The following is a 115,343-nucleotide window of genomic DNA, read 5'->3' on the forward strand; positions in this document are numbered from 1 at the left end:
CAAAGAAACTTAGCGCAGACTTGTCTATCGTGAAAGACACTGTTTTTTGCTCGCCTGGTTTGAGAGATACTTTTTCGAATCCTTTTAGTTCTTTTACCGGACGGGCAACACTTGCTTTAACATCGTTGATATAAAGCTGAACTATTTCTTCGCCTGCTCTTGATCCGGTATTTTTTACATCAACCGTGAATGTGATTTTATCAGAAGGAGAGATAACGCTCTTGTCGGCTTTTACCTTGCCATACTGGAACGTTGTATAGCTCAAACCATGTCCGAATGCAAATAATGGCTTTATCTTTTTCGCTTCAGCCCAGCGGTACCCAACGAAAATGCCCTCTTTATAAGTAATTTCCTTGTTGCCAGGGAACTCACCTGCATTATGGGCTCCGTTGTCGGTTAGCTTCACAGGAAATGTAAATGGCAGTTTTCCGGAAGGGTTTACATCGCCGGTCAGCACCGACGCTATCGCATTCCCGGTTTCAGATCCGAGGAACCAGCCCTGAAGGATAGCAGGAACTTTGTCAACCCATGGCATGGCCACAGCGTTCCCCGATATGTTGATTACTACCAGGTTCTTGTTCGCCTTTGCCAGTTCACTGATCACGCCATCCTGATTGTAAGGTAATTCCAACTGCTTGCGGTCATTTCCTTCAGAATCCTGGTGATCGCTTTTGTTGAGGCCACCGAAGAACAACACAAGATCAGCGTTTTTAGCTGCTGCAATCGCTTCAGCTAGAATTTCAGAGGCCGGACGTTTATCTGCCAGATTTTGTCCGGTAGCTACCCCGTTATAGTTGCCGGTTGTATCCCCAACATAGCCCCTGGCGTAGGTGACTTCAGCATGGCTACCTATTCTGTTCTTTAACCCTTCCAGCGGTGAAATCTCGTACCTGGCTTTCAACGAAGAACTTCCTCCTCCTACAGTCATCATCTTAATGGCGTTTTCACCAATAACCGCAATCTTTTTCACCTTACTGAAGTTGATGGGGAGCAGATTTCCTTTGTTCTTCAGCAGAACGATCCCTTCGCTAGCGATGCGGCGTGCGGCAAGCGCATGCTCTTCAGTCGCAAAAGATCCGTGAGGGCGGTTTTTATTCATCGTTGTCAGAAATGACAAACGAAGAACACGGCGCACCTTGTCGTCCAGTTCTTTTGTGCCTACCTGGCCCGACTGGATCAGCTTCAGGTAAGGGTCGGCCATGTAATAATTGTCATAAGCACTGCTTTTTCCTTGAGACAGCCCGTTTGTCCATGAACCGAATTCCAGGTCGAGCCCGTTGGTTATCGCCTGCCTTGTATCATGAACGCCACCCCAGTCGGATACTACCACGCCTTTAAATCCCCATTCTTTCTTCAGAATGTCGTTCAGCAGGTACTGATTGGTACAGCAATGCTGCCCTTTATACAAATTGTAAGATCCCATAATTGCCCAGGCGTCGCCTTCCTGCACAGCAGCCTTAAACGCGGGCAGATAAATTTCATAAAGGGTGCGGTCATCTACGTTTACATTATATCCATGCCGGTTTGTTTCCTGGTTGTTCAGCGCATAATGCTTCACACAGGCTGCCACTCCGTTTTGCTGTACTCCTTTAACATAAGGCACTACCATTTTTGCTGCCAGGAAAGGATCTTCTCCCATATATTCAAAATTACGGCCATTAAGAGGCGTGCGGTAAATGTTGACACCGGGGCCCAGCAGAATATTCTTGTTGCGGTATCTGGCTTCGGCACCTATGGATGTTCCATACAGGGCCGCCATGTCCTTACTCCAGGTTGCTGCCAGGCAGGTAAGTGCCGGAAACGCTGTACATGAGTCGTTGGTCCAGCCCGCCTGCGACCATTCATCCCACAGTACTTCCGGACGGATTCCGTGGGGGCCATCCGTTGTCCAGTTTTCTGGTATTCCTAATCGGGGTACTCCGGGGGAGCTGAATTTCGATTGAGCGTGGATGATAGCGATCTTTTCCTTGAGTGTCATTTTACTCAATGCATCTTCAACACGGGCCTCGATCGGTTTGGCGTCATCAAGATAAACAGGCAGCTCATTCTGTGCTTCGGCCTGCTTGAAACTTAGTGTTAGTGTTACGACAAGGATGCTGCAGATGGTGCAGACCCTGGCGTACATTCTTTTCATAATTGAACAGTACATGATTATAGATTTACAGATTTGGTCGGCTAAAAAACTGGCCGGTTAAACTTCAGCATGTAAAGTTAACAGCAGATGAATACTATGAAAGATGAGGTTCAAAAAAAGTAGTGTCTTTTTGTTTTATATTGTTGTCTTACAGTTGTTTATTGCTCTGGTTTTCCTCAAAAAAAGTAGTGGTTGTAGTGCCGGAATTTGCCGGAGGTAAGGTGCCGCCGATGGTCATAACCAGTTTTTCAAAGTCTTCCCGGGCTACCCGCGCTTTATTACGGGCTTTCGTTCTGTAATTGTAAATGGTGCTCAGGGAATAACGAAGAAACGCCGCTATTTTAACGCTGTCGGTAATGCCGAGCCTGACAAGGGCGAAAACGCGAAGCTCGGTATTAAGCAATTCGCCATGTTTCAGCGTTACCTGCTCATTGGGAAGCAGCAGCTCATTGAATTCATGGATAAATTGAGGGTAGAGGTTTAAGAATATGTTGTCAAATACTTTGTAGAGCTCCTCAATTTCATTCTCCACTACAGCATTTGATCGCAGCATTTTAAAAAGAGCGTCGATCCGTTTTTCAGTTGCTACCTTATTCAGGTTTTTCCGGTAGTCTTCAAGCTTATTGATGTAGGTAGAGCAAAGGTCGAAAAACTGCGCAATATATACTTCTTTCACGTGGTTCGATTCGAATAGTTGGGCGTTTACCTCGCTCAGATGAAAATTAGTTTTGCTCAGCTGCTGGTTGAGTCCGGCCAGTTGCTGACCGGTGATGTGTAACTCTTCTTTTATTCTTGATACCTTCTTCATCTGAAGATAGACGTATATAATTGCAGCAGTGAGGATAACCGAGAGTATGCTGATTAGCAGAAGGTAGAGCTGAAGCTGGTTCTTTTGTTTTGCCTCCTTTTCGAGATATGCCGTATTAATGATAGAATACAGTTCTGACATTCGTAATGTGCGGAACTTCACATCACAAAATATAGCATCGTCAATGGCCGACCGTGTATAGGTGTAGGCCCGGTCAATTTCACCATCGTAATAAAACACAATAGCAAGATTTTGCAGGGAAGCGTGGTCTTTAATAGCGTTTTTGATATCGGTGATGGCAGACAGCGCATAATAGTGAATAGCCTGGTCCATTCTTCCCTGTGAATGATATACGGTTGCCAGAAGATAGGTCCCCATGGCATAATCTGCATAGTTTCTTTTCGCTTCTCCCAGCAGTTTTAAGAGATGGCTCTGAGCCTCTTTTAGCTTACCGTCATAGATATATTTTTGTGCTCTGTTTAGCTTGAACTTTACAGAACTTGGGTTCAGTTCGTTTAATAGGGAATCACGGTATTTACTTATCTGAGCAACATAGGCCTTATTATAAGTATTGGTGGTGTAGTGCTCCAGGAAGAGGATCTGTGATTCGTAATACCTTATCCAAAGCGGCTTTGAAAGAGATTCCCTTTTAACACTTTTCAGGATGTTCTGCGATTCGAGGAACTTGCCAGTGGAAGAATATAAATTTGACAACTGGAGGAGGCTGGCCGTGATCAGGTCGTCTCTTTTCAGGGAACGTGCAATCTGAAGACACCGGTCGGCATACGAAATTGCAATAGTGATTTTATACTTCTGATATTCCCCGCATAAGCGCTTGTTGATATTGTATTGCCCCAGGGGCGACCGGTTGCCTGACAGAACTTCTTTGAGCCTGGCGATCCTCTTCTCTTTTTTTTGAGAATATGTTTCTTTATTCCGGATAGCCGCGTTCAGCTCTGTGATAACTGCCTGCGTATCTTCAGCAAAAGTTATTTTGCCCGAAAAAAGTAAGAGAATAAGCAGGAATCTGACGGTCTTCACTATTCATCATTCAGGTGGAAGGCAAAGATAGTAATTTACAGATAAGCCGGCAGTACAGCACGATGATTGCTGTAAGCTGCCGGCTTAATGGAACATAGTTCTGGTTAATCTACTCTTCTGAAGTCAATATCCGATATTGTGATGCCACCGGTTCCCAGGTTCCCACCACCGCCTCTGATCACGATATAGACTTTGCCGCTTGTGTTAAACTTCACAATGTTACCGCTTCCGGAGCATTTAATGGTCGACAGCAGCCCGTTAAAAGGTGTATTGCCGCAGCCCGACCATGTGTTTAGTCCCATCCGGTTTCCTCCGTCGCCGTAGTCAGAACCCTGTGAAGGAACTGCCGTACCTACATATACTTCAAGCCAGGTATCGGAGGCGCCGTTGCCCGCTACTTTCATATCGATTTTATAGTTCTTGTTCGCTTTTACCTGTATGGGCTGGAAGACGCCTTCATGTCCCCAGTTTCCTCCTTCGGCAAGGATACTGCCGTTGGGGTTGACCGTGAAGGTGACTCCGGCTGATATCCGCAAAACCTGCCAGGCCGAATGAACCAGCAGATTAGTGGGAGGAACAACCTCATCCAGTAAAGAATCTACATCGAAATAAACCACTGCTTTCTCCTTTGTTGGGTCAACAGAAAATTGGGAAGGATTGGCCAGCTTTAGTCCTATTGCAGCTTTTTTTCCTGAATATTGATTTAGTCGTGCAATCTTTATTTTGGGGAAGGCATTACCCGTTATTACGTTTCCGGTTTTGGATAAGGAAACCTTTGTTTCAAGGCTGTAATCGTCTGGTGTCAGCGTTACTGTGCCGGCAGGGAGTTTACCTGCCTGTATCAGGTTGGCTACTGCATTGTTATCGGCAAGTACATCTACTGTAAAAGCGCCTAGATCGGCAGTGCCTTCGCGCTCAACCGCCACGGGTAACTCAACCGTATTAGTCGTTCTGTTTAATGTATATCCTGCCGAAACCAGATTGATCTTACCATTGTTGGAAGCGGCCGATGGGAAGCCAATCAGGCCAGCTACCGAATTAACATTAAAATAAAGGACCACCCTGTTCATGTCATCACTCACCGAGTATCGCGAAGTTCCGGTTATTTTTAGCCCCACAGCTACGTTTTTGCCGGCATATTGTCCCAGGCTTCGGATCTTAACCTTCGGAACCGCATTCCCTTTCATCATATCATGCTCCACCTGCAGTGTGTCTGTTGCGACTAATGTAAAGCTGGCAGGGTCGAGGACAACTGTATTTGCAGGTAAGTCGCCCGATAGTATAAGAGCGGGAATGGCGCTGTTATCAACGGCTATATCCACCGTAAACGGCTCCGACCCGGCCTGCCCTCCGCGGAATATAGGGATAGGAAAATTTGCTGTTTGGGTTTTAACATCTATTTCCATTTTTGTGTCCTGAATCCCGTTAATAATTCCTTTATCTTTCCCATTAAGGAAATACACTTTAAAGGGCTCATTTCCTGTTGCATTGATTCCTTCAATCGTTTCCTGTTTACAAGCTGAGCTGAACATCAGCAGGCAGGCGAACAGTGTTGATATAGATTTATGAAATTTCATATCTGTAATCATTTTATGGTCTGAATTATATTACCAACCGGTATTTTGTGCCCATCCGGTCTTGTTGACCTCTGCCTGGGGAATTGGATACCAGTTCATTTTCCCGTCAAAAGCTCTGTCCTCCAGTTTCTTCACAGAGTAGGTGAATGTCGCCGTACTTCCCGAGCCATTTTTTGTAATGTCAACGCGGTTCAGTGGAGCTTTAAAGTAATCAGTCGCCTTATTCCAGCGGCGGACATCCCAAAAGCGGTGGTTTTCAAAACTCAGTTCAACGTTTCTTTCCCTTTCGATTGCAGCCTGATTTAGTTGAGCTGCAGTTAGCGGCGGCATGCCAGACCTGTTTCTCACCTGATTGATGGCCTGAAGGGCTGTCATTCCGAAACTTCCCGGATCAGATTCTGCTCCATAAGCATTGAACATCGCTTCAGCATAATTTAACAATACCTCAGCATAACGGAAGTAAATCCAGTTATGATCGGAAGTGGTGTTGGTGACAAGGTTGAGCGCAGGATTACTCCATTTAGAAAGATAATAACCTGTTTTGGTAGCGTTCAGTTTAGGAAGACCGCTGTTTCCGCCATAGAATGTCTCTATTGTTGTGGAATTGAACATCGAATTATTGGTGATCACTGTTGCCGCCAGTCTGGGATCCCTGTTCTGATACGGATTGCCCGTATGGGCAGGATTACTCCAGTTGAAGGGAACCGAACCAGTTACCGTGCCTGCGCCATCCTTTTCCAGCACTTCGAATGCATCCACAAAATTCTGTGAAGGTGTTACACTCTGGCCATTGCTATTTTCAAATACAATGGGGAAGTTGTTTTTTTCAATCCAGTTCATCGCACCATATCGCCTGTAGAAGATCAGTTCGGCTGTGCCGGCATTGTCTTTACTGAATATCTTCGCATACGAGGCGTCGAGGCTATACTTCGCAAGCTGGATCACTTCGTTGGCTGCGCTTGCTGCCTGTGCCCAGGTTATGGTCGATCCGTTTGCTTTATACAAGGGACTCGCTCCATACAGTAATACTCTCGCTTTAAGTGCTCTGACAGCCCCATGTCTCACTCGCCCGTCGTCGTACCACGACGCAGTAAGATTTGCGGGGATAATTGCAGCGGATTTATCACACAGTGAAACAATATATTTCAGGGACTCGTCCAGTGTACTCCTTTGGACATTTTTCCATGTTGATGCATCTGCAGGGTCGAGCGGTTCGTCTAAAAGCGGAACCCCGCCGTATCTTTTTACCAGCTCGAAGTAAAAGAATGCCTTCAGAAACAGGGCTTCGCCTTCCATGTACTTTACATTGTCACGGGCGTTGAAGTAGTTGGAAGAGTCGACACCCACTACGCCGTTCTTAATATAGGCGATGTCAATTGTTCCTTTGTTTTTGAGGAATAGATTCGCATTCCTGATCCCTTCAAAGTTATTGTTCCATGACGCATCAGGGTTGGTGTACTGATTCCATATCCCCAGGTTAAATGTCTGCGAGGTGGCATCAACACTTGTGCTTTCTGCATTATCCGTCGCTGCTTCCATATTTAAGTTTGCGAAGCCATCGGGAAGGTAACTGTAAATATTCCAAAGCGCCGACTGGGCGTAGGGGTAATTGCTGTATAACTGTTCTACAGATATGTTGGCGTCAATCTTTCTGACATCTAAATAGTCATCCTTACAAGCGCACAAAGCCGAGGCTAATGTCAACAAGGAGATTATATAATGATTTCTTTTCATTGTCTATGCTTTACAGATTATTATTAAAACCGCGCTTTCATTCCGAAGGTCACCGCCTTCATCAGCGGATAGCCCATCGACAACCGCTCTGCTTCAAGGTCTTCCAGTTTATCCAATGTAAACAGGTTCGTACCGTTCAGGAATACCCGGATGTTTTCGATCCTTTTAACCGACTTGATCTTAGGGATTGTATACCCCAGCTCAACACTTCTCAGCTTAAAGAAATTTCCATTGCGCAGCCAGAAGTCTGATTGCTGGTCGTTGTTTTTATTGCTGAGCGTAGACAACCTCGGGTAGTCGGCTGTCGCCGCATTCTCGGGAGTCCAGTTATTCAGCGAGAAAGCGGTCATATTGTTATTGTTTACAAACGGGTGTGTATAGATGTAGGTATCGTTCAGCAGGCTTACTGTGCGGTTTAGTACTCCTTGCATGTATGCATCGAAATCAAACCCTTTAAACCTGAATCCCAGGTTAAAACCTAATGTTACTTCCGGCAATTTTGCATAGTCGAAAGGAACCATGTCATAGTTGTTGATCACTCCGTTATTGTCCTGGTCTTTGAATTTCAGATCACCGGGCTTAACGGTTGCATATGAAGACGTTACAACACCTTGCTTTGGAAGGCCGTTCGCATCAAAGTCCCCTTCCTGGTAGAATCCTTCGAAAGCCAGACCTTTAAACTGATCAAGTCGGTATCCTCTGGCGTAGAGGTAATCGAAAGGCTGGGCCTCTTCAGATTTTTTTGTGATCTCGTTCCTTGCAAATGCAGCGGAGCCTCTCAGGTAGTATTTAAAGTTATGATCGTTGTTGTCAAATGAAAGAGATGCTTCAAATCCGTGATTTTTTACCTCTCCTGTGTTCATATACTGAAGAGAAAACCCTGTAAAGGCAGGAATGTCGGCATTGGGTATTTCCAGAATGCCCGACCTCTTTTCGCTGAATACATCAATGTTGGCCGTCAGCTTTTTAAATAACTGGAGGTCAACGCCAATGTTCAGTGTGGTTTTTTCTTCCCATGTTGCATCCGGATTGGCGATCGATCCTTCCTTTCTGCCGTCTTTCGTCGAGTTGCCGGTACCCAGTTTCCAGCTGCCAGCCCCTGTTGCCCACTGCTGATAAAGGAAGCGGCGGTCTTCGTTCGTGTTTCCTACTTTTCCATAGGTGGCACGAAGTTTTAGGTAGCTAATCGCGGTGCTGTTGTTTAGAAAATCTTCGTTAGATAGTACCCATCCCAGCCCAGCTGCAGGGAAGAATCCATACCGTTTCCCGGGAGCAAAATCGGTAGATCCGATGTATGATGCGACGAAATCAAATAGATAGGTCTTATTATAGTCGTAAGATACGTTTCCGGATAGACCCTGATTCCTCAGTTCGTACACAAGCCCGTTTTTAGAGTAGTTTTGCCTTTTTGCCAAAACGCTTCCTGACCAGGTATTTTTACCGAAGGTCCTGCTGTATTCTAGTCCGATCTGCCCGGTAGTTCTGTTCCAGTGACTGGTTTCGCCTTCATTGATGTTTTCGCTTACACTACCCCTCTGGATGTAAATCACCTCGCCGTTCGCGTTTAAAAGTGGCTCATCATTTGCCCCCTTGCTGATTTCGTAGGCTGGCTGGCCAAATTGCTTTTGATAGAAGCCCACATATTGGTTGCTGAATGAAAGGCCTCCTTTTAATGCCAGTCCTTTTGTTATAGCATCGAGCTTTTCGGTAAAGGAGACATTGGTTTGAAGGTTACGTGTATGAGAGTTCCAGATACCGAAGCGCTGCAGTCTTTGCACGGGATTAAAATTATAGGCCGAACTCGTACCCCAGGTACCGTTAGGATTATGAACAGGGAAGGCTGCAGCAGGAATCCTTAACAGATTGTCGAATAATTCAGTTGCGGTAAATCCCGCCGGAGTATTTTTGTCTTCCGTGATTGCCGAGATATTGGCGGTAACAGAAAGACTTTTGCTTAACTGCAGATCGACGTTACCTCTTAAGTTGATCTTGTTATAACGCGCATTCGTGCCGAAGTCCTTGTCGATAGCGTCAGCATTTTTATAGAGACCTGTGAAGTCGGTATAATTCATCAGTACGAAATACCGCGTCTTGGGACTTCCTCCTCTGAAAGAAACGTTATAGTCCTGGATCTTTGATGTGTTCTTCAGAGCCTCCTTATACCAGTCCACATTTGGATGAAAAGGGTCGTCTGTCGCCTTATAAAGTTCCGGATTATTATACTTCAGTGGTAGTCCGTCATTGGCCAGCGCTTTGTTATAGTTGCTTGTGAAATCAAAGGCATTCACCACGGAGGGCAACTCTATCGCACTCTGAATGCCATAGCGGGCGTTCGCCGAAATCTTCACTTTGTCATTGCTGCCAGACAATGTCTTAATCCAGAGGACACCTGCGCCTCCCTGAAGTCCGAATGGAGCCAGGGCGAGGGCATCTTTAAGCAGTGTGACAGATTCAATCTCGTAGGCCGACAGAGAACTGATTGCATTCATGTCAACCTCGTATCCGTCAAGGTAAATAAGTACTTTATTTCCGCCGATATTCCAGCTGCTTTGTCCTCTTAAATAAAGGGTGGGATTGTCGTATCCCGGTTCACCAGAGCCTGTCTCTACGGTCAGTCCGGGGATCCTTCCCTGAAGGGTATTCAGGAGGTTCCCCACCATCATTCTTTGGATCTCTTCTCCGCTTAATGTGAAGGTTGATCCTGTCCTGTGCTTAACTACAGACACCGAAGAGGTGTCTGAGCTGGTTTGAGCCCGGGCAGTCAGAAAGCAGAAGAATGAAAAAATACAGGCAAAAAGTTTAATATATTCTTTTCTTATTTGTTTCATTTGAATAAATATTGGTCAGTGTGCCTTTAGTCAAAGGCGTCAGCGAGCACACTTTGTTTATAAATGATTACCAGCCCGGGTTTTGCCCATTCCATGATACACCGTCTCCCAGGTATTTCTTGCTCACCTCAGAAGAAATGAAAGGGAGGTAGTAATACTTAACCGGGAACACCTGGGTCATAAAAGGAACGATTCCCCACGATCTCTTCAGACTGCCGTCTGCACCTTTTCTTGCAGTTGTTGCGATTCCCCGCAGCTCGGTGTTCAGTACGATATGAGCCTTCATCCATCTTAGGAGGTCGTTGTAACGATGTCCTTCGTAAGCCAGTTCAATGGTTCTTTCGTTTTGTACTGCGGCCTGAAAGCCCTGGTAATCCAACCCTGATTTATCGGGCATGCCGGCTCTTTTTCTTATTTCATTCAGATACTTGTAAGCATCGGCGTTAGGCCCGTTGTTGTATTCATTCAATGCTTCAGCATAGCTTAAATAGAATTCTGCCAGCCGGAATACCGGCCACGCAAAATGGTCCCAGCTCCCGTTGTCAACCCTCGCTACAAACTTGTAAACGTCCAGCGCATATCCATCCGGCCCTACGTCGCTTTTAGAAAGCGCTCCTTCAGTAAAGCCATCGCCTGCCTTATAAAACGGAATGGTGCCGTATTTACCGCCGCTGGCTGATCTATAGAACATTCCGTCATAAGCTACTGTCTGGTAAAAACGGGGATCAAGATTGAAGTTTCGGATATCGACCGGCAGGTCGTTGCCTGAAGCGGGGAGAGTGAACTTAGTTCCGTCCCTTTTCTCATAGAGTTGCATGAACTCTATAGGCATGTTGTTTTTTGCTCCCCACTCCCAGGCGCCCACTTTCGAAGAAAGATATTTTCCCCAGGCAGTTAGATTTGCGCCCCAGTCCCAACCGTCCTGGTTACGTGTGCTCACTAATATTAGTTCATTGTTTGCATATACATTCCAGACAGCCTCATAGTCTCCAAGCCCGGCATAGTTGTCGGTGCCGATATCAGTGTCTGGTTTGTTGGTGTTATAGATGGCAACTCCCGCAGCATTTGAATTCTGAATAACGTCCCAGGCTGCTTCATACGCCTTTTTCCATCTTTCCTTGTCGTATGTTGGGTAGCACAAAACGGTATCTCTCTGATCGCCATATCTGGCAGCCGATATTACCGATTTCATATTATCGGGGGTGTTATAAAGCGGACTGGCCGCATATAATAACATCCTTGATTTAAGAGCAAGAGCTGCAAGCCTGGTAATCATTCCATACTCAGAGCTCGGGCGGGTAGCTGGCAACAAACCGGCAGCCTGATCACACCATTTAACCACACTGTCTACTACGGACTCAACAGACCTTCTTGGAATGTTGATATTGCCGTCGCCGGCTAATGCTGTCAATAAAATAGGAATGCCGCCGTAATGACGAAACAGCTCATAATGCTGTAGTGCCCTGCAGAATATGGCCTGGCCCTTTACGTCGTCTTTCCATCCCTGATCAGCATCTACTACCATGTCGATGTTTTTAAACACCAGGTTAGCTTGTCTAATCCCTTTATAATGCCAGCCAAAGGCTCCGCCGGTCACTTCACCATCGCGTCCGGCACCCCATCCATAATCCACATTGCTGTTGGCTCCCATGTTTCCCTTCTTAAAACTCGGAGCATTAATGCCGGCGTTGGTCCAGTCATATCCAGGAGTGATTATATAAAGGGCATCAGTAAGGATTTCTGGTCTTGGCACGTCGGTTGATCCCTGCGGAAGATAACTTCTTACACACCAGGAATACATCCTGGCTACAGCGAACCGCGCCTGGTCTTTTGTGTGAAATATGGTGTCGACAGTAACGGCGCCTCCTTTAGGCTTTTGCAAAAAATCCTTTGTACAGCCAGTTGCCATTACCAAAAACAGCAAGCCTGCCAAGAGCGAAATATTTAAGTTTGATCTCTTCATCTCCATAACAATATCAGGTTAGAAATTAATATTGAGGCCGAGGTTATAGGTCCTTGTCAGAGGATATCCTATGTAGGCCAGGTTCTCAGGGTCTCCCCATATTTCATTAGGCGACCACGTAGTCAGATTATTTCCGTTCGCATACACCCGTGCTGATCGTATGCCTACTCGTTTGAGGAACTCTGGTTTCACCGTATAGCCAATCTCCAGGTTCTTTAACCGCATATAGGAGGTGTTTTTTAAGAAATAAGTATTATTAGCACCTGTGTGATCATATGCCGCGAGGGGGAAATCTATTTTTTCGCCGTTATTGTAACGTTCGAGCGTGAAGCGGTTAAGATCCACTTCAAATAACGACTCCTGTTTGTTAAAATGCCGTTGACTCATGGCAAATTTAGCGACGCCGCCAACACCCTGCAGCAACGTTGAGAAGTCAAATCCCTTCCAGTTAAACCCAAAGGAAATACCGTAGGTGATTTTAGGTATTGTAGTATTTCCGGTCCTCACCAGGTCCTTTTCGTTTACAACCCCATCTTCATTGACATCCTTCAGTCGTACTTCGCCAGGTTGTAATGCAACGCCACCATAGCCCAGGTCCTTTTGGTAAACAGGCGCACCCTGTGCATTTGTATATGGTTGTCCGTCCTGGTTGAGTGCCCTTACTGGTTCTGTGAGGACGGGGTCACCATTGGTATCTATATTATAAAGATCGGCCCATGAGGTGTATAATCCATCCGCTTGCAGGTATAATCCTTGTCCGATCGGTCTGCCTGTTGTGGCCTGGTATTCCAGTCCGTCGGATATTGCTTCATCCCGGAAAATGATCTTATTCCGGTTATTGGCAATATTCGCCTTTACCCAGTAATCAAATTTTCCTGCTCTGGTCCGGAAGTTTATCTCCAGTTCGTTCCCCCAGTTCTTTACTTCTCCCAGATTATAAGGAGGAAGGCTTGCTTGCACGATGGCAGGCACAGTCCCCCTGTAAGATAATATGTCGATACGTTTTTCACTGAAATGATCGTAGGTGATAGACAGCTTATCTCTAAAGAAATGCGCTTCAAAACCAATGTTTGCCTTGGTCGCCGTTTCCCAGGTTACGTTTGGATTTCCCAGTGTTCCTTCCTGCGAACCCTGAACATTATTCCGGTCGCCTATTGTACCGAAGGCGTAGTCCATATAAGGATAGCCACTACCTCCGTAGGTCCAAACATCAGGAAGGTATAGGTAGCGGGCCCCTCCGATATTGTCATTTCCCACTTTCCCGAGCGAACCTCTTACTTTCAGATAGGTAACGAGGTCATTCTTGGGGAAGAAGCTTTCGTTCGAAGTTACCCAGCCGAGAGAGTAAGCAGGTAAGAGTCCGAATCGCTTGCCTTCAGGGAAGTTTTCCGAGCCATTATAGCCCATGTTGAATTCAGCAAGGTAACGGCTCCGGTATCCGTAAGTCAAGCGTGTAGCCAATCCGGTGTACGACTTCGGTAAATGATAAGCCAGATTGGGGTCGTAGAACCTTTCAAGGTTATAAAGAAATAAGCCCGAGACGGCGTGGTCTCCAAAAGACCGGTTATAGTTTAACGAGAATTCACCATATATCTTCCTCCACTTTCCATTGTGCCATGGCGACCATCTTTCGGGAGGGGTTTCCTCTTTCAGCTGCGAAAATATCGGATCGAGAACATCTCCGTTTGGATTGGGACTAATACCATAATATACAGGCGAGAACTTACCGCCGGATCTGCTCGAGAAGTAACTGTCGTAAGCTCCTTTTGCGTTAACCGATAGTCCGTTAGTGATAAAATCCAGCTTGTGCGAAAGTTTTACAGTAGAATTTAAGGTACTGTTGTCAGTAAGATTATAATTATTGCTGTTTGCAATTTCATATAAAGGATTGAGAGACGCCTGCGGGTTGGAGTAAGGAACTACAAATTTTCCGTCTATTATTCCTGGAGACGACATGGGGTTAGACCATAAAATTCTCTTCTCCCAAATGAAATTATCATTGTCCATTCCGCTGATATTCACGAACTGAGTTCCTACATCGACGGAGATCCGGAAGTTCTTATTGACGTCAAAGTCGAAGTTGCCTCTCACGTTATAGCGCTTCTTCCTGAAGTCCATTTCGTCAGAAAACTTCATATAGTCGGTTTTGAATAAACCTCCCTGTGTCAGATATCCTAGTGAAACGAAGTATTTTAACGCTTCTGTTCCGCCAGAGATATTTGCATTTACCTGGCTTTGAGGGGCGAAATTTTCAAACATCTGGTCAGTCCAGTTCACGTCAGGATAAAAATATGGACTGTAGTAAGGATTACGTTCGCCGTTTTCGAGAGTGGGTGTATGTGCGTTTTTATAGTACAGCAGCTGCTCGGGGGTATAGTATAAAGTAGCTTCTTTAGTCCAGTTTGACTCTCTTTTTTTGAGGAAGTCGTTCCATGTTTTTACATCGGCGTCTTTAGCATGGTTTATCCAGTAAAGCTGGAAGCTCTTTTCATTTTGCAGGGTTGCGTACTCGTATGAATTCACAAACTTCGGCTCCCTTGTAAATTCGGAAACCGCAGTCTGCGATGATACGGCGATCTTAGGTGCCCCTTCCTGACCCCGCTTCGTTGTAATCAGTATTACCCCGTTTGCACCTCGCACGCCATATACGGCAGTTGCCGATGCATCTTTGAGCATACTGATAGATTCAATTTCGTTAGGGTCGATTTCGTTATAAGTTGTTCTGGCGACTCCGTCAATCATTATGAGAGGGGAGGTCTGATCTGTATAGGTTCCGATCCCCCGGATATATAATGTCGACTTATCGTCGCCCGGCTTGCCGCTCGTTTGAATAGCTGTTAGTCCCGAAAGCCGTCCGGCGAGGGCGTTGCTGATGTTGGCGACGGGAGACTGAACTAAATCTTTTGTTCCGATAGTTGATATAGCACCGGTAACTGATTCTTTTTTCTGCTGCCCATAACCCACGATCACCACTTCTTCTACGCTAAAAGACTGGTTTTTTAAAACTACTTTGATCTCAGTACGTCCATTTACCGGGATCTCCTGCTTTTGCATTCCAATAAACGAAACGACGAGCACCGCATCAGAGCTGACATTGGTGAGTATGAAATTTCCGTTTAGGTCTGTCGACGTTCCCCTGGCACCGCCTTTGATGGTAACAGAAGCTCCCGGAAGGGGTTCGCCCTGCTCGTCTGTTACTTTTCCGCGGATGCGTACCTGCATTAGAGCTGCTGTCCCGGTTTTGCTTTTAATGACAACCGATTCATTTTCATTAAACAGGAATTCAAATTTCTCGCTGTCAAAGCATCTTTCCAGAACGCTCCTGAGTGGCTCATTCTTTACCCTGAGAGTTACAGGCTTTAGCTTTTCCAGCAGTGCTGCATCAGCTATAAAGCTATAACCCGTTTTTTTCGTCAGCTCGTACAGCACATCTTTAACCTGTGCATTGTTTACGTTGATGCTAACCTTTTGCGCAAAGCTGGCAGCTGTTGTCTGCACAATGCTAACTACCAGTAAGATAGCAGTAAATTTCATGATTATTAAATATTTTTTTAGACAGTATGTGCCTGTCCCGCAAAGTCTTGCAGAATATTTTTTATACATTTGGATGGGTTAATAAATTTTTGCGTTTAATTAGTTTGTTTTCCCTGCAATCGTAATAAATTGCTTTTTCAGGAGTGCTGCCAACACTCCTGAATATTTAAACCTTTCAAATAGACTTAGTAGTTAGCTGTAACGATAATCCTCCTTTCTTTTCCATTAGAGCCTTTTTCTGTTCGGAAACGAACTTTGTCTGTGCTCTCTATGTTTTCTAATAAGTTGTTTAAACCTTTGCTTCTTAAATGGGTTCCGACGAAGCGAACATTGCCAGCATTGCCTTCGAAGACCACTTCTATGTTATACCAATGAGCCAGGCGGCCCATGATGCTTTTCAGTGACTCGTTGTTGAAAAGGAATAAGCCCTCCTTCCAATCTGTTATTTCCTCAATGTTGACCGAGTTAACGCGAACCTGGCTGTTCCCAGGAACCGAGCTGGCTTGCTGTCCGGGGCTCAAAATAACTGCTTCTTCTTTTTCACGGTCAGAAGTGCTGCTTACCCTCACACGCCCTTCTATAAGCGTTGTTTTTACGGCACTGCCATCCCTGTATGCATTTACATTAAAATGAGTGCCCAGAACTTCTATTTCCTGACCTTCTGAGGTAACGGTGAATGGCCTGCGTGAATCTTTGGCGACTTCAAAATACCCTTCTCCCTCTAACTCCACGGTTCTTTGTTCCTGACTGAATTCTACCGGGTAGTGTAATTTGCTTTCCGCATTTAACCACACTTTCGTGCCGTCCGAAAGGGTGATCTGATACTGACCACCTACCGGAGTCGCCAATGTAGCCATCCGGGCTGCTTTTATTGTGGTCGTCTGTTTTCCCGGGCCATTGTCGTCGCTAACCATACTGCCATCAGTGTAAACCAGCTTGTTATCGGCAGCAATTATCCCCCCTTTTTCTTTTTTTAAGGCTATTGTGTTTCCATTATCGAGTGTTAGTGTGGCTTTATTGGCACCTGGGAGAATATCTGAGGTTATCTTGTTATCTGCGGTCATTTTTTGCTCCTCAGATGAATCGATTCGGGTCAGCAAAAAAGTGCTTACAGCAAGCAGGAATATAGCCGCAGCCGCTAAAGGAATCCAAAACGTAAGGGTAGCTGTTTTCTTTGCGGGATGAGACACGATCTTTTTGAAAAGCATTTCCGATTTTTCCGGAACCATATCCCTTAGCTCGTCGTCAGCTAATAGGTTCCAGTTCTCATCAAGTAAATCAGCAAATAACGCTTCATTGGCCGGATCCTGAAGGGAAGCTTTAAGCTCTTTAAATTCTTCTTCAGAACATGCGTCTTTAAGATACTGGTTATATAAATATTGAATCCGGTCTTTAGTCATTAGTTAAATTTCATAGCAGTTTCAAACCTTCTGCTTGCCCTTTCTTATAGAGATGCATAGGAAAGGAAATAGGAGTAGTCATATTAAATTTTTTTTGTTGCTTTCTATTTTGACTTAGAGCTTGCAAATGATAACTGAATAATTAAGTTTGTATTTTATTTTACTTGCATCGGGAAATCCGGTACTGAATTACCTGAATTATAAGGCCTCATAGAACTTAGGGTGTGACATTGCCGCCATTCTTAATTAGCAGATGAGAAGTCTTGAGATATACAAATGATTGGGTTATGTACTCAGCAGACATAGGGTGGAGTGACGAAAAATTGTTGTTAGCAAAGATCGCAGCAAAAGATGAGAAGGCTTTCCGCTGGCTATATGACATGTACCGGAAAAAGATCTATAGCTATGCGTTAAAGGTGCTGAAGTTTGAGGACAGGGCCGAAGATGTGGTTCATGAAGTTTTTCTCAGTATATGGCAGCATGAGCATCCGGAGAGTATCGATAACATCGAATCTTATATTCACGTGATGGCAAGAAACAGTAGCCTGCGCTTATTGAGGAGACAGCAGCTTGAGATAAGGGCGAACCGTGAGCTGGCTCTTGAATGGAAGGAAACACACGAAGAAACAGAGCAGTTGATAATTACGAATGAAACCGGGCGGCTGCTCCAAAAAGCGATCGAATATTTGCCTCCCCAGCAAAGGACTGTATTTCGCCTTTGCCGCGAAGAGGGCTTGAAATATAAGGAAGTAGCCGAGCGGCTGTCTATATCACAACTTACCGTTAAGACACATATGCAGCAGGCTTTGCGGTCTTTAAGGATGAGCCTTCAGAAGCATAATGATCTGGCAGTCGTTTTTGTCCTGTTGAACGTTTTCTTTAAAAGGTAAAGAGGCTTTCGTTCACACTTCACAACCTGCAAAATACACATCACCACCTTCAACCCACCTCACGCAACTCACAACCTGCAACTCGCATCCTACAACCTGCAACTCGCATCCTACAACCTGCAACTCGCAACACGCAACACGCATCCTACTACTTCGTACTGAAGTTCAGTTTGAGGTTTAATCCTGCCGATCCGAAGCGGATATCCTGAGCTCCCAGCCCCCCAAGTGGATATTTAATGAAAGGCTCCAGCGAAAGTTTACTTTGTTTTCCTACCGGATAACCGAATCCAACAGAAAAGTTCAGCATCCTCGCGAAGTCGAAGCTGCTCGTCTTTGTGGTTGTTTTTTCTTCAGTATCACCATCAATCCTTGCTCCCATATTTACATAGTTGTAGGTATAAGCCTCATCAATAAAGTAATTTGAGCTAAGTCCGGCCACCAAATACAGTTCTTTTTTATTTTCGATAAACATGTATTTGATATTTACCGGGATGTCAAGACCTAACAGAGAAGCATCATATCCATTTACTGTATAACTTAATGACGACGTCTTTGCTATAAAGCTATTTGTTAGTTGTGGCTCATCCGACACAGGTACAGAAAGATAAATATCGGCAGACTCCTGCGGCGAAAGCTTATCATATTTTAAAGTGTTTTGGGCCAAAGCGATACCAGTTGCAATTTTTAACTTTTTAGTGATCTTGAATTCAGACGATAGACCAACGCCCGTGTTCATACTGGTTTTACTTCCGTCAGAATAGTTCACGAAGCTTCCTGCGTATATGCCAAAGGAAAGTTTATTGTCTTTCTTTACCTCGGCTTTCTTAACTGTTGGGACCTCCTTGATGCTGGCCAGCCTTTCAGCTTGCTGCTTTATATAGTCATCACCGGTTGCAGCGGTAACAGCTTCTTTTTTTCGGATATCAGCCTGTGCATACACCGGATCTTTTAAAACTGCTGTTGAGTCGCTGCTTTCAGCAGCAGTTAATATTACAGGAGCGCTGCTCGTGGTTGCCACAGGAAGTGTTTCGTTTTCTACATCAGTAGTATTATTGCGTTCTCTATCCGGGAGACTGGCGCGTACTACATGCGAAACAGGGTCTGCTGATTTTTCGGCGGTAATTATCTCTTCATGTTTAACTACCTCGCTGCTTATCTCATCCTGATGATCCTTCAGTTGTTTGGATGGAACTGGAGAAGTTACTTTAGCAACAACCTGCTCCTGCATATCCTGGTTAAAGTATAGCCAGCTTCCTATAGCTAACAGAGCAACTGCGGCGGCAGCACTCATCCAATAAAGCAGTGGACGGCGCTTGCCCTCTGTTCCCGGAAAGCTTTTTCGTAACTCTTTCCAGCCTGCATCTGAGGAGTCATCTTCATATGTGTCGAACACATATTTTATCCTGTCAGAAATCTTTTTATCAAACTGGTCGTACATAATTATCCTCCTGTTGATTCCAGAACTTTCTTAGTTTTTCTTTTGCACGGCTCAGGTAAACCCTTGAAGAACTCACTGGTATACTGAGTATATTTCCTATCTCATCGTGACTGTATCCGTCTATTTCATAAAGGTTAAATACCATTCTATGTAATTCCGGAAGATGGTTCATTAATTCCAGAATATCTTTTACAGACAGGTTCTCTACCGCTTCGGCAGCCTGTCCTACATATCCCGCTTCATCTATATCTACCTGGTTCATGTATTTTAAGTTCTTTCTCCTATGGTCGATGGCTGTATTTACAACTATACGCCTGAGCCATGCTTTGAAAGGTTGTGTCTCATTGAAAAACTGAATCGCTTTAAAAACCTTAATAAATGAGTCGTTTACTACTTCCAGCACATCGTCTCTGTCTGCCAGGTATCTTAAACCTACGCCCATAGCGTAGCCGTAGAAATGCTTATAAAGCTTCTCCTGGAACTTCAATTCACCCGACTTACACCGTTGAATCAGTTCGTCTTCAGAAATACCCAACTTTTTCTGCATTTATTAAGGAATTCTTTTTAGCCTGTACTCGTATGTGTTACCGTCATTTGTTCGCCTGGTTAAAAATAAGCTATCTGCCCGAGTTTTGTAAGCATATTTGCCGCTTAATATTAATGCCCAGTTGAAATCAGCTGTCCAGGCATTTGTATCAGCAAATTCAATTTGTCTTCCGTTTATTTTAAATGTTCCAGATCCTCCTGCCGGAATTCTATTCTGGCCTGCAGTTGATGTAAAAGTTTCGTTTTCGAAACGTATTGAGGCCGGGGCGATTGTGGGCCCGCTCGAACTTATAGCGATTGTATAGATAAAACGTCCTTTATACGTTCCTTCAGGATTGAAAACGCCATCGCGTTTGCAGCTGTTGATTAAAAAGCTAAAAAAAATCAATAGGCAGGCTTTTCTTCTCATATCTGCTATACGCAAATATGAATATAAACGCTACAGCTATTTTTCGCCCTTTTTGGCTTCATTCCAAAAGACATCCATCTCATTTAATGTCATGTCTTTCAGGTTTTTCCCTATTTCAGCTGCTCGCTTTTCGAGAAATTGAAACCGACGAATAAACTTTTTGTTGGTTTTTTCTAAAGCATTCTCCGGATTAATGTTGATGAACCGCGCATAATTGATGAGTGAAAAGAGAAGGTCGCCAAATTCGCCTTCAGCTTTTTCAGCATCAACGGGTGCATCTGTTTTGTTGAACTCCTCTCTGAATTCATTCATTTCCTCTTCCACCTTTTCCCAAACCTGGTGACGATTTTCCCAGTCGAATCCAACTCCCCGCACTTTTTCCTGGATACGCGAGGCCTTCACAAGAGACGGAAGCGAAACGGGCACACCTTCGAGAACCGATTTATTGCCTTCCTTTAATTTGATTTGTTCCCAGTTTCTTTTAACCGTTTCCTCATCCTCTGCCGTTACCTCGCCATAAATATGGGGATGCCTGATAATAAGCTTATCGCATAAACTGTTAAGCACGTCCGTGATGTCAAAATCCCCCGTTTCTGAAGCGATGCGCGCGTAAAAAGCGAGATGAAGCATGATATCTCCAATCTCTTTCTTTATTTCCTGTTTATCACCTTCCAGAATTGCATCGGATAATTCATAGGTTTCCTCTATAGTAAGATGACGCAAACTTTCCATTGTTTGCTTCTTATCCCAGGGACATTGTTCTCTCAGCGTATTTAAAACGGTAAGCATCCGCTCAAAAGCAGAAGCTGGAGTGGTGGCGGTAGAAGGAGCTATATTTTGAGGCATGAGCTATCAAATTGACGGGCAAAGGTAAAAAAAGATGGGGATAATAACCAGATGCTTCCGTTATTACCCCCATCGTCTCTTGTCAGTTAGCATTGTTCCTTGTCAGCTGTCCATTGTCAACTGTCCATTGTCCATTGTCAATTGTCCATTGTCCATTGTCAATTGCCAATTGTCCATTGTCAAACGCCTATCTTTTTCCTTAATTCTGAAGGAATAGCCTTCTTATGAAGTAGTAAAGAAGTAGTTTTATATTTCACAAAGTTCCTGGTGACATACAGATAACCTTTATAATCGTTCGTTGTTCCCCACGAGTTCTTAACGATGTAATATTCCTTGCCATTCTGGTCTTTAGAAATACCTACAATGTGCATACCGTGGTCATCTGTGGTATTATAGTTATCAAATGCTTGTTGCCTGATTTCGGGAGTCACCGCTAATTCCGGTTTAGGCCCATTGAACATTTCTGCTTTCTGCTGATCGGTCATGTCCTCGTAGCTTGTTTCAGGAACATAAGCAACTCCATTTTTCCAGCTAAAGCTTTTTTCACTCACGTCAGTAGCCCATGCTACAGTATATCCATTCTTTAAAGCGTTGTCGATAATGTCGGTCATCTCATCCATGTGTACATTATAAACCTGATCAAACGACCAGTTGTCGGGAATCAACAGGGTGAACTTTTTATAATATGGGTAATCAGTAAGGGATGAAAGCTCGATATAATCATCAGGATTAATGCCAACCAGTTCTTTTGCAAAGCTCTGAGGTGTATAGTTTTTTCCCTTGTAACTGAAACTCTGAGGTACATTTCCCAGATATGCATCTAGAACGGCTGTGTAAGCGCTAAGCCAGTTAGGAGTAAGCTGTCCGTTAGGGTTTTTAACTATCGCTTCCAGCATCGCCTGTGTAACTGCGGCCATTTCGCCAAATTTATTTTTGCTGGTTCCGTAGTTTAGTCCGGTATAAACGCTTAGCGGCAATGCTCCGTATTTTCGGTACATGTTGATCACGTCGTGTGTCTCTCCTCCGTCGCCTAAAGTCACAGCGCCATGCATGCGAACGTAGTTTTTCGCCTTTTCGATATAGGCGCAACGGGCGCTGTAAATTGGCGAAAGTTCTATTGGATCTTTACCCAGCCTGATCATTTCAGACTCAAGGAACGAATTAGTAGAATAGCTCCAGCAGGTTCCCGAGGATCCCTGGTTCTTAATAGTTGTATTTGCAAGATTGATGACGTCGGTAAATTTAAAACCCTCTTTGCTGTCAGCGCTCTGATTGGATTTTAATGAATTAACAAGATTGTCCTGCGAAAAAGAAACATTAGCCGCTATAATCAGGGCAGCAGAAAAAACGAATGGTTTAAACTTCATTATGAGGAATAAATTATAAAAGCATGCTATTAAACCGGTCTTCCGAAAAAGGATTTCCTAATGATAGCACGTGTGTGTTTAAGGTGTAAATTTATGAGGATGTGAGTAATAAAAAAAGAAATTTGCTTTTTTATAACAGAATGCCGTCAATTATTAGCAATCGGCGACAGGCGATCAGTAATCCGCAATCCGCAATCCGCCGTCAGCTTTAGCCTTTTGCTTTCTGCTTTCACCTTTCAGCAAGCAGCCTTATGCTTTCGCCTTTCAGCTTTTATCTTTAAACCCTCAACCCTCAACCCTCAACTCACAACCCGCAACCCGCAACCCACCATCAATCACACTCCGGCGTTGTGAAAGTAAAGGTTTCAGCATTACCGTTTATTACCACGCCTTCACCGCGGGTTGTTTGCCACCAGAACTTAGCCCTCTGTTTTGGTCGGTTGCCTTCTTCATTCATTGTCTCGGCATTAAACAAGCGTCCGTTAGCCATCACATACTTAATACTTTCAGTGTTCCTGATGTCGTCGAGAGGATTTGCATCCAATACAAGGAGGTCAGCAAGCTTTCCGGCCTCGAGTGAACCCAACTCTTTACCCATTCCAAGGTATTCAGCACCATTAATAGTAGCACAGCGGATTGCCTGCAATGCACTCATGCCTCCCTGCGCCAGCATCCACAGTTCCCAGTGAGCACCCAGTCCCTGTAATTGGCCATGCGAACCGAGATTAACTTTTGTGCCGCCATCAGCAAGTTGCTTCACCGCCTTTGCTACTTCAATATGACCATAATCGCCAAATTCTGAAGTTGTTCTCCTCCGCGAACGGCTGTCGATAATCGCACGGGGCACGAAATTAAGCAACCGCTCTTTTTCCCATACATTGGTACGGTCATACCAGAAGTTCTCGCCCGACTGTGATCCATAGCTAACAATCAGGGTAGGAGTGTAGCCCGTTTTACTCGCATTCCAGAATGCCTTTACATCTTTATATACAGGCACTACCGGGATATTGTGTTCAATGCCGGTATGCCCGTCGATGATCATCGACAGGTTATGGAAATAGGTCGATCCGCCTTCTGGAACTACCTCCATTTTTAATTCGCGTGCGGCTTGTATGATTTGCTGCCGTTGTTCCCTCCTTGGCTGATTGTACGACTTTACCGAAAAAGCACCAACCGCCTTCATTCGTCTTAAATGTGATCTGGCGTCGTCCAGACTGTTTATGACGGCTTTAAAATCTCCATCGGCACCATATAAAATAGACCCCGTTGAGAAAATACGCGGCCCGATCATTCGTCCTGATCTGACCATTTCAGATTGACTGAAAACCATTTCAGTGTTACTAGAAGGATCGTGTGATGTTGTTACACCATAGGCAAGGTTTGCAAAATAGCTCCAGTCCTGTTGAGGTGAAATGCCATCGGGGCTGGTTGGAAGGTGCGCATGGACATCCACAATGCCTGGCATGATCGTTTGGTTATCGGCACTGATAACCAGTGCATCATCCGGTACTTTAACCTGGGCAGCCGGACCAACTGCAACAATACGGTTCTTCTCAATTACAATTGTTCCGTTTTCGATAACTTCGTTCCCTTTCATCGTAATGATGCGGGCGTTAGTAAAAGCAATTTTGCCTGAGGGGGCGTCGGATGCCAGTTTAAGACCTATTTCCAAACCAGTACTGTCAATAGCCGGCAGTGTTTGCGGAGCGCCCTCAACGAAACTAAAGGAATTTTTAATTTCCCTGCTGAAGTATTGTGATCCAAGTGTCCAGTTTAGCTTTTTACTGTCGCGGCTCCAGTGCAGGTACGTTCCCGCGTCTCTGGTAACCTTGGTTAATGGCAGAGATTTGTTTTCTGCCGAAAGTTCAAGTCCGTTTGCTGAGGCAACAAGGGGCGTAATGTAAGCATTGAAAAGCTCAGTAAAAGCAAGCCATTTTCCATCTGGACTCGGGACGAACTGGTTGGCATAGGTAGACAGATAATGAGTCCTGACGTTGCCGCCGTTCAGATCCATGCTTTTAAATGCTTTCTTATCTCCTTCGTGGCTCTGGAAAAATATCCTGGAATCATTTGAACTGAACAGGGGTCTTATCCCGTTTTCAGAGATTTTTACGGGCTCACCTCCGTTAACGGAGATAACATAGATTCCCGGGTTCTTTCCGAAAGTGAAGCCCAGTGAGTAATTTCCTGTGCCCTTTCGGTATACAACCCTATCACTTTTGTTCGAGAATTTAGGCGAATAATAAAAGCCCTTTTCGGTAGTTAGTGGCGTAACACGCCCGCTTCTGAGGTCAAGCTTATTCAACGTTCCTTTGGTTTCGTCATTCCAGCTTACAAAGACCAGCCACTTGCCATCGGGACTAAAATCCGGCTCAAACTCAAAGTCCGTTCCCTCAGTGATACGTTTGGGTTCACCGTCGGGTAAGGTTTTCGTATAAATATATCCCGCCGCGTTGAATGCGATCATCTTCCCGTCAGGTGAAGTGCTTGTTTGCCTGATCATTTTAGCATCGAACTCATCCTTGAAAACCGTCTGCTCAAAATGCAATGCTTCAGTAACGGTTTGATTCGACGTCACATCAAAAGGAATTTCTTTCACAACCTGTGAGGCGATATCCAGATTTCTAATCTTGCCTTTCGCATAGAAGATGATGTTTTTACTGTCCGGAGTCCAGGCAAAGCCAGGGTAAACGCCAAAGATTGCCCAGGCTTCCTGCTGGTCGCGCGAGAGATCATCATACACAGGCCATTCCTCGCCTGTCGAAAGGTCTTGTAGATATAATACTGATTTTAATCTTACACGTTTTACAAAAGCAAGCATTCTTCCGTCAGGAGAGGGCTGCGGCCGAACCGCTCCGCCGGGACCACCTGCAACTTCATCGGTTTCACCAGTTTCCCGGTTCAGGCGCTTGATGGCGTAGATCTCACCATTCGGGTCCTTGTTGTATTGGAAATAGGGTCCCGGACTCACATCCTCACTGTAATACAGATATTTACCGTCAGGCGAAACCGCTGGTTCTCCTGCATCCTGCTGATCATTCTTTCTTTTTGTAAGCTGAACGCCATCGCCTCCCGAGATGTGGTACATCCACATCTCGCCTGCTCCCAGAGAACGGCTGGCAGTAAAATGCTTTCTCGCTATCAGGTATTGGTTGTCGGGCGTCCACACGGCATTATTCAAAAGCCTGAATGTTTCCTTTGAAACCGCACGTTTACCGGTTCCGTCGGCATTCATGACCCATATATTGTCGGCACCCCCCTTATCACTAGTGTAAGAGATGTATTTCCCATTGGGACTAAAACGCGGCTGCACATCAAAAGCCATACCTCCCGAAAGTAATACAGCAGCACCACCCGTAGCCGGGATTTTATAAATGTCGCCTAACAGGTCAAAAACAATTTCTTTTCCGTCCGGACTAACGTCCAGGTTCATCCAGGTTCCTTCGTCGGTATAAATAGAGACTGTTTTTACAGGGCCTGTTGGTTTGTCTATGTTCCAGGTAGCAGATTTTTGCTGACTGTAGGCATATGAAGAGATAAATACAGATAGAATAATATAAACTTTCTTCATTTTTATATCTAAAGTGTAAGGCAAATATACTTCTTCTCATCCATGGACAGAAGTAGCAATAGTTGATATCCGGTAAAAAACACATCTTTGTAATTGGGAAATAGTATGACAATCTATCAGGTACTCAAGAAATACTGGAATTACGATTCATTTAGACCTTTGCAGGAAGATATCATTCAATCTGTCCTGGATGGGAAAGATACGCTGGCTTTATTGCCGACCGGCGGAGGGAAATCGATATGTTTCCAGGTACCTGCAATAGTAAATCCCGGGATCTGCATTGTCGTGTCTCCTCTTATCGCCCTGATGAAAGACCAGGTCGAAAATCTGAAGTCACGGGGGATTGAGGCTGTAGCGATTGTTTCGGGGATGGGAAAGCGCGAAGTCGATATCATGCTCGATAACTGTGTTTACGGGAAGATAAAGTTTCTTTATCTGTCTCCGGAGAGGCTCATGTCTGATTTGGTAAGAGCCCGTATTTCGTACATGAATGTCAACCTGATCGCAGTAGACGAAGCCCATTGTATCTCTCAATGGGGCTATGATTTCCGCCCGCCCTATCTTCATATTGCCGATATCCGTGAGATTCATCCCCAGGTACCGGTGCTGGCACTCACGGCCACTGCTACAGAACGCGTAGTGGAGGATATACAGCAAAAGCTCCTGTTTAAAAAGCCGAACGTTCTCCGCAAAAGCTTTGCCCGTAAGAACCTGAGCTACGTGGTGGCTCATGAAGAGAATAAATACAGGAAACTGTTTTCTATTGCTGCCAATATAGAAGGTACGGGTATTGTGTATGTAAGAAACCGGCGTGAAACTCAGGAAGTATCACGCTTGCTCAACAATGAGGGCTATAATGCCGATTTCTACCACGCCGGTATCGACACACCTGGCCGAAGTCTGAAGCAGGAGGCCTGGAAAAAGAACGAAACAAGGATTATTGTAGCAACAAATGCTTTCGGAATGGGAATTGATAAGCCAGATGTGCGGTTTGTTGTGCATCTCGACCTTCCGGGTAGCCTGGAGGCTTATTACCAGGAAGCGGGCCGTGGAGGTCGTGACGAAAAGAAAGCCTATGCCGTTTTACTGTATAATCAGGCAGACCGCATACAACTTGAGAAAAAGCTCGAGCTAAGCTTTCCGTCAATTGAGGAGATCAGGCAGGTTTACCATGCGCTGGGCAACTATTATCAGATCGCCTATGGAGCAGGAGAGGGACTTGTTTTTGAATTCGACATAGGTGATTTCTGTTCCCGCTTCAAACTGGATGCTCTCAAAACCTTAAGCGCATTGAAGTTTCTGGAGCACGACGAATATATTTCGCTCACCGAAAGTGTATACCTTCCGTCCAGACTAAAAATTGTAGTAGCTGCCGAAGATCTTTACCGGTTTCAAATAGAGTATGCCGGATACGATGCGTTTATAAAATTGCTGCTACGTTCATATGGCGGGCTTTTTGAACAGTATACTCCGGTAAGAGAGAGTGAAATTGCCCGGCGAAGCGGTAAAACTACCCGTGAAGTAATGCAAATACTCGAGAAGCTGGAGGAACTTGGTTTGCTGAGCTATCTGAAACAAACAGACATGCCGCAGCTTCAGTTTGTAAAAGCAAGAGCTGATGGCGCACACCTCAATATCGATACGAAGTATATCGCCTTGCGGAAGCAGATTATGCAGTCCCAGGTGAAAGCCGTTGTTCATTACGCAGAGGCGAAGGCGTGCAGAAGTCGTCTGCTCCTTGAGTACTTTAATGAACCAGAGTCAGAAAAATGCGGGATCTGTGATGTCTGTCTTGAAGAAAAGAGACTTGCAAACAGTAAAGGCCTTTTCGAACAGATCACTTTTGAAATTATCCAGCTCCTGAGCGCCGAACATCTCAGCCTTGAAGAAATCATCACATCCCTTCACTCCGGAAACGAAAAAGAACGCATTGACGCCCTTCGCAACCTTCTCGACGCCGGAAAGGTCAAATCGGACGGGATCGGCTATTATTTATAAAAAAACCCGGTATATGTACCGGGCTGAAATTGTTACTTAGTGGAAGTGGCCTGTACCGGCGCTTGTTTTGTTAAATTTAACTCGTATGCCTTTGGATCATATTGCATCATAGCTCCAGTGGCTGCGTCGATGATGAATCCTGGAAAGAAAAAAACATTGACAATACTGACTGCATCAAACGTAGTCTCAGGTTCGAAAGACCTTCTTTCATATCCGTCTTTTTTGAGTACTACGGTCTGGCCTTTAAATCCTTTTTTTATTCTAAGATCCAGAGGTGTTACTCCTCTCTCAATGCCATCGACTTCCACAGTCGCACCGGGAGGATTAGTTACTACTTTAATTGATTGTTTGGATCCTTTAAATACGGTGCAACAGCTTGACAACAGCAGAATCACCACTGATGACATGACAAGGTTAAGAACTTTTTTCATTTTATTATTTGTGAATTTTAGGCAAGTGTAAAACTTTATTCTTAAAAACACAATTTTTAATGGCATTAAGACGGCAATTGCATCAGTCTTCGTTATTGACCATTTTTCAGACTTTGAATAAATCCAGGGATTTTATCCATATAATCTTCTGAATCAAGTAGTCTTACAAAAGCGCTTCCCACAATTGCACCGTTAGCATATTCGCTTGCTTTGCTGAAGCTCTTATTGTCTGAAATTCCGAAACCGATCATCGTTGGGTTTCTAAGTTTCATATTTTTAATCCGGCCAAAATAATCTTCAGTCCCCGCCGATACAGCAAGGTTCTTCCCGGTGGTCGATGAAGATGAAAGCAAATAGATAAAACCATTACTCAATTCATCGATCTTGCGGATGCGCTCGTCGGACGTATGAGGGGTGATAAGAAAGATATTGCTGAGGCCTTTACTTTCAAAACACGAACGGTACATCTCTTCATATTCATACATCGGAAGGTCTGGTACGATCAGTCCGTCAACGCCCACCTCTACACACGATGAGCAGAACCTCTCTACGCCGTATTGCAGCACCGGGTTTACATATCCCATCAGCAGTACCGGGATAGAAACTCTTTTCCGAAGGTCCTTCAATTGTTCAAAAAGTACTTTTACAGTCATCCCGTTTTCGATAGCTTTTTGCGAGCTGTTCTGAATAACTGGTCCATCGGCCAGAGGATCAGAATACGGTATCCCGATCTCAAGAAAATCCGCCCCTGCCTTTTCCAGCGCCTCTGCAATATCAACAGTGCTGTTCAGATCAGGATATCCGGCGGTAAAAAATATAGATAATACAGAAGATTTTTTCTGTTCAAATACGTTTTTAATTCTGTTCACTTTCTTTAATGTTTAGAGTTGATTGTTTAGAGTTTAAAGTGAAGTTCTGTCGTTATCAGACCTTCTACTTTCAACTTTTAACTTTCTACTCATAGTCCAAAATATTTCATATAAGTATCGAGGTCTTTATCTCCCCGGCCCGAAAGGCAAACGACTACAGTCTCATTACCTTCAAACTTCATCTTGTCGAGATAGGCAAAGGCATGAGCACTTTCGATTGCAGGGATAATGCCTTCAAGTTTCGCCAGCTGCAGTCCTGCCTGCATCGCTTCATCATCAGTAATACTTACATATTCAGCTCGCTTTGAAGCATAAAGATGGGCGTGTTGCGGGCCGATACCAGGGTAATCGAGGCCTGCTGATATAGAGTAGGGTTCTACAACCTGGCCATCTTCAGTTTGCATTACTATTGAGCGGCTGCCGTGAAGCACCCCTTCTTTGCCGAGCAGGGTTGTAGCCGCAGATTCTCCTGTTTCTACTCCTTTACCTGCAGCTTCTACCGCAATCAGTTTAACATCATCGTCGTCGAGGAAATGGTAAAACATTCCCATCGCATTACTTCCGCCTCCAACACAAGCAAGAACATAGTCAGGGTTCGATTTACCTGTTTTCTCCTTTAGCTGCCATTTAGTTTCCTCTGAAATAATTGACTGGAACCGCGCTACCATATCCGGATAAGGATGTGGACCCACTACCGATCCGATGATGTAATGCGTGTCGGCAGGGTTGTTGATCCAGTCGCGTAAAGCCTCGTTTGTTGCGTCCTTTAGTGTTCTGCTTCCCGAAAGGGCCGGAATTACCGTAGCACCCATCATTTTCATCCGGGCAACATTAGGAGCCTGACGTTCAATATCCACTTCTCCCATGTATACGATGCATTCCAGGCCTTTTAAAGCGCACACGGTAGCAGTTGCTACTCCATGCTGCCCGGCTCCGGTTTCGGCAATAATGCGTTTCTTACCGAGGCGCTCTGCCAGCAGGATCTGGCCCACTGTATTGTTGATCTTGTGCGCACCCGTATGATTCAGGTCCTCACGTTTTAAATAGATGGTGGTTCCGTACTTTTCCGACAGGCGCTCTGCCAGATAAAGCGGCGAAGGGCGGCCAACGTAGTCTTTCAGCAGTCCCATATACTCTTCTTTGAACTTGGGATCTGCAATCATTTCGAGGTAGACCTCATTTAGCTCTTTTATGTTAGGATACAGCATTTCGGGAATATAGGCCCCCCCGAAATTTCCATAATATCCTTTTTCGTTTACATGATAGCTCATAATTTCTCCTTTTCTGCTTGCGCAGACAACTTTTTTATATGTTCAAAAATGATATTTAATTTGTTAATGTCTTTTAGTCCAGGTTCTGTTTCGAACCTGCTGTTCAGGTCGAGTGCATACAGGTTGGCGGCATCAAAGTCACTGAGTGTTCCAATGTTTTCTATGCCCAATCCCCCGCTTAAGAAATATCCTTTCTTACTTTGGCTTTTTTTCAGGAGGTCCCAGTTAAACACTTTTCCTGAGCCGCCATGTGCCGGAGTTTTTGTATCGAACAGGAAGTAGTCGGTGGTTTCTTCATAAGCGTTGAGCATTCCATAATCAAACGATTCATCAATCCCGAATGCCTTGATCACTTCAATTCCTTCTAACCGGATTTGTCCGCATAATTCCGAAGGCTCATTTCCATGCAGTTGAACGGCATCAAGCTGGTATTTCTTTACCTTCTCTATGATCTCATTAAACGGGGCATTTACAAATACACCGGTCTTTTTAATTGTTTGCGGCAGGTTTCTCAGAATGTCTTCATTCAGGCTGTTTGCAAACCGTTTAGAAGCAGGGTAGAAGATGAAACCCATGTAGTCAGGATTTAATGCTGCTACCTGCATAATGTTTTCCGGCTCGCGCATGCCACAAACTTTGAGTTTGGGCCTGCTGACGTTCTTACTTATGCCTTGACCATTCATCAGCTTATAGATAAGAGAGTTTTAAAGCTTACAAGCGCACGTTTGCTCAGGAGCGATTCCTCTGCTTCATAATAACAATCGGCAAAAGATTTGCCGCTGTGGATGGTTTTAATAGCCAGCGCTGCATTGCTCAGAACCACATTATTCTGTTCTGAAGTGCCTTTCCCTTCAAGCACATTCATAAAGATGGCTGCCGATTCCTCAACAGAACTTCCACCCCCTATTTGTTCCGGTTTTATCTTGTCAAAGCCCAACTGGTCAAGCGTGTAAATATATTCTCCATCATTAGAGAACGTTTTAAAGCTGCCTGTAAGCGAAATCTCGTCGTACCCGTCGAGGGCATGTAAGATCGTATACTGTTTGTCCGACTTCTGGTACAGGTAAGCGTATATCCGGGCAAGCTCGAGACTGAATACCCCGACCACCTGGTATTTTGGCTTTGCAGGATTCACCATTGGGCCCAGCATATTGAAAAACGTTTTTACGCCAAGTTCCTTTCGGATCGGTCCTACGTTCTTCATCGCAGGATGAAAAAGTGGCGCATGTAAAAAACAGATACCTGCCTCTTCCACGCTCTTTTTAAGATGCGACGTATCGTTACTAAACTTGTACCCCAGAAACTCCATTACGTTGGATGACCCGCATCCCGAAGAAACACCATAGTTGCCATGCTTTGCTACACCATACCCGGCGCCGGCAACCACAAACGAGGCAAGTGTTGAGATATTGAATGTGTCTTTTCCATCACCGCCCGTACCGCACAGGTCGATCAGGTCGTACTGCTCTAATCCGGGGCTAAGGCAAAGGTCGAGCATGGCATCCCTGAATCCTTCCAGTTCGTCTACAGTAATGCTCCGCATACAATAGGCCGTCATGAAAGCAGCCATTTGAGATGTGTTGTATTTACCTCCGGTGATATTGGTTAAAATGGCTTTTGCCTCCTGCGTGTTGAAGCTTTTGTGCTCAAATAAATGATTTAATATTTGTTTCATTATCTGTTTGTTTTTGCCCGCAAAGACAAAAAAAAAGGTTGCCTTGCGGGCAACCCTGTTTATCTTATAATAATTACTTACATATACAGTTTGCCACTACGATAAATCGAAGTGCCACCACCAGATATGTATGTTGTTTATTTTCATTCGTGTCTGACAAATATGAATATATCTTTTGGTTTGACAAAATTTATTTTAAGGTATCAAGTATATAGTATCAAGTATCAAGACACAAGTATCAAGACACAAGTATCAAGTTTGGTAAAATAGCAAAACATGTATTAACAGACTTGAGCAGTCGCTCATGAATTTTTCCATATTTTACCTATATTGTGACGTCTAAAACAGGCAAGAACATCGCTTCAAGCTTATCGTAGAATTTATTAAAGCACATCCTGGTACGTACGTCTTGATACTTGATACTATATACCTGATACTTGGATAATACGTACATCGTGATACTTGATATTAAATGCTTGATACTTGGATAATTCAGCGTCTTGATACCTGATACTAAATACTATACTAAAATATGATTAACAGAAGAAAGAGGTACAATTTATCACTAAAACAACGATTACTAAAGATTCTTTTTGTTATTTTGGGAGTATTACTGGCGGCTTTTGGATTAAAGGGATTCCTGCTTCCGAATGAATTCATCGATGGGGGAGTCACCGGGATATCCTTGTTAGCGAATCACATTACCGGCGTACCTGTTTCCGTATGGCTGCTTGTGTTTAACGCTCCTTTTATTCTTCTTGGTTTACGGCAGATCGGAAAACCCTTTGCTCTTTATACCCTGTTTGCGGTTGTAGGCCTGTCATTAGTGATTTTCTTTTTCGACTTTCCCGTAATAACGCATGATAAGCTGCTGATATCTATATTCGGCGGATTCTTCCTTGGAGCGGGTATCGGCTTTGCAATGAGGGGAGGATGCGTACTCGACGGTACTGAAATTATTGCAGTGTACATTAACCGCAAGAGTGTTTTCTCTATCGGTGATATCATCATGATCATCAATGTTGCGATCTTCATCTGTGCGGCTTTTATTTTAGGAATAGAGTCTGCATTATACTCGATACTAACCTATCTTTCTGCCTCGAAAACAGTGGATTTTATTATTCAGGGGATCGAGGAGTACACCGGAGTAACGATCATATCTGCCAAGAGCCACGAGATAAAGGAAGCAATCACAACAAATCTCAAGCGTGGCGTGACGGTGTATAAAGGAGAGCGCGGTTACGGTGGCAATCAGTACAGCGACAAAGAAATAGATATCATCTTTACGGTAGTAACCCGTCTCGAAGTATCCAAAATAAAGGATGTAGTTCGCTTGATCGACAGGAAAGCCTTTATGGTGATGAATGTAATTTCCGAAACAAACGGGGGACTGATAAAAAGGAGACCGTTGCATTAAAGAGCTGGAAACAGCTTTTTAAAAGACAGTATTAGTAATTAGCATTAAATAGCAACAGCTAATCGCCCGCCGGAAAATAGCTATTAACAATGGCAATCAGCTTACAAGCAACTGCCAACAGCTATCCGCCTACTTAATCAACGGGTCTTTTTCTTTTGTGAACAGCTGATAAACTTTTTTATCGACCCAGGCGGGTAGCAGTTTGTTCATCAATACGGCCAGTTTTCCCTGCCCCGTCATAATCAGCGTGCGCTTCCTTTTAATGATGCCGTCGGCTATGATTGCGGCAACCTCTTCCGCGGTCATCATCTTGCCTTCATCCATGCTGCTCTCGCCTTGCTGAGAACCATCTTTAGCGAGCGCTGTATTGCGGATATTCGATGCGGTGAAGCCCGGAGCTGCCACCATCACGTGAAGTCCTGTTTTTAAATTCTCTACTCTTAAAGCTTCCATAAATCCATTCATTGCGAATTTCGAAGCTGAGTAGCCCGTCCGGCCCGGCAGGCCACGGTAACCAGCGATAGAAGATATGCCCACCACAGAGCCTTTGCTTTTCAGAAGCTCGGGAAGTGCATGCTTCGTGCAGTATACTGTTCCCCAGAAATTTACATCCATCAGATTGCGTATCACTACCAGGTCGAGGTCCTTAAAAAGCGCTCTCATGCTGATTCCCGCATTATTTACGAGAATGTCAATCCCTCTGAATGTCAGTACGGCTTGTTTAATAAGATGCTTACAATCCTCTTCATTTGATACATCACATTGAACTGCAACCGCTTTTATATTGTATTCCTTTTCCAGTTCATCTGTTAGCTCGCAAAGCGAAACGTACTGCCGGGCTCCAAGAACAAGATTCGCCCCACGGCGCGCAAATTCCTCTGCGCAAGCCCTGCCTATTCCCGAAGAGGCCCCTGTGATGATGATGGTTTTATTTTTAAGATCCATACTTTTTAAAGAGTTCAAAGGTAAAAGTTCAAAGTAAAGAGTTCAACACAATTAATAATATTAAGTGCCTTGTCGCTGTCAACCTTCAACTCTTAACTCTCAACTTTCAACTCCATACGGTACCCTCGTTGCTATAGAGCGTGCAAGAGTTATTTCATCGGCATATTCGATTTCTCCCCCGAAGGCGATTCCGCGGGCGATAGTGCTGATTTTCACTGGCAGGTCCTTCAGTTTTTTGAATATATAAAAGATAGTGGTGTCACCCTCCATTGTTGCACTGAGCGCGAGTATAACTTCCTCTATCTCTCCGGTTTTTACCCGCTCTACGAGGCGTTCTATGTTGAGATCCGAGGGGCCAATACCGTCCATAGGTGAAATCAGGCCTCCAAGTACATGATAGACGCCGTTATATTGATTCGTGTTCTCGATAGCCATAATGTCGCGCGTATCCTCTACAATACAAACTAAGGACTTGTCGCGTTTATTTGCCGAGCATACCCCGCATACTTCAGAGTCGGAAATGTTACCGCAAACCTTACAATAGCGTATTTCCCGCTTCAGGCGGGTCAGTGCATCGCTTAAGTTCTCCACCTCCTGCGAGGATTGATTCAAAAGATGAAGCACCAGGCGAAGGGCGGTTTTCTGGCCCACTCCCGGGAGCTTTGAGAATTCATTTACAGCATTTTCCAGTAAACGCGAGGAAAAGTTCATCCTGCAAAGGTACATAGGAGATTCTGTGATTGAAAACAGGAATTGGATTTATACGATACCGACCGCTTCGCACCCGCTTCAGAACCGCTTCAGAGCGGATAGCACTCACTTAGGGACCATGCTTTGTCTTCCTCCCGTGCTTCTTCGAGAAATATCGAAGAAGCACGGGAGCGAGCGGCAGTCTGCATCGAAGATAGAGTCGCGCCTTTCAAAAGAAGTTCCGTATCCGTTCAGACAGATGTCTTGAATAACCAACAAGCGAAATGAATTGTAAACTTATTTTTCTTACATTTAGCGCCCTGTTTCAGAATTTTATCTTAGTTTATAAATTGCAGGAGCAAACAACATTGTACTAAATACTATTAATTGAAAATATGACAAGTGACGAGAAAATAAGAAACGCGTTCGACAATAAGGATTGGCAGGAGATTAAAGTAACTGACTCCTGGCAGATTTTTAAAATAATGGCCGAATTTGTTGAAGGCTTTGAAAAACTGGCCAAGATAGGTCCCTGTGTGTCTATATTCGGTTCCGCGAGGACCCCGCAGGATAGTAAATATTACAAGATGGCAGAGGAGATAGCCGCCCTGCTAACCGAGCACGGTTATGGTGTGATATCGGGGGGAGGCCCGGGGATTATGGAAGCCGCCAATAAAGGCGCTTATGAAGCAGGCGGTAAGTCTGTAGGATTAAATATTGAACTGCCTTTTGAACAGTTCCATAATAAATACATCGATCGCGATAAACTGATGGAGTTCAATTACTTCTTCGTCAGAAAGGTAATGTTTATGAAATACTCTCAGGGTTTTATTGTACTGCCAGGTGGATTTGGAACAATGGATGAGATGTTTGAGGCCATTACTCTTATTCAAACAGGAAAAATTGCACGCTTCCCGATTGTCCTTGTCGGTAAAGAATACTGGAGCGGACTACTCGACTGGGTAGAAAACCATATGCTTGACGCAAAGAATATCAGTGAAGATGATTTGAACCTTTACCGTGTAGTAGACACCGCTGAAGAAGCTGCAGAACACATCTTCAGGTTCTATAATAAATATGTGCTGAAACCTAACTTCTGATAGTATATACTCTGCATTTAAAAATACACATTTGCGTGCATTTTTAAATGCAAGTACATACTATGTATCCTTACCTCCAGTCTATAGACACAGAGCCTGCAGAGGTACGCACATATACATCGGTTCCTCCTCCGTTAAGACTGCCTTTTATTTTATCTTTTTCTACAATACCGTTAAAGTTATTCAACGTTCCTGCATTGATCCTTCCGCCATTCAGGTCGAGGTTGAACCCTTTGTTTTTCGGCAGCGCTAATGTTGCACTTCCGGCACTGACGTTTATTTTTACAAATTTCCCGGGCGTGGTGAAGGAAGCCGTCACTCCTCCTGCACTCGTAGAGGCATCCAAACTACATGCCAGTTGTTCTAAACGAATGCTGCCTCCGGAAGTATGCGAGAAAAGCTCTCCGGAAATGCTATTTCCACTGATACTGCCTCCGCTGGTCCTGGCTTTTATATTGCCTTGCAGTTGCTCCAGTTTTAATGAACCTCCTGAAGTGGACAGATCAATTGTTCCATTGCATTTAACCGCTTCGATGCTGCCTCCACTGGTCTTAAGATCTACTGTTCCTTTGCTGTTGGCAACATAGATACTGCCCCCCGATGTCTTTCCTGACAGCATCCCGCTTAGGCCCTCAATATGCAGACTACCGCCACTGGTGCTGAAGTCATGATTGCCTGATAAATCTGACAGCCTGATGCTTCCGACACTCGTATGAAGTTTAGAAGAGATTTTAGAAGGGACGAAGATCCTGAACGAAATACTTAACGACTTCTTCCAGTTGATGTTTCCTTTTGATGAAGCAATAGCCCTTAGTTCGTCGCCGCTTACAGCGATGTCAATGTCATAGTTTTCAGAGAGCAGTTTCTTTATTTCCTCGTCGGAGATGTTACGGTTATTGCCATTGGTCCTGACATACACCTCTACTTTTGCCTCCTTTTCACTGCTACCCGTTACCGTAAGGCTGCCGCCAGAGGTTTCAGCTTTAACGTTCATAATACTTGTTCCATTAAAGGACTTTGTTAAATAAGGCAGGCCAGAATCCTTCTGACGTGCCGTTGCCGGAATTAATTGTGATAAAATCAGCGTTAATAAAATCAGTCTTTTCATTTTTTGTAATTTAAAAGGTTATATAATTGAGCTGTCAGCTTTCAGCTATCAGCTTGTTACCCTTCAACTTTCAACCTTCAACCTTCAACTTTCAACCCAATAGCGGTCATTCTGATCGCAGGCTCTTCACCGGGTTTGCCAGTGCCGCTTTCACCGAATGAAAGCTGACGGTAAGCAAGGCCACAGAAAATACGATCAGCCCGCCTGCCAGTATAATCCAGCCCGAAACATTGATATGGTAGACAAAGTCTTCCAGCCATTTATGCATAATAAACCAGGTCAGGGGAGCTGCGATAACAAAAGCTATCAACACTAACCTTGCAAAATCTTTTGATAACATAACTATTATGTTGGCCACACTGGCGCCCAGAACCTTACGGATTCCAATTTCTTTGACTCTCTGGTTCATTGCCAGCAGGGCAGAGGCAAACAAACCCATGCAGGATATGAATATAGCCAGGCCGGCTCCTGCGGAGAATATTTTCGACATTCCCTCTTCTTTTTTATACTCCCGGTCAGTGTTCTCATCCAGGAAGGATGCACCTGTCTGACTCCGGGGGTTCACTTCTTTCCAGGCTTTCTCAATAAGCTGCATTGATTTAACAAGGTTGTCACCCTTGACCCTTACGAAAATGTACGAAACAGGCCATTCACCCGGCTGGATCACCATTGTAAGTGGCTTGATCTCCTGATGCAGGTTCTTGAAATGAAAGTCTTTTACAACTCCAATTACCTTCACATTGTGCCCGTCGCCCAGGGGGAGTATTGTTCCAACTGGCTCTTTCTCGCCCAGCAGAGCAGCCATTTTTTCATTTATAAGAACCGATGCAGTATCGGTGCCGAAAGCTCTTGAGAAATCCCGTCCCTTAATAAGCGGTATATCCAGTGTTTTTAGGTAGTCGTAATCTATGCGGAGCCAGTTAGTTTTTACTTCCCTGTTTTTATAATCAAAACCCATTACCGAGTTAGTCACAGAGCCATCCAGGCCCCGTCCCAGATTGATGTCCGTTCCCGTTACACTCACGGCAGCAGGTATAGCAGCCATTTTGTTTCTCATCTGCTGTAAAGCGCTTTCCGGATCAATATCATTTCCTATCGGGATACTGATAACTTCCGCCTTGTTGAATCCCAGAGGCATGTTCCTTATGAAGCTGAGCTGCTTACTGATGGTAAGTGTGGAAATAATGAGGATGATAGCGATGATGAATTGTACGATAGTTAAGGTATTTCGTAATCCGTTTTTCGAGCCTACGTTTAATTTACCCTGTAAAGTCCTTAGCGTATTAAAGCGGGCCATCACCAGCGACGGGTAACCACCGGCGAGGGCTGTGGTTAGTAGAAAAACAAGGCAGAACCACAAAAGCGCCTGGCCTGAGAAAAGAATCTCAGCCGACATGTTAGAGCCTGTGGCCGCGAGATACGACTTTAAACCAGCAAGCAGCAAGCCTGTCCCTGCCAGCAGTGCTAAGAAACATAAAATGAAAGCCTCGCACCAGAACTGGGTAATAATCTGCTTTTTTTGAGCGCCGAATGTTTTTCTTACTCCTATCTCTCTGGCACGTGTAAAAGACGCTGCCAACGAGAGGTTAACGAAATTGCTTCCTCCTATAAACAGGATAACAGCGCTTAACAGAATAAGGACGAACGGGAAAAAAGGCTTTATGGCCTGGCCTACCGAACTGATACTGCTGAAATGGATTTCGCTGAGAGGAAGCAGCTTCAGGTTCACGAATTGACCCCGTGTATCCGGTTTCGCGCCGTCGCGTTTCAGGTTCTTAATATCCGTCTGAAAGTATTTATTTATAAATGGTCTCGCAGATTGTTCGAAAGATTCAGCTGTGATATTATCTGCAAGCTGTAAAAAAACAGGATGGTTTTGATTGGCCCACTTATCTTCATTCCCTTTATACCCTGGGAAGTTTTCGAAACGCGACAAAATATCAAATTTTAAAGTCGAGTTTTTGGGAGGATCTTCTGCAACACCAGAAATAATATAGCTCTTCCAATCCTTATCCGTCTTGATTTTAATTGTTTTACCCGTCACATCCTTCGTTCCCATAATCTTTTCAGCATACGAACTTGTAATGATCACTTCGTCGGCGTTCCGGAGTGCCGAGCTGGCGTTTCCGCTCACAAGAGGAAAGGAGAACATTTGAAGGAATGAAGGATCGGCATATTTAACAGAAAGATCAAAGAATTTGTCGTTATACATCAGGAGCCCGCCTGAATTACCGAAGCGGCTTATATATTTTATTCCACTTAGCTCTGCTTTTGCCGACGGAGCAAAAGGAACCGGCATGGGCGAATCATTTTCTATGCCGCGCGGACTGTATTGCTGCCTGTAAACCTGGTATATTTTATCTTTGTTTTTGTGAAAATCGTCAAAAGAAAATTCAAACATCGCTGTGAGGAACAAAATAAGCGCCGCCCCGAAGGATATGCTTAAACCAAGCATCTGGATCAGGGTGAAAACTTTACGCTTCCACATGTTGCGCATCGCGATCAGAATATAGCTTTTTATCATTTTTATTGCTTTAGTTGAAGGCCTCAGAATCTTCGTCCTAATTACCATCATAAGCAATGCCTTGATTTTAACTTATTGATATTTAATTTGTTGCTTGTTTGTTTTATGCATTTGATGTCCATTGCTGAACACCATATGTACGAAACCGTACAGCGTAAACGGTACTTTGGTCAAAATGAAGAATTTCAGGCGATTTATACTTTAAACCCCAAAACCTACAACCTACAACTTACAACCTACAACTTACTACTTACAACTTATTACTTACAACTTAAAGCAAGTCAAATATTATAAGCATGGGTATGTTTAATTTCTTTCAAAACGAAGGCGCTGTTAAGGACGCCGATATTGCTGATTTTCGATAGCTTATACCGAATAAAATTATGGTATTCGTCAATACTTCTCACATTGATCTTTAAAAGAAAGTCAATCTGACCTGCAATATGATAGCATTCCTGAACCTCTTCAAGGTTTTGTATTTCCTGTTCGAATTTATCGATAAAAGCTTCATTATGATATCGCATTGATACCTGGCAGTAGGTTGTAAAAGGCTGACTTAAGAGGTTTTTGTTCAAGACTGCAACATACTGTTTGACATATCCAAGGTTCTCGAGTCGCTTAATTCTCTCATAAACCGGAGAAATTGAAAGGTTAAGCAGCGCTGCTAATTCCTTAGTGGTGATCTTCGCATTCTGCTGTAATTCCTTCAGAATAATCCTGTCAATATCGTCGATGGCATTCATAGTGGTAAAATTTTCTGATTCCGATACGTTCCGATGGCTAATTTAGATTTATTTTTTGCTTGGAGAAGCTCGTACAGTAAAATTTATGGAGAACTGGTATTTATTAAATAAAATTCCTTTATTACATCGCTTTGAAGTAGAACATATAGGTCCGTGATTGATACAATATATGGATATTTGATGTGTTAAAACTCTTTGTGAATATTACGCTTATTAATGAATATCCTTTAAATGAGGTAGTCATTTCCAATGGAAGAAGAAAGAATTTCGGTTTTTGATGTGTTTAAAATAGGTGTAGGCCCATCAAGTTCACATACGCTGGGTCCCTGGAAAGCAGCACAGCAATTTGTTAAGTCGTTGCAGGGTAGCGACTTGCTTTCGAAGGTGGAATCCCTTAAAGTTATTCTATATGGATCGCTCGCTAAAACCGGCAGGGGGCATGGAACTGATATTGCGATCATGCTGGGTCTCATGGACTGCGACCCCGTTACAATTGATACGTCTACTATCCTCCCGATCATCGATGGAGTGCGCCAAACTTCCGAAATTACCTTAAGTAGAAATACGCGGATTTCGTTCGTTCCCGAAAGCGATATCTTTTTCGAATATAACGAATCGCTTCCTTTTCACCCCAATGCGATGACCTTTATCGCGGAGGTGGGCGAAATGGGTCAATTCATAGAAACATGGTACTCCATCGGCGGCGGTTTTATAAAGAAAGAAGGCGAATGTGATAATGTTGACAAGCCGGTAAGTTTACCGTACCCCATTAACTACGCAGCCGATTTGCTTAAGTGGTGCGAGACCTCGAACAAGCGCATATGGGAGGTGGTGATGGAGAATGAGAAAGCCTGGAGGTCCGAACAAGAGGTAAACGATGGTTTACTCGAAATTTATAAGACGATGCGCGATTGCATTTACCGGGGGTGTAATACCGACGGTATTTTGCCCGGCGGACTGGATGTAAAGCGGCGTGCTGCAAATATGAGCAGAAGTTTGCTAAATGGCGGGGCATATTCCGACTACGAGAGCTGGAGAGCGAGAGTACGTCCCTCAGGTAATAGTTTTAACAGTATTCTCGATTGGGTAAGCTGTTTTGCGCTGGCCGTGAATGAAGAGAATGCTTCGTTTGGAAGAGTGGTTACAGCTCCTACAAATGGGGCAGCAGGGGTAATTCCTGCTGTTCTGAAGTATTATGTCTTTTTCTGCGACGGCGACGACCCGCAGAAAATCGTTCAGTTCCTTTTAACAGCAGGGGAGATAGGCAGCATTTTTAAAAAGGGATCCACTATATCGGCGGCCATGGGAGGCTGCCAGGCTGAAATCGGAGTTTCTTCGGCAATGGCTGCAGCTGGACTTACGGAGGTGATGGGAGGGTCGGTAAAGCAATGTCTTATGGCTGCTGAAATTGCTATGGAGCACCATCTTGGCATGACCTGCGATCCGGTGGGCGGACTGGTTCAAATCCCTTGTATCGAAAGGAACGCTTTTGGGGCGATAAAGGCAATTACCGCTTCGCAGCTCGCCTTAAGAAGCGATCCGGCACTTGCCAAAGTTTCTCTTGACAACGTGGTGAAAACCATGTGGCAAACAGCCCAGGACATGCATTCCAGGTACAAGGAAACTTCTGAAGGGGGACTTGCTGTTAACATTCCTATCAGTCTTAGTGAATGCTAATGAATTTAATAAATTATCTGTTATTGAGCTTAATATAAAAAGTCATGTACGAAACATTAAAACCAGAGCTGCAGAAGCTTATTGAAGAAATCAAAGAAGCAGGATTATTTAAGGAAGAAAGAATCATTACTACCCCTCAGGGTGCACAGATCGATACCACCGCAAATCACGGGGTACTCAACTTCTGTGCTAATAATTACCTCGGACTATCTTCTCATCCGAAGGTAGTAGAAGCCGCAAAGAAAGCGATTGATGCGCGTGGATATGGAATGTCTTCTGTTCGTTTTATTTGTGGTACACAGGATATACATAAGGAGCTTGAGAAGAAGCTCTCAGACTTCCTTGGAATGGAAGATACCATTCTTTATGCGGCAGCTTTTGATGCGAATGGTGGCGTCTTCGAACCTCTTTTAGGGGAAGATTCTGCTATCATCTCCGATGCGCTCAATCATGCCTCTATTATCGATGGAGTGCGCTTGTGTAAAGCAAAACGATATCGTTATAATCATAACGATATGGACGACCTTGAAAGTAAGTTAAAGGAATCATCTGCTTTAAAACACCGGATTATCGTTACCGACGGGTCTTTTTCCATGGACGGCACCATTGCGCAACTTGATAAGATTTGCGATCTCGCAGATCAATATAAGGCGCTTGTAATGGTCGACGAAAGCCATTCTTCTGGCTTTATCGGGAAAACGGGGCGCGGTACTCATGAGCATCACGGTGTGATGGGCCGCATTGATATTATAACCGGAACATTAGGCAAAGCTCTGGGAGGAGCAATGGGAGGTTTTACTTCAGCGAAAAAAGAGATTATCGAAGTTCTGCGCCAGCGTTCGCGGCCTTATCTTTTCTCTAATTCTCTTGCTCCCTCTATCGTCGGCGCTTCTATCGCTGTGCTTGACATGCTCTCGGAAACAACCGAATTAAGAGATCGCCTCGAATGGAACACTTCTTATTTCAGGGAAAAGATGACTGCTGCCGGTTTTGATATCAAACCCGGAGTACATCCTATCGTTCCGATCATGCTATATGATTCGAAGCTGTCGCAGCTGTTTGCTTCCAAACTTCTTGAGAAGGGCATTTATGTGATCGGGTTTTATTATCCCGTAGTTCCCGAAGGGAAGGCAAGGATACGCGTTCAGATGTCGGCAGCACATACCAAAGAGCATCTGGATAAAGCCATTAACGCATTTACAGAAGTAGGCAAGGAGCTGGGCGTTTTGAAATAAACTATTGGTTTCAGTTGCACACTGAAGCCTGCAGATGAGAGAAGTTTGTAACTTCTCTCATCCTTTGACCCCATTTTACTATTTCAGGTATTCGTCAAAGTAATCAGTGATTTTCTGCATCAGATGCACCCGGTCGCGGCCTCTTACGTTATGCTCATAACCAGGGTATACAAAATAATCTACCTGCACATTATTGTCTACGCACTGCTTCACGAAGTTAACCGAATGCTGCCAGACAACAGTGCTGTCAATTGTACCATGGATCAATAATAATTTCCCCTTCAGGTTCTTTACCTTGGTAAGAAGGTTCGCTTCTTCGTAGCCTTCCGGATTCTCCTGGGGGGTATCCATATAGCGCTCGGTATACATCACCTCATACATCTTCCAGTCCATCACCGGACCGCCGGCAACACCGCATTTAAATACTTCCGGGTGACGCAGCATCAGCGATGTGGTCATGAAGCCACCATAGCTCCAGCCGTGAACACCTAACCTCGATGCATCCACAAAGGGAAGCGACTTCAGGTATGCCACACCCTTTAGCTGATCCTCCATTTCTACCGTTCCCAGTTTTCTAAACGTAGCCTGTTCAAATTTCATTCCCCTGTTAGCGCTGCCCCGGCCCTCCATGGTGAAAATGACATAGCCGTGCTGCGCCATATATTCGTACCAAAGATTGCCGCTGGCAGGGAAGCCATTAGAGATGATCTGAACGTTCGGACCGTTATACAGATAAACAATTACAGGGTATTTCTTTGTCGCATCAAAGTTTACGGGATAGATCAGCTTTCCATATAAAGGAGTGCCATCATCAGCTTTAATCGTTACGTTTTCAATCTTTGGCCGCTGATACGCGGCGAGAGGATCTTTTGCGGTCAGAAGATTTTGCTTCCATTTCCCGGTGGTCGACACCATGTCGATAACCCTTGGTGCATTCCCGTTCGACCAGCGGTCGATCACATAATCACCGGTGGTACTTACTCCGGCCGAGTGAGTGCCCGGATCGCTGCCCAGCCTTCTCAGCTTTCCGCTTTCCCAGTTCACCGAATAAATATGCCGGTCTAAAGGCGACTCCTTCGTGCTAATAATATAAAGCTCTTTCCTTTTTTCTGACTCTCCCGCTATCTCAGTAACCACCCAGTCGCCTTTCGTGATCTGATTAAGTAGTTTTCCCCTGGTATTGTATCGGTAGAGATGCATAAACCCGTCGCGCTGACTCCACCAGATGAACTCGTCGTTTTTTCCGGGAATAAAAGTGAGCGAGTGCTGCGGATGTACATATTTTGGGTCAGTTTCCTCAAACAGTGTTTTTATGAAGGCGCCTGTGCGGGCGTTGTACTGGTTCAGCCAAAGGTGATTCTGTTCGCGGTTGAGTATAGCCAGATAAATAAACTGCTCGTCGGGGCTCCAGGTAACAGAAGTCAGATAGTGGTCCTTCGGAGTACCAGTGTCCAGGAATATCGTTTTCCCGCTTGAAGGATTGTAAACGCCGAGGGTCACTTCATGGGAAGTGCGACCTGCAAAAGGATACTTTGTCAGATGAACAGCCGCAGGAGTCACATTCCAGTTTACAATAGGATAATCTTCAACCATGCGTTCATCCATCCTGTAAAAAGCAAGATAGTTCCCTTTAGGGGATAAGAATATTCCACCGTCGATGCCGAATTCGTTTCTGTGGACAGAACGCCCGTTAACTATCCCGGCCTCCTTGTCGCTGGTCACCGTATGCGTTTTTCCTGCAGCATCAATAAGATATAGGTTGTTCCCAATAGTATAAGCAAACCGCTTTGTGCTTTTTTGTAAAACGACGTTCTCTGCTTCCCCGGGAAGGTCCCTCCATTCTTTGATATTCCAGCCATTAGCTGCAGCTGAACAGATGAAATAGTTGTTTCCCAGTGCAAAGAAGGCCTCTTTGTTGTCGATCCATTCTATCGGTGGCAAGGCACGTAAAGTATATTTACTACCAAGTTGCTTCTGAAGTTCGCTTAAACGAAGCAATGTGTCGGTACTTATCTGCGGAAGCTTCCGGCGGACCAGTGCACCTCCGTATGGAGTTTTCACTACCTCGGAAATCGAATTTTCACCCGGAATCCAGTTTAACTGTTTAAGGTCTTCACGTGCCAGACTGGTATTCATACCAAGAACGGCTTCTTCCATCGTAAACTGTTTTTGCTGGGCAAAAGCAGGCGCACAAAAGCTAAAGCTGACAAAGAGCAGAAAAAATCGGATCATATATGACAGGAAATAAATTACAATTGCGCGGCTCAGGCTGCACAACTGCAACAAAGATAATGATCTGAACGAATAGATCGCTTACTGATAATGTGAGTAGCAAGAAATAATAACCACAGAGTTGTTAGTTATTTTATAGACAAGACGATGTTCATTATTTATTCTCCGGCTCCAATATCCCTGAAACTGGTGTTTCAGAGCTTCAGGCTTTCCAATGCCCTCAAAAGGACTTCTCAGAATATCCTTAATAAGGTCTCCAATCCTTAATGCAACTTTTCTGTCTGTTTGTATCCAATTTTGGTATTCTTTAAAAGCTTTTGGAATGAACTCAATAGTTCTATCATAAGAGCTCATTGGCTTTTAGTGTTATTGTTTCCTGTTTTTTGTCATACTCTGCTATTCTCTCCTGAAGCTCCTGGGCATATGCAGGATTACTTAAAATATAATCAGTAGCATCAGCAGATTGAATAGTTATTTCAACCGTTTTATGAGGAAACATTTCTTTGATACCATTCAGAAAATCAGTACCTAACATATCTGTATTAATTCTTATTGTAGCTTCCATAAGAGAAGAAATTTAAATATACAAATATACAATTATTCTCCTTGACAAAGCTTGGTTTTTCCCGGGCAAACGAGTTCTGAAAACAAAAAGTCTTCCCGAAGACCTTAACACTAAGCGTTTCCATTGGATTGAAGTCAGGTCAATGTTGCCTAAAGATATTTTTCTGTATGTTACCTTGATTGCCTGGTACCTGATTGCTTGTTTTTGCACGATTTTTGTACTTTTATTTATTCACAATACTATCGTGGAGCATCTGAAATTAATTGAAAAGATAAAAAAAATTCCACCTGGACACCATAAGGAGGTTGAAGACTTTATAGATTTTATTTTGGAGAAGAAAAATATCACTTCAAAGAAAAGCAAGGGACGGAAACTGGGATTGCTAAGGGGTAAAATGCAAATGAGTCCCGGTTTTGATGATCCTCTGGACGATTTCAAGGAATACATGTAAATGAGTCGAATACATGTAAATGAGTCAGTACCTTCTCGATGCACATGCATTGTTGTGGATGAAGGATGATAGCGACCAACTCTCGGAAAGGGTAAGAGAAATATTAAGAGATGATCGATCCGACTTATATGTTAGTATTGTCTCTTTCTGGGAGATAGTTAGCACTCTTTAATACATCAGCCCAAAGAGCCATAGCGGTATCTTGTTACCGAACCCCGTTATTATTTCATCGGCTGCTATATAAGAATCCTTAATACCCTCGATTTGCTTTGCTGACTTACCCGGTCCGCCGATTTCGATTGTATATTTTCTGTCTACCAGAAAATCGCCTTTGGTTGCGTATTCAACTTCATGGCCTGCGTTCTTTAACTGATTAAGCAGAAAAGTTTCCCTGATAGTTCCGATATCGGGATTCGGCTTAAGCGCATAGCTCAGATTTGTATTCTCCAAATATATTTTATCTGGCTTTTGCAATGCAGCAACTCCATTAGTTGGCCGGTTGATGAGATTTAACAGATGCGCACTCTGCAGGTGTTGCAAAAAGCTGTTAACGGTATCCCTCCCGAGATTAAGTTTTTGGGCTAATGATGTAATATTAGGTTCAAACGGAGCCGATTCAGCTATTACTCCCAGTAGTTTCTTTATTTTAGCTGCGTGAGTAGATGAGTAATCCTTTATAAAAGCAAGGTCAAAAGATATGGAGGTATCAATTACCTGAAATAATCTTGTCAAATAATCTGCCTCTTTATTTTCAAGAGTGAAAGGCAGATAACCACTAATAAGATATTGCTTAAACAGCCTCAACGGTGTCTCTAATTGCTTGTTTATGTCAAAAGCAATTCCCGAATGGTTCGCAAGAATATCTTCCAGTGTTATCCGTGGTAATTTGATGCTATGAACCAGCTCTATGTACTCCCGTACCGACATTCCCGGAAGATTGTAGCTAAGCACTCTTCTGCTCAAGTCTGATTCTCCCCTGTAGATATCGAGCGCTGAAGACGCTGTAAATACAATTTTCATTTTTGGGTAGCCATCGTATATGTTTTTTAGCTCCCGCGACCAGTTTTTATATTTGTGTACTTCATCGATGTATAAGATTCTTCCTCCGTGTTTATACCATTGGTCGGCAAGATCTAATAAAGTATTTGTGTAAAACCAGGGATGATCGGCTGTTACATATAAACTTATCGCGGGGTCTTCCGTTCCAAACTTAAGGTGCTGTAAAATAAGCGTCGTCTTACCCGAACCCCTCAATCCTTTTATAGCTATCATGCGCTGGTTCCATGGGATTACCTGGTACAGAAAGCGAAAGAAGTTCCCTTTTATATTCTCAAGTAAGTTATTCTGATATTCTATAAGTGTTTCCATTGACTTGACCTCAAGTCAAATTTACAATAATATTGACTTGAAGTCAAGTCAATATTATTCATTCCTCAATACTTCCACAGGATTAGTAAGTGCAGCTTTTATTACCCTGGCACTTATGGTTAGTAAAGTAACGAGCAGCACCACAGCGCCAGCCAATCCAAACATCCACCATTGCAGCTCCATCCGGTAGGCAAAATCCTGAAGCCATTTGTTCACCAGATAAGCGCTCAAAGGAATAGCTATCAGTGAAGCCAGTGCAATTAAAGCGAAGAACCCCGAGGAAGTAAGCCGCACAATATCTGCAACCGAAGCGCCCAGAACCTTACGGACGCCAATTTCCTTAATCCGTTTCTGAATGCTAAGGCTCACCAGTCCAAATACCCCTGATAAAGAAAGCACGATAGAAAGCACTGAAAAGCCTATCAGCAGCCTCGTGAACTGTTGCTCACTTTTGTACATCGAATCAAATTCTGCATCCAGGAACCAGTAGTCAAAGGGAAGATCGCTGTTTGATTCCCAGATCGACTTTATCTGTTTGATAAGCAGAGATGGATTTGAAGTGTACCTGACAGCGAGGTATTGATACCCGCCCCACGGTTTGTTGGTGATGATCAGGGGTTCGATCCGGTCGTGCAGGGAAGTGAAGTTAAAGTCTTTCACTACTCCGATCACCCGGTGAGGACCATCCCGTTCAATTATTTTTCCAACAGCGTTCTGCCATCCCAATTGTTTAGCAAGTGTTTCGTTGATAACATAGCCGTCCTCCTTTGTTCTCAATGCCTTCGAAAACCAGTCGCCAGAGTTGAGTTTTAAGCCAAAAGTCTTCAGCAGATCTTCATCGGCATCCAGCTGGTGGATCATCATAGACTGAGACTGGCCTTCAGCTAAAAAGCCATTCATGGTGATGCCGGAAGCCGGTATTTCTGAAACAGCCGAAGCCGTTTTTACAAAGCTAAGGTTCAAAACATCCTGCTTTATACGGGATGTCAGGTCGTCCTGCTTGTTATTGCCGGCAAGCGGGACTAAAACCACGTTTTCGCGGTCAATGCCCGTAGGGTGCGACTTTATAAAGCTCACCTGCTCATAAATAATGAATGTACAGGTTATTAAAGCAATGGATATGATAAACTGAAGGACAATTAGAGTTTTTCCGGTAGACCCTTTTTTTCCGCTGATTGCGGTCGCAGTTAAAGTATTCCTGATGGTTACCTTACGAAGATAGAAGCTGAGGTAGGCCCCGGCTCCGGCACTTATCACAATAAATACAATGCCCGCGATTAAAAGAAGCTTGCCGTTGAATAGTTCACCTGCAATAGACAGTTCTTTTCCTGTCAGCCTTGTAAATACAGGGGCCAGAGATAGAATTAAAATCAGAGCAATGGCGAAAGCCATGCACGTTGTTATTGCCGATTCAGTAAGCCACCTGAACGAAAGATGATTTTTGTCGGCTCCAAGAACTCTTCGTATTCCTATTTCCTTTATTCTTGTGAACGACTGGGCTGTGCTGAAGTTTATATAATTGACACATGCAATAATGAGGATCAGAATGGCAACTGAACTAAAGATCGTTAGATTTCTGCTCAATGTTTCCGAGTTGTAATTAAATTTCAGATGTATATCTTTCAGCGGCTGCAGACTAGCCTCTGTTTTACTTCCATCTGATGCGTCGCTTTTATTAATATGTCGCCACATGAAGGCGGGAAGTTCTTTTTCAAGAGCCGCCGCATTCTCCGGTTTATTAAGCAGAAGGTAGGTGGTATACCGGTATCCTCCCCGCCAGCTCATAAAGGCATCAGGATCAGAACTTAATGTTGAAAAAGAAAGAAGGGCTGTATACCGGATATCGGTATTGGAAGGAGCATCTTCAATTACCCCGGTTACCAAAAAGTCCTTTTTGCCGTTAAGGAGTACCGTCTTTCCGACTGCCTTTTGAATATCGCCAAAAAGTTTAACAGCCGTTGTTTTGTCGAGGACAATGGTGTTCGGCGCTTTTAATGCAGAAGACGGATGTCCCTCCAGAAGCCTGAATGAAAAAAGATTAAAGAAAGAAGAATCGGCGTAGTGCATTCCTTCTGTCTTAAAACTGCGGTCACCGTAGCCGATGTACCTTTCACCGCTCCCCGCCATCCGGCAAAAGTCTTCAATACCCGAAAGCTCCGCTTTTGCATCCGGACCGAAGAGGGGCGAAAAGTCAGGGATCTCCCTGTCATACACCTTTCCCTGTTCCCAAAATGTAAAACCAGCCCTGAAGATCCGGTCGCCCTTTTTATGGAAGGTGTCGTACTGGTTCTCGCTCTGGATATATAATGCTATTAATAAAACAGCAGCTATCCCTGCAGATAAACTAAGCAGGTTAATGCCTGATATCAGTTTATTGCGGAATAAGATCCGTGCTGCAACCTTTATATAGTGAATGAAGAACATAATCAGTTTCTAGCGATTGGCAATTGGCGATTGGCTATCAATAATCAGCTTTCAGAAATCAGCTTTCAATCTCTTTCTGCCTCGTCATTTCTTGATACTTGATACTTGTGTCTTGCTACTTGACCCACAGCTACAACCCACAATTCATTCCGACCTCAGGCTTTTCACCGGATTCGCCAATGCGGCTTTAACCGCCTGAAAACTCACTGTAAGAAGTGCTACAATGATAGTGATCAGCCCGGCGAAAACAAACAAAGTCCAGTCGAGACTTATGCGATATTCGTAGTTCTCAAGCCACTTACCCAGGCTCCACCATGACAAGGGCACAGCGATAATTATAGAGATGACCACCAATTGAAGGAAATCCCTTGAGAGCAGCGTTGTTATACCTTGTACGCTGGCGCCTAATACTTTTCTTATTCCTATCTCTTTGGTTCTGAGTTCTGCAGCGTAAGTTGCAAGCCCAAATAAGCCAAGGCAGGAGATGATAATAGCCAGTCCGCCGAAGAGGTTTGCCAGCAATCCGAGTGTCTTTTCATTCTCAAACTTCTTTTCAAAATCCTCATCCGTAAAATGAAGAACCGGTGGATAAGCAGGATTAATCGATTTAAGGATTTCCTCCATCTTCCTGACAGACGAGCTGATATTCTTTGCAGGATTTAGCCTTACTGCAAGTACAGAGCTGCTTGATCCGCTGTAACTTAATACCATCGGTGCGACCTTCTGATAAGGCGATCCCCATATAAAATCCTTAATAACTCCAATGACGGTAACCGGCGAGCCACCCGACTTAATAATACTTCCAACCGGACTCTTCAGTTTCATGATTTTAGCCGCCGTTTCATTTATTATTATAGTGGAAGAGCTTGTATCTGCAGCGTTTGCTCCTGAAAACTGACGGCCCTCTATAAGCTTAATTCCCGTGGTAGCGGTGAAATCGTTGCCCACGCGCAATACATCTATTAAGACCTGTTCGTCAGGACGCTTTCCGGGCCATTCAAACCCCCATGTATTGTTGCCCGACTGGGTTATACTTTGAGAAAGGCCCGTACCCGAAACAATTGCTCCCGCATTTTTTGCTTCCCGGATAAACAGGTCAGTGCTTTTCCCCAAATTTCCCTCAACCGGAATTTCCACCAGCCCTACTTTGTCGAATCCCGTAGGTTTATTCCGGATAAAGCTGATTTGCCTGTACACACACAGGGTGGCGGTAATAAGAAAGACAGCAAAGCCGAATTGAATAACAACAAGTACTTTTCGGAGCGAAAGTGTCCCTTTACTTGTTTTCAGTGCCCCTTTCAGAACTTTTACCGGTCGGAACGACGAAAGATAAAAAGCCGGGTAACTCCCCGAAACAACGCCCGTTAGTACTGTAATTCCCACCAGGAATGCCCAGAAATACCATTGCGACCACGGCGCCGATAGCTGAATGCCGAGCAGGCGGTTGAAGTATGGCAGACAAATAAAAAGTAGAATAACAGAGGTTATCATTGCGAATAGCGACAGGATAAGCGACTCACTCATAAATTGTGCTATCAGCGATTTTCTTGATGATCCGATTGCCTTACGTATCCCTACTTCTTTTGCCCTCTCTTCCGATCTGGCAGTCGAAAGGTTCATGAAATTGATACACGCAATCAGCAGAATGCAGATGGCCAGGATCGAAAACTGACGTATCTGATCTATCATTCCTCCAACGGATTTTCCGTTTTCGAACTTCGACCATAAGTGGAGTTTTGCGAATGGAAACATAAAAGCTTCACCTTTATATCCGTTCTGGTTTTTATTGATCATCTTTTTGATGATCCCGTTAGCGGAGGAATAGTATTTTTCGTCTTTCAGCTGGACAAAAGTCTGGCAAAAATTGCTGCCCCAGCCGGCATTTTTAATCCAGGACTGCTCATTTTCAACAATGCTCCAGGGAAGAAAATAATCGAACCGGAACGTTGTATTCGTTGGAATGTTCTCTACAACGCCGGTTACCATGAGTTGCGTGGTGTCGTTTCTTCTGACCGTCTTTCCCATCGGATTGTCGTCTCCAAAGAGGTTGGCGGCCAGATCCCGTGTAAGTACAATGGAATTGGGTTGTGCCAGGGCTTTTGCAGGCGAGCCACTTATAAATTTATAGTCGAACATTTCAAAGAAAGCAGGATCGGCAAAAAGTCCGTCCTTTTTTATTCCGCTTTCCTTATAACTGATTAAACCGCCGGCAGTATAACTCAGTACCCTTGCTGTTCTTTTTACACCCGGCACCTCGGTTGCTATAGTACCGGCGATAACCTTAGGCGTTGCCAGAAAAGTAAATATCTTGCCGTCGCCCTGTTGGTTGTTTTGCAGAACATAGATGTTTTCTATGCCGGTAAACTGTTTATCGTAGTTCCAATGGTGCCATACATATAGTAATAGCAACAAACAGCTTGTCATACCTAAAGCAAGCCCTCCTGCATTGATCACAGAGAATGCCTTCCGCTTTTTAATATTTCTCCAGGACGTTTTAAAATAGTTCATGTTTTAGTATCAAGTATCAAGTATCTAGTATCAAGTATCAAGTATCAGGATGTGTTAACCTTCTGCTGTCAGTTGTCAACAATCAGCTTCCTGTTAATCTCATAATTCATATCCCACAACTCATAATTCATAACTCCTGCAACCGCAACATAGAACCCGCAACCCACATTACTCCGTTCTCAGGCTCTTGACAGGATTTGCGAGCGCAGCTTTAACCGCCTTAAAACTGATTGTTAGCATAGCAATCAACAGAGTAAGAACTCCGGCTATTGCAAAAATTTCCCAGCTTAGGGCGGTGCGGTAAGCGTATTGTTGCAGAAGCTTATTCAATGCCCACCATGCAGCCGGAAAGGAAATGGCACATGATATCAGTACAAGGATCAGGAAGTCTTTAGACAGCATTCCCACTATATGACTGATGCCCGCGCCCAGGGTTTTCCTGATGCCAATCTCCTTAACCCTGCTTTCGGCAGTGAAGGTGATCAGGCCAAATAATCCAAGGCATGATATTAAAATAGTGATAATGGCAAAACTATTGAACAACATTCCGATACGGATATCCGCCCGGTACATCTCGTTAAAAGTGTCGTCGAGGAACTTATACTTAAAGGGGAGGTCGCCATTGTATTGCGTCCAAACCTTTTTCAGAGCCGATATGGCTTTGGATGTATTCATGGCCGATGTTTTTACATACATGATATTCTTCCAGGTCGGGTTGTAGTAAAGTATTACCGGTTTTATGGTGTTGTGGAGATTCTGAAAGTGGAAATCTTTTACAACTCCGGCGATCGTTCCGTTCTGATCATGAAACTTAAACCGTTTTCCAACCGGATCACTTATTCCCATTGCTTTTACAGCTGTCTCATTCAATATAAAATTAGAGCTGTCAGCGCGTGTCCCTGTAAAGCCAGATCCGGCTACCAGCCTTAGATTCATTACCTTCAGGAAGTTTCTCTCAACAGGGTTTTGATTGATCATGAAGGTTTCATGGGCAGCCGTCTTACCATCCCATTCAGCATCGCCTGTCGAACTGTAACTATTCATAATATCCTCACCCGAAGATGTAATGTCTAGGATTTCCGGCCGGCTAAGAAGCTCGGACTTCGCCGCATCATAATGGTTGCCGATTTCATGCAGGTTCACCATCAGGATGTTTTCTTTGTCGAAACCAAGATTTTTCTCCCGTATGTACTTTAGCTGCTTGCCGATAACAAACGTACTTATAATCAATATAACCGAAAGCGTGAACTGCAAAACGACGAGTATCTTGCGGATCGTCACATTTTTTCCGAAACCCGAAAGTTTGCCCCGTAGCGCTTCGATAGGTTTGAATGCGGTAAGGGTGATCGCAGGATAGATGCCGGCGAGCATCAGCGTGGCAACCAGGGTAAACAGATAAGTCAGCCAAACTTCAGCGCTGAACAACACAAAAGTCATGTGCTTACCGGCTATGCTATTGTATAAGGGCATGATCAGAAAGATCAGTATGGTGGCGGTAACCATAGAGATTAGAAAGAGGAGAAGCGATTCGCTCATGAACTGAAGGAACAACTGCACCTTCCCAGCACCCACTATTTTACGTAAACTAATCTCTTTCGCTCTTCTTATTGCTCTTGCGGTAATAAGATTGACATAAGTAATACAGGCTATGAGGAGTATTACCATTGCAATAATGAAAAAGATCCTCACAGTAGCCATATCCTGGTCTTTCCCGTCGGCACTGTACAAATGGACTCTTTCTAACGGCTGCAGGACATAATTCAGGTTCCTCGTAAAGTTTCCCGGCTGAGCTTTCTGATGGATGCCGGTTAATTTCTTTGCTGCTGCCGCCGCGTTCGTATTTTCTTTCAGCAAAAAGTAGGTGTCGTAATTGTAATTGCCCCAGTTTTCATCAAGACTTTTCCAGTATCCTTTGCCATCATATTCACGTTCGAGAATGGTGAAAGGTACGATAAGATCGAACCTGATAGAGGAGTTTGCCGGAATATCTTTCATTATGCCGGTTACCTGAAATCGTTCTCTGTCGTTGCCCTGAATTATCTTGCCTATTGGGCTTTCTTCGCCAAAAAACTTCTTTGCCGTGCTCTCCGATATTACCACAGACTGATTGTCGGGAAAAGGGTTTTTAGCATTGCCCTCAAGCAGGGTAAAGCTGAACATCGTAAAGAAAGACCGGTCTGCCAATCCGCATCGAAGGTCAAAATACTTCTTGTCCTTATACTGCAATTTATTAATCTCCCATAAGCCCGTCACGCGGCAGGCGTCGGCAATTTCCGGAACCTCTTGTTTCCCTTTGGTGGCGAGGGGAGCGGGGGTAGTCCAAATGTCAGTTTTTCCTTCCTTACTGAACATCGCCGATGCCTTATAGATCCGGTCAGCTTTTTTATGAAACCCATCGAAACTCAGCTCATCCTGAACCCATAAAAGCAGTAAAATGCAGGCGGCCAGGCTTACAGACAACCCTGTTATATTAATCAGGGAATATGTTTTGTTCGCAAGAAGATTGCGCCAGGCGGTTCTGAAATAATTCATGTTTTTTGTATCAAGTATCAAGATGTGTTAGCCTTCAGCTGTCAGTTTTCGGCTTCCTGTTAACCCTGCAATTCATAATTCATAACCCATAATTCATAACTCTCACAACCCGCAACACAGAACCCGCAACCCGCATTACTCAGTCCTCAAACTCTTCACTGGATTCGCAACCGCCGCTTTCAACGCCTGAAAACTAATGGTCGCCAGTGCGATTAAAACGGCGCTGCTGCCTGCTACGGCAAATACTACCCAGGAGATATCTATTTTATATGCAAAATCTTTTAGCCACTGGTGCATCAGCAGCCAGGCCAGCGGAGAGGATATCACAAATGCCGTGACCACCAGACGTAAAAAGTCGATGCTCAATAACCTTACTATAGCTGAAACGTTGGCGCCTAAAACTTTTCTGATCCCAATCTCCCTCGTCCGTTGAATCGTGCTGTACGACGCAAGACCAAGTAAGCCAAGGCAGGAAATGAATATGGCGAGAATGGCGAAGTTCAGGAATAACTTTCCGAACTGTTCTTCGCTGCGGTACTGCCGGTCGAAGAACTCATCCAGGAAATAGTAACTGAACGGCCGCCCTGGGATCATCGCGTTCCATTTCTTTTCAATAGCTGCAATTGTTGACGGAAGATTAGCTGGCGAAACTTTTACGGAGATAAGCTCGCAGCCGTTAGGTTCTATCCTCATAGACAGCGGCTTTATTTCCCGTTGCAGCGAACGGTAATGAAAATCTTTCATCACCCCGACGATGGTTCCTTCACGGCCCCATTGCCTGAAGCGCTTTCCGATGGCCTGCTGCGGAGAGCTGTAGCCAAACATTCTCACCGCCGCTTCATTCAGGACCATCGCTTTCGTGGTGTCCGTTCCGAACTCCTTTGAAAAGGGCCTGCCTGCTACCATCTTTATTTTGAACTGGGGGATATAATCAAAATCGACAAAGTAGAGATCCAAATTAGCAACCTGCATTTCGCCCTTGGTGTTCTCAATTTCAGAGTATGCACCCGGATTTCCTCCTCCCGGTACGCTGGATGAAAGTGCAGTCGACTTAATGCCGGCCAGCCCGGAAATCGACTCCTTAAAAGCTGTTCTGGCAGGGTCGCTGTTGGTGTTGATGACCATGATCTGATCCTTGCTAAACCCGAGGTCGCGGTTTCGCATAAAGTCCATCTGGTTATACACCACCAGAGTAGCAATAATCAGTGTTATGGATATGGTAAACTGCGCTACAACAAGCCCCTTCCTTAACAGGATACCTTTAGTGCCGGAGGCAAATCGTCCCTTCAATACCGACACCGGCCTGAAGGAGGCTAATACCAGTGCCGGGTAAATTCCCGCCAGCAAACCCATAACGATGGAACACAAGAACAGTATCAGCAGCTGAGAACCGCTTCCAAAGATCCCTTCGCTGACGGTTTTTCCTGCAAGCTGATTGAACAGCGGCCGCAAGGTTGCAGATAGTAACACAGAAATAACAAAAGCAATAAGGCACACAATGAGAGATTCACCGATAAATTGTCTTGAAAGCTGTGTTTTTGCCGCTCCAACCACTTTCCGGATACCCACCTCCTTTGCTCTTTCAACAGAACGGGCAGTACTGAGATTGATAAAGTTAATGCAGGCAATAAGCAGTATAAAAATCCCGATAATAGAGAAGATATAAACGTTCGTTATGTTACCCGTCTTGCTGCCGTTGCGTGTTGAGCGAAGGTAAACATCTGGTAATGGTTCAAGGAATAGTGTTGCCGACATCTTGTTTTCCCTGGCTTCTTTTCCGTTGCGTCTCTCCATAAATGCCGGAAACTTCCTTTCAAGAGCCTTTGCATCTGTGCCCGGCTTCAACAGAATGTATGCCGATGCTCCGTAATTTCCCCATTGATCATCAAGCCCCCGGTTAAAATTCTCTGTCAGTGTACTCATCGACACCAGCATGTCAGCCTTTATTTGCGAATTTTCAGGAATGTCTTTCATTACTCCTGTTACTTTCGCCGGATGAGCGTCTCCAGTGAGCAGTAACGTTTGCCCAAGCGGATCACTATTGCCAAAATATTTCCGCGCAGTAGTTTCGGTTAATACAATGCTTAGCTGATTGGATAAAGCAGTCCTGCCGTCTCCCTTTATCAGTTTGAAGTCAAAGACCTGAAAGAACGCCGAGTCGGCAAATAGCGAATTGTCTTCCTGAAACTTGATATTATCCTTCCTTACCAGAAGACTGGCATTCGATATTCTGACGAATGACTCGATTTCCGGAAAGTCAAGCTTTAGATGCGGGGGGACAGCCCACGAAGGTCCGCTTGCTTTCAAGATCTCTGTCGGAGTTTTAATATCGGATATAATCCTGTAAATTCTGTCGGCTTTTTTATGGAAATTGTCATAGCTCAGTTCCATACTAACATACAAAAAGATCAGAAAGAAGGCTGTCATTCCTACTGCCAGACCAAGGATGTTAATGAATGAGAACCCCTTGTGCCGCCAAAGGTTTCTGAATGCGATTTTTAAGTAATTTCTGATCATGAGAGGGCTATTGGTGCTTGGCTGTTAGCAATTGGCCTGTTGGTTTTTATGTAGCTTTTAATTATGGAGTTGGGTGTTTCCTTACACCATAATATTCTCTGTTACTACCTGCCCGTCCAGCATACGGATGATGCGATGGCTATATCGGGAATCGTGCTCAGAATGTGTCACCATCACAATAGTGGTTCCCTGTTCATTCAGATCGGTGAGCAGCTGCATTACCTCGTTCCCGTTTGATGAGTCGAGGTTTCCAGTAGGCTCATCCGCAAGAATGAGTTTCGGGTTGTTCACTACAGCCCTGGCTACGGCCACACGCTGCTGCTGACCGCCCGACAACTGCTGGGGGAAGTGGTTTCGCCGGTGCATGATCTGCACTTTGTCAAGCACGGCTTCTACCTTACGTTTCCGCTCGGCGGCAGGCGTTTTGGTATAGATCAAAGGAAGCTCTACGTTTTCATAAACCGTAAGTTCATCGATCAGGTTGAAACTCTGAAATACAAACCCGATATTATGTTTCCGCAGGTCAGATCGCTTACGTTCATTGAATTTGGCAACCTCAATATCATTAAACAGATAGCTGCCTCCGTCAGGGTCATCCAGCAACCCAAGGATATTCAGAAGCGTGGACTTTCCACAGCCGGAAGGTCCCATAATTGATACGAATTCTCCCTTTGCAACGTCAATAGACACTCCGTTAAGGGCTATCGTTTCTACCTCTTCTGTGCGGTAGAATTTTTCAAGGTTCGTTATTTTAATCATGCTATATGTGGCTAACAGCTTTCTGTTTTTATTTTTTTTATTTATAGGATTCTTTGCGAAGTGCTCATTTCTTTAGCACCAGCTCCTGCACATCTCCGAAATTCTCATAACTCGACGTAATCACCTTATCACCCGGCTCCAGTCCGCTTAAGATCTCGTAATAGTCGGGGTTTTGCCTCCCCAATTGTATATCTGTCTTATATGCAGTTTTGCCATCTTTACTCATCTTAAAGACCCAGTTTCCGCCGGTTTGCTGGTAAAAGCCTCCGCGGGCCAGTAATAAGGCCTGGGTTTCGTCGCCCAGCGCAAGCCGCACCTGCAAGGTCTGGCCTCTGCGGATGTTGGACGCAGCTTTGCCGATGAATTCCATATCCACCTGAAAACGGCCATTGGTTACCTGGGTGAAAACTTTCTTGATTCGAAGCTTATAAACCTTGTCGCCAAGGGTAAAGTCGCCCATTAATCCCGGAAATATCCTAGCGATATAATGTTCGTCGATATCGGCACGGACTTTAAATCCGCTCAATACATCGATCTGCCCAAGCCGCTCTCCCTTGTTTTTGTTCTGCCCGATCTCAGCATCCATGGACGTCAGCTGACCGTCCACCGGTGCACGTACAACGAGATCGCCAACCTTCTTTTTCATTAGCTGAAGAGCATTGGTCATTCGCTCATATGATTCATTCATCTGGCTCAATTGCTGCTTTACAGAAACAGAATCTTGTTTGAGCACGCGGTCGGCCAGCCTTCTTTTACGCAGCTGATAGTTATATTCATTTTCGGTCGCCTGAAACTCCTGCAATCCAATGATCCTGTCGGCATAGAGCTTCTTGTTCATCTTGTACTTTCTTTCAGCCTCCTTCAAGCCGTTATCCACATCTGCCAATTGATTCAATTTCGAGATGGTGTTCTCCTGCGAATTATTCCGGGTGTTCTGCATCTGCGTAAGAACATCAAAAACGGCCGTTTCCTGGTTCGCTAGAGTGAGTTCGAGATCTGTATTGGAGAGGCGCATAATCGGATCGCCTTTCTTCATCATGGCGCCGTCTTCGACATATTTTTCTTCCACTCGCCCGCCCTCTGCAGCATCAAGGTAAATGGTAGTAAGAGGCATGACAATTCCGTTCACAGGAATAAACTCCTGGAATTTCCCTTTATGTATTTCACTCACGGTGATCCGCTCGGCATCAACGTTGAGCTTGCTTTTTCCGGAGGTGAAGTAAATGCTTCCGGATATCAGCAATACTAAAGCAGTGATTCCCGCTACGGTAGTAATTCGTTTATTATTCCACTTCTTTTTTGGTAAAACTCTGTCCACAGTAATTTGTACTAATCAGATTTACCTGAGTACAAACTGTGCCATAGTCTCAAGTGGTTGATACATAGTTTTTTATTGACTGGGAGGCCTGGAGGGATGTCCGGTTCCGAACACTATGTGTCCGAAATTACGAGATGTTTCAAAACTTTACCCTTTTCCCCATGAGCTTACTGGTATCAATGGCTTCTCTTGCTGCAATGGCCGACTGTTCCCTCATCTGCCTGAGTTTCTCCCTTACTATCTGCTCCTGCAGCTGCTGCTGTCGTTCCTGATCCGAGCGTCCCGGGCTCTCTTCTGCTTCGATGGATTTTCGCTCACCGGCCGGTACCGCCCGCTGCTTTCGCATACTGCTCAGGAAGCCGTTCCCCCGGTAACCGGCCATGATCTGGATACGCGGAGCGATGCCCAATGCTGCTGCCTCTTCATGGTGCAGGATGGCCCTGCTTTCCCCGTATCCTGCCTCTGCTTCATCTTCCGACTGGAATGCCCCGATCAGGCTTACCGGGTTAAAGTCTTTACTGTTGAGGGGCTCCTGCTCGTATGTGTAGATGTTTGCTGCCGTACATTCCAGCATGCCCAGCACCAGCAGCAGGCAACCTTTGGGTACTTCCTGTTCGAATACCAGCTCTTGAGCGGCATTCAGGCCGCTGCTTTCCATGACGATCTTCTTCTCCCCGATATACTCATAGTACTCTTCCCTGAAGTTAAAACCTGCCAGTACAAAGCTGAGCCGGTAACCTGTAACCCGGTAATGTCCCTTAAAGGGGGTGACAAAGTCCCTGCGGGGATCGATCTCCGGCAGGCTGATGCTTACCTGTCCCTTCTCATTACGCCTTACCTGTGGTTTGATCTGCAGGGCCTGCGAGAACTTGCTGTCTTCATTGAACTCCAGTCCCTCCAGGAAGGAGAGCTCCCCGTCGTGCAGGTCGCGGTCGCCACGCTCCCGGCTGCGGCTGCCCCGGATGCTGCGCGAGACCGCTGCCGTCATGCGGTTCACCATCCCTCCGTCATGAAAGTGGTGGTAAAAGGGCCGGAATGCTTCCCTGATCACCTTGGATGCCTGACTGATTAGTCCGAATTCTCCGGCAGCCTCCTGGCTGGCCTGGGTTTGTTTGAAGCGCCGGGGACGGCTCTGAACGATGTTCATCCCCCGGTAGCTGCGGTATACCACGGAGCCTGCTGTGCCGTGGATGCCGCCTTTACTATCGATTACTGCCATATATTTTCCTCCTTTTTTAAATTGCTTCAGCCATCAGCAGCTGGCACAGGGCAGGGTTAGGACGGTAACACGATGCGGAGGTCGGCGGCTTCAGCTGATGTAAAGTAAAGTTGATAAGAACTGCAAAAACATGAAACAGGTATTTGCAATTTATAATCAGTTTAAACTAAGCGCTTGATTCCCTTTGGTTTGAGCTGTTCTGGCAATCCAAGCAAGGGCATAGGCAGGAGTCTCCCCGCTCCGGGAACGCTCTGCTACTGCCTATCCCCTGGCTATCTGTATTTCTTCACACCAGGGAGGCTCAGCGTATAGTGAGTCTACCTTTTTACCCAAAAGGTAGACTCACAGTAGGGAATCATTAGCAGAAGTAGGGCAATATTGATACTCAGGGCATAGCCTGGGGATAACAGGGTGCGAACCGCTGCTGTATTCTGATGAGCTTTCATTTTTGAGTAATGTGCGGGAATTTATCTGCTATCAGATTAAGTTGTACGTTGTGTTCAAGATACGCTTTTAGTCCGTCGAGCACTGTGGTGAAACCACCTGTATTATCTATAAGCGCTTTTATTAAATCATCCCCGCTTAGGTTAAAGCCATAATTTTTGATCACTACATACGTGGTGTCATCTGTCAATGGAGTAAATTCATAGTCGACAATGGTTGCTGGTTCGCCCCATTCTGTTGATATCAATTTATCTTGTACGATCTTGTTCGTCAGCACGTTTGTTGACACACCGTACATCTCCCATTCCCATTTCACGGTTTTACCCAGTTCCAGCGGTCCGCTCGATTTGGTGAACCAGAATTTACTGGTGACTGCAGGGTCAATAAATGCCCGGAAAACTTCTTTAACGGGCTTTCTGATGAGCATTTGCGCCTCTACTATCGGTGTATCTGCCATAGTTTTAATCTTTAACTTGTGTAAGTATGTTCAATATATGATTTATGTATCCAGGGTTATTTAAACATAGTAATTAACCGGAGGCTTACGAAAATGTTATTGACAAAAATAATGTACAAGGAACCATTGTAAGAAGTGAAAGCCAGGGAAGGTGGTTTTAAAAAAATGGTATATTCGCTTTCCGGAACTATGGGGAGTTATAACACATTGGCCGATGCTGAACTTGCAGTATTACTAAAAAGCCGGGATCATAAGGCATTTGAAGAGGTATATAGCCGTTACGGGCAAGTCCTGTATACCCATGCCCTGAGGCTCACAAGGGATCCTGACGACGCTCAGGATATCCTTCACGACCTTTTTACTGTTCTATGGGATAAAGCTACTGAACTCAATACCAATATTCCACTGAGGGCCTATTTGTTTAAATCTGTGAAAAATAGAGTTTTTGATCTCTTTTCCCGACAGAAAGTACGCTCTGAACACCTTAAATCGCTGCAAACTTTTATTGATCAAGGCGAGTGGGTAACCGATGATTCAATTAGAGAGAAGGAACTAAAGAAAGTGATAGAGAAGGAGATCTCTTTATTGCCTGAAAAAATGCGGTTGGTTTTCGAGATGAGCAGGAAGGAAAATATGTCGCATAAGCAAATAGCTGAAGAGCTTCAACTTTCCGACAAAACGGTAAAGAAACAAGTCAACAATGCGATCAGGATCCTGCGCCTGAAAATCCATAGTCTTTTAGTGACCGTATTTTTTTTCTGATTACTTCGTTCGGATGAACTTTTTCAGAAAAAATTAATAATCATCTACTACCACAGAGTTTTTCACCCGTAGTGTATACATAGGGCGGATACATCCCCTGTTTACTGCATGAATACACAAAAGGCCAGAGAGCTTTTAGATAAATATAAACAAGGTACTCTTTCTGAAGAAGAGAAGTCTATCCTCGATAGCTGGTACATGAAACTCAGCCAAAATGAGCTTTCGGATATGGGCGAAGAGGAGATTAAGAACAGGTTAGACTCTCTATGGCGGGGACTTCCGGTTAACAGGAAGATTAAGAGGTGGACTATTGGTTTGCGAATCATCAGCATTTCGTCGGCTGCCATTGTTTTGATAGCCCTTGGGATCAGCCTTTATTATTCTCCTGAAGCCAGAAAGCCCCAGGAACATCGAATTGTACACGACATTGCACCTGGTGGAAATAAAGCCATACTTGTGTTGTCGGATGGTCATGAGATCAGTCTGAATGATGCTCAAGATGGTGATCTTGCGCAGCAATCTGGTGTAATAGTTACGAAAGTAGCCGATGGGAAGTTAAGCTATGCCGGCAATAAAACGACAACAGGGACAGAAGGGAGGGCTAACCTCTATAATACCATCTATACTCCCCCCGGAGGGCAGTTTGAAGTGACGCTTCCCGATGGGACTGTCGTATGGCTGAACGCAGCTTCTTCTATAAAATATCCAGTGCAGTTCTCCGGAAAAGAACGGCGTGTGGAACTGAACGGAGAAGGTTATTTTGAAGTAAGCCGAAAGAAAAATGCGCCGTTCATAGTCGAATCATCACGCCAGAGAATCGAGGTATTAGGAACCCATTTTAATGTAAATAGCTATCCCAATGAACCCTTTGTGAAAACGACCCTTCTTGAGGGGGCGGTTAAGGTTGTGCCTGTTGTTAGTAATCCATCGGGCGCGGGAACGATTATAAAGCCGGGTGAGCAGACTTTGCTCACGGGCAATCGCCTTGTAGTTGAAAAGGCCGACATTGAGAAGGAAACAGCATGGAAAAACGGTGACTTTATATTCGATAATGAAGATTTTAATACTATTCTCAGGCAAATATGCCGATGGTATGATGTCGAACTAACCAATCCCGGAAATTACCGGGACCTTCATTTGAGCGGAAGAGTCTCCCGCTCACGGAAAATTTCTGCAGTGCTCGAGGCTCTTGAAGTAACAGCTAAGGTTAAATTTAAATTAGAAGGAAGGAGGATTACAATTATAGATTAACTGGATATACTCATAAGAAAAGTCGGCCCCGACGTCAATCGGGCCCGACAGGTCGATTAAGTTTAAAACATTTCACCCAAATATTTTAATCATTGCACAGCGCTGCCGTTCCTCGCAAGAAGTCAGCCCTGCGCCTTAACCAATATGTAAATGTATAAAATTTATACTAATGGGCGGTGCCAAGCCTGCGGCTCCGCCGAAAAAAAACTTGTTGATACTGAAGTCTGCAGATATGGCTTCAGTACCGATATAACAAGAAAAATTATCATGAGGATTAATATATCAGTTCTTGTTTTAATTGTATCTCTTCTTCAGGTTAGTGCAAAATCGTCCGCACAGAAGATCACAATCACTGACCGGAGTACCTCGCTTCAGGAGCTTTTCAAAGAGATCCGCAAGCAGGGGGGGTATGATTTTCTTTATAACGAAGATGATTTGAGGAAGATAAAAAAGATAAGTGTTAATGTGAAGAATATGGATGTAAGTCAGGTTCTTCAATCAGCCTTATCAGGATTGCCGCTAAAGTACTCTATAAAAGACAAGATAGTGATGATCAGCCGCGAGGAAGAGACGGCGCTCGAAAAGATCATTGACGTCTTTTCGAAGGTGAACGTCAGAGGTAAGGTTACGGATGAAAAGAATCAGCCGCTGATAGGAGCTACAGTAAAAGTAAAAGGGACGAGTAAGGGGAGTGCTACAAATGAAGAGGGGAATTTTTATCTGCCCAATCTGGATGAAAAAGCAGTATTGGTAGTATCATATACTGGTTTTGTATCGCAAGAGATCGCCGTCAACGGGCGTACTGAGCTTACAATTGTATTAAAGGAAGATCAGGCTCAGTTAAGTGAGGTGGTGGTGGTGGGATATGGCACCCAAAAGAAGGTAAACCTTACTGGCGCTGTCAGCCAGATAAATGCTGATAACATTGCTCAGCGTCCATCGGTAGACATTACCGGAGCCTTACAAGGATTGCTGCCAGGATTGAATATCCAGATAAACAATGGGGATCCGTCTGCAAAGCCCGACGTTAATATCCGTGGTTTCAACTCAATAAACGGAGGAAGTCCGCTGGTGCTGGTTGATGGTATAGAAGGCAATATTGCGCGTGTTAATCCAAATGATATTGCCAGTGTCAGCGTGTTGAAAGATGCGGCTTCGGCAGCTATCTATGGCGCCAGAGGCGCCTTTGGGGTGATCCTGATCACCACAAAGGCAGGTAAATCCGGCGAGGTGAGGGTCAATTACTCGAATAACTTTGCATTGACCACTCCTACAACCCGGACTGATTTTATTTCTGATCCCTATGTTTACGGTAAGACAGTAGATGCTGCGCTCTTCGGTTATAACGGAACCAACTACACCGGCTATAACGATATGGATTGGGAGATCATAAAAATGGTTGCCGAGGGAGAAATCGAGCCGTTCCACGAAAAGCAGGCTAATGGCGCGTATAAGTTCTATTACAAAACGAACTGGTATGATTACTTATTTAAGAAATATCAACCGTCGCAATACCATAATATCTCCGTTTCTGGAGGAACAGATAAAATTAAGGCTTATCTGTCCGGCAGGATATACGATAGGGCAACGATACAGAACATACAGGATGCCGATGTAAAAAGGTATAATTTAAATTCGAACCTGAGCTTTAAACCCGTAAAGTGGCTTGAGCTCTCAGATAACATCAAGTATGTAAACGAATATAACGACGAGTACGGGGGTTACCGGAGTGGTTACGGTGGTTTGTGGAGCACGACTACGTGGTATAACCTGTTCCCGTTCTATCCTAATATGGTAGATGGCATCCCTGCTGATATCGGCATAAGCGGTAGCGGCGGATATGGGGGCGGTCCGGCAATGGAAGATGGTAATAACTGGAAGAAATTCGTTACCGATGAACTTACCAATACCTTCCGTGTAAAGATCACACCTTTTAAGGGGCTGGATCTGAATATGGACTATAGTAACCGCATTGAAAATACATCGCGGACGGAACGTTATAATCAATTCGACCTTATAACAACTGACCGCCTGGTTTTACAAACGGTGGGAATTAACCGCCTCGGCGAGTGGCGTTGGAAGGATAAATACAATGCGCTGAATATTTTTGGTACATACGGATTTAATATTAAAAACGACCATAATTTCAAGTTACTGTTGGGATACAACCAGGAGAATTTTGACCGCGACAGGGTCGCAGCTCAGTCTAACAATCTGCTGGTCAGAGATCTGGCAAACTTGTCGCTGGGTACAGAGATGTACAATATCGATGGTTCTGCACTTGTATGGGCTGTTGAGGGTTATTTCGGCCGGTTCAACTACGATTATAAAGGTAAATACCTGCTTGAAATAAATGCACGTTACGATGGTTCATCCCGTTTTCCGGATGAAAGTCGCTGGGGCTTCTTTCCTTCGGTGTCGGGAGGCTGGCAATTGAACAGGGAAAGCTTCTGGGAGCCTATCGAGAATGCAGTGTCTTCGATGAAACTGCGGGCTTCGTACGGAAAACTGGGTAATCAAACAGTGGATGTTAATACCTTCCAGCAGTTAATGGGTCTGGGACAGTCGGGGTGGCTCGACAACGGGCAACGTATTAATTATGCCAGTGCGCCAAATCCCCTGCCAAGGGTTGTTACCTGGGAAACAACCAGGAGCATCGATTTTGGTGTTGATCTGGGTGTGCTGAAGAATCGATTAATGGCGACATTCGACTGGTATCAGAAAGAGACAGATGGGATGTACCTGGCGGGTCAGCCCTTGCCATCGGTTTTTGGAGCCGGAGAACCAAAGGAAAATTATGCTGCGTTGCGTAACAGGGGGTTTGAGCTGAGCCTCAGCTACCATGATAAATTTACAGTAGGCGGTTCGCCGCTGAGCTTCAGTGCCACCGCCAGTGTGTCGAACTTTAAAGGCATCATCACTAAATACAATAATCCGCAAGGGCTGATGGGCAGCTACTGGGAAGGCCAGGAGCTAGGGCAAATCTGGGGATATCACATCGACGGACAGTTCCAGTCTGATGAGGAAGCTGCTGCCTACCAAAACAGCTTTGCCAATCCGGCCATCAATCTCGGTAATGTATACAAGTATATTCTTGGCACAGTTCAAAATAGCCAATGGAGTAAGCTGAGAGCAGGAGACGTGAAATATGTTGACAGCAATGGCGACGGCAGGATTGACAAGGGCGATTATACACTTGAAAACCATGGCGACCTGATGCCTATTGGCAATGCGATGCCGAAGTTCCCGTTCGGGTTTAATGTGAGTGCTTCGTGGAAAAACTTCGACGTATCTGCTGCAGGAGCAGGCGTTGCTAAACAAAACTGGTACCCCACAGGCAATATCTTTTGGGGCCCTTACCAGCGTCCTTACCTGTCTTTTATCAGGAAAGATCTGGTAGAAAACGCATGGACTCCTGAGAACCCTGGAAATACTTATCCTCAAATCTACAGGGGGTATGCTGCGTTACAAACCGGGCGCTCGTTATATGAAATGAATGACTATTATCTTGAAAATGTAGGGTATATGAGAGTGAAGAACCTGACCGTAGGATATACGCTTCCCGAACGCCTTACCAAAAAGATCAATGCTCAGAAGATCAGGGTGTTCTTCAGTGGAGAGAACCTGTTTACCGTTCGGTTCGGAGGCCTTACAAAGTATATTGATCCGGAGCAGGCTGGTTCGGCTATAAACTATTCAGATCCTGGCGATGCTGTGGGAAGGGCAGATGTCACCGATTACCCCATGGGGAAGACGTATTCAATGGGTATTAATCTAACCTTATAACTGGTTAATCTTAAAACAAAAGCGATGAACAAACTATATTATACACTGGTCGCTATCGGGATGATATTGTCATTCTCTGCCTGTAAAGATGATTTTCTCGATCGTGCGCCCAAGGATCAGGTCGATGCAAAGTTTTTCTTTAATACGGCGAAAGACCTTGAAGTAGCAACGAACGACTTTTATAAAATGCTGCCTACTACGGCTGTTTATACAGATGATGCATCTTCGGATAATATCGTCCCGCTGATCGTATCCGACAAGGTAAGAGGCAGCCGGATTGTACCTACCAAAAGAGGCACTGCTCCATGGAACTGGAGTTCTCTTCGCGATATCAATTTTTTTCTGGCGAATTATCATAAATGCAGCGACGCTGCTGCACGGGCGAAATACAGCGGAATTGCCCGGTTTTTCAGAGCGTGGTTTTATTTTGATAAGGTAAAAAACTTCGGAGACGTGCCATGGTACAATAAGGTGCTTGAAGCTGACGATCCGGATTTATACAAAGGCCGTGATTCGCGAGTGCTGGTGATGGACTCGGTGATGGCTGATATTAATTATGCTGTGGCGAATATTCCGGCAGAGAAAAAGCTGAATGCTATTACAAAATATACGGCGCTGTTACTAAAAGCGCGGATAGCCCTTCATGAAGGGACCTTCAGGAAATATCATGGTCTTGGCAACTACGAACAATTCCTGAATGATGCCGTTTCGGCTTCTCTGGAACTAATACAGTCAGGCGCTTACACGGTCTTTACCGCCGGAGGTAAAGATAAAGCTTACCGCGACCTGTTTGCGCGCAACAACCAGGATGCTGTAGAAACGATCCTTGCTGCTGATTTTGAAATGGCTATAGAGTCGCACAATCTTGGTTTCCTAATGACGGCTCAGACGTCGGGGGCCTGGGGTATAACCAAAGATCTCATCAATAGCTATTTAATGGCGGATGGCAGCCGGTTTACTGATAAATCGGGCTACCAAACGATGGGATTTTACAATGAAATGCAAAACCGCGATCCCCGCCTTACGCAAACTACTGCTGGTCCTAATTTTGCGGTGAACGGGCAGGCAAGTCCGGAACCCGTTACCCTTAGCAGTTCAACCACCGGCTACCGTGTGATCAAGGCTCTGCCGCCTAAGGACCAGTGGACCACCTCTTATTTTGATATTATTATATTCAGGTATGCGGAAGCGCTTCTGGTATATGCCGAGGCAAAAGCTGAATTGGGGACGATTACCCAGGCCGACCTTGAACTTTCCATAAATAAGTTGCGCGACAGGGTGCAGATGCCGCATCTTCAGCTCGCTGCAGCAAATGCTGCTCCCGATCCCTACCTTGAGCAGATGTATCCGAACGTGGATAAGGGCGCCAATAAGGGAGTGATCCTGGAGATTCGTCGTGAGCGCCGCCTTGAAATGTTCAATGAAGGGTTAAGATGGGACGATCTGATGCGCTGGAAGGAAGGGAAGAAGCTTGAAAAACCGATGGTCGGAATTTATTTTTCAGGCATTGGCTCGCATGACTTTAACAACGATGGAGTTGCTGATGTCTACCTCCATACAGGTGATGCATCGGGCGCGCCTAAGTCGGTTACTTCTCTCATTAATATCACACAGAGACCTTTAAGAAACCCGGCTACCGGTGCTACAGGCACAAATTCGGGAAATCTGGATCCGTTCCCGGCCAGGGGAATATTTGATGAAAGTAAGGACTATTACTACCCGATTCCATTGGAAGACCTTAGTCTGAATCCTAATTTATCTCAAAACCCGAACTGGAAATAAGGTATGTTAAAAAAATGAATAAGTCATGAAAATACTTAAAAATATAACCGGACCGGTTGTCATGGTACTCTTTTTACTTGCTATACTAAACGCCTGTAAAAAAGACGATGAACTGGTTCCAAAGATGTTCCTCGGGGTTGGAGAATCTATTTCCGTTTCGAATAAGCCAAATGAGCAGACGATAGATATTGTAGCCAATCTGCCATGGACTGTTGAAACCGATGCAAACTGGATAACCATTGCAGACAAGCAGGGTGAAAAAGGGAAACGGGTGGTGAAGTTTGCGGTTGCGAAAAATGAAGATGATCAAAGAACGGCGACAATTATGATTAAAGCCACCGGGGGAGAACTTGTTAAGGAGATAAAGATCATCCAGGAATCAGGACTTACAAAGAATTTCTATGTAAAAGCAGGAGCAACTGGAGAAGGTACTTCCTGGGAAGATGCTACGACGCTGGCGAAGGCGCTGAATGACTGTGTTAGTGGCAGTACGATCTTTATTGCGGCAGGTACTTATACGCCGGAGAAAACCATTACCGGAGGTGACCCGGCAGATGATGGGGATCTTACATTCGAAGTGAGTAAGTATATTACGTTAAAAGGGGGGTACCCTCAGAATGCTACAGGTAATTCTGTTGCGGATCCCTCGGTTAATAAAACTATCCTTTCAGGAAAACTCGCAAATGGCAGCGAAACATACCATGTGGTAACCGTCACCGCTCCTAAAGATCCTGAACAGAACGTGATACTAAACGGACTGGTGATCAGTAACGGAAATGCAGGAAGCTCGACAACGCCGATAAAGATAAGCGGTACTGATTTCAGGAGGGACTACGGTGGTGGTATCATCGCAGGCAATGCAGGTCTCGACATCCTGAATTGTGAAGTCACCGGCAACAAGTCGCAGAAATTTGTCTCTGGCGTGTACATCTTCGGAGGTGCGAAAGTGACAATTAAGGGTTCGAAAATTTCGAAGAATGTATCAAAGAATAACGGGGGTGGAATGTGGGTGAATGATGCGGTAGCCTATATTTATAATTCAGAAATTTCTGAAAATGAGAGTACGGGTACCGCCGGTGGCCTTCACGCCTATCCTAACGCCAGTGTTTGGGTTTACAATACGACGGTTGCCAATAATAAATGTACTTCCTACGGTGCTGGAATTTACCTGAGGGAGAAGTCTAAAGGTGTTTTCGTGAACTGTTTGATCTATGGTAACTCCACAACGTCGAAAAATGGCGGCGGTGGTGTGATGATGTATGATAATTGTTCTGCAGATCTTATTAGTTCAACTGTCACTCTCAATAGTTCAGCCGGTCCCGGCGGAGGCATATACCGCAGATTAAATGTCAATACGCTTCGTATTTATAATTCCATCATTTCAGGAAATGTGCAGCCAGCTTTGGGTAAGGACGTCGACGCGTTTGAAGCAGATGCTGTTACACCTGTTGTACAGTCGTCTGTGATAGCTGCGAAAGCATATGATGCAACAGGGAATGAAATAGCCGGGGCGTCGTTTAACTCAGCAACTATGTTGAATGCTGTATTTGTGCCCGTCGGTAGTGACAATCCTGCTATCGGTTCTGGTATGTCGTCGAACGCATTGCTTGCTCTCGGCGCAACCTTTAATCCGGCCCTGGAGAATTTCATCTCCACAGATCTTAAGGGACAAAGCCGCAGTACATCAATTATGGGAGCTTTAGTAAAATAAATGATTAAAAGGGGGTGTCCAAAAAGGCACCCTCTTTCCTTTTACAAGAGAGTAGGAGTTTTTCAGATTCTTATGAAATAGCTTTTCACTTTATGTTTAATGCAGTTAATTGCTGCATTAGATCGTATAGACATTGTGTTATCATGATGAATCGCGTCAATTTAGGCTTTTTAAGCAGCTTTTGCTGCCATTTTCCTTAAGTTATGTGCTATGGCGGCCAGTCCGAACTCGATATTTACTTTAGGGAGTGTACGTAGTCTGAATCGATTGAACCTGTTATTGCTTTTTAGTTGACCAAATACAGCTTCTGGTTCTATCGCTCTGTTCTTTCTGAGCCTAACACCTTCTTCACTTAACAGCTTTTGCTTCACTTTCTCCTTAAAGGCCCTTAAGGCATGGTTGACCTCAATTTTACGGTCTTCATCGCCTTTATAACACATTTTCCTGAGCGGACAGCCCTGGCAGCTCTCTGTTTTGTAACAGCTCACCTTAGATTTATACCCCAGCTCTGAGATGCGCTCAGATTCCTCCATTTTGATCATACGTTTGCCTGCCGGACATATAAAGTAATCCCCTTGCACATCGTAGGGCAGGTTTGAGGCATGATATATATTCTTTTTAAAGCTGCGTTTTTGTTCTTTATGAAAGTAATTGTACTTGATAAAAGCCTCAATATCATTATCCTCCATCCACTGGTAGTTCTGCTCGCTTCCATACCCTGAGTCTGCCACTACTTTCTTTGATTGTTTATTGTAATGTGCTTTGAACTGCTCCAGGTGGAGGGTCAAAGTGGCAGTATCTCCGGCACGCTGGTGAATGGAAAAGTTGGTAATAAACTGATTCTCGGTACTAATCTGGGTATTATAAGCCGGTTTAAGCTGGCCGTTTTTCATATGGTCTTCCTTCATCCGCATGAAAGTAGCATCCTGATCGGTCTTGCTGTAGCTGTTGCGTGTGCCTAAAGTTTCCAGTTGCGCTTCATATTTCTCAAGTCGGGGAAGTGCATCTTTTTCAAGCTTCTTAACCTCTTTTTTTTGTTGCTTGTTCAGCTCTGCCAAACGACCGTTCAGTTCATCTATCCTGTTCTTAAGTTCCGTTGAACTTACAGGAACGCCTGGCTTTTCCGGTGAGGCCAGTTCCGCTTTATCATGCTTTATAGACCTATCTATATCCCCAAGTACTCCGGTTATTTTTTCTTCCAGCTTTGCTTTATTCTTCTCTGTAGAGCCTTTCCATACAAAGGTATACCGGTTCGAAGCCGATTCCAGCTTGGTGCCGTCCACATACTGGATATCAAGACTGACATAGCCAAGATCAGCCATCAAACGGACCAGTTCTGCAAACAGATGCTGGATCTTATCCTTTAACCGCTTACCACGAAAATCGTTAATAGTGCGGAAATCAGGGGTACTGTTGCCTGATAGCCACATGAAGTGGATATTTTCCTGCAGGGCCTGAGCCATCTTTCGACAAGAATAAATATTACAGAAGTAACTGTAGAAAAGTACTTTAATTAGCATTCTGGGATGAAAGCTGCTGGTACCGCCGCCTTTATATCCTGAAAGAATATCATCGATATTAAGTGATTCAACAACTTGGTTAACAATACGGACAGGATGATCTGATGGAATCCGATCCCCTATGTTCGAGGGAAAAAGCACAACCTGCTGCGAGGTTAACGCCTTAAAATGTACATTTGATCTTGTTTTCATTAGCACCATTAATTTACGAATTAATGGGAAAACAAAAAAGGGTGTCCTTACTTTTTGGACACCCTCTTTTTCTAAATAAAGAGGAGAATAAATGAAGCGTAAATTGTTTTTATACATTGCCTTATTGACAGCTATCCTGTACACAGGGTGCGGTAAGGACAATAATGGGCAGGGACCCGAGAAGCCTCAGGTAGAGAACCCGGGGTCGTCGAAGACAGATAAAGAAAAGATCACCGGCGCTGCCTGGGAGACGCAGAAACTTTCCGAAGCGATATCCTGGAGATATTGTCCTTTTACCGATCTTTTTTCTTCCAGACAAAGTGTTACGGTGTTTGACGTCGATTTGAGCCATTCAAAACTGATGGTAGACATCCCTTTTGTGAGAACCGGTGCATTTATTAAGACGAGTGAAGCAGCTGTGAATGTTAAAGCAACGGCTGCGATCAACGGAAGTTATTTTAATACGACAGCAGGTGGCTCTACGGTTTTTTTTAAGAAGAACGGACAGATCATTACACGTACTGTGAGTGGATTTACTCCTTACCGTGAAAATGCCGGCTTTGCAATTGACAATACCGGAAAGGTGTCGATCGTAAAGCGACCTACATCTGGGTGGGAAGCGATCGATCCTTACACATTGCTGGTATCAGGCCCTCTTCTGATGTTCGACGGTAAAGCGATTGAACAAGTGAACGAAACATTTACAAAGGAAAGGAACCCCCGGACGGCGGTTGGAATAACGAAAGATAATCATCTGATCGCGGTGGTGGTTGATGGCAGAGCTACTGAGGCCGCCGGGATGACAACGCCCGAGTTAGCACTATTGATGGAGGCCTTAGGCTGCCAGTCGGCCATGAACCTTGATGGCGGCGGGTCTTCCACCGCCTGGGTGAAAGGTCGTGGTGTGGTGAGTTATCCTTCGGACAATAATAAATTTGACCACGATGGTGAACGGGCTGTAGCGACGGTTATTTCCTTTATCATGAAGGACTGACAAAGTTGTTTTTGTATTTTAATTTATACTTTATTTTATAAACCATGAGATCGACTTTTTTTGCTTTTCTATTTTTGGCAATAAGCAGCGTTATGACGGCTTTTTCTGCAGTGCCGGCAGATAAAGGCACTCCAAAACCTTTAAGGGTTGGATATTCAGTTACTCTTACCGGTGTCACTCCCGAGAAAATGAAATATGCCAAATCAGTGGGGGTGGATTGTATTGAAACCAGTTTCGCTGCTTTTATTGATAAACAGACACTCAGCTTTAAATTCAGTGCCGCAGAGATGACGGAAAAGGTGAAACAGGCAAAAAAAGCGGCAGATGATGCCGGGATAGAAATCTGGTCGGTACATATGCCGTTCGGTGAGGAAATTGATATATCCCTGGCGGATGAGAGCCAACGCCGCAAGGTCGTTGAGCTGCACTCACGGATACTTGAGTTTTGCCGTATCCTGCAACCTAAAGTCATCCTGTTTCACCCAAGCTGGTACCTGCGTTTGAATGAACGCGAACTACGTAAGTCGCGCATGATTGAATCAGCCCTTGAACTAAATAAAAAAGTAAAGGATATTCACGCGATCATGGTTATCGAGAACATGCTTGGGCCGAAGCTGCAGAAGGATTCGGTATATGAACGTCCTCTATGCCGTTCGGTAGAAGAAACAAAAGAAATTATGGGCCGCCTTCCGGATGACATCTATTCTGCAATAGATATGAATCATATCAAGAATCCGCAGGACCTTATCCGTGCCATGGGACGACGCTTGAAATCGGTACATATCGCTGATGGAAACGGAGAAAAGGAATCTCATTTTTTTCCATGTTCCGGCCAGGGGGAGAATAACTGGACCGATATCCTGTCGGCCCTGGAAGAAGCACATTATACCGGTCCTTTTATGTACGAAAGTCACTTTAAGGATGTAAAGGATATGAAGGAGTGTTACGATTCTTTGTATCAAAAATTTATTACTGCAAAGAATCGTTGAAAGACAGGTAAAAATTATTTGAAATGTATAGGTTTATAAGAAAAAGCTTCCTTGCTTCAGTTGCAGTAGGAGTAGTGCTGCTGGTGCCGAATCAGCCGGCCCGCGCTCAGAACGAAGGTGTAAAGACCGCATCGGCTGAATCGCGTATTGCGGCAAAGACTTTTCCCTTGCTCGATGCCATCCGTGAAGACGGCAAAGTGAAGCATATAGTGAGTAAGGATATTGGTTTTCAGGGCGCTATAGCAAAACGCGGCGGACGGCTGGACAGTGCACTAAATAGCTGCAAAGATGTAGCATGCTATGCCGAAGCTGTACAATGGACCCCATCTGAAATGCATGATGCTGCGTCGGCACTTATTAAGCTTTACCAGGAAGAGAAGGCGTTGAGGGAGCTTATAGCGGAGTTAAAGAGAAAACATGCCTATCCACTGTATAAAGAACTGGCTGACACAGCTTTCCTCCGGAGCGCCTGGAACAACTCAGCAAGAGGGATAAATTATATTCTTGATACATACATTAAGGGTAAAGCGCCCCGGTATGCGAAAATTGATGCGATAGATTTTGCCCAGGGTGACCCGGAGTTTAAGAAGCAAGTATTCGATTCGTTTACCAGGCTTAAGGATGCCAGTAAAGGTGGATTGTTCTTTGACCTGCCGCTGAAAGCTGCCTTGTTTGCTTTAATGACTAACGGAAGGGATGAGGCTGCGCGGTATGAACCACTCCGTGCAGGAATGAATAAGGCTCCGTTTGAAAAGATAAAGCGTGTTAAATGGGGGGCATATAAATATAGCATGATCCTCGTTCCTGGATTAGGCCCGGAAACGCCTGGGGTAGTGCTGGATCCGGGCGGGATTAAACGCTGCCAGGAAGCGGTAAAGCGGTTTCGCCAAGGTCTTGCACCTTTTATTGTGGTTTCAGGTGGTCATGTTCATCCCAACAAAACGCCTTATTGCGAGGCTGTTGAGATGAAAAAGTATCTGACCAAAGAACTGGGGATACCAGATAATGTAGTATTTATTGAGCCCCATGCAAGACATACCACTACTAACCTCCGCAACCTGAACAGGATGGTCTACCGCTTTGGCGTACCTGCTACAAAACCGGTGTTAATAGTGACGGATACCAGTCAAAGCAGCTATATCGTGAATCGCATGGCGAAAACCGCATTGCGGGATCTGGGATATCTTCCATATCGTGATCTGAAGAAACTTAGTCCGGAAGATACCCAATATTACCCCGTCCTGAACTCGCTTCAGCCGGATCCTATGGATCCTATGGATCCGTAAAGGGGAATTTATTGGTACGATGTTTTGGAGGGCTAAAGGGTGGTTGTATTTGTAATCTTTTGATTTTTGCTGAAACAACGATTTAACTTGTAATTTTTTCTATAAGTTTGAGTCTATGTAATAATTTACATACAGCACCGAGACTTATGCAATTAAAACACGCTTCAGTTCTGGTTATCGATGATGATCCGGATGTTCTTACGGCCGTTCGGCTGTTGCTTAAACCCAAGGTAAGGGAGATTGTAACGGACAAAAATCCGGAGAATATACCTTCGCTGTTAGGGGCGAAGAAGTATGATCTTATTCTGCTGGACATGAACTTTAAGAGCTCGATCAATACCGGCAATGAGGGGCTGTTCTGGTTAGGTAAGGTAAAGCAATTGCATCCTCAGGCTTCTGTAATTATGATTACCGCTTACGGGGGGATTGATCTTGCCGTGCGTTCATTGAAGGAAGGAGCGTCTGACTTTGTGGTGAAGCCCTGGCAGAATGAAAAGCTGCTTGTGACCATTGAAGAGTCTTTGGAACAACACGGAAAGGCTCCGGGCCGCCGGAAGGCATCTCAGCCGGAAGAAGATTCCATTCCTGTTATCGGCGAATCGGAGGTTATGGACGATATCTTTTATAAGATAAAGAAGATTGCCCCAACTGATGCCAATATCCTGATCCTGGGTGAGAATGGTACCGGAAAGGACCTGATAGCGCAGGCTATTCATCGCCAGTCGCTTCGAAAGGACAAGCCATTTATAAAGGTGGATGTAGGTGCTTTGACAGAAAGCTTGTTTGAAAGCGAGCTGTTTGGCCATAAGAAAGGGGCATTTACCGACGCCCGTGAGGACCGAACTGGTCGGTTTGAAGCAGCGAACGGAGGGACCCTTTTTCTTGATGAAATTGGTAATATTAGTTTACAGCAACAGGCCAAGCTCTTAAGCGTTTTACAGAACAGGCAGATACAGAAGTTAGGCAGTAACGATCCTATCCCCGTTGATATCCGGCTTATTTGCGCTACGAATGTTCCGCTGCAGGAGCTTGCAAGTGACAGCCGTTTCCGCAAGGATTTGATCTACCGTATCAATACTGTAGAAATAATGGTCCCGCCTTTACGGAAAAGAGGGAATGATATTGTTCTGATCGCGAAGCATTTTATCAAAGTATACAGCAGTAAGTATATGAAAGCGCTGCCCGAACTGGATAATAGGGCCATAGACAAGCTGATGCAATATCATTTCCCAGGCAATGTACGCGAACTGCAGTACACTATAGAGCGGGCGGTAATTATGGCAGAGGGTAGTTGTCTTACTGCTTCCGATCTTATTTTCTCGCCCATTGAGTCGGTTAGCAGTAAAGTGCAGCAGGAAGAGGATACCAATCTCGAGAATCTGGAGAAGAATACCATTATGCGCGTGATTGAGAAGCACCAGGGAAATATTAGCCGTGCCGCTAAGGAACTTGGCATCACCCGTACGGCCTTATACAGAAGATTAAGTAAGTATGATATTTAGGGGGGCTAGGGTTGTGGGTTGCAGGTTGCAGGTTGCAGGAAAAAGGTGTTGCTCTCAACACACAACTCACAACCCGAAGTAATTCATAACCCATAACCCATAATTCATAACATATAACTCATAACACTCACAACCCACAACCCACATCCCCATGCTCAGGATTCAATGGAGAATAATATTCAGGGTACTACTGCTCTTTGTTTTTATAAGTGCTGTGTCGTGGGTAATAGTTAAGGACTGGTACAGCTATTTGTTTTTACTGATCCCGGTTGTTATTTACCTCATATATGATTTATGCAGATCGCAGCTGCAGGTATATAATGAAATAAACGACTTTGTAGAAGCTGTTCATTACAGGGATTTTTCCAGAAACTTCGATATCCGGCATGCCCCTTCAAATCTTAAGCCTTTACGTAAGGGGTTTAATTCTATTAATTCAATTTTAAAACAGATTTCGCGGGAGAAGGAGACACAGTATCAATATCTTCAGCAAATACTCGAGATGATTGAAACAGGTATCGTGTCGTATGAAGAAGGGGAAGGAGAGGTACTGTGGATGAATGAATCGCTTAAGAAGATGTTAAAGTTGCCTTATCTTAAAACCATTCATTCCTTACTTAAAAGAGACGGTCATTTATACGACGAAATACTCACGTTAGGCCCAGGAGAAAGCAGGATCGTTTCGATCCATCCCGAAGCGGCGTCTTTTAAGATCCTGTTATCGGCCACGGCATTTCAGACCGAGGGCAGGAAGTTTAAGCTTATCGCTTTTCAGAATATTAATGAGGCGCTTGATGAAACGGAAGCAAAAGCATGGCAAAAACTTTTGAGTGTGCTAACTCATGAGATCATGAATTCTGTGGCGCCTATATCATCGCTGGCTGATACACTAAAGACCCGGCTGGAAGGTTCCCTTTCTAATCCCGCCGAAGATCCATGTACCACGGAGGATATAAGGGTTGGGATTGAAGCGATTAAGCGAAGGAGCGAGGGGCTGCTGAAATTTGCAGAAACATACAGGACCCTCAATAAGATAACAACGCTTAATCTTAAGACGATTTATGTCCGCGATTTATTTGAGAATTTGTATCAGTTGATGCAGCCAACTCTCGATAATAAGAATATCGAGATGGATATTATATTAAAAGATCCGGGCTTACAGGTGGAGGCTGATACTAACCTGATTGAGCAGGTGCTTATAAATTTGGTTGTAAACGCAATTGACGCTGTTAAGGAGCGTCCGAATCCGCTGATCTCACTTTCCGGCAGTCTTTCAACCGGAAAGAAAACCACCATTCAGGTAGCCGACAATGGATGCGGTATTTCTCCGGAGATACAGGAACAGATTTTCGTGCCTTTTTTCAGTACAAAGAAAACCGGCAGCGGAATAGGTTTAAGTTTATGTAAACAAATCATGCTTTTACATAAAGGAAACATCCAGGTGCAATCGCGGGAAGGGGAGGGAAGCGTATTTCTACTTCAATTTTAAAAAAAAAATTATTTTAAGATAATTCTTCTTATATTGGAGCAAAATTTATACGTCTGTCTGAAAGAAAAGTATATTAGTTCATATATTCTCCTCAAATAATAAATAAGATCATTACTCCATTCCCCCAACTCTCAAACAATTACTAGAATGAAAATTTTCGTGGCGAGTCTGCCTTTTAAATTAGAAGAAAACGATATTAGGGAGACTTTTGAAGAATACGGTGAAGTATCTTCAGTAAAACTTGTACTTGATAAAGAAACCGGTCGCAAGAAAGGTTTCGGTTTCGTTGAAATGCCAGATGATGAACAGGCAAAGAAAGCAATTGAGGACCTGAACGGCCTTGAAATTTATGGCAGGGCTATCGCGGTAACTCAGGCTGAAGAAAAAGCAGGCGGCAGTCGCAGAAGCGGCGGCGGCTACGGTAGCAACCGTGGTGGTGGCTATAACCGTGGCGGCTATAACAAGGGCTACCAGGACAGAGGCTCTGACCAGCACTAAACAGACAACTTAAAGAGGATTCGTTAAGAGCCCTCTGCCTTATTATAATGTATTCTTATCCGATTTTTCGGATAAGAATTTCTTTTGTTATCCTTATTCTTTTTTCACTTTTTTCGTTGCTTTCGGCCTGAATCTGCCTTTTTATCTTTTATTAAGGATGTGTAAACTGGAGGATAAATTTTCGTTAAAAATTTGCCTCAGGAGATGTTACAGTTTATTATTATTTCCTTAGCTTAGTAAAAAGGTTTAAACAGACGATTTGAGAAAAAAAGTTTACAATATTCAGGAATTGTGGGTGCAAATTGTTGAAGAAAGTGATTCTAAAGCTTTTGAAAGCCTTTTTTATGCTTTAAATCCACGTCTGATTAAGTTTTGTCTTTTTTATGTGCATAAAAAGGAGGTAGCTGAAGAGATTGTATCCGACACCTTTGTGAAGAGCTGGATGCAAAGAGGCGAATTATCCCACGTTAAAAACGCGGAAACCTATCTGTTTATCGCAGTCAAAAATCAGGCTTTAAACTATATAAAGCGTTTTTCGAGCATTCATATGGTTGCGATCGATGAGAGTACGGTTCAACTGGTTGATGCCTATCGTCCCGACCGGGAAATGGAAAAGAGGGAGCTAATATTCAGGCTGGACCAGGCTATTGAATCGCTTCCACAGCAATGCCGCATAATTTTTCGCCTCGTTAAAGATGAGGGAATGAAATATAAGGAGGTGGCGGAGATATTGGGGATATCACCCCGCACTGTTCACACGCAGTTGTTCAGGGCAATGAAAAAACTGAATGCGGAGATGACCCCCTATGTTAAGTCGGATAATAATCCTCTTTCTATCCATATCACCCTGTCTGCTGTCCTTGTTTTTTTGATTTTGTTGTAAGTTGTAATAAGGTTCTGCTACATTGCTTTTTAATCATTAAACCAAAAAGATCTTTGTACATCTTTAACGTATTTATTCATATGCTTATAACCTTTATTAGTCAATAGAAAAGACACATTTATATGATTGGCCCATTTTATTATACAGAAGCTTTGCCTAAGTATATATTTTTCCTTATATATTGCTTTCGGATCATTGGAAGGGTATATGATAACATGTTGTGCGTTAAATACCTTTTTAGCTTTCTCTTGAGGCCAGTATTTTATTATCTTATCTAGTTCTTCCATTTGTTCGGGCGTGGTATTTTTAAATGGATTTCCTATTCTTAAGCTGAGCCTAAGTCTGTTAAAAGTACTTGATGGTATTTCTTCTTCCAACTTGTTTATACCCGATCTTGGTAATACAGCCGGACATTCTATGAATAAAATACATTCTCCATCTTTATGAGTCCATACGGACGTCAGAAGATTACCTACTCCTCTTATTAATTCAAGAGGGTCTTCGGGATGCTTAAGGATTATTCGGTCAGGAGACCTTGTGTAATTCTTTGGAACTTTGTAAGTTAATTCAATAGTTCTTGTCGCTATATCCAATCTTGAATCTTGCTTTTTAATCGTTGTTACTTGATCGGTCTGCCCATAAACTATGGTAGAGAATAAAATAAAGAATATTTTTAGCGTTCCCTTCATCTGTGATTTTTAAACGAGAACGATCGTCTGTAAATACATTTTATTTAAAATGAGAATTTGAAGCTCATTGAACGGTGATCTTGTATGGAATATTTGCATGAGTATTCGCTTTGAGTTTAGATTATTTTGGTAAGCAATTATGGTTTTTGTTAATATGGCCCGAAAAATTACGTTGGTTAAACATGGTGATTAATTGAGGAATTAATTATTCAAATCGTCTCAGGTTTTGTTCAAATCGTCTTAATCTTTTAGAATAATTAAATTGAGATTTAGTCTTCTTTCGATAAGCTATGATAGGTCTTTTGACGTACCCAATTCAGTGTGTTTGTCTCCTTACTACCTACAACTTACCCCACCAGCGTAAATATTTTTTCAGTTCCTGTAAGCACTTTTCAGAAAAATATTGTCCTTATCCCAAAAGGGCACAGGCTCTGTTAATTAATGGACGACGACAGATTTATAGAATTGCTTTTAAAGGATCTTTCAGGGGAAATACTTCGGGAGGAGAGAGAGGAGCTTCAGCATTTCCTGAAGGATGAAGAGTGTTTAAAGAGATATAAACTGTATAAGATGTACTGGTCGGAGCATGATACGGCCCATACTGATAATGAAGCTTTGTTTCACAATGTCCAGTTGCGGATAGGCGAACAGGAGAACGCTTTTTCGGATGATAAGGCCAACCGGCCGGGACGTTCAGCATTTATTTACAGATGGAAATATGCAGCAGCAATTGTTCTTATTGGTGTATGTTCTTTTCTGTTATATAGGACTATTGGTTCTGATAATTTAACCAGTGCCGGGTCCTGGGGAGAAAAGATAACGGCCAGAGGAAGAAAGGTGTCGTTCATTCTTCCCGATGGGACACACGTTTCATTAAATTCCGATAGTAAAATCAGATTCCCTAAGTCTTTTTCCGGAAAAGCGAGAGAGGTCTATTTATCGGGAGAGGCTTTCTTTGACGTAAAGAAAGACGCTTCTCATCCCTTTATTATTCATGCCGGGAAGATGAATGTAAGGGTTTTGGGTACCGCTTTTAATGTAAAGGCTTATCCTAATGAATCATCCAGTGAAACTACCCTGATCCGCGGAGCTGTTGAAGTTACCCTAAAGGACCGTCCGGAAGACAAGATCATTTTAAAACCGACGGAGAAGCTGATTGTGAATTATTCAACATCAAAAGCTCCTGCAGACAAAGTAGAAGAAGAGCCGCAAAAGAGAATCGCTCAAAGCAATGCTCTTACACAGATCACTTATATGCAGAAACAGGATACCACTATTGTTGAGACTTCCTGGGTTCAAAATAAGTTAATATTCAAGAATGAGGACTTTGCTGAAGTTGGCAGGAGTATGGAACGCTGGTACAATATGGATATTCATTTCAGGAATGAAAGTCTTAAAGAATTAAGGTTCAGCGGGAACTTCGAGACCGAAACAATCGATCAGGCCTTAATGGCTCTGCAGGCCACAGAACCTTTCCGGTATAAAATAGAAGGAAGATCAGTATACATTTATTAAATAAACAACAAGGGTTTCTATGATCATTACTAACTAAATTAATATGGAAGAAAAGAAAGATACTTAAATTAAGAAGGGGGATGGTTGGCACCTTTCCCCCTGTAAAAAATGACATGAGTTTAATCACACAACCTGTTGGCACCAGGTTGTATCGTTCACCTTTTAACATAACAAAAGTATGAAATTTTTTGTACACCCAAGGGGTGTGAGGAAATGTTACGGACTTTTAAAATGTCTGTTAATCATGAAATTAACACTTGCACTAATACTTATTTTGAATTTCCAGGCTCTGGCAAGTGTGTATTCACAAACCAAAGTTACCTTGAATTTAAAATCCGCAGATTTTAAACAGGTACTTTCAGCTATTGAAAAGAAAAGCAGTTATCGGTTTGTTTTCAGCGAACGGAAGATTCCCTCAGGAAAAAAGATGGATATCAACGTAACGAACGAGGATGTGATGAGTGTTCTGGACCATATGCTGGAGAACTCGCTTTATACCTATAATGAGATGGCTAACGGACTTGTGGCAATTGTGCCCAAGGGGGAGCTGTTTAGCGAGGTAAGGATCAGTGGAAAAGTCGTTGATGAAACTGGTCAGCCCCTTCCGGGTGCGTCCGTTAAGGTAAAAGGTTCAACCAGCGGCGTTTCAACAGATCTTAATGGTTCATTTTCGCTGAACGTTCCTGAAAATGCTGTTTTGGTGATTTCCTATATCGGGTATCAGGTGCAGGAAGTGACAGTAAGGGGGCAGGCATCGAACTTCTCCTGGAACTATCGTTTTCAGGGACAGGAAGTAACTGTAAGGGGAACTGAACCTTTTGCCATCAAATTACTACCCTTGAATAACAGCTTGAATGAGGTGGTTGTAGTAGGTTATGGTACCCAGAAAGCAGCAAACCTGACAGGTTCTGTTGCGACTGTGTCTGCTAAAACTTTAGATGACAGGCCTTTGACTAATATTGCTCAAGGGCTGCAGGGTACTATGCCCGGTCTGACTGTTTCGATGGTAAATGGTTCACCGGGTCAGGGTGCGATGTTTAAGTTACGGGGACAGGGAACTTTGTCGGGGAATGAAAGTCCGCTGGTATTGGTAGACGGAGTGGTGATGGACCCGAATCTGGTTAATCCGGAAGACGTTGAAAGTGTAACTGTATTAAAAGATGCCGCTTCGGCAGCTATTTACGGGGGAAGAGGCGCATTTGGTGTAATCCTGATAAAAACAAAGGGCGGAAAAGAAGGGAAAACAAGTGTTACCTATTCGGGCAATTATTCGCTTTCACGGCCTACCAGGATGCCAGAGTATCTCAATGGCCCCGAATATATTAATATGTTCAGAGATGCCGTCAGGAGGGCAGGCGGGAATAGTTACAATTATACGGATGAAGACTCCGTCCGGGCTACTGCATATCTTGCTGATCCTGGCAGTAATTTACCAGTGTATCCTGATCCTGTCAATCCACGGAAGTACCGGTATGTTGGAAGTACAGACTGGATAGATGAGTTATATCCCGGGTATCAGCCTCAGCAGCAGCATAATCTCTCGTTAGCTGGAGGAGAAGGAAAGACAAGTTACATGGCGAGCCTGGGTTATTTCAATCAGGAAGGTTTATTAAAAGAAGCCGACCAGCAGTATGACAGGTACAATGCTACCTTGAAGCTGAGCAATAACACAACCAAGTGGATGGACCTTAATTTCAAAGCTACGCTGAACCATAGCTCTTACGATACTCCTAATGGTACCCAGTTTGTAAATGAGACATCACAGACATGGTCGTTTATTCCGACGGATTTAACTCCGTTAATGCCGGTTTACCATCCCGATGGTAATTTTTCAGGACAGGGCAACTACACTAATATGGTGGCCTTAATGAAACAAAATGGTCGTCAGAAGTACGATATAAACGATCTCTGGATGACCGGTGGGGTAGTGTTAAAGCCACTCAAAAATGTCAGGGTCGTAGCTGATTATACATGGAACGGGTATTTCTATAACAGGACCCAGCATTACAAGGCATTTAACGAATATGGGGTTGATGGAGTCCTTCTTGGAACCTATCCCTGGACATCCCCTAGCCGCATATACCAGACGAACAGCAGCGATACTTACTATGCATTAAACGGCTATGCCGAGTATGAAAATACTTTTGCGAAAAAGCACTACTTCAAGGCTATGGTGGGTTATAACGAGGAGCAGAAGAAGAACAGGAGCTTTAACGCAACAGCAAAGAATCTGATAGATCCCACATTGGAAAGTCTTGTTCCAAATTATGATCCGAACCCTATTGTTGGGGGAGCTTTGTCTGAATGGGCTGTTAGTGGTTCCTTCTTCAGACTTAATTATATTTATGACGACAAGTATTTACTTGAAGTGAACGGACGTTACGACGGGACTTCAAGGTTCAGGAGAGGCGACCGATATCTTTTCGTTCCATCCGTTTCTGCTGGCTGGCGTGTTTCGGAGGAGAAGTTCTTTGAAAAGTGGAAAGGCTATGTGAACAACCTGAAACTACGCGGGTCTATGGGTACCTCAGGGAATCAAGCCATCTTAACAAGCACTAGAACCAATGAAACGACTTATCCTTACATTGCCACGATGCCCACAGGGCAGACAGGGTACATATTCGACAACGGTCTGACGAGCCCGTATGTAGGAGCTCCGACATTAGTAAATCCTGGTTTTACATGGGAAAAAGTTGAGACGTTTAACGTTGGACTGGATGCTTCTTTTCTGAAGAACAGGCTGGGACTTAGCTTCGACAGATACAGACGTGCAACCAAGGACATGTTGTATGCCTCAGCACCTCTGCCCGCCGTACTGGGAGCAAATCCTCCTCAAACAAATTCAGTGGATTTAAAAACCACAGGATGGGAGTTAAACCTGACATGGAACGACAGGGTAGGAGATGATTTCAACTATAGCGTTGGCTTTAATCTGTCGGATTATACTTCCAAAATAACGAAGTTCGATCTTAACCCGACGAACCTGGTCTCTACTTTCTATAATGGCTATAAGCTAGGGGACCAGTGGGGGTATACCACTGCCGGCTTTTTTCAGTCCGCCGAAGAAATCAGCAAGTCGGCGTCGCAAAAAGAGATCTGGAATGGAACATGGCTTCCGGGCGACATCCGTTATGCTGACCTTGACGGAAACGGAACGATTAACGTAGGTGATAACACCCTTCAAAATCCGGGCGACCGCAGGGTCATAGGAAACACGACTCCCCGCTATCAGTTCGGATTGAACCTTTCTGCCGATTACAAAGGTTTTGATGCTACACTGTTCTTTCAGGGAGTGATGAAGAGGGACGCCTGGTTATACGGAGCATATTTCTGGGGCTTCACCGATGAATGGTCAGTTCCGTTGAAATATAACCTCGATACCTGGACTCCTCAAAACCCGGATGCTTATTATCCTGTGAATAAGATCGGCTCGTGGTATAATCAAATGGAGCAAACCAAGTACAAGCAGAATGCTGCATATGCCCGGTTAAAGCAAGTAACCGTGGGGTACACACTTCCAAAAGCACTGACAGGAAGAGCAAAGATCAGCAGGGCGAGAGTTTATGTTACGGGTCAGAATTTATTCGAAATAACAGAACTGCATGATGCATTTGATCCGGAAGTCCTGAACGGACAGACTTATCCACTGAGTCGTTCGATTGCATTTGGATTGCAGATAGGGTTATAATTTTTTCATATTAACTTTTTAGATGATGAAAACAAGACATATTGTATATATATCATTTGTGATACTGCTGGCATCCGCCTGTAAAAGGGAAGATTTTCTCGACAGGTTTCCTTTGGATGCAATCAGTGAACAAACCTACTTTAAGAATGAAAATGATCTGAAGCTGTATGTAAACCGGTTATATGATTACTTGCCGGTTCAAAGAGCGAGGAACCCTACAGCTGAGGATAGTACCGATGCGCGGTCGGACAACTATGCAATGGGAAATATTAACACCTTTTTGTCTAGCCAGTACGTGGTACCTCCAAGCGGGGGCGGTTGGGCGATATCTGACTGGGCAAATATCAGGAACGTTAACTTTTTCCTTAAACGATATAACAATGCGCAAATAGACCAGACGATAAAAAATTATTATGCAGGAGAGGCCCGTTTTTTCAGAGCGTTGTTTTATTGGGATAAGGTAAAAAGGTTCGGCGCTGTGCCATGGCTTTCTTCTGATCTGAGCGATACCTCTTCAATGGCTTTATACGGACCGAGACAACCGCATAAGGTGGTTATGGATTCTGTTCTTGCCGATTTAAATTATGCAGTTACCAATACTGCGGAGGCAACCAATACAAACTTTGCTGGCAGGATAACCAAAGATGTTGCCTTAGCGTTAAAGGCGAGGATCTGTTTATGGGAAGGTACTTTCAGAAAGTATCATGCCCTGGGAGATGAACAGAATTATTTGCGTGAGGCTGCTGCGGCAGCAGAAACTTTAATGAACAGCGGCCGGTATCAGATTTATAAGACCGGTAACCCCTCTTCCGATTATTATAATCTGTTTATTCAGGAAGAGCTTAAAGGGAATAAGGAGGCTATTCTGGCCCGGCGGTATATCAGGAACGTAAGTATGCACAACCTGACGCGTGATATCTCGAACGTATGGCCGGCACTTACCAAGAATTTTGTTCGTTCGATCCTGATGCGGGACGGACGGCCGACATCTCTTAGTCCTTTGTACCAGGGCGATGATACGCCGGACAACGAACAGATGAACCGGGATCCGAGGTATACACAAATCATTGCTACCAGAGGGTTTTCTTTCACCAACAATGCTGATGGTACGAAAGATCTGATGACACTGCCTCGCATTCCTTCGGTGGTTACGGGATATGCTCTTGTCAAAAATTATAGTCCGGATCCACTTCAATGGGTGCAGAGCCAGTCGACGCTTGATCTGTTCATCTTCAGATATGCAGAGACACTGCTGATCTTCGCAGAGGCTAAGGCTGAACTCGGAGAAGCTACTCAAGCGGTCATTGACCGGACCATCAACGAAATCCGAAGCCGCGTGGGAATGGCAAACATGGTTATTGCGACCCTGGTTAAAGACCCCCAGTCGGATTTTCCGACTCTTCCTGTACTACTTGATGAGATAAGAAGGGAAAGGCGGATTGAACTTGTTGGAGAAGGACTAAGATTCGACGATTTGTTGAGATGGAAGGCTGGGGAACTAATTGAAAATCCGGAAACGATATTAGGTATGAAGTTAACCCCTGCGTTAAGGGCTCAATATCCTGCAAGCCAGATTAGCAATGTGCAGGTAAATGCAAATAATTATATCAGAGTGTACCCCAATATTACTGCGAGGGTTTGGACTGATAAGATGTATCTGTACCCAATACCAACCGATCAGCTTACTCTTAATCCGGCTTTGCTGCCGCAAAACACAGGTTGGTAACAGTAATTCATTAAACAGAATAATAATGAAGAAGATATTTAAATATACATTGCTTGCGGCTTTTATTGTAGTAGCTGCGGGCTGCAAGAAAGAGGATTCTTTTACTGACAAAAATGGAGATGTACGGATCTACATGTCGCAGGCGGTATCGGGACAGTTTCAGGAAATTACAGTGAGCAGAAGGGCGCCGCTTCAGTCGGATACCTCTTACGTTTTCGACGTTAATGCATTTTTTGCCGGTTCTGGGTATTTGAATGCACCTGAAGATGTGAAGGTGAGTTTTGCAGTGGATTACTCAAAATGGGATTCAATCAACACTGCCAGAGTAAATGCCGGAAAGCCTGCATACGAAAAGATACCTGATAACATATTTTCATTTTCGAATACCAGTTCTGTAATAAAGAAAGGGACTTCAATCAGTGAGAATACCGGGTTTGCTATTAACGGAAAACAAATTACCGAAGGGCATAACTATATGATCCCTGTCAGTATTTCTGAGGTAGGCGGTAATTTTCCGGTTAACAGGACCCTTGCCACAACCTATTTTGTTGTGAAGGTAACTCCTCCCGTGTATCCCGAGATGGACAGGTCTGCGTGGACTATTTATGCGGTTGATTCAGAGGAAGCCAGTGGAGAAGGCCCAGACAATGGGAGGGCTATTTTTGCACTGGATGGAAAATTAAATACCTTCTGGCATACCCAATGGGATGGAGGTGAACCGCCGCTTCCCCACCATATTGCTATTGATATGAAAGCAACAAAAACGTTGTCGGGACTCTATTTAACGGCAAGGCAGAACGCACCTAACGGGGCACCGAAGACAGTGGTTGTTGATGTCAGCCCCAATGGCACTACCTGGCAAAATGCGGGCACCTATCAGCTACAGGTTACCAATGCTAAACAGTCGGTGTTTTTCTCACAAGCGTATTCTGTGAGATATTTCAGAGTTACTGTTACTGCCACTAACGGCAATACCAATATTACTTTTTTTGCAGAAATATCAGCATTCTAATAACAAGGGTAGCCGGACGGGATTATTTTCTGTCCGGCTACCCTGTTTTCCTGTATTATGTGTCTTTGTTTGTTAAGGGGATATATTGGAGGTATTGAAGAGGTTTCAAGAAAATGGTTGGTGAAATGCTGATATATTTGTTTAACGCTATTGAAAAGAAAATGAAATTGATTTATAAAACTCTCCTGCTTTTTTTTATTCTGATATCTTTTAATGCGTCAGCACAAAAGAAACACACCTTCGAAATTAAGAATGGCAGCTTTCTTTATGATTCGAAGCCCATTCAGATCCACTCAGGAGAGATGCATTATGCACGTATTCCAAAAGAATACTGGCGGCATCGTCTGAAGATGCTGAAGGCTATGGGGCTGAATGCAGTAGCCACTTATGTCTTCTGGAATTATCACAATACCGCTCCGGGAGTATGGGATTTTAAAACGGGGAACCGTAACCTGGCAGAGTATATTAAAACTGCTGCTGAAGAGGGTCTTTTGGTAATACTCCGGCCAGGTCCTTACGCCTGCGCTGAATGGGAGTTTGGAGGTTACCCCTGGTGGCTTCAGAAGAATCCGGGTCTGGTGATACGTTCGAACAATCAGCCTTTTCTGGATTCGTGCAAGGTTTATATAACGAAGCTTGCTGAGCAGGTAAAGAACCTTCAGGTTAGCAATGGAGGTCCGGTGATTATGGTTCAGGCGGAGAATGAGTTCGGCTCCTATGTTTCTCAGCGTAAAGATATTCCACTTGAAGAGCATAGAAAGTATAACAAGGCGATCTTTGAGATGTTGAAGAATGCCGGGTTTAACGTTCCCTTCTTTACCTCTGACGGCACCTGGCTGTTTGAGGGTGGAGCGATTCCGGGAGTGTTGCCTACGGCGAATGGTGAGAATAATATTGACAACCTGAAAAAGGCGGTGGATAAGTATCATGGAGGTATGGGGCCTTATATGGTGGCAGAGTTCTACCCCGGCTGGCTTGACCATTGGGCTGAGCCGTTTAACCGTGTACCCGCTGCCGATATCGCGAAGCAGACAGAGAAGTATCTTCAGAACGGGATCAGTTTTAACGTCTATATGGCTCATGGAGGCACTAATTTCGGGTTCACTTCGGGCGCTAATTACAACGAGGAACACGACATTCAGCCCGATATTACCAGTTATGATTATGATGCCCCGGTATCTGAAGCAGGCTGGGCAACAGAAAAATATATGGCGATAAGGGACCTGATGAAGAAGTATGTGAAATACCCTATTCCAGCTGTCCCTGAGAAGATAAAGGTTATCGAAATTCCGGAAATAAAGCTAACAAGAGCTGTTGACGTACTTGATCTTAAGAAAACAATAACACCAGTAGGTGGTGATAAGCCTCTAACCTTTGAAGAACTCAATCAGGGTTCGGGATATGTATTGTACAGCAGGAGGTTTAATCAGCCGGTTAATGGTAAGCTGCAGATAAAGGGGCTCAGGGATTATGCCGGCGTTTATGTGAATGGAAAAAGAGTGGGTGAACTGAACCGTGTTCAGAATAAGTACGAACTCGATATTACTATCCCCTTTAACGGGACTCTCGACATTCTTGTAGAGAACATGGGGCGGATCAATTATGGAGAGCAGATCATTCACAATACCAAGGGCATTATTTCTGATGTGATGATCAACGATTTTGCGATTACAGGAAGCTGGCAGATGTATAAGATGCCATTCGATGTTCAACCTCAGACAGGTAAACTTCCGGAGAAAAATATAGAAGGCCGGCCGGTATTATATTCCGGTTCTTTTGAGTTAGCGGAAACAGGAGATACTTTCCTCGATATGAGTAGCTGGGGAAAGGGAATCGTGTTTGTTAACGGGCATAATCTGGGGCGATTCTGGAATGTTGGTCCTCAGCAAACGCTGTATGTTCCTGGTTGCTGGCTCGCAAAGGGAAAGAATGAGATCGTGATTCTTGAACAGCTCAACCAAACAACTCATAGCACTGTCAGGACGGTAAAGCAGCCGGTACTCGACTCTCTAAGTGGCAGTAATTAAGATGATTTTGTTGCTATGGTAAAAAAGCTTTTAACGATACTATTGGGTTTTTCGTTCTCCTTTGCGGAAAACAGTTACGCTCAGGAGCCTAAACCCTGGGGGCCGGTCCCTTCGCCTGCGCAGTTGCAATGGCATGAAACCGGTATGTACTGCCTTATTCATTTCGGCCCGGACACTTATACAGACAAAGAATGGGGATATGGCGATGACGATCCCGCGATCTTTAACCCTCAAAGTTTTGATGCCCTTCAGATTGTTGGCGCTGCAAAGGCAGGTGGTTTTAAGGGCGTTGTAGTTGTGGCTAAACACCACGACGGGTTTTGCCTGTGGCCTACTAAAACCACCGGGCATAATATCAGCAAAAGTCCCTGGAAGAACGGGAAGGGTGATATGATCATGGAGTTCAAAAAGGCTTGTGATCAGCTCGGAATGAAGCTTGGCCTCTATTGTTCGCCATGGGACAGGAACAGCCCCCTATACGGGACTCAGGCCTATGTAGAGATATATAGAGAACAGCTGAAGGAACTGTATTCCAATTACGGGCCTGTTTTCATGTCGTGGCACGATGGCGCCAATGGAGGCGACGGCTATTACGGCGGTGCTCGTGAGAAGCGTACAATAGACCGGACTACTTACTACGGGTGGGATACCACATGGAAGATTGTGAGGGACCTGCAGCCTATGGCGGCCATCTTCGGAGATGTTGGGCCTGACGTACGCTGGGTAGGAAACGAGGAAGGACATGCGGGAGAAACATGCTGGCAGACATATACCCCTCATGCGCCGGAGGAAGGTGCAGTGCCTGCTAACGGGTTTGTTAAGTACTGGGAGGCAACGACGGGGCACCGGGATGGAAAATACTGGATGCCGGCGGAGTGTGATGTGCCGCTCAGGCCGGGATGGTTTTATCATTCGGCGGATGACGCTAAAGTAAAATCGCCGTATGTTTTACTGGACCTTTATTTTAAAAGTGTTGGCAGAGGGGCAGGACTTGACCTGGGGCTTTCGCCGGACAGGAGAGGGATACTGCATGAGAATGATGTACAGGTTTTGAAGGAGTTTGGTGACATACTGAAGGAAACGTTCAGTTCCAATCTTCTGAAAGGTGCGAAGTTTGAAGCTTCCAACGTAAGGGGCAACAATCATAAGTTATTCGGTACGTCTTTTTTGACCGATTCAGATCCTTATTCGTACTGGGCAACTGATGACGGTATTAAAACTCCGGAGCTTACGGTGGATCTTGTAAAGGACAAGACTTTCAATATTATAAAGATCAGGGAGAATATTAAACTCGGACAGCGGATCGATTCGTTTACGGTTTATGTTTTAAAGGATAAGCGCTGGGAGCCGATTGCCGGAGCAACCAGCATAGGTTCAATGCGCCTGATACGGCTTCCGCAATACCATACAGCCCGGAAGATACGTCTCCGGATAGACCGGTCTGCAGCTAGTGCTGCGATAAGCGAAATTGGTTTATATGCGGAACCTGTTCATTTGACAGCGCCCGAAATTACAAGAGACAAAAATGGGTTTGTTCAAATGAAAACCTCTGCCGCTGTTAGCGGCATTCATTACACGACTGACGGCACTGAACCCACTGTTCTTTCGCCTGTCTATAGCAAGCCGTTCCTGTTAAAGTCGCACGGTGTGGTTAAAGCCAGGGCGTTTAAGGACCGCCTGGCGGGTGAGCTGAGTGTGAAAGAGTTTGGAATAGCTAAAACATTATGGAAGGTAGTGTTTCCTGTAAATGGAAATCTATCAGCACTTATTGATGACAATGAGCGAAGTGTGGCAGAAGTGTCCGGAAAGGAAGGTGCCGTTACACCTTCGTCGCCGGCAGAAGTTGTAATTGATCTTGGTAAGGTGACGAGGATTCAATCGTTCACGTTTTTTCCTCCGCAGAATAATTTAAGAAGCGGACTTGTTGATCAGTATGCTTTTTACGTGAGTGATGATAACCGGAGCTGGCAGCTGGCTGCCAAAGGCGAGTTTTCTAATATAGCAGCAAACAGGATTGGACAAAAAATAAAATTGAATGAAGCCCTTAGCGGACGCTTCATAAAATTCGTAGCTTTAAACCTGATTGAGGGAAACAAGGCGAGTGTTGCCGAGCTTAGTATTAACTAAGCGGGGAAATGAATTTAAAATATCCGTAGTACCATGGCGGCAGTTAACCGACTACGTTTGGTGTACGGAAAATTGTCAGCAGAATTATATAATACCGTAAATAAGTAAATTAAGAGATGTACAGAAAACTAACAATTTTAATCGTGCTGTGTATTTGTTGTTACAGCGCTACCGCACAAATTAATCTTATTCCTAAACCATCGAAGGTAACTATTCCGGCTACCGGCGGGTCTTTGACATTGAATGAGGGTACTCAACTTGTTGTTAAGAGTCCTGTACTTCAGAATTCTGCTGATTTTTTAAATGACTACCTCATTCAGTTTTATGGTTTTCCTTTAAAGAGCCGTGGGGCTAAAGGAAATGGCAATACTGTTTATTTAAGTTTGAACAAAAGCGGGAAGGAAGCTGGAGGTTACACACTTCGTGTGGAGAAAGCTGGAATTTATATTGAAGGAAATGATGCCGAGGGCGTGTTTTATGGTGTTCAATCCTTAATACAGCTTCTGCCATCTGAGAAAACTTCGGGCTTAAAAATTCCTTATGTTTCAATAAGTGATGCTCCCCGCTTTGCTTATCGCGGTATGCATCTGGATGTGGCGCGTCATTTCTTCCCGGTGTCGTTTGTTAAAAAATATATTGATTACCTGGCTCTTCATAAGATGAACTATTTCCACTGGCATTTAACAGATGACCAGGGGTGGAGGATTGAAATAAAGAAATATCCGAAGCTTACGCAGGTGGGGGGATACAGGAACGGTACCGTTATAGGACATTTTCCCGGAACCGGTAACGATAACAAAAGATACGGGGGATATTATACTCAGGAGGAAGTTAAAGATGTGGTTCGTTATGCTTCGAAGAGATACATTACTGTGGTCCCCGAAATTGAAATGCCCGGGCATGCTTCAGCTGCTATAGCAGCGTACCCCGAACTGAGCTGTTTTCCTGAGGAGTCTACAAAGTTTCCTCCAAAGACAGTATGGTCGGGCGATACTACAGGTAAGCAGGTTCAGCAGACCTGGGGGGTATTTGAGGATGTGTTCGCTCCGACAGAAAAAACGTTCTCTTTCCTTCAGGACGTGATTGATGAAGTGATTCCGCTCTTTCCTTCAAAATATATTCATATTGGGGGGGATGAGTGTCCGAAGGATAACTGGAAACGTTCTGCATTTTGCCAGCAGCTGATGAAAGAGAAAGGACTCAAGGATGAGCATGAGCTTCAGAGTTACTTTATCCAGCGCATGGAGAAGTATATTAACGGCAAGGGAAAGACGATCATTGGCTGGGATGAGATACTGGAAGGCGGCTTAGCTCCGAATGCCATAGTGATGAGCTGGAGAGGTGAAGAAGGAGGTATAGCAGCGGCTAAGCAGAATCATAAGGTGATCATGACGCCAGGCAGTCACGTGTACTTTGATCACTCGCAGGTAAAGCCCGATGATTCTTTAACGATAGGGGGCTATACCACTGTAAGAAAAGTATATTCGTATGAGCCGGTTCCGAAGGAACTTAATGAAGCACAAGGCAAGTATGTGATGGGCGCTCAGGCCAATGTGTGGACTGAGTATATTAAATATCCGTCAAAAGTACAATACCAGATATTCCCAAGAATCAGCGCATTGAGCGAGGTGCTGTGGAGCCCAAAGCAATCCAGGGACTGGACTGATTTTGAGCCAAGATTGCGTGAGCAGATTAAGAGATACGACTTGTGGAAGGTGCATTACGGGACAATTGACCATGGACAAGGGACAATTGACAATTGACAATGGACAGTTGACAATGGGCAATTGATGCGTTATGACTTTGTAGGTTATGCTTGAGGTGTGGTTGTTGTGGCAACGGCGCGACACATAAAAAAATCTGATAGCTAATTTCTCCTATGTTTACAGCAGAAAAAAAAGGAGATAAAAAAGATAAGATACCAATAAATTTGAAGGAAAAAAAGTGAAAAAGGGTGAGAGCGCACCGATGGCTAAGCAGCCTTAAAGGTATGCAGGCAGTCAGATTACAGCCTCACCTTTTTTACTCTCTTAGAGTTTGAACAGAATGTAAGGAATACCCCTGGGGTATATCCAGAATATCCAACAGGAGAAAAAACGGAGAGAGACCTTCACTTTCAAAACAAAAAGAAAAGATTGGTATGAAAACCGTAGTAAAACAGGTAGCAGGCATTGATGTAGCACAAAAAGAATTAGTTGTATCACTAGGAAAAATGGATCAGCAATGGACCCCTAAGATCGTAGGACATAAGACCTTCACTAATAACAGTAAGGGTTTTAATGAATTGCGTGCCTGGGTCAGTAAACAGTGTGAAGATCAGGTTGAAGTACGTTATGTTATGGAATCCACCGGAGTGTATCATGAAGCTTTGGCTTATTATCTTTCAGGGGAAGGATGTGCAGTGAGTATTGTCCTGCCCAATAAAATCAGTAATTATTTCAGGACCCTGAAAGTAAGGACCATTACAGACAAAAGCGCCAGCGAAGCCATCTGTCTGTTTGGCCTTGAACGTAAGCTGGATGATTGGAAGCGGCCTGCACCGCTGTATAAAACACTCAGGCAACTTACCCGTGAAAGGGACCAGTTGCAGCAGGAGCTGAACCAGTTGCGAAACCAAAAACATGCAGAACTGGCTGAAGCAGAGCCCAATGAAGGCACGCTTATCCGGCTTGACAAACGGATTAAACTATTAAAGGACCAGGCCGCAGAGATCTGGGAGGAAATCAGAGAGATGCTTGCCAAAAATCAAAAAGTGAGTGCAACTGTAAAACAGCTCACCTCTATTCCAGGTGTAGGTGCCCTTACGGCAGTGACCGTACTGGCAGAAACCAATGGCTTTGATCTGATACGCAATCAGAAGCAACTTACCGCCTACGCAGGACTGGACGTCAAAGAAAAGCAGTCGGGAACTTCCGTAAGGGGGAAAGCGCAGATATCTAAAAGAGGAAACCGGCACTTGAGAAAGGCGATGCACTTCCCTGCGCTTACAGCCATCAGGCACGATGTGCACTTTAAAGCAGTGTATCTCAGGATAGTGGAGAAACAAGGAATCAAGATGAAAGCTGCCGTGGCGGTACAAAGAAAAATACTGGCTTTAATGTACACCTTATACCGTAGTGGCAAAGAATACGACAAAGATTATCTTCAAAAAATACAGATAGAAAAGAATGAGGCGGAACGACGACAAACAGCTTAAAATAGTTAGAGTAGCAGTCACAGACCGCTACTCTAAAGAGGCTGGCTCAAGGCCGCCTTGGTTATACAAAAATACAAATAAATTAATTTTATTATTTGGTTCTTAACACAGAATCTGACAGCTGAAAGCTCTTAAGCTGATTATAGCTGTCAGCGTAAGAAATATGATTATAAAGTTAAGGGTATGCAGGCTTTTTAGTTGCCTGTTATTGTTTTTTGTTTCAGGGGCTGTTAGTGGACAGTCCGCTTACCAGTTTAAAGAAGGTTATATTTTAAAGAAGGTGCACCGTTATGGGCGGGAGGCTTTGTATTCTGATCCTCTTGCCTGGCAACTGTATAATGGGTCTTTAAAGACGCCTGTTGACGGTGCAGTTTTTGGTTCTGACAGTCAGGGCACTGAGCTGAAATGGGAGAAGGCTGTGCCGGATTCTTCAGGGAAATTTGGCGGACGGGGCTATTGGGGGAATGGGTATCTTTATCTTTCGTATTCTTCTGATGAGAGCAGGACTGCCCTTTTGAATATTCAGGGAAACAGCGCTGTTTATGTGAACGGCATACTTCATTTTGGTGATCCTTACCAATCGGGATGGATGTATATTCCTGTTCAATTAAAAAAAGGGCTGAATGAGTTTTATGTGCGAGGACAGTATTCATCTGCCCGTCTTATTTTTCCGGCGAAGGCGGTAACGCTGAATACGGAAGATTCCACCCTGCCAAGTATCATCGCAGGTGCTGATAACAGTGGCCTGAAAGCCGCCGTGGTGGTGATCAATTCGGGAAATATCGAGCAGAAAGGACTCTCTATAAGGAGTACAGTCGGCGGAAAAGAGATGATCACTAAAATCCCCTCCGTTCCTGCCTTAGCAACAAGGAAGGTGATGTTTAATGTGAACGCAGGTAACGTAACTTCTGCCGGGAAGGTAAATTGCAGGATAGAACTTATAGAAAACGGCAAGACTGTAGACGAGAACAAAGTTGAACTGGAATGTGTGAATGCGACTGATAAGTATATGAATACGTTTGTCAGCGCTATAGACGGCAGTCTTCAATATTTCGCTGTGTCGCCTCAGACAGGAGGATCTGTAAAGGGCGCCTCCCTGTTTTTCTCGGTTCACGGAGCAGGAGTGGAGGCGATTGGACAGGCTAAAGCCTATCAGGCAAAAGATTGGGGAACACTTGTTGCTCCAACTAACCGCAGGCCCCGTGGGTTTAACTGGGAAGACTGGGGAAGATTGGATGCCTTAGAAGTATTGAACATTGCCAGGAATAAGTTTAATCCAGACCCGGACCGGATCTATCTTACCGGGCATTCGATGGGAGGTCATGGCACCTGGTTCTTAGGGGCCACGTATCCCGGGAACTGGGCTTCTATAGCACCTTGCGCCGGTTATCCTACACTTAAAGGATATGGATCAGCCGATGGCCTTATTCCTGATAAAGGAGCGTCGCCAGCAGAACAGATGCTGCTGAGATCGAGCAATCAAAGCGATGTTCCGGCTCTTGCCACCAATTATAAGCCTTTCGGCGTGTATATCAATCATGGAGATGCCGATCCGGTAGTTTCTGTAGAATACGCACGTCAGATGAAGAAAGTACTTGCTGATTTTCATCCTGACTTTAGTTACTATGAATATCCTGGAGGAAGTCATTGGTACGGAAGTGAAAGTGTTGACTGGAAACCCCTCTTCGACTTCTTTAAATGGCACAAACGGCTCGCCGACACAGCCGTTAATGTAGTTGATTTTAAAACCGCCAGTCCGGGTATTTCTTCGACCTATCGCTGGGTTTCGATCCTGCAGCAGACGCATCCATTGGAATACAGCCGCGTTATACTTCAAAGAGATAAAGCAGCCGGAACGATAAGCGGAACGACGCAAAATGTGAAGACACTGAAGTTCTTACTCAGTGATTTCGGGGCAGGAAAGAATATTACTATTCTGCTCGACTCTCTGAATGCCCTGAGCTATACTACAAAAGGAAACAGCGATAGCATATTCCTTTCAAAGAGAGATAAAGAGTGGGCGTTGACTTCTGCGCCTTCAGCCGATCAGAAAGGTCCGCACCGGTACGGCACATTCAAGGAGCCTTTTGGTAAACGGATGATTTTTGTTTACGGAACGAAGGGCAATAAGGAAGAGAATGAGTGGAGTTTAAATAAAGCACGGTATGACGCAGAAGCCTGGTATTACCGGGGGAACGGAGCAGTGGATATCATTCCCGATAAGGAGTACTCTGAAAATAGGTATACCGGACGAAACGTTATTATTTATGGTAACGCGTCGACGAACAGTGTTTATAACAAGCTGTTAAAGGGCTGCCCGATACAGGTATCCCGCAATCTGGTTAAAGTTGGCGGTAAAGAATGGAAAGGGGATGACCTTGGCGCTTATTATATTTGGCCCATAAAAAGTACAGGATCCAATTCGGTTGCAGTAGTCGCCGGCAGTGGTCTTAAAGGGATGAAAGCCGCAGAAGCTAATCAGTATTTTGCAGGGGCAAGCGGTTTTCCGGATTTTATGATCTTTGGAATCGATATGCTGCAGTCGGGAAGCAGCGCCGTTAAATGTACTGGCTTTTATGATAACGACTGGAAAATAGGAAAAGAAGTGGTGTTTGCACCGTAGTGTTTTGCTGATTATAAAAATGAGAGTTCTTGTAGTTTTTTTATTAATTATTTCGTGTTCAGTTACAGCCCAGACCACTAAGCCAGTTTTAAGTGCTGCCGGGTACGGTTTAACAAAGAAGCAGGCAGATGAGCTCGGCTCGAGGCTCTGGCAGGCCTGTCTGAAGAGCTTGTCGACACAGCTGAAAAGTGAGTGGGATAGCAGGGAGCTGAGAGTAGGCGATCATTCACTGAAGTTTAAGTACAAGGTGTCGGGACAGAAGCCGGCAGACGGGCGCAGCCTTTATATCTCTATGCACGGAGGAGGGAATGCGACCCAGGAACTGAATGATCAGCAATGGAATAACCAGATCAGGCTGTATTCGCCTTCTGAAGGAGTTTATGTAGCGCCGCGAGCGCCTACGAACACCTGGAATCTATGGCATGAAGCTCATATTGATACTTTGTTCTACCGGCTGATTGAAGCAGCAGTGGCCTTTGAAGGTGTAAATCCTAATAAGGTATATCTTATGGGGTATTCTGCCGGGGGAGACGGTACTTATCAGCTTGCTCCGCGGATGGCCGATCGCTGGGCTGCTGCAGCTATGATGGCGGGACATCCCAATGAGACTTCTCCTCTGGGCTTAAGAAATATAGGATTTACTATTCACATGGGCGCTCTCGACAGTGCATATAAACGGAACGATATCGCCCGGAGGTGGTCGGTAATTCTGGATAGCTTAAGCAAGGATGATCCGGGCGGATATAAGCACTTTGTGCAGTTGCATGAAGGCAGGGGACACTGGATGAACCGGGAAGACTCTGTTGCCGTGCCCTGGATGGCTGCGTTCCGGAGGAATCCGCTACCCGCCAGGGTGGTATGGAAGCAGGACGACGTAAACCATCTGAGCTTCTACTGGCTGGCAGTGCCCCGGAAGAGTGTGAAAACAGGGGGAGAAATAGTGGCTTCCTATAAAGGCAATGAAATAGATGTTGCTAAAAATTACAGTGATACCCTGATCATCAGGCTTAACGATAAAATGGTCGATCTGGATAAGCCTGTGAAATTGAATTATCTGGGTAAACAGATCTTTAAAGGAAAACTTCAACGTAAGGTGTCTGTAATAAAGAAAACGATTGACGAAAGAAAAGACCCTGATCTGATCTTTTCTTCAGAACTGGTAATTGTTAAGGGAAAGGTAATAAAGCAATGAAATATAATCGCCGGAAGTTTTTAGGGATGTCGGCTCTTGGCCTTCCCATTTTATCGTCAGCAAATTTATTTGCTGGCTTAGGTAAGAGCGGAAGTCTGGGTGCTGAAGGACCGCTTGTTATCTCGACCTGGGATTTTGGAGTTGAGGCCAATGTGGCGGCCTGGAAGATTTTAAAGAACGGAGGCAGGGCGCTTGATGCTGTTGAGCAGGGGGTGTGGGTTCCGGAGGGTGACCCCAAGAACCAGACGGTGGGCATGGGGGGATTCCCGGACCGGGATGGAAAGGTGACCCTGGATGCCTGTATTATGGATGAGAATGGTAATTGCGGCAGTGTGGCAGCTCTCGAACATATCGTTCATCCGATATCTGTTGCGAGGAAGGTGATGGAGAAAACTCCGCACGTGATGCTTGTGGGTGAAGGCGCCCTACAGTTCGCGCTCCAGCAGGGATTTAAGAAAGAGAATCTGCTTACTCCTGAATCTGAAAAGGCCTGGAAAGAATGGTTAAAAACTTCGCAGTATAAGCCTGTTATAAATATCGAGAATAAATCGTTTGCTCCCAAGCGTTTGCCGGGAAACCAGTATAATCATGATACCATCGGGATGCTCGCTTTAGATGCCAAAGGCAATTTATCGGGTGCGTGTACGACCAGTGGTATGGCATTTAAACTCCACGGCCGTGTTGGTGATTCTCCGATTATCGGGGCCGGATTATATGTTGATAATGAAGTGGGCGGAGCTACCTCGACGGGAGTTGGGGAAGAAGTGATCCGAAATGTAGGAAGCTTTCTGGTGGTGGAACTGATGCGACAGGGATATAGTCCGGAGGAAGCCTGCAAGGAGGCGGTAATGAGGATTATCAAAAAGAAGCCCGAAACTGCGAAGGAAATTCAGGTTGGTTTTCTGGCATTGAATAAAAAGGGCGAATACGGGGCTTATGCCATCCAGAAGGGGTTTAGCTATGCTGTTTGTAATGATAAGGATCAGAAACTGGTGGTGAAGGGGAAGAGTTATTATTGAGTTGCATGTTGTGAGTTGCATGTTGTGGGTTGAAGGTTGCGAAGATTGAGAGGTAAGAATCAAGAGGTAAGAATCAGGTACGTGTTGCGGGTTGTAGGTGGTGAGTTCCATGATTAAGAATTCAGAATTTAATATGGATTATAAACTTGAAATATGTGCTAATTCTATAGAGTCGGCGCTGGCGGCGCAGAGTGGAGGGGCTGACAGGATAGAATTATGCGATAATATGTCGGAGGGTGGTACTACACCGTCTTATGGGACAATAAAGAGGTGTAAGGATCTCCTGGGAATTCCTGTTTTTCCGATTATCAGGCCGAGGGGAGGCGATTTTGTGTACACGGAAGAGGAATTTGAGGTGATGAAGGCTGATGTTCAAATGAGTAAGGATCTGGGGTGTGAGGGGGTGGTGCTTGGCATCTTGACGAGGGACGGAAATATTGATGTGGATCGCTGCTCTGAACTTATCACTCTAGCCAGACCGATGCAGGTAACCTTTCATCGTGCTTTTGATTGTTGTATCGACATGAAGAAGGGACTGGAGGATATCATTTCTTTAGGATGCGAGAGGGTGCTGACGTCAGGGGGAGCCGCGCATGTTTATGAGGGGATAGATGTGATTAAAGACCTTGTCGAACACGCTGACGGAAGGGTTATTGTGATGGCGGGATCGGGGATAAAGGAGGATAATTTACCGGATATGCTTGTGGGTAGTGGTGGTACTGAGTTTCACAGCACAGCTAAAATTGAAATGAATTCTCGATATACTTTTAATAATACAGCTAATGTAATAGGATCATTTTATCAAACTGATAAAAGCATTGTTAAGATAATGAAGGAGTTGCTGACCCAATAATCAGCTTTTACTAGAAGAATTATAAGGCTTAAGGCTTGAGAAAGATCTCAGGCCTTTTTTATTGGCATTAATTACACATGTTTTCTTGTTCCTTTATAAGTTTTATGAACTTTTATAAAAAATTAAAAAGTTTTTGCTTGTTTGTAAAATATAAGTTAAGTTTACTTTAACATTATGAGTGGTCATTTAAAGAATCAACAGTTTAAAGAAGATATACTGAGAAATGTATATTATAAGGATTGCTTGTCTTTAACGGAACTAAGCAAGTTAACATCTAAAAGTCTTCCTGTGATAACATCAGCTGTAAATGAGCTGGTAAATGATGGTTTTATAATTGAGTATGGTCTTGCCCCTTCAACAGGTGGACGTAGGCCGGCGGTATTTCTTTTTAATAAGGACAAGCCGAAATATATAGTTGCTGTAGCAATGGACCAGCTTGTCACGAGGGTTGCAATATTCGACCTTCTCAAGACCTGTGTCTGTCCTGCGGAACAATTGGATCTGAATCCTTTTGAGGATGCAGAAGGTCTGAGCAAACTGATCATTTTCATAAATAGCTTTGTTGAAAGATCTGGTTTGCCGAAGGAAAAGATACTTGGCGTAGGAGTTGGGATGCCTGGATTTGTGAATTCGGAGAAAGGGATTAACGAATCCTTTTTTTACACGGAAAGAATCAGTCTGAAGGATTATTTGAGTAAAGAGATTGGCTTACCAGTATTCATAGACAACGACTCAAGTTTAATTGCGCTCACGGAGTTAAGATTTGGAGCTGGTACAGATTGCAAGGAATTACTGGTAGTAAATATAGGATGGGGAACGGGGCTTGGTATGATCATTAATGGCCGTCTTTTCCGCGGGCATAACGGCTATGCAGGTGAATTCAGCCATATTCCCCTTTCGAATAGTAATAATTTATGCTCGTGTGGCAAAAGGGGCTGTCTGGAAGTAGAAACCTCTTTACTCGCAATGGTGGAGAAGGCAAAATCAGCCGTTGAATCGGGAGCCGAATCAGTCTTAAAATCGTTGTTTGAAGATCAGACCAAACTTGCGGGCGACCAATTCCTGGAAGCAGCGAGACGGGGCGATCCATTAGCACTATCGATTTTATCGGAGTCGGCGTTCCTTCTTGGAAAAGGGATCTCTACACTTATCCATATTATGAATCCTGAAAAGATAGTGTTAAGTGGCCGGGGTGCTGTTGCGGGAAGAATGTTTTTACCGGCTATTCAGCAGGCTGTTAATGAGTTTTGTATACACAAGATCGCTGAGCAGACTACTGTAGTTGTGTCAGAACTGGGTAGTGAAGCAGAGCTGCTTGGAGCTGCAAATCTTGTTGTTGACAATTGTTCGTTTCGTTAAGTATGCAATAATACAGGAAGTTACAAAAAGAAATATTGAGATAAGAAGAGTACTCTTATTAAAAGCAAACAAATCACAAATTCTTTAACCATTAACCCGTTGTGCGGTTTGAGTAAAAGTAAATAAATGAAAAAAGAAGAAGGAATAAAGTTGTGCACGTTACTGATAAGCAGTAAATTAAGAAAGTATTCTATATTTTCTTACATGCACAACTTAAAGACCAATTTCGATAAGATTCTTGAGATTAGCAAACTTGCTTTGACAGAATATATGTTAGCGGATGGCAACTTCTTCAAGTACAGAAATTTGCCGAAACTGTCAGATATAGAGATAGTTGCTTTGTCTATTACTTCCGAAGCACTGGGTATTGACTCGGAAAACCTGCTGTTTTCTAAACTTAGAACAGAATATAGCGGGGAGTTTCCTAATTTAATAGACCGGTCTAATTACAACAGAAGACGAAAGAGACTTCAGGATTATATTGCCCTGGTGGCTCAACCTATATCGGAAATAATCAATCCCGATAACCACCAGTTTATTATAGATTCGGTACCTGTTCCTATTTGTCAGAATGTAAGGATTTCCAGGACCAGCATATGCAGAGAAGATTTGCATGTACAACCTTCCAGAGGGTATCATGCATCTCACAGGCTGCATTATTACGGGTTCAAAATGCAACTGATTATTTCGAAAGCCGGTGTTCCGGTATCAATGGGAATAACGGCTGCTAATGTACATGATGTACACTATCTCAGCCAGCTTGAAAATCTGGAACTAAATGAATGTGAATTAATTGCAGATAAAGGATATTTATCCCTGCCCTATCAAACCACTCTTTTTGAACAGGACAGGATTCGGTTAATCACCCCTTTAAGGAATAATATGAAGAAAAGAACAACGCTCTGGAATCCTTCTTACCGATACGTCCGCAAGAGAGTGGAAACTCTGTTTTCTCAGCTTTGCGACCACCTTTACATCAAAAGGAATTATGCAAAATCGCTCAGCGGGCTCTTCACAAGGATGTGTTCAAAGATAAGTGGCGTAGCCGTTCTGCAGTTGATCAATTTCAAAAACAACAAACCCATTAATCACTTAAAACATGCCCTTGCCGCTTAAACCGCACAACGGGTTAACCATTAACAAAATCACTTATGCGTGTAATTATTACAAAACGATTTCTGTTGTGTATGTTGCTGAGTGCTTTCACAGCACTGGTCTCCGCCCAGCAAAGAACTATCACAGGAACAGTAAAAGACGAAAAAGGAGAGCCAGTGCCCTTTGCCTCTTTCGTTGTGAGGGGAACGAAGACTGGCGGGCAGACCGCGCCAAACGGTTCTTTTAGGGTTGTAGTGCCGGGGAACACCGCTGTACTGGTGTTTTCATTTGTTGGTTATAAAACGAAGGAAGTGCCGGTAGGATCTGCTAATAGTCTTAATGTAACACTGGAGTCGGACAATAATGCTTTGTCGGAAGTGGTGGTGACGGCTCTTGGAATTAAAAGAGAAAGAAAATCGCTAGGGTACGCTATCCAGGAAGTTAAAGGCGAGTCGCTTGTGGAGGCAAGAGAGCCTAACCTTGCAAATGCACTTTCTGGAAAAGTATCTGGATTACAAGTTGTAAGGTCCTCGAATGGGCCGGCTGGATCATCGAAAATTGTGCTGAGGGGAAACAATTCTCTTACAGGGAGCAATCAGCCTTTGATTGTTGTTGACGGTGTTCCGGTAGATAATTTTACCGGAGCTACCAATAACGACTTTTATAACCCTTCCAACGATATGGGTAACGGGCTATCCGATATCAATCCTGAAGATATAGAAAGCATGACCGTACTGAAAGGTGGGTCGGCAGCTGCTTTGTATGGTTCACGTGCGGGGAACGGTGTGATTTTAATCACAACCAAGAGCGGGAGAGCGCAGAAAGGTCTCGGCATTAATGTGAATTCTTCATTTGGGGTGGAATCTATTTTTATGAAGCCTGAAATGCAGGATAGTTTTGGTCAGGGAGAGAATGGTACATTCAATCAAAGATCCCGTAGGAGCTGGGGGCCTAAAATCGAAGGCCAAAATGTTCAAAACTGGGACGGACGGCAAGTCCCCTTAACGTCATATGACAATCTTGGGAACTTTATGGAGAGGGGATCATGGTCCAATCAAAGTGTATCTCTGCAACAGCAGTATAAATCGACCTCTGTTTATACTTCATTCAATCATCTGGATAACAGTAGTATTATTCCAGGAGCTGAATTGAAGCGTACAAATTTAACTGCACGTGCAGTTAGCAAATTCGGAGAAAATGATCGCTGGACTGCTGATACAAAAGTTCAATACTCGAGAGCCGATGCAAAGAACAGACCAATTGGTGGCAATAGAAATGAAAACCCTTTTTACATAACTTATTTATTTCCCAGATCACTCAATATTACAGAGTTTGAAAATGCAGTCGATGGTAATAACAATATGTATTGGTATGGCGATGCTTCAACGGAGATCAACCCATATTGGAATACCAGATACAATACAAATAATGATGTCAGAGACCGTTATATCATGAGCGGGTCGCTAAAATATCAGTTTAATTCATGGTTAAGCGGGGAAATCAGAGGTGGCTCTGATATGTATTCAACAAATAATCAAGATAAATTGTATGGAGGGAGCCCTATTGCTGCAAACGGCAGATACTCTATTGGAAAAAATAACTTTCAGGAGACCAATTACAGCGCTCTGTTTACTGCTACAAAGGACAATGTGTTCGGTAAATTAGGAGGTACTGTAACATGGGGAGGTAATTTAATGAATCAGAAGTTCAGCCTTTTTGGTGCGTCTAGCGGGCTATTAAACGCTCGTGATTTCTTTTATATAAATAATGGCATCAATTCTCCTACAGTGACCGAGGATTTTTATGAAAAGAAGATCAATTCGCTTTACGGCTCGGTAGGGCTGAACTGGGACGGGTATGTCTTTCTTGATGGAACTTTAAGGAATGACTGGACTACTGCGCTAAGTCCCGACAATCAATCTTATTTTTATCCATCCGTTAACCTTTCAGTAGTCTTTACAGATATGCTTTCTAGAATGGGCAAGTCCTTACCTGCGTGGGTTAGTTTTGGAAAGATCAGGGCGTCGTACGCTGAAGTAGGGAATGACATGCTGCCGTATCAGTTATATAATACCTATACCATCGGCAAAGACCCTTTGGGCAATACTACAGCCACAAAAAATGGAACTTTGTTTGATCCCAATGTTAAGAATGAGTTAATCAAATCATATGAATTTGGTGCTGAAATGCGTTTCTTGAATAATCGATTCACATTCGACATTGCCTGGTATAAAACAAATTCACTTAACCAACTGATTGATTTACCGATGGATCCTCTCAGCGGATACAATCGAAGAAAGATTAATGCAGGGGATGTTGAGAACAAGGGATTTGAGGCACAGGTAAATGCCAGTGTATTGAATAATCCAAGGTCTTTAACATGGAACGTCGGTTTGAACTATTCAACAAACAAGAGTAAAATCAATCGGATCACAGACAATGTGACGCAATACCCTCTTGGTGGTTTTGATAATGTAAGCATTTTAGCTGTTACCGGCTCAGAGTATGGAGATATTTACGGTACAGCGTTTAGAAGAGTTACTGACGAGTCTAGCCCTTTCTATGGGGAGCTTCTGTTAACGGAAAACGGTTTGCCCGTGCATAATCCTGACCCCGTTAAATTAGGCAATCAACAGGCGTCCGGTTTACTAGGGGTAACAAACGCTGTTGCATACAGAGGCGTGTCACTTTCATTTTTAGTTGATGCGCGTTTTGGAGGTAAAATATTTTCTTCTACAAACGTGAACATGCAGAGGGCTGGTACTGCTGCTGTAACAGTCGTTAATGGCGCCCGTGAAGACATTATTGCAGATGGAGTAGTGTTAAACTCTTCTAATGAATACGTGAAAAATACGACTGGTGTTGATCCTCAGTTGTATTGGGAAGCAATAGGGATAAATAATTTAGGAATTACAGAAGCAAATCTTTATGATGCGACTAATATCAGGTTGAGAAATATACAACTCAACTATGATTTGCCAGCTAAATGGATTTCCAAAACGCCTTTGCAGAGAGCTCGTCTTGGCTTATCCTGTAACAATGTCTGGATGATCAAAAGCAATACGCATGGCATAGATCCCGAATCAGTGTTTGCTACAGGAACAAATGCCGTAGGCTTCGAAAATGGAAGTGCACCTACTACCCGCAGCTTTTTATTTAACTTAACATTAGGGTTCTAAATTAATCTGAGCGAAAATGAAAACTTTAATCAAAAATTCATATATACTTCTTACAGCGGGGCTATTGATAACATCCTGTAAGAAATTTGACGATCTGAATAACGACCCCTTAGCGGCGAGTGAAGAACAGGTTCAAATAGAATATTTTATAAATAATTCCATTATTGGCACCCAAATGGATCCTGGTGTGGCAGAGCGTTCATTTATTCTTTATTGGAAAACGGCGGCTCATCAACACAGTGTTTCTGGTTTCGCTACTGGTGGCTACGACGACGGATGGACCACAGAATATTATAACCAGATCTCTGGATGGTTGAATTCAATTAACTCTGCTATTGAGATCGCTCCCAAAAAGGTTGAGGCTGGTGTATCGAAGCCGTACGATAATAATCTTGTTCAGGTTGCGCGTATTTGGAGGGCTTATTTAATGAGTGAGATGTCTGATAACTTTGGACCAATAGCTGTTAATGCATTTCAGGGGGTCAATCCAGGTTTTGATAGTGAGAAAACTGTATATTATTATATTATGGACGAGCTGAAGGATGCGGTATCTAAAATCGATATTTCGGTAGTCAATCCATCGGGTCTCGACAAACTTGACGCTGCTTATGGCTATAATTACCAGAAATGGAAAAAGTATGGTAACTCGTTGCGTATGCGCCTTGCAATGCGCTTGTCTGAAGTAGATGCCGTTAAGGCGAAATCAGAGTTCGAAGCTGCTGCGGCTTCTGAAAATGACCTTATCATCACAATGGATGATGCATTCCAGGTGCAGGAAAGAGATGGTTGGGATCCTTTGGCTGGGGTAATGAGCCGTACATGGAACACACAATTAATTTCTGCTTCATTAAACAATATTTACCTCGGATTAGGTGGAGTTAAAACCGAGAACCAGGTGGCTGATTCTTTGCACTCCTATATCAGGCCTGCAAATTGGATGGGACTAAAGTTTGCAAACCACTTCACTACGCTGACCAATGATCCGTCCGCAGGATACTGGTTTGACGGCCTACCATATTCAATTGACCCACGAGCTTATAAAACCTTTATTATACCTGGGAATTTTTCTGATCCTAATTTTACCGATAATGGCACGGACTCAAAGACTACAAAAAGGAATTTGATGAGCGCCAATGGAGAAACTGTTGTAAAAGAAATAGAAGCAAAACATACCTGGAATGCAAGGGTTGCGGGTAATTGGGGTACTAAGGGTGTAATGAATCAGGTAGTAACATTCGAAGGTACAATGCCTCGTTTGAGCAGAAAGTTCAGAAATCATAGCATGAAGAGAATTTTCTTTGCTCCATGGGAGACTTACTTCTTGCTTGCAGAAGCTAACGTACGAGGATGGACAACGCCGGTTGGTGGTAGGGAAGCGTATGAAAAGGGCATCAGTTTGAATTTTTCTTATTGGGGTGTATCTGATTTTGTCGCTGATTATCTGCAATCGGCAAACTACAACAGAGTGGGCACCTCTGTTAGATGGGATCATACAACCGAACCTCCCGCAAGCTATACAATGAACTTTAAAGATGGTTATACAGGTACTGACGGTGTTGCGACTGTAATGTATCCTAAAAACGATCTGTATCAAAATGGGAATATCAAAAATGATCATTTAACAAAGATTATTACTCAGAAGTATCTTGCCCATATGCCTTATCTTCCATTGGAAGCATGGAATGATAAGAGAAGATTGGGCTTGCCGTTTTTTGAAAATCCAGCAGTAGAAACCCAGTTGGTTAATATGCCTGCTTTAACACAAGCAAATTATATGACGAGCAGAGTTCAGTTTTTTCCGCAACGCGTGAAATATCCATCTGGGCTGCCAAATACGAATCCGGCCGGATACAAACAAGCGGTTGACTACCTCGGAGGTTCTGACGCAGTTCTGACACCTCTTTGGTGGGCTAAGAAGCAGTAACGAGAAATCAGTAATGTGATATTAGAGGGAGGTACTTCATCTTTGGAGTGCCTCCCTTACTTGGTAAAATCGAAGTTTGGATTTTTTCATTGTACATTATTGTCGATTTCAGCAATGGCTAAATCGATATAGTCTAGTATCAACATCGACAGGAATTTTTAACTCAATTGTGAATGCATAGGTTATTATTATTGATATTTCTTTTTTCTTTTCAGGCTGGGCGGTTATTTTCCCAACAGAACGTCCATCCTCAATCCGCAGACTATCAATGGCCTACCGATCCTAAAGTAAGGCAGAAGCTCGATAAATGGCAGGATCAGAAATTCGGTATGGTCATTCACTGGGGGCTGTACGCAGTGCCGGGAATGATCGAGTCCTGGGCTCTATGCTCGGAGGATTGGATAGAAAGGGATAGCACGCAATCTTACGATGACTTTAAAAAGTGGTATTGGGGACTAAGTAAGGAGTTTAATCCAGTAAAATTTAATCCTAAACAATGGGCTAAAGCAGGGAAGGATGCCGGGATGAAGTATCTGGTGTTCACTACCAAGCACCATGACGGGTTCTGTATGTTTGATACAAAACAAACTGATTTTAGTATTGCGCAGGGGCCGTTTAAAAATAACCCACGTGCTGATGTGGCAAAATATGTTTTTGATGCATTCAGGAAGCGGGATTTTATGATTGGAGCTTACTTCTCCAAACCTGACTGGCATACTGAATACTATTGGTGGCCCAAGTATGCTACTCCGGATCGTAATAATAACTATGATATCAGAAAACACCCATGGAGATGGAATCAGTTCAAACAGTATACTTACAACCAGATAGGTGAACTGATGCATAATTATGGGGCTGTTGATATTTTATGGCTTGACGGGGGATGGGTGAGGCCATTGGAAACGGTGAATGAGGAAGTTAGATCATGGGGAGCCGCAATACCGGCATGGAGCCAGGATATAGATATGCCGGGGATAGCTTCGATGGCAAGAGAGGCTCAGCCTGGTCTTTTAATTGTCGACAGAACTGTACACGGGCCATATGAAAACTATCAGACACCTGAGCAGAAAATACCTGAAAAGCAACTGGATCATCCCTGGGAAAGTTGTATGACGCTGGGAAACGCATGGGGATATGTTCCAAATGATCAATATAAGTCTGCTTCTCAGGTTATTCATTCAATGATTGAGATCGTAGCTAAGGGTGGTAGCTTACTCCTTGGTGTGGGACCCGGGGCTGATGGTACTATTCCTACCGAAGCAATAAAGCGCCTTGAAGAAATTGGCAAGTGGACATCCGTCAATGGCAGAGCTATATATAATACCAGAATAACTAAGGCTTATAAAGATGAGGATACTTGGTTCACCCAAAGCAAAGATGGAAAAACCCGCTTTGCAATGGTGTGCCTGAAAGATGGATTTCGGTTGCCTAAGGTGATTTCCTGGAAAGGTAACATCCCGAGAAAGGGAAGTGAGATGATCTTCCTGGAAACAGGGAGCAAGGTAAAATGGACTACCGACGGCAATTCAGTGAAGGTAACTCTTCCCGGATCGGCAAAAGCAACACCTGCTTTAGCATTTTCATTCGAAGGAAGGTAAAGGGTATAAATATAATGCGAAAGGGGTTTTTATACATTTCGGTTTTATTGGTTTTTTTGTTTGATTCGGTGAGTGGACAAGTATCGTTTAAAGGACTTGATCACCTATTTACTGAACCGCGGCATTACGTTGCGCGTTATGTTCGTGAACCGCCCGTTATCGACGGAAATACTGAAGAGGATGTTTGGAAGAATGCACCGTGGACTGATTTTTTTAAGGATATTGAAGGGGACAAGAAACCCGATCCACCTTTGAAGACGAGGGTGAAAATACTTTGGAATGACACCTGTCTTTTTGTTGCTGCCGAACTTGAGGAACCTCATGTTTGGGCAAATATTTCGAAACGTGATCAGGTTGTTTTTTACGATAATGATTTTGAGGTGTTTATTGATCCTGATAATAATACTCATCAGTATTTTGAGATTGAAGTAAATGCCCTGAACACTATTTTTGATTTGTTCCTTTCAAAACCATACAGGAACAATTCGGGCGCGCTCATCAGCTGGGATGCTCCCGGCTTAAGGTCGGCGGTGAAGGTGTTAGGTACTATTAATCGTCCCTATGATACAGACAAGGGATGGACGGTGGAAATGGCGATTCCTTTCAAGGCTGTGACTATTGGTAATGATACGAAAGTTCCTGCTGATGGAGATTTATGGCGCATCAATTTTTCCAGAGTGGAGTGGGATAGTGAAGTGAAAAATGGTAGCTACCGGAAAAGGAAGGGTCCTGATGGAAAGAGCTTGCCTGAGCACAATTGGGTATGGTCGCCCCAGGGTGTGATTAATATGCATTATCCGGAACGATGGGGGTATCTGCTCTTTAGCAAAAGTGGATCAGCTTCATTTTCTATGCCTTATAGTGAACTGCAGAGACGGTATTTGTGGCTTGTATATTATCGCCAGAAGGAATACTTTGGAAGAACTAAGAGATACGCAAAGTCTTTGAAAGATTTGGGAATCAGCCCGGAAATTGAAATTGATAGCAAAATTAACAGGCTGACCATGTTTGCCTCGTCGAGTCAGTTTTGTGTGACAATTGATTCGGATAGCGGGGGCGCTGAGATTAATGAAGAAGGACTGGTACAAATTACAAGAACGGAATAATGACAAGCAGAAGGAATTTTCTTAAGTCGGGTTGCTTAGCCGGTATTGCTGCAGGAATATTACCTCTTTCTGAAGTAACAGGAGCAGTGAGTGAAAAGAAAAGCAGGAAGCACTGGGTATGGACGAACCCAAATAAGGAGGATACCTTAGCGCAACTAAAAACCCGGTACAATAGTTATTATAAGGCAGGCATTAGGGGGATTTTCTTTGAAAATGATAGCGAGTTGCACTTCGGAGCGGCTAAGTCAGAAGGGCTTGAAGCGCACCGATGGATGTGGACGATGAACCGGGGGGAGAAATCATTGCTCGCAGCTCATCCGGAATGGTATGCTGTAAACCGGAAGGGTGAGTCGTGTGCTGATAAACCTCCTTACGTTGATTACTATCGCTGGTTATGCCCTTCACGCGAGGAAGTAAAGCAATACCTTAAGGATGATGTTCAGAGTATTCTTAGTAAAGATTATGTTGATGGCATACATCTAGACTATGTGCGGTTTTGTGATGTTGTCCTTCCTGTAAACTTGTGGGACAATTACCATATAGAACAGACGCGTGAGCTTCCTGAATATGATTATTGTTATTGTGACGTGTGCAGGGAAAAGTTTAAAAAGTGGCGGGGTAAGGATATCAACGATATCAAGTATCCTGAAGCCAGTCTTTCCTGGCGCTTATTCAGGTATGAGGCCATAACCGATATTGTGAATGAAATTGCCGGTGTGGCATCCTCGCATAAAAAGCAGATCACGGCAGCTGTATTTCCGACGCCGGAGGTAGCGAGGAGAAATGTTAGACAGGACTGGACAAAATGGAACCTTACGGGTGTTTGTCCTATGATCTATCATGGTTTTTATAAAGAGGATGTGGCTTGGATCGGCGACGCCGTAGCCGAGGGTGTGAGGTTGCTTAACGGGAAGTTTCCACTTTATGCGGGATTGTTTATCCCTGATTTTAAGAGTAAAGATGAAGTTCGGAAGGGAATGGAGTATGCGTTGAGAAGTGGAGCAGCAGGAATTTCGCTGTTTGGAGATGTAACGGTTGAGGTACTCGAAGTGTTAGCAGAGACGACAAAGACCGTCTCATGAGAGTTGCTAAGTGCCGTTTCCCTTGATATCGAAGGGCTAGTTTTTAGCGTGATAAATTCAAGTATATTGGTTTATGAATAGTTGTGGTTTTGATCATTTACCTATATTTTTACAAAGCTAAAACGATAAACACTCTTGCGAATTCGCTCGGAAACTAAGAATCGGACGGCAGACTTCTATTTATAAATTATAAAGCTCGCGGTAGGACGGAGATTTAATAATAAAACAAACATGCATATATCAGGACAAATTTCAGGAACTTTGAGAAGCTACTTTCTTAGTTTGGCTTTTAGCCTTGTAATATTGAGTGCTTTTTCTCAGCAGAAGCAAAAAAAACATAAGTTGACGCTTAATAAACCAGAGAACCTCACAAGGTATGTTGACCCGTATATCGGTACCGGCTTTCACGGCCATGTATTCCTTGGCGCCAATGTGCCGTTCGGACTGGTTCAACTGGGTCCGGTCAACTTATCACAAGGCTGGGATTGGTGCTCTGGTTATCATTATTCTGATTCGACTATTGTTGGTTTCTCCCATACTCATTTGAGTGGAACAGGGATAGGCGACCTGGGTGATATAGCCCTGATGCCCGTGACAGGAGATGTACGCTTCTCCAAAGGAAATCTTAAAGATCCAAAAAGCGGATTTGTCTCTCTGTTTTCTCATAAGGAGGAGAAAGCAAGACCGGGATATTACTCTGTGAAATTAAAACGGTATGATATCAAAGCTGAACTTACTGCCACTGCGCGCGTTGGTTTTCATCGTTATACCTTTCCGAAATCGGAGAATTCGGGTATTGTTATTGACCTGAGACAGGGAATCGGTTGGGATCTGGCTAAAGAGACTTATTTGGAGAAGGTGAATGATACCACACTTGCAGGCTATCGTTTTTCTTCGGGTTGGGCTAAAGATCAGCGGATATGGTTTAGAATGGTGTTTTCCAAGCCGATGACCTCTTTCGTTGTTTCAGACAGCACCGCAGAAAAGAGTGGCAGCGCCTTGAAAGGACGATTTGTATTCGGAAAAGCTGGTTTTACAACGAAGGCAGGAGAAGTCATTCAGGTAAAGGTGGCACTGTCTCCTGTGAGCATTGAAAATGCGGGAGCTAATATGAAAGCGGAACTT

At 44.2% G+C, this 115,343-nt stretch carries 78 protein-coding genes (2 of these 78 only partly in view); 40 read left to right on the plus strand and 38 right to left on the minus strand.

Annotated elements, in window-relative coordinates; all coding sequences use genetic code 11:
• The 8 genes from BDE36_RS07625 to BDE36_RS07660 form a co-directional block, all read right to left on the minus strand.
• Positions 1–2,134: the 5' portion of a glycoside hydrolase family 3 C-terminal domain-containing protein gene (locus BDE36_RS07625; protein ID WP_235904261.1), read on the minus strand. 104 nt of this gene lie to the left of the window's left edge; only the first 2,134 of its 2,238 coding nucleotides appear in the window; its start codon is at positions 2,132–2,134; its stop codon lies beyond the left edge, outside the window.
• A gap of 148 nt (positions 2,135–2,282) precedes the next feature.
• Positions 2,283–3,983 carry a DUF6377 domain-containing protein gene (locus BDE36_RS07630; protein WP_141814388.1) on the minus strand — a complete coding sequence of 567 codons (1,701 nt, stop codon included), beginning with the start codon at positions 3,981–3,983 and terminating at the stop codon, positions 2,283–2,285.
• A 104-nt stretch (positions 3,984–4,087) separates the two neighbouring features.
• Entirely contained in the window at positions 4,088–5,560 is a 1,473-nt protein-coding gene (locus BDE36_RS07635; RefSeq protein ID WP_141814389.1) for a DUF1735 domain-containing protein, read from the minus strand.
• Positions 5,561–5,590: 30 nt separating this feature from the next.
• A complete protein-coding gene (locus BDE36_RS07640) occupies positions 5,591–7,294 on the minus strand; it encodes a RagB/SusD family nutrient uptake outer membrane protein (RefSeq protein ID WP_141814390.1) in 1,704 nt (567 codons plus the stop codon).
• 23 nt (positions 7,295–7,317) lie between these two features.
• Positions 7,318–10,122, minus strand: coding sequence for a SusC/RagA family TonB-linked outer membrane protein (locus BDE36_RS07645; protein WP_235904262.1), 2,805 nt, complete (start codon positions 10,120–10,122; stop codon positions 7,318–7,320).
• A gap of 67 nt (positions 10,123–10,189) precedes the next feature.
• Complete coding sequence (locus tag BDE36_RS07650) at positions 10,190–12,085, minus strand: RagB/SusD family nutrient uptake outer membrane protein (RefSeq protein ID WP_141814391.1); 1,896 nt, start codon at positions 12,083–12,085, stop codon at positions 10,190–10,192.
• A gap of 18 nt (positions 12,086–12,103) precedes the next feature.
• Entirely contained in the window at positions 12,104–15,619 is a 3,516-nt protein-coding gene (locus tag BDE36_RS07655; RefSeq protein ID WP_235904263.1) for a TonB-dependent receptor, read from the minus strand.
• A gap of 185 nt (positions 15,620–15,804) precedes the next feature.
• On the minus strand, positions 15,805–17,019 hold the full coding sequence (locus BDE36_RS07660) for a FecR family protein (RefSeq protein ID WP_141814393.1): 1,215 nt from the start codon (positions 17,017–17,019) through the stop codon (positions 15,805–15,807).
• A 287-nt stretch (positions 17,020–17,306) separates the two neighbouring features.
• Between BDE36_RS07660 and BDE36_RS07665 the strand changes: the two genes are divergently transcribed.
• The gene (locus BDE36_RS07665; protein WP_141814394.1) at positions 17,307–17,909 is read left to right on the plus strand and encodes an RNA polymerase sigma-70 factor; all 603 of its coding nucleotides are present in this window, start codon (positions 17,307–17,309) and stop codon (positions 17,907–17,909) included.
• A 148-nt stretch (positions 17,910–18,057) separates the two neighbouring features.
• Here BDE36_RS07665 and BDE36_RS07670 read toward each other — a convergent pair whose 3' ends face one another.
• From BDE36_RS07670 to BDE36_RS07695, 6 genes are all read right to left on the minus strand, one after another.
• Positions 18,058–19,347 (minus strand): hypothetical protein, encoded by a 1,290-nt coding sequence (locus tag BDE36_RS07670; protein WP_141814395.1) that lies wholly within the window; start codon positions 19,345–19,347, stop codon positions 18,058–18,060.
• Positions 19,331–19,894, minus strand: coding sequence for an RNA polymerase sigma factor (locus BDE36_RS07675; protein ID WP_141814396.1), 564 nt, complete (start codon positions 19,892–19,894; stop codon positions 19,331–19,333). Before BDE36_RS07675 ends, BDE36_RS07670 begins: the two co-directional genes overlap by 17 nt.
• Positions 19,895–19,897: 3 nt before the next feature.
• A complete protein-coding gene (locus BDE36_RS07680; RefSeq protein ID WP_141814397.1) occupies positions 19,898–20,302 on the minus strand; it encodes a hypothetical protein in 405 nt (134 codons plus the stop codon).
• Positions 20,303–20,338: 36 nt separating this feature from the next.
• Entirely contained in the window at positions 20,339–21,148 is an 810-nt protein-coding gene (mazG, locus tag BDE36_RS07685; RefSeq protein ID WP_141814398.1) for a nucleoside triphosphate pyrophosphohydrolase, read from the minus strand.
• A gap of 179 nt (positions 21,149–21,327) precedes the next feature.
• Positions 21,328–22,515 (minus strand): C1 family peptidase, encoded by a 1,188-nt coding sequence (locus BDE36_RS07690; RefSeq protein ID WP_141814399.1) that lies wholly within the window; start codon positions 22,513–22,515, stop codon positions 21,328–21,330.
• Positions 22,516–22,846: 331 nt separating this feature from the next.
• Positions 22,847–26,086 (minus strand): amidohydrolase family protein, encoded by a 3,240-nt coding sequence (locus BDE36_RS07695; RefSeq protein ID WP_141814400.1) that lies wholly within the window; start codon positions 26,084–26,086, stop codon positions 22,847–22,849.
• 105 nt (positions 26,087–26,191) lie between these two features.
• On the opposite strand from BDE36_RS07695, the gene BDE36_RS07700 reads away from it, so the two are divergent.
• Positions 26,192–28,084, plus strand: a complete 1,893-nt coding sequence (locus BDE36_RS07700) for a RecQ family ATP-dependent DNA helicase (protein ID WP_141814401.1) — start codon at positions 26,192–26,194, stop codon at positions 28,082–28,084.
• Between the two features lie 32 nt (positions 28,085–28,116).
• Here BDE36_RS07700 and BDE36_RS07705 read toward each other — a convergent pair whose 3' ends face one another.
• The 5 genes from BDE36_RS07705 to trpD form a co-directional block, all read right to left on the minus strand.
• Positions 28,117–28,515: a PEGA domain-containing protein gene (locus BDE36_RS07705; protein ID WP_161987573.1), complete on the minus strand. Its 399-nt coding sequence runs from the start codon at positions 28,513–28,515 to the stop codon at positions 28,117–28,119.
• Positions 28,516–28,607: 92 nt separating this feature from the next.
• Positions 28,608–29,384 carry a tryptophan synthase subunit alpha gene (gene trpA / locus BDE36_RS07710; RefSeq protein WP_141814403.1) on the minus strand — a complete coding sequence of 259 codons (777 nt, stop codon included), beginning with the start codon at positions 29,382–29,384 and terminating at the stop codon, positions 28,608–28,610.
• Positions 29,385–29,473: 89 nt separating this feature from the next.
• On the minus strand, positions 29,474–30,655 hold the full coding sequence (gene trpB / locus BDE36_RS07715) for a tryptophan synthase subunit beta (RefSeq protein ID WP_202618120.1): 1,182 nt from the start codon (positions 30,653–30,655) through the stop codon (positions 29,474–29,476).
• Positions 30,652–31,338 (minus strand): phosphoribosylanthranilate isomerase, encoded by a 687-nt coding sequence (locus BDE36_RS07720; RefSeq protein ID WP_235904264.1) that lies wholly within the window; start codon positions 31,336–31,338, stop codon positions 30,652–30,654. Before BDE36_RS07720 ends, trpB begins: the two co-directional genes overlap by 4 nt.
• Positions 31,338–32,330, minus strand: coding sequence for an anthranilate phosphoribosyltransferase (trpD, locus tag BDE36_RS07725; RefSeq protein WP_128769460.1), 993 nt, complete (start codon positions 32,328–32,330; stop codon positions 31,338–31,340). The genes BDE36_RS07720 and trpD overlap by 1 nt, the downstream gene beginning before the upstream one ends.
• 532 nt (positions 32,331–32,862) lie before the next feature.
• On the opposite strand from trpD, the gene BDE36_RS07730 reads away from it, so the two are divergent.
• Positions 32,863–33,747 carry a YitT family protein gene (locus tag BDE36_RS07730; protein WP_141814405.1) on the plus strand — a complete coding sequence of 295 codons (885 nt, stop codon included), beginning with the start codon at positions 32,863–32,865 and terminating at the stop codon, positions 33,745–33,747.
• Positions 33,748–33,876: 129 nt separating this feature from the next.
• On the opposite strand, the gene BDE36_RS07735 is transcribed toward BDE36_RS07730, so the two are convergent.
• Together BDE36_RS07735 and recR are read right to left on the minus strand one after the other, a co-directional pair.
• On the minus strand, positions 33,877–34,692 hold the full coding sequence (locus tag BDE36_RS07735; RefSeq protein WP_128769458.1) for an SDR family oxidoreductase: 816 nt from the start codon (positions 34,690–34,692) through the stop codon (positions 33,877–33,879).
• 99 nt (positions 34,693–34,791) lie between these two features.
• Positions 34,792–35,403, minus strand: coding sequence for a recombination mediator RecR (gene recR / locus BDE36_RS07740; protein ID WP_141814406.1), 612 nt, complete (start codon positions 35,401–35,403; stop codon positions 34,792–34,794).
• 374 nt (positions 35,404–35,777) lie between these two features.
• Here recR and BDE36_RS07745 point away from each other — a divergent pair, with 374 nt between their 5' ends.
• Entirely contained in the window at positions 35,778–36,482 is a 705-nt protein-coding gene (locus BDE36_RS07745; protein WP_128769456.1) for an LOG family protein, read from the plus strand.
• Positions 36,483–36,552: 70 nt separating this feature from the next.
• Here the strand turns inward: BDE36_RS07745 and BDE36_RS07750 are convergent, their stop codons facing one another.
• The 3 genes from BDE36_RS07750 to BDE36_RS07760 all read right to left on the minus strand — a co-directional run bounded on the left by BDE36_RS07750 (position 36,553) and on the right by BDE36_RS07760 (position 40,857).
• Positions 36,553–37,590, minus strand: coding sequence for a DUF4097 family beta strand repeat-containing protein (locus BDE36_RS07750; RefSeq protein WP_141814407.1), 1,038 nt, complete (start codon positions 37,588–37,590; stop codon positions 36,553–36,555).
• 106 nt (positions 37,591–37,696) lie between these two features.
• Positions 37,697–40,165 (minus strand): ABC transporter permease, encoded by a 2,469-nt coding sequence (locus tag BDE36_RS07755; RefSeq protein WP_141814408.1) that lies wholly within the window; start codon positions 40,163–40,165, stop codon positions 37,697–37,699.
• 230 nt (positions 40,166–40,395) lie between these two features.
• Positions 40,396–40,857: an Lrp/AsnC family transcriptional regulator gene (locus tag BDE36_RS07760; protein WP_141814409.1), complete on the minus strand. Its 462-nt coding sequence runs from the start codon at positions 40,855–40,857 to the stop codon at positions 40,396–40,398.
• Positions 40,858–41,106: 249 nt separating this feature from the next.
• Between BDE36_RS07760 and BDE36_RS07765 the strand changes: the two genes are divergently transcribed.
• Entirely contained in the window at positions 41,107–42,534 is a 1,428-nt protein-coding gene (locus BDE36_RS07765; protein WP_141814410.1) for an L-serine ammonia-lyase, read from the plus strand.
• 44 nt (positions 42,535–42,578) lie between these two features.
• On the plus strand, positions 42,579–43,769 hold the full coding sequence (kbl, locus tag BDE36_RS07770) for a glycine C-acetyltransferase (protein WP_141814411.1): 1,191 nt from the start codon (positions 42,579–42,581) through the stop codon (positions 43,767–43,769).
• A 78-nt stretch (positions 43,770–43,847) separates the two neighbouring features.
• On the opposite strand, the gene BDE36_RS07775 is transcribed toward kbl, so the two are convergent.
• From BDE36_RS07775 to BDE36_RS07785, 3 genes are all read right to left on the minus strand, one after another.
• Positions 43,848–46,001: a S9 family peptidase gene (locus BDE36_RS07775; protein ID WP_141814412.1), complete on the minus strand. Its 2,154-nt coding sequence runs from the start codon at positions 45,999–46,001 to the stop codon at positions 43,848–43,850.
• An 81-nt stretch (positions 46,002–46,082) separates the two neighbouring features.
• Positions 46,083–46,355 carry a Txe/YoeB family addiction module toxin gene (locus BDE36_RS07780; RefSeq protein ID WP_141814413.1) on the minus strand — a complete coding sequence of 91 codons (273 nt, stop codon included), beginning with the start codon at positions 46,353–46,355 and terminating at the stop codon, positions 46,083–46,085.
• Positions 46,342–46,566 (minus strand): hypothetical protein, encoded by a 225-nt coding sequence (locus BDE36_RS07785; protein ID WP_141814414.1) that lies wholly within the window; start codon positions 46,564–46,566, stop codon positions 46,342–46,344. Before BDE36_RS07785 ends, BDE36_RS07780 begins: the two co-directional genes overlap by 14 nt.
• 142 nt (positions 46,567–46,708) lie before the next feature.
• Between BDE36_RS07785 and vapB the strand changes: the two genes are divergently transcribed.
• Positions 46,709–47,017: a type II toxin-antitoxin system VapB family antitoxin gene (vapB, locus tag BDE36_RS07790; protein WP_141814415.1), complete on the plus strand. Its 309-nt coding sequence runs from the start codon at positions 46,709–46,711 to the stop codon at positions 47,015–47,017.
• A 19-nt stretch (positions 47,018–47,036) separates the two neighbouring features.
• On the plus strand, positions 47,037–47,189 hold the full coding sequence (locus BDE36_RS07795; protein ID WP_141814416.1) for a PIN domain-containing protein: 153 nt from the start codon (positions 47,037–47,039) through the stop codon (positions 47,187–47,189).
• Here BDE36_RS07795 and BDE36_RS07800 read toward each other — a convergent pair.
• The 9 genes from BDE36_RS07800 to BDE36_RS07840 all read right to left on the minus strand — a co-directional run bounded on the left by BDE36_RS07800 (position 47,186) and on the right by BDE36_RS07840 (position 62,563).
• Entirely contained in the window at positions 47,186–48,385 is a 1,200-nt protein-coding gene (locus BDE36_RS07800) for an ATP-binding protein (protein WP_141814417.1), read from the minus strand. The two genes, BDE36_RS07795 and BDE36_RS07800, sit on opposite strands and share 4 nt — an antisense overlap.
• 54 nt (positions 48,386–48,439) lie before the next feature.
• Complete coding sequence (locus tag BDE36_RS07805) at positions 48,440–50,809, minus strand: ABC transporter permease (protein ID WP_141814418.1); 2,370 nt, start codon at positions 50,807–50,809, stop codon at positions 48,440–48,442.
• Positions 50,810–50,953: 144 nt separating this feature from the next.
• Positions 50,954–53,317, minus strand: a complete 2,364-nt coding sequence (locus BDE36_RS07810) for an ABC transporter permease (RefSeq protein WP_141814419.1) — start codon at positions 53,315–53,317, stop codon at positions 50,954–50,956.
• A 168-nt stretch (positions 53,318–53,485) separates the two neighbouring features.
• Entirely contained in the window at positions 53,486–55,849 is a 2,364-nt protein-coding gene (locus tag BDE36_RS07815) for an ABC transporter permease (protein WP_141814420.1), read from the minus strand.
• Positions 55,850–55,984: 135 nt separating this feature from the next.
• Entirely contained in the window at positions 55,985–58,366 is a 2,382-nt protein-coding gene (locus BDE36_RS07820) for an ABC transporter permease (RefSeq protein WP_141814421.1), read from the minus strand.
• An 81-nt stretch (positions 58,367–58,447) separates the two neighbouring features.
• On the minus strand, positions 58,448–59,125 hold the full coding sequence (locus BDE36_RS07825) for an ABC transporter ATP-binding protein (protein ID WP_128769444.1): 678 nt from the start codon (positions 59,123–59,125) through the stop codon (positions 58,448–58,450).
• Positions 59,126–59,189: 64 nt separating this feature from the next.
• On the minus strand, positions 59,190–60,443 hold the full coding sequence (locus BDE36_RS07830) for an efflux RND transporter periplasmic adaptor subunit (RefSeq protein WP_141814422.1): 1,254 nt from the start codon (positions 60,441–60,443) through the stop codon (positions 59,190–59,192).
• A gap of 139 nt (positions 60,444–60,582) precedes the next feature.
• Positions 60,583–61,662 carry a hypothetical protein gene (locus BDE36_RS07835; RefSeq protein WP_141814423.1) on the minus strand — a complete coding sequence of 360 codons (1,080 nt, stop codon included), beginning with the start codon at positions 61,660–61,662 and terminating at the stop codon, positions 60,583–60,585.
• 442 nt (positions 61,663–62,104) lie between these two features.
• Complete coding sequence (locus tag BDE36_RS07840; RefSeq protein ID WP_141814424.1) at positions 62,105–62,563, minus strand: SRPBCC family protein; 459 nt, start codon at positions 62,561–62,563, stop codon at positions 62,105–62,107.
• A gap of 135 nt (positions 62,564–62,698) precedes the next feature.
• Here BDE36_RS07840 and BDE36_RS07845 point away from each other — a divergent pair, with 135 nt between their 5' ends.
• The 5 genes from BDE36_RS07845 to BDE36_RS07865 all read left to right on the plus strand — a co-directional run bounded on the left by BDE36_RS07845 (position 62,699) and on the right by BDE36_RS07865 (position 71,855).
• Entirely contained in the window at positions 62,699–63,325 is a 627-nt protein-coding gene (locus BDE36_RS07845) for an RNA polymerase sigma factor (RefSeq protein WP_235904266.1), read from the plus strand.
• A 108-nt stretch (positions 63,326–63,433) separates the two neighbouring features.
• On the plus strand, positions 63,434–64,576 hold the full coding sequence (locus BDE36_RS07850; protein WP_141814425.1) for a FecR family protein: 1,143 nt from the start codon (positions 63,434–63,436) through the stop codon (positions 64,574–64,576).
• A 267-nt stretch (positions 64,577–64,843) separates the two neighbouring features.
• A complete protein-coding gene (locus BDE36_RS07855; protein WP_141814426.1) occupies positions 64,844–68,362 on the plus strand; it encodes a TonB-dependent receptor in 3,519 nt (1,172 codons plus the stop codon).
• Positions 68,363–68,386: 24 nt separating this feature from the next.
• The gene (locus BDE36_RS07860) at positions 68,387–70,144 is read left to right on the plus strand and encodes a RagB/SusD family nutrient uptake outer membrane protein (protein WP_141814427.1); all 1,758 of its coding nucleotides are present in this window, start codon (positions 68,387–68,389) and stop codon (positions 70,142–70,144) included.
• A 25-nt stretch (positions 70,145–70,169) separates the two neighbouring features.
• Positions 70,170–71,855 carry a BACON domain-containing protein gene (locus tag BDE36_RS07865; RefSeq protein ID WP_141814428.1) on the plus strand — a complete coding sequence of 562 codons (1,686 nt, stop codon included), beginning with the start codon at positions 70,170–70,172 and terminating at the stop codon, positions 71,853–71,855.
• Positions 71,856–72,025: 170 nt separating this feature from the next.
• Here BDE36_RS07865 and BDE36_RS07870 read toward each other — a convergent pair whose 3' ends face one another.
• Positions 72,026–73,567, minus strand: coding sequence for an IS1182 family transposase (locus BDE36_RS07870; RefSeq protein ID WP_141813451.1), 1,542 nt, complete (start codon positions 73,565–73,567; stop codon positions 72,026–72,028).
• Positions 73,568–73,658: 91 nt separating this feature from the next.
• Between BDE36_RS07870 and BDE36_RS07875 the strand changes: the two genes are divergently transcribed.
• From BDE36_RS07875 to BDE36_RS07905, 7 genes are all read left to right on the plus strand, one after another.
• Entirely contained in the window at positions 73,659–74,561 is a 903-nt protein-coding gene (locus tag BDE36_RS07875; RefSeq protein WP_141814429.1) for a phosphodiester glycosidase family protein, read from the plus strand.
• Positions 74,562–74,605: 44 nt separating this feature from the next.
• Positions 74,606–75,550 (plus strand): sugar phosphate isomerase/epimerase family protein, encoded by a 945-nt coding sequence (locus tag BDE36_RS07880; protein WP_141814430.1) that lies wholly within the window; start codon positions 74,606–74,608, stop codon positions 75,548–75,550.
• 23 nt (positions 75,551–75,573) lie between these two features.
• Complete coding sequence (locus BDE36_RS07885) at positions 75,574–76,836, plus strand: YdcF family protein (protein WP_141814431.1); 1,263 nt, start codon at positions 75,574–75,576, stop codon at positions 76,834–76,836.
• Between the two features lie 146 nt (positions 76,837–76,982).
• The gene (locus BDE36_RS07890) at positions 76,983–78,338 is read left to right on the plus strand and encodes a sigma-54-dependent transcriptional regulator (RefSeq protein WP_141814432.1); all 1,356 of its coding nucleotides are present in this window, start codon (positions 76,983–76,985) and stop codon (positions 78,336–78,338) included.
• Positions 78,339–78,489: 151 nt separating this feature from the next.
• Positions 78,490–79,827, plus strand: a complete 1,338-nt coding sequence (locus BDE36_RS07895; protein ID WP_141814433.1) for a sensor histidine kinase — start codon at positions 78,490–78,492, stop codon at positions 79,825–79,827.
• A 147-nt stretch (positions 79,828–79,974) separates the two neighbouring features.
• Positions 79,975–80,325, plus strand: a complete 351-nt coding sequence (locus tag BDE36_RS07900; RefSeq protein WP_141814434.1) for an RNA recognition motif domain-containing protein — start codon at positions 79,975–79,977, stop codon at positions 80,323–80,325.
• A gap of 259 nt (positions 80,326–80,584) precedes the next feature.
• Entirely contained in the window at positions 80,585–81,208 is a 624-nt protein-coding gene (locus tag BDE36_RS07905) for an RNA polymerase sigma-70 factor (RefSeq protein ID WP_141814435.1), read from the plus strand.
• Between the two features lie 29 nt (positions 81,209–81,237).
• Here BDE36_RS07905 and BDE36_RS07910 read toward each other — a convergent pair whose 3' ends face one another.
• The gene (locus BDE36_RS07910) at positions 81,238–81,897 is read right to left on the minus strand and encodes a hypothetical protein (RefSeq protein WP_141814436.1); all 660 of its coding nucleotides are present in this window, start codon (positions 81,895–81,897) and stop codon (positions 81,238–81,240) included.
• Positions 81,898–82,338: 441 nt separating this feature from the next.
• Between BDE36_RS07910 and BDE36_RS07915 the strand changes: the two genes are divergently transcribed.
• The 20 genes from BDE36_RS07915 to BDE36_RS08010 form a co-directional block, all read left to right on the plus strand.
• A complete protein-coding gene (locus tag BDE36_RS07915; protein ID WP_141814437.1) occupies positions 82,339–83,412 on the plus strand; it encodes a FecR family protein in 1,074 nt (357 codons plus the stop codon).
• Positions 83,413–83,656: 244 nt separating this feature from the next.
• Positions 83,657–87,100: a SusC/RagA family TonB-linked outer membrane protein gene (locus BDE36_RS07920; RefSeq protein ID WP_202618226.1), complete on the plus strand. Its 3,444-nt coding sequence runs from the start codon at positions 83,657–83,659 to the stop codon at positions 87,098–87,100.
• Positions 87,101–87,122: 22 nt separating this feature from the next.
• Complete coding sequence (locus BDE36_RS07925; protein WP_211360914.1) at positions 87,123–88,826, plus strand: RagB/SusD family nutrient uptake outer membrane protein; 1,704 nt, start codon at positions 87,123–87,125, stop codon at positions 88,824–88,826.
• Between the two features lie 25 nt (positions 88,827–88,851).
• Positions 88,852–89,838: a discoidin domain-containing protein gene (locus tag BDE36_RS07930; RefSeq protein ID WP_141814438.1), complete on the plus strand. Its 987-nt coding sequence runs from the start codon at positions 88,852–88,854 to the stop codon at positions 89,836–89,838.
• Between the two features lie 161 nt (positions 89,839–89,999).
• Entirely contained in the window at positions 90,000–91,865 is a 1,866-nt protein-coding gene (locus BDE36_RS07935; protein WP_141814439.1) for a glycoside hydrolase family 35 protein, read from the plus strand.
• Positions 91,866–91,880: 15 nt separating this feature from the next.
• Positions 91,881–93,992, plus strand: coding sequence for an alpha-L-fucosidase (locus tag BDE36_RS07940; RefSeq protein ID WP_141814440.1), 2,112 nt, complete (start codon positions 91,881–91,883; stop codon positions 93,990–93,992).
• Positions 93,993–94,108: 116 nt separating this feature from the next.
• A complete protein-coding gene (locus tag BDE36_RS07945) occupies positions 94,109–95,755 on the plus strand; it encodes a beta-N-acetylhexosaminidase (protein WP_141814441.1) in 1,647 nt (548 codons plus the stop codon).
• A gap of 377 nt (positions 95,756–96,132) precedes the next feature.
• Positions 96,133–97,188 (plus strand): IS110 family RNA-guided transposase, encoded by a 1,056-nt coding sequence (locus BDE36_RS07950; RefSeq protein ID WP_141813799.1) that lies wholly within the window; start codon positions 96,133–96,135, stop codon positions 97,186–97,188.
• 163 nt (positions 97,189–97,351) lie between these two features.
• Positions 97,352–99,811 carry a carboxylesterase family protein gene (locus BDE36_RS07955; RefSeq protein ID WP_141814442.1) on the plus strand — a complete coding sequence of 820 codons (2,460 nt, stop codon included), beginning with the start codon at positions 97,352–97,354 and terminating at the stop codon, positions 99,809–99,811.
• A 19-nt stretch (positions 99,812–99,830) separates the two neighbouring features.
• Entirely contained in the window at positions 99,831–101,003 is a 1,173-nt protein-coding gene (locus tag BDE36_RS07960) for an alpha/beta hydrolase (RefSeq protein WP_141814443.1), read from the plus strand.
• Positions 101,000–102,022 carry a glycosylasparaginase gene (locus tag BDE36_RS07965; protein ID WP_235904552.1) on the plus strand — a complete coding sequence of 341 codons (1,023 nt, stop codon included), beginning with the start codon at positions 101,000–101,002 and terminating at the stop codon, positions 102,020–102,022. The genes BDE36_RS07960 and BDE36_RS07965 overlap by 4 nt, the downstream gene beginning before the upstream one ends.
• Before the next feature lie 133 nt (positions 102,023–102,155).
• Positions 102,156–102,875 (plus strand): copper homeostasis protein CutC, encoded by a 720-nt coding sequence (locus BDE36_RS07970; RefSeq protein ID WP_161987575.1) that lies wholly within the window; start codon positions 102,156–102,158, stop codon positions 102,873–102,875.
• 174 nt (positions 102,876–103,049) lie between these two features.
• Positions 103,050–104,234 (plus strand): ROK family protein, encoded by a 1,185-nt coding sequence (locus BDE36_RS07975; protein WP_141814445.1) that lies wholly within the window; start codon positions 103,050–103,052, stop codon positions 104,232–104,234.
• A 204-nt stretch (positions 104,235–104,438) separates the two neighbouring features.
• Complete coding sequence (locus BDE36_RS07980; protein ID WP_420837438.1) at positions 104,439–105,350, plus strand: IS982 family transposase; 912 nt, start codon at positions 104,439–104,441, stop codon at positions 105,348–105,350.
• 35 nt (positions 105,351–105,385) lie between these two features.
• Complete coding sequence (locus tag BDE36_RS07985) at positions 105,386–108,508, plus strand: SusC/RagA family TonB-linked outer membrane protein (RefSeq protein ID WP_141814447.1); 3,123 nt, start codon at positions 105,386–105,388, stop codon at positions 108,506–108,508.
• A gap of 16 nt (positions 108,509–108,524) precedes the next feature.
• Positions 108,525–110,432 (plus strand): SusD/RagB family nutrient-binding outer membrane lipoprotein, encoded by a 1,908-nt coding sequence (locus BDE36_RS07990; RefSeq protein ID WP_141814448.1) that lies wholly within the window; start codon positions 108,525–108,527, stop codon positions 110,430–110,432.
• A 173-nt stretch (positions 110,433–110,605) separates the two neighbouring features.
• Positions 110,606–112,030, plus strand: a complete 1,425-nt coding sequence (locus BDE36_RS07995) for an alpha-L-fucosidase (protein WP_141814449.1) — start codon at positions 110,606–110,608, stop codon at positions 112,028–112,030.
• A 68-nt stretch (positions 112,031–112,098) separates the two neighbouring features.
• Entirely contained in the window at positions 112,099–113,136 is a 1,038-nt protein-coding gene (locus BDE36_RS08000) for a carbohydrate-binding family 9-like protein (protein ID WP_211360915.1), read from the plus strand.
• Positions 113,136–114,218, plus strand: a complete 1,083-nt coding sequence (locus BDE36_RS08005) for a family 10 glycosylhydrolase (protein ID WP_141814450.1) — start codon at positions 113,136–113,138, stop codon at positions 114,216–114,218. Before BDE36_RS08000 ends, BDE36_RS08005 begins: the two co-directional genes overlap by 1 nt.
• Before the next feature lie 231 nt (positions 114,219–114,449).
• A protein-coding gene (locus BDE36_RS08010; protein WP_141814451.1) for a GH92 family glycosyl hydrolase crosses the window boundary here: on the plus strand, positions 114,450–115,343 show its 5' end (the start). The gene runs 1,404 nt beyond the window's last position; the window shows 894 of its 2,298 coding nt (coding positions 1–894); the start codon lies at positions 114,450–114,452; its stop codon lies off the right edge, out of view.

This window comes from Arcticibacter tournemirensis (assembly GCF_006716645.1).
Classification (GTDB): domain Bacteria; phylum Bacteroidota; class Bacteroidia; order Sphingobacteriales; family Sphingobacteriaceae; genus Arcticibacter; species Arcticibacter tournemirensis.

What these genes read in the sequence shown, in the direction of transcription:
- BDE36_RS07635 (WP_141814389.1), bottom strand. Translation starts at nt 5,560, where the DNA reads ATGAAATTTCATAAATCTATATCAACACTGTTCGCCTGCCTGCTGATG.
- BDE36_RS07640 (WP_141814390.1), bottom strand. Translation starts at nt 7,294, where the DNA reads ATGAAAAGAAATCATTATATAATCTCCTTGTTGACATTAGCCTCGGCT.
- BDE36_RS07645 (WP_235904262.1), bottom strand. Translation starts at nt 10,122, where the DNA reads ATGAAACAAATAAGAAAAGAATATATTAAACTTTTTGCCTGTATTTTT.
- BDE36_RS07650 (WP_141814391.1), bottom strand. Translation starts at nt 12,085, where the DNA reads ATGAAGAGATCAAACTTAAATATTTCGCTCTTGGCAGGCTTGCTGTTT.
- BDE36_RS07655 (WP_235904263.1), bottom strand. Translation starts at nt 15,619, where the DNA reads ATGAAATTTACTGCTATCTTACTGGTAGTTAGCATTGTGCAGACAACA.
- BDE36_RS07660 (WP_141814393.1), bottom strand. Translation starts at nt 17,019, where the DNA reads ATGACTAAAGACCGGATTCAATATTTATATAACCAGTATCTTAAAGAC.
- BDE36_RS07665 (WP_141814394.1), top strand. Translation starts at nt 17,307, where the DNA reads ATGTACTCAGCAGACATAGGGTGGAGTGACGAAAAATTGTTGTTAGCA.
- BDE36_RS07670 (WP_141814395.1), bottom strand. Translation starts at nt 19,347, where the DNA reads ATGTACGACCAGTTTGATAAAAAGATTTCTGACAGGATAAAATATGTG.
- BDE36_RS07675 (WP_141814396.1), bottom strand. Translation starts at nt 19,894, where the DNA reads ATGCAGAAAAAGTTGGGTATTTCTGAAGACGAACTGATTCAACGGTGT.
- BDE36_RS07680 (WP_141814397.1), bottom strand. Translation starts at nt 20,302, where the DNA reads ATGAGAAGAAAAGCCTGCCTATTGATTTTTTTTAGCTTTTTAATCAAC.
- mazG (WP_141814398.1), bottom strand. Translation starts at nt 21,148, where the DNA reads ATGCCTCAAAATATAGCTCCTTCTACCGCCACCACTCCAGCTTCTGCT.
- BDE36_RS07690 (WP_141814399.1), bottom strand. Translation starts at nt 22,515, where the DNA reads ATGAAGTTTAAACCATTCGTTTTTTCTGCTGCCCTGATTATAGCGGCT.
- BDE36_RS07695 (WP_141814400.1), bottom strand. Translation starts at nt 26,086, where the DNA reads ATGAAGAAAGTTTATATTATTCTATCTGTATTTATCTCTTCATATGCC.
- BDE36_RS07700 (WP_141814401.1), top strand. Translation starts at nt 26,192, where the DNA reads ATGACAATCTATCAGGTACTCAAGAAATACTGGAATTACGATTCATTT.
- BDE36_RS07705 (WP_161987573.1), bottom strand. Translation starts at nt 28,515, where the DNA reads ATGAAAAAAGTTCTTAACCTTGTCATGTCATCAGTGGTGATTCTGCTG.
- trpB (WP_202618120.1), bottom strand. Translation starts at nt 30,655, where the DNA reads ATGAGCTATCATGTAAACGAAAAAGGATATTATGGAAATTTCGGGGGG.
- BDE36_RS07720 (WP_235904264.1), bottom strand. Translation starts at nt 31,338, where the DNA reads ATGAATGGTCAAGGCATAAGTAAGAACGTCAGCAGGCCCAAACTCAAA.
- trpD (WP_128769460.1), bottom strand. Translation starts at nt 32,330, where the DNA reads ATGAAACAAATATTAAATCATTTATTTGAGCACAAAAGCTTCAACACG.
- BDE36_RS07730 (WP_141814405.1), top strand. Translation starts at nt 32,863, where the DNA reads ATGATTAACAGAAGAAAGAGGTACAATTTATCACTAAAACAACGATTA.
- BDE36_RS07735 (WP_128769458.1), bottom strand. Translation starts at nt 34,692, where the DNA reads ATGGATCTTAAAAATAAAACCATCATCATCACAGGGGCCTCTTCGGGA.
- recR (WP_141814406.1), bottom strand. Translation starts at nt 35,403, where the DNA reads ATGAACTTTTCCTCGCGTTTACTGGAAAATGCTGTAAATGAATTCTCA.
- BDE36_RS07745 (WP_128769456.1), top strand. Translation starts at nt 35,778, where the DNA reads ATGACAAGTGACGAGAAAATAAGAAACGCGTTCGACAATAAGGATTGG.
- BDE36_RS07750 (WP_141814407.1), bottom strand. Translation starts at nt 37,590, where the DNA reads ATGAAAAGACTGATTTTATTAACGCTGATTTTATCACAATTAATTCCG.
- BDE36_RS07755 (WP_141814408.1), bottom strand. Translation starts at nt 40,165, where the DNA reads ATGATGGTAATTAGGACGAAGATTCTGAGGCCTTCAACTAAAGCAATA.
- BDE36_RS07760 (WP_141814409.1), bottom strand. Translation starts at nt 40,857, where the DNA reads ATGAATGCCATCGACGATATTGACAGGATTATTCTGAAGGAATTACAG.
- BDE36_RS07765 (WP_141814410.1), top strand. Translation starts at nt 41,107, where the DNA reads ATGGAAGAAGAAAGAATTTCGGTTTTTGATGTGTTTAAAATAGGTGTA.
- kbl (WP_141814411.1), top strand. Translation starts at nt 42,579, where the DNA reads ATGTACGAAACATTAAAACCAGAGCTGCAGAAGCTTATTGAAGAAATC.
- BDE36_RS07775 (WP_141814412.1), bottom strand. Translation starts at nt 46,001, where the DNA reads ATGATCCGATTTTTTCTGCTCTTTGTCAGCTTTAGCTTTTGTGCGCCT.
- BDE36_RS07780 (WP_141814413.1), bottom strand. Translation starts at nt 46,355, where the DNA reads ATGAGCTCTTATGATAGAACTATTGAGTTCATTCCAAAAGCTTTTAAA.
- BDE36_RS07785 (WP_141814414.1), bottom strand. Translation starts at nt 46,566, where the DNA reads ATGGAAGCTACAATAAGAATTAATACAGATATGTTAGGTACTGATTTT.
- vapB (WP_141814415.1), top strand. Translation starts at nt 46,709, where the DNA reads ATGTTGCCTAAAGATATTTTTCTGTATGTTACCTTGATTGCCTGGTAC.
- BDE36_RS07795 (WP_141814416.1), top strand. Translation starts at nt 47,037, where the DNA reads ATGAGTCAGTACCTTCTCGATGCACATGCATTGTTGTGGATGAAGGAT.
- BDE36_RS07800 (WP_141814417.1), bottom strand. Translation starts at nt 48,385, where the DNA reads ATGGAAACACTTATAGAATATCAGAATAACTTACTTGAGAATATAAAA.
- BDE36_RS07805 (WP_141814418.1), bottom strand. Translation starts at nt 50,809, where the DNA reads ATGTTCTTCATTCACTATATAAAGGTTGCAGCACGGATCTTATTCCGC.
- BDE36_RS07810 (WP_141814419.1), bottom strand. Translation starts at nt 53,317, where the DNA reads ATGAACTATTTTAAAACGTCCTGGAGAAATATTAAAAAGCGGAAGGCA.
- BDE36_RS07815 (WP_141814420.1), bottom strand. Translation starts at nt 55,849, where the DNA reads ATGAATTATTTCAGAACCGCCTGGCGCAATCTTCTTGCGAACAAAACA.
- BDE36_RS07820 (WP_141814421.1), bottom strand. Translation starts at nt 58,366, where the DNA reads ATGATCAGAAATTACTTAAAAATCGCATTCAGAAACCTTTGGCGGCAC.
- BDE36_RS07825 (WP_128769444.1), bottom strand. Translation starts at nt 59,125, where the DNA reads ATGATTAAAATAACGAACCTTGAAAAATTCTACCGCACAGAAGAGGTA.
- BDE36_RS07835 (WP_141814423.1), bottom strand. Translation starts at nt 61,662, where the DNA reads ATGGCAGTAATCGATAGTAAAGGCGGCATCCACGGCACAGCAGGCTCC.
- BDE36_RS07840 (WP_141814424.1), bottom strand. Translation starts at nt 62,563, where the DNA reads ATGGCAGATACACCGATAGTAGAGGCGCAAATGCTCATCAGAAAGCCC.
- BDE36_RS07850 (WP_141814425.1), top strand. Translation starts at nt 63,434, where the DNA reads ATGAATACACAAAAGGCCAGAGAGCTTTTAGATAAATATAAACAAGGT.
- BDE36_RS07855 (WP_141814426.1), top strand. Translation starts at nt 64,844, where the DNA reads ATGAGGATTAATATATCAGTTCTTGTTTTAATTGTATCTCTTCTTCAG.
- BDE36_RS07860 (WP_141814427.1), top strand. Translation starts at nt 68,387, where the DNA reads ATGAACAAACTATATTATACACTGGTCGCTATCGGGATGATATTGTCA.
- BDE36_RS07865 (WP_141814428.1), top strand. Translation starts at nt 70,170, where the DNA reads ATGAAAATACTTAAAAATATAACCGGACCGGTTGTCATGGTACTCTTT.
- BDE36_RS07870 (WP_141813451.1), bottom strand. Translation starts at nt 73,567, where the DNA reads ATGAAAACAAGATCAAATGTACATTTTAAGGCGTTAACCTCGCAGCAG.
- BDE36_RS07875 (WP_141814429.1), top strand. Translation starts at nt 73,659, where the DNA reads ATGAAGCGTAAATTGTTTTTATACATTGCCTTATTGACAGCTATCCTG.
- BDE36_RS07880 (WP_141814430.1), top strand. Translation starts at nt 74,606, where the DNA reads ATGAGATCGACTTTTTTTGCTTTTCTATTTTTGGCAATAAGCAGCGTT.
- BDE36_RS07885 (WP_141814431.1), top strand. Translation starts at nt 75,574, where the DNA reads ATGTATAGGTTTATAAGAAAAAGCTTCCTTGCTTCAGTTGCAGTAGGA.
- BDE36_RS07890 (WP_141814432.1), top strand. Translation starts at nt 76,983, where the DNA reads ATGCAATTAAAACACGCTTCAGTTCTGGTTATCGATGATGATCCGGAT.
- BDE36_RS07895 (WP_141814433.1), top strand. Translation starts at nt 78,490, where the DNA reads ATGCTCAGGATTCAATGGAGAATAATATTCAGGGTACTACTGCTCTTT.
- BDE36_RS07900 (WP_141814434.1), top strand. Translation starts at nt 79,975, where the DNA reads ATGAAAATTTTCGTGGCGAGTCTGCCTTTTAAATTAGAAGAAAACGAT.
- BDE36_RS07910 (WP_141814436.1), bottom strand. Translation starts at nt 81,897, where the DNA reads ATGAAGGGAACGCTAAAAATATTCTTTATTTTATTCTCTACCATAGTT.
- BDE36_RS07915 (WP_141814437.1), top strand. Translation starts at nt 82,339, where the DNA reads ATGGACGACGACAGATTTATAGAATTGCTTTTAAAGGATCTTTCAGGG.
- BDE36_RS07920 (WP_202618226.1), top strand. Translation starts at nt 83,657, where the DNA reads ATGAAATTAACACTTGCACTAATACTTATTTTGAATTTCCAGGCTCTG.
- BDE36_RS07925 (WP_211360914.1), top strand. Translation starts at nt 87,123, where the DNA reads ATGATGAAAACAAGACATATTGTATATATATCATTTGTGATACTGCTG.
- BDE36_RS07930 (WP_141814438.1), top strand. Translation starts at nt 88,852, where the DNA reads ATGAAGAAGATATTTAAATATACATTGCTTGCGGCTTTTATTGTAGTA.
- BDE36_RS07935 (WP_141814439.1), top strand. Translation starts at nt 90,000, where the DNA reads ATGAAATTGATTTATAAAACTCTCCTGCTTTTTTTTATTCTGATATCT.
- BDE36_RS07940 (WP_141814440.1), top strand. Translation starts at nt 91,881, where the DNA reads ATGGTAAAAAAGCTTTTAACGATACTATTGGGTTTTTCGTTCTCCTTT.
- BDE36_RS07945 (WP_141814441.1), top strand. Translation starts at nt 94,109, where the DNA reads ATGTACAGAAAACTAACAATTTTAATCGTGCTGTGTATTTGTTGTTAC.
- BDE36_RS07950 (WP_141813799.1), top strand. Translation starts at nt 96,133, where the DNA reads ATGAAAACCGTAGTAAAACAGGTAGCAGGCATTGATGTAGCACAAAAA.
- BDE36_RS07955 (WP_141814442.1), top strand. Translation starts at nt 97,352, where the DNA reads ATGATTATAAAGTTAAGGGTATGCAGGCTTTTTAGTTGCCTGTTATTG.
- BDE36_RS07960 (WP_141814443.1), top strand. Translation starts at nt 99,831, where the DNA reads ATGAGAGTTCTTGTAGTTTTTTTATTAATTATTTCGTGTTCAGTTACA.
- BDE36_RS07965 (WP_235904552.1), top strand. Translation starts at nt 101,000, where the DNA reads ATGAAATATAATCGCCGGAAGTTTTTAGGGATGTCGGCTCTTGGCCTT.
- BDE36_RS07970 (WP_161987575.1), top strand. Translation starts at nt 102,156, where the DNA reads ATGGATTATAAACTTGAAATATGTGCTAATTCTATAGAGTCGGCGCTG.
- BDE36_RS07975 (WP_141814445.1), top strand. Translation starts at nt 103,050, where the DNA reads ATGAGTGGTCATTTAAAGAATCAACAGTTTAAAGAAGATATACTGAGA.
- BDE36_RS07980 (WP_420837438.1), top strand. Translation starts at nt 104,439, where the DNA reads ATGCACAACTTAAAGACCAATTTCGATAAGATTCTTGAGATTAGCAAA.
- BDE36_RS07985 (WP_141814447.1), top strand. Translation starts at nt 105,386, where the DNA reads ATGCGTGTAATTATTACAAAACGATTTCTGTTGTGTATGTTGCTGAGT.
- BDE36_RS07990 (WP_141814448.1), top strand. Translation starts at nt 108,525, where the DNA reads ATGAAAACTTTAATCAAAAATTCATATATACTTCTTACAGCGGGGCTA.
- BDE36_RS07995 (WP_141814449.1), top strand. Translation starts at nt 110,606, where the DNA reads ATGCATAGGTTATTATTATTGATATTTCTTTTTTCTTTTCAGGCTGGG.
- BDE36_RS08005 (WP_141814450.1), top strand. Translation starts at nt 113,136, where the DNA reads ATGACAAGCAGAAGGAATTTTCTTAAGTCGGGTTGCTTAGCCGGTATT.